At 45.9% G+C, this 115,343-nt stretch carries 98 protein-coding genes and 2 pseudogenes (1 of these 100 only partly in view); 10 read left to right on the forward strand and 90 right to left on the reverse strand.

Going from position 1 to position 115,343, the window contains the following annotated elements:
- The 32 genes from ABXS75_15225 to ABXS75_15380 all read right to left on the reverse strand — a co-directional run.
- Window positions 1-1,364: the 5' portion of a peptide ABC transporter substrate-binding protein gene (locus ABXS75_15225; GenBank protein ID XCP84398.1), read on the reverse strand. Its footprint begins 262 nt before the window's first position; 1,364 of the gene's 1,626 nt are visible here — the first part of the coding sequence; the start codon lies at window positions 1,362-1,364; its stop codon lies beyond the left edge, outside the window.
- A gap of 34 nt (window positions 1,365-1,398) precedes the next feature.
- Entirely contained in the window at window positions 1,399-3,321 is a 1,923-nt protein-coding gene (locus ABXS75_15230; protein ID XCP84399.1) for an ABC transporter ATP-binding protein, read from the reverse strand.
- Window positions 3,322-3,324: 3 nt separating this feature from the next.
- Window positions 3,325-4,152 carry an ABC transporter permease gene (locus tag ABXS75_15235; GenBank protein ID XCP84400.1) on the reverse strand — a complete coding sequence of 276 codons (828 nt, stop codon included), beginning with the start codon at window positions 4,150-4,152 and terminating at the stop codon, window positions 3,325-3,327.
- A gap of 6 nt (window positions 4,153-4,158) precedes the next feature.
- Window positions 4,159-5,085 carry an ABC transporter permease gene (locus ABXS75_15240; protein ID XCP84401.1) on the reverse strand — a complete coding sequence of 309 codons (927 nt, stop codon included), beginning with the start codon at window positions 5,083-5,085 and terminating at the stop codon, window positions 4,159-4,161.
- 120 nt (window positions 5,086-5,205) lie between these two features.
- Entirely contained in the window at window positions 5,206-6,882 is a 1,677-nt protein-coding gene (cobA, locus tag ABXS75_15245) for a uroporphyrinogen-III C-methyltransferase (protein XCP84402.1), read from the reverse strand.
- A gap of 20 nt (window positions 6,883-6,902) precedes the next feature.
- A complete protein-coding gene (locus tag ABXS75_15250; GenBank protein ID XCP87171.1) occupies window positions 6,903-7,448 on the reverse strand; it encodes a hypothetical protein in 546 nt (181 codons plus the stop codon).
- On the reverse strand, window positions 7,420-7,869 hold the full coding sequence (gene hemC, locus ABXS75_15255; protein XCP84403.1) for a hydroxymethylbilane synthase: 450 nt from the start codon (window positions 7,867-7,869) through the stop codon (window positions 7,420-7,422). Before hemC ends, ABXS75_15250 begins: the two co-directional genes overlap by 29 nt.
- Window positions 7,857-9,509 carry a cobyric acid synthase gene (locus ABXS75_15260; protein ID XCP84404.1) on the reverse strand — a complete coding sequence of 551 codons (1,653 nt, stop codon included), beginning with the start codon at window positions 9,507-9,509 and terminating at the stop codon, window positions 7,857-7,859. The genes hemC and ABXS75_15260 overlap by 13 nt, the downstream gene beginning before the upstream one ends.
- A gap of 275 nt (window positions 9,510-9,784) precedes the next feature.
- A complete protein-coding gene (locus tag ABXS75_15265) occupies window positions 9,785-10,444 on the reverse strand; it encodes a hypothetical protein (protein ID XCP84405.1) in 660 nt (219 codons plus the stop codon).
- The gene (locus ABXS75_15270; protein XCP84406.1) at window positions 10,428-10,580 is read right to left on the reverse strand and encodes a hypothetical protein; all 153 of its coding nucleotides are present in this window, start codon (window positions 10,578-10,580) and stop codon (window positions 10,428-10,430) included. The genes ABXS75_15265 and ABXS75_15270 overlap by 17 nt, the downstream gene beginning before the upstream one ends.
- Window positions 10,581-10,943: 363 nt before the next feature.
- Window positions 10,944-11,252 (reverse strand): PLP-dependent transferase, encoded by a 309-nt coding sequence (locus tag ABXS75_15275; protein ID XCP87172.1) that lies wholly within the window; start codon window positions 11,250-11,252, stop codon window positions 10,944-10,946.
- Between the two features lie 160 nt (window positions 11,253-11,412).
- A complete protein-coding gene (locus ABXS75_15280) occupies window positions 11,413-11,691 on the reverse strand; it encodes a helix-turn-helix transcriptional regulator (GenBank protein ID XCP84407.1) in 279 nt (92 codons plus the stop codon).
- Window positions 11,691-13,073 carry a histidinol-phosphate transaminase gene (locus ABXS75_15285; protein ID XCP84408.1) on the reverse strand — a complete coding sequence of 461 codons (1,383 nt, stop codon included), beginning with the start codon at window positions 13,071-13,073 and terminating at the stop codon, window positions 11,691-11,693. The genes ABXS75_15280 and ABXS75_15285 overlap by 1 nt, the downstream gene beginning before the upstream one ends.
- 168 nt (window positions 13,074-13,241) lie before the next feature.
- A complete protein-coding gene (gene cbiB, locus ABXS75_15290) occupies window positions 13,242-14,279 on the reverse strand; it encodes an adenosylcobinamide-phosphate synthase CbiB (protein ID XCP84409.1) in 1,038 nt (345 codons plus the stop codon).
- Window positions 14,280-14,282: 3 nt separating this feature from the next.
- Window positions 14,283-14,876 (reverse strand): histidine phosphatase family protein, encoded by a 594-nt coding sequence (locus tag ABXS75_15295; protein XCP84410.1) that lies wholly within the window; start codon window positions 14,874-14,876, stop codon window positions 14,283-14,285.
- Window positions 14,876-15,394 (reverse strand): DNA topology modulation protein, encoded by a 519-nt coding sequence (locus ABXS75_15300; GenBank protein ID XCP84411.1) that lies wholly within the window; start codon window positions 15,392-15,394, stop codon window positions 14,876-14,878. Before ABXS75_15300 ends, ABXS75_15295 begins: the two co-directional genes overlap by 1 nt.
- A gap of 117 nt (window positions 15,395-15,511) precedes the next feature.
- Window positions 15,512-16,273: an adenosylcobinamide-GDP ribazoletransferase gene (locus tag ABXS75_15305; GenBank protein XCP84412.1), complete on the reverse strand. Its 762-nt coding sequence runs from the start codon at window positions 16,271-16,273 to the stop codon at window positions 15,512-15,514.
- 15 nt (window positions 16,274-16,288) lie between these two features.
- Window positions 16,289-21,286 (reverse strand): DUF5724 domain-containing protein, encoded by a 4,998-nt coding sequence (locus ABXS75_15310; GenBank protein XCP84413.1) that lies wholly within the window; start codon window positions 21,284-21,286, stop codon window positions 16,289-16,291.
- 91 nt (window positions 21,287-21,377) lie between these two features.
- A complete protein-coding gene (locus tag ABXS75_15315) occupies window positions 21,378-21,779 on the reverse strand; it encodes a hypothetical protein (protein XCP84414.1) in 402 nt (133 codons plus the stop codon).
- Between the two features lie 53 nt (window positions 21,780-21,832).
- Entirely contained in the window at window positions 21,833-22,891 is a 1,059-nt protein-coding gene (gene cobT, locus ABXS75_15320; GenBank protein XCP84415.1) for a nicotinate-nucleotide--dimethylbenzimidazole phosphoribosyltransferase, read from the reverse strand.
- A gap of 210 nt (window positions 22,892-23,101) precedes the next feature.
- Window positions 23,102-24,613 (reverse strand): cobyrinate a,c-diamide synthase, encoded by a 1,512-nt coding sequence (locus ABXS75_15325; GenBank protein XCP84416.1) that lies wholly within the window; start codon window positions 24,611-24,613, stop codon window positions 23,102-23,104.
- A gap of 9 nt (window positions 24,614-24,622) precedes the next feature.
- On the reverse strand, window positions 24,623-25,048 hold the full coding sequence (locus tag ABXS75_15330) for a GNAT family N-acetyltransferase (protein XCP84417.1): 426 nt from the start codon (window positions 25,046-25,048) through the stop codon (window positions 24,623-24,625).
- Between the two features lie 110 nt (window positions 25,049-25,158).
- A complete protein-coding gene (gene cbiT, locus ABXS75_15335) occupies window positions 25,159-26,466 on the reverse strand; it encodes a precorrin-6Y C5,15-methyltransferase (decarboxylating) subunit CbiT (protein XCP84418.1) in 1,308 nt (435 codons plus the stop codon).
- An 8-nt stretch (window positions 26,467-26,474) separates the two neighbouring features.
- On the reverse strand, window positions 26,475-27,236 hold the full coding sequence (gene cobJ / locus ABXS75_15340; GenBank protein ID XCP84419.1) for a precorrin-3B C(17)-methyltransferase: 762 nt from the start codon (window positions 27,234-27,236) through the stop codon (window positions 26,475-26,477).
- The gene (cobM, locus tag ABXS75_15345) at window positions 27,229-28,044 is read right to left on the reverse strand and encodes a precorrin-4 C(11)-methyltransferase (GenBank protein XCP84420.1); all 816 of its coding nucleotides are present in this window, start codon (window positions 28,042-28,044) and stop codon (window positions 27,229-27,231) included. Before cobM ends, cobJ begins: the two co-directional genes overlap by 8 nt.
- Window positions 28,045-28,791, reverse strand: coding sequence for a precorrin-2 C(20)-methyltransferase (locus ABXS75_15350; protein XCP84421.1), 747 nt, complete (start codon window positions 28,789-28,791; stop codon window positions 28,045-28,047).
- Between the two features lie 89 nt (window positions 28,792-28,880).
- Window positions 28,881-30,287, reverse strand: a complete 1,407-nt coding sequence (locus ABXS75_15355) for an RNA-binding domain-containing protein (protein XCP84422.1) — start codon at window positions 30,285-30,287, stop codon at window positions 28,881-28,883.
- Window positions 30,288-30,485: 198 nt separating this feature from the next.
- On the reverse strand, window positions 30,486-31,625 hold the full coding sequence (gene cbiD / locus ABXS75_15360) for a cobalt-precorrin-5B (C(1))-methyltransferase CbiD (GenBank protein XCP84423.1): 1,140 nt from the start codon (window positions 31,623-31,625) through the stop codon (window positions 30,486-30,488).
- Between the two features lie 190 nt (window positions 31,626-31,815).
- Entirely contained in the window at window positions 31,816-34,320 is a 2,505-nt protein-coding gene (locus ABXS75_15365) for a glycoside hydrolase family 3 N-terminal domain-containing protein (GenBank protein ID XCP84424.1), read from the reverse strand.
- 3 nt (window positions 34,321-34,323) lie between these two features.
- Entirely contained in the window at window positions 34,324-35,169 is an 846-nt protein-coding gene (locus tag ABXS75_15370; protein ID XCP84425.1) for a carbohydrate ABC transporter permease, read from the reverse strand.
- A 3-nt stretch (window positions 35,170-35,172) separates the two neighbouring features.
- On the reverse strand, window positions 35,173-36,132 hold the full coding sequence (locus tag ABXS75_15375) for a sugar ABC transporter permease (protein ID XCP84426.1): 960 nt from the start codon (window positions 36,130-36,132) through the stop codon (window positions 35,173-35,175).
- A 62-nt stretch (window positions 36,133-36,194) separates the two neighbouring features.
- On the reverse strand, window positions 36,195-37,574 hold the full coding sequence (locus tag ABXS75_15380; GenBank protein XCP84427.1) for an ABC transporter substrate-binding protein: 1,380 nt from the start codon (window positions 37,572-37,574) through the stop codon (window positions 36,195-36,197).
- Between the two features lie 174 nt (window positions 37,575-37,748).
- On the opposite strand from ABXS75_15380, the gene ABXS75_15385 reads away from it, so the two are divergent.
- From ABXS75_15385 to ABXS75_15395, 3 genes are all read left to right on the forward strand, one after another.
- The gene (locus ABXS75_15385; protein ID XCP84428.1) at window positions 37,749-39,200 is read left to right on the forward strand and encodes a DDE-type integrase/transposase/recombinase; all 1,452 of its coding nucleotides are present in this window, start codon (window positions 37,749-37,751) and stop codon (window positions 39,198-39,200) included.
- Window positions 39,201-39,770: 570 nt separating this feature from the next.
- The gene (locus ABXS75_15390; GenBank protein XCP84429.1) at window positions 39,771-42,470 is read left to right on the forward strand and encodes a cellobiose phosphorylase; all 2,700 of its coding nucleotides are present in this window, start codon (window positions 39,771-39,773) and stop codon (window positions 42,468-42,470) included.
- A gap of 24 nt (window positions 42,471-42,494) precedes the next feature.
- On the forward strand, window positions 42,495-44,906 hold the full coding sequence (locus ABXS75_15395) for a N,N'-diacetylchitobiose phosphorylase (GenBank protein ID XCP84430.1): 2,412 nt from the start codon (window positions 42,495-42,497) through the stop codon (window positions 44,904-44,906).
- 47 nt (window positions 44,907-44,953) lie between these two features.
- Here ABXS75_15395 and ABXS75_15400 read toward each other — a convergent pair whose 3' ends face one another.
- The 20 genes from ABXS75_15400 to ABXS75_15495 all read right to left on the reverse strand — a co-directional run bounded on the left by ABXS75_15400 (window position 44,954) and on the right by ABXS75_15495 (window position 67,319).
- Complete coding sequence (locus ABXS75_15400) at window positions 44,954-45,727, reverse strand: helix-turn-helix transcriptional regulator (GenBank protein ID XCP84431.1); 774 nt, start codon at window positions 45,725-45,727, stop codon at window positions 44,954-44,956.
- Window positions 45,728-45,990: 263 nt separating this feature from the next.
- Window positions 45,991-49,392, reverse strand: a complete 3,402-nt coding sequence (locus ABXS75_15405; GenBank protein ID XCP84432.1) for a carbohydrate binding domain-containing protein — start codon at window positions 49,390-49,392, stop codon at window positions 45,991-45,993.
- A gap of 401 nt (window positions 49,393-49,793) precedes the next feature.
- Window positions 49,794-50,372, reverse strand: coding sequence for a metalloprotease family protein (locus ABXS75_15410; protein XCP84433.1), 579 nt, complete (start codon window positions 50,370-50,372; stop codon window positions 49,794-49,796).
- A gap of 173 nt (window positions 50,373-50,545) precedes the next feature.
- Window positions 50,546-50,773, reverse strand: coding sequence for a hypothetical protein (locus tag ABXS75_15415; GenBank protein ID XCP84434.1), 228 nt, complete (start codon window positions 50,771-50,773; stop codon window positions 50,546-50,548).
- A gap of 41 nt (window positions 50,774-50,814) precedes the next feature.
- Entirely contained in the window at window positions 50,815-51,078 is a 264-nt protein-coding gene (locus ABXS75_15420; protein ID XCP84435.1) for a type II toxin-antitoxin system RelE/ParE family toxin, read from the reverse strand.
- On the reverse strand, window positions 51,062-51,328 hold the full coding sequence (locus ABXS75_15425) for a type II toxin-antitoxin system Phd/YefM family antitoxin (protein ID XCP84436.1): 267 nt from the start codon (window positions 51,326-51,328) through the stop codon (window positions 51,062-51,064). Before ABXS75_15425 ends, ABXS75_15420 begins: the two co-directional genes overlap by 17 nt.
- Window positions 51,329-51,408: 80 nt before the next feature.
- Window positions 51,409-52,221, reverse strand: coding sequence for an MBL fold metallo-hydrolase (locus ABXS75_15430; protein ID XCP84437.1), 813 nt, complete (start codon window positions 52,219-52,221; stop codon window positions 51,409-51,411).
- A gap of 79 nt (window positions 52,222-52,300) precedes the next feature.
- Window positions 52,301-54,910 (reverse strand): ABC transporter permease, encoded by a 2,610-nt coding sequence (locus tag ABXS75_15435; protein XCP84438.1) that lies wholly within the window; start codon window positions 54,908-54,910, stop codon window positions 52,301-52,303.
- Window positions 54,907-55,590 carry an ABC transporter ATP-binding protein gene (locus tag ABXS75_15440; protein XCP84439.1) on the reverse strand — a complete coding sequence of 228 codons (684 nt, stop codon included), beginning with the start codon at window positions 55,588-55,590 and terminating at the stop codon, window positions 54,907-54,909. Before ABXS75_15440 ends, ABXS75_15435 begins: the two co-directional genes overlap by 4 nt.
- A gap of 273 nt (window positions 55,591-55,863) precedes the next feature.
- Window positions 55,864-56,889 carry a HAMP domain-containing sensor histidine kinase gene (locus ABXS75_15445; GenBank protein ID XCP84440.1) on the reverse strand — a complete coding sequence of 342 codons (1,026 nt, stop codon included), beginning with the start codon at window positions 56,887-56,889 and terminating at the stop codon, window positions 55,864-55,866.
- A gap of 68 nt (window positions 56,890-56,957) precedes the next feature.
- Window positions 56,958-57,632, reverse strand: a complete 675-nt coding sequence (locus ABXS75_15450) for a response regulator transcription factor (protein XCP84441.1) — start codon at window positions 57,630-57,632, stop codon at window positions 56,958-56,960.
- A gap of 108 nt (window positions 57,633-57,740) precedes the next feature.
- Complete coding sequence (locus ABXS75_15455) at window positions 57,741-58,511, reverse strand: sirohydrochlorin cobaltochelatase (protein XCP84442.1); 771 nt, start codon at window positions 58,509-58,511, stop codon at window positions 57,741-57,743.
- 22 nt (window positions 58,512-58,533) lie between these two features.
- Complete coding sequence (locus ABXS75_15460) at window positions 58,534-59,064, reverse strand: cob(I)yrinic acid a,c-diamide adenosyltransferase (GenBank protein ID XCP84443.1); 531 nt, start codon at window positions 59,062-59,064, stop codon at window positions 58,534-58,536.
- A gap of 195 nt (window positions 59,065-59,259) precedes the next feature.
- A complete protein-coding gene (gene cobK / locus ABXS75_15465) occupies window positions 59,260-60,177 on the reverse strand; it encodes a precorrin-6A reductase (GenBank protein XCP84444.1) in 918 nt (305 codons plus the stop codon).
- Between the two features lie 50 nt (window positions 60,178-60,227).
- Window positions 60,228-61,301 (reverse strand): cobalamin biosynthesis protein, encoded by a 1,074-nt coding sequence (locus ABXS75_15470; GenBank protein ID XCP84445.1) that lies wholly within the window; start codon window positions 61,299-61,301, stop codon window positions 60,228-60,230.
- Window positions 61,302-61,306: 5 nt separating this feature from the next.
- Window positions 61,307-61,645 (reverse strand): cyclic-di-AMP receptor, encoded by a 339-nt coding sequence (locus ABXS75_15475; GenBank protein ID XCP84446.1) that lies wholly within the window; start codon window positions 61,643-61,645, stop codon window positions 61,307-61,309.
- Window positions 61,646-61,723: 78 nt separating this feature from the next.
- A complete protein-coding gene (locus tag ABXS75_15480; protein XCP84447.1) occupies window positions 61,724-63,418 on the reverse strand; it encodes an AAA family ATPase in 1,695 nt (564 codons plus the stop codon).
- 392 nt (window positions 63,419-63,810) lie between these two features.
- Window positions 63,811-64,344: a flavodoxin family protein gene (locus ABXS75_15485; GenBank protein XCP84448.1), complete on the reverse strand. Its 534-nt coding sequence runs from the start codon at window positions 64,342-64,344 to the stop codon at window positions 63,811-63,813.
- A 619-nt stretch (window positions 64,345-64,963) separates the two neighbouring features.
- Window positions 64,964-66,889 carry a heavy metal translocating P-type ATPase gene (locus tag ABXS75_15490; protein XCP87173.1) on the reverse strand — a complete coding sequence of 642 codons (1,926 nt, stop codon included), beginning with the start codon at window positions 66,887-66,889 and terminating at the stop codon, window positions 64,964-64,966.
- Between the two features lie 211 nt (window positions 66,890-67,100).
- Window positions 67,101-67,319, reverse strand: a complete 219-nt coding sequence (locus ABXS75_15495; protein ID XCP84449.1) for a cation transporter — start codon at window positions 67,317-67,319, stop codon at window positions 67,101-67,103.
- 171 nt (window positions 67,320-67,490) lie between these two features.
- Between ABXS75_15495 and ABXS75_15500 the strand changes: the two genes are divergently transcribed.
- Both ABXS75_15500 and ABXS75_15505 read left to right on the forward strand, forming a co-directional pair.
- Complete coding sequence (locus tag ABXS75_15500; protein ID XCP84450.1) at window positions 67,491-67,844, forward strand: metalloregulator ArsR/SmtB family transcription factor; 354 nt, start codon at window positions 67,491-67,493, stop codon at window positions 67,842-67,844.
- Window positions 67,845-67,868: 24 nt separating this feature from the next.
- A complete protein-coding gene (locus tag ABXS75_15505) occupies window positions 67,869-68,771 on the forward strand; it encodes a helix-turn-helix transcriptional regulator (protein XCP84451.1) in 903 nt (300 codons plus the stop codon).
- Between the two features lie 105 nt (window positions 68,772-68,876).
- Here ABXS75_15505 and ABXS75_15510 read toward each other — a convergent pair.
- From ABXS75_15510 to ABXS75_15595, 18 genes and pseudogenes are all read right to left on the reverse strand, one after another.
- Window positions 68,877-69,267 (reverse strand): annotated as a pseudogene (locus ABXS75_15510) (recombinase family protein).
- A 165-nt stretch (window positions 69,268-69,432) separates the two neighbouring features.
- Window positions 69,433-70,806: an accessory Sec system glycosylation chaperone GtfB gene (gene gtfB / locus ABXS75_15515; protein XCP84452.1), complete on the reverse strand. Its 1,374-nt coding sequence runs from the start codon at window positions 70,804-70,806 to the stop codon at window positions 69,433-69,435.
- Complete coding sequence (locus ABXS75_15520) at window positions 70,785-72,257, reverse strand: glycosyltransferase (protein XCP84453.1); 1,473 nt, start codon at window positions 72,255-72,257, stop codon at window positions 70,785-70,787. The genes gtfB (ABXS75_15515) and ABXS75_15520 overlap by 22 nt, the downstream gene beginning before the upstream one ends.
- A gap of 51 nt (window positions 72,258-72,308) precedes the next feature.
- Window positions 72,309-73,001 carry a glycosyltransferase gene (locus tag ABXS75_15525; protein ID XCP84454.1) on the reverse strand — a complete coding sequence of 231 codons (693 nt, stop codon included), beginning with the start codon at window positions 72,999-73,001 and terminating at the stop codon, window positions 72,309-72,311.
- Window positions 73,002-73,260: 259 nt separating this feature from the next.
- Window positions 73,261-73,575, reverse strand: coding sequence for a DUF6618 family protein (locus tag ABXS75_15530; GenBank protein XCP84455.1), 315 nt, complete (start codon window positions 73,573-73,575; stop codon window positions 73,261-73,263).
- A 19-nt stretch (window positions 73,576-73,594) separates the two neighbouring features.
- Window positions 73,595-74,401 carry an AAA family ATPase gene (locus ABXS75_15535; GenBank protein XCP84456.1) on the reverse strand — a complete coding sequence of 269 codons (807 nt, stop codon included), beginning with the start codon at window positions 74,399-74,401 and terminating at the stop codon, window positions 73,595-73,597.
- Window positions 74,401-75,669 (reverse strand): DDE-type integrase/transposase/recombinase, encoded by a 1,269-nt coding sequence (locus ABXS75_15540; protein XCP84457.1) that lies wholly within the window; start codon window positions 75,667-75,669, stop codon window positions 74,401-74,403. The genes ABXS75_15535 and ABXS75_15540 overlap by 1 nt, the downstream gene beginning before the upstream one ends.
- An 89-nt stretch (window positions 75,670-75,758) precedes the next feature.
- A complete protein-coding gene (locus ABXS75_15545; protein ID XCP84458.1) occupies window positions 75,759-76,544 on the reverse strand; it encodes a DUF6431 domain-containing protein in 786 nt (261 codons plus the stop codon).
- Window positions 76,545-76,568: 24 nt separating this feature from the next.
- On the reverse strand, window positions 76,569-77,405 hold the full coding sequence (locus tag ABXS75_15550) for a hypothetical protein (protein ID XCP84459.1): 837 nt from the start codon (window positions 77,403-77,405) through the stop codon (window positions 76,569-76,571).
- Between the two features lies 1 nt (window position 77,406).
- On the reverse strand, window positions 77,407-78,663 hold the full coding sequence (locus tag ABXS75_15555) for an accessory Sec system glycosyltransferase GtfB (protein ID XCP84460.1): 1,257 nt from the start codon (window positions 78,661-78,663) through the stop codon (window positions 77,407-77,409).
- A 144-nt stretch (window positions 78,664-78,807) separates the two neighbouring features.
- A complete protein-coding gene (locus ABXS75_15560) occupies window positions 78,808-80,970 on the reverse strand; it encodes a glycosyltransferase (GenBank protein XCP84461.1) in 2,163 nt (720 codons plus the stop codon).
- 61 nt (window positions 80,971-81,031) lie between these two features.
- Window positions 81,032-83,368 carry an accessory Sec system translocase SecA2 gene (gene secA2 / locus ABXS75_15565; protein ID XCP84462.1) on the reverse strand — a complete coding sequence of 779 codons (2,337 nt, stop codon included), beginning with the start codon at window positions 83,366-83,368 and terminating at the stop codon, window positions 81,032-81,034.
- Window positions 83,334-83,801, reverse strand: a complete 468-nt coding sequence (gene asp3 / locus ABXS75_15570) for an accessory Sec system protein Asp3 (GenBank protein XCP84463.1) — start codon at window positions 83,799-83,801, stop codon at window positions 83,334-83,336. Before asp3 ends, secA2 begins: the two co-directional genes overlap by 35 nt.
- Entirely contained in the window at window positions 83,798-85,306 is a 1,509-nt protein-coding gene (gene asp2 / locus ABXS75_15575) for an accessory Sec system protein Asp2 (protein ID XCP84464.1), read from the reverse strand. The genes asp3 and asp2 overlap by 4 nt, the downstream gene beginning before the upstream one ends.
- Window positions 85,299-86,894: an accessory Sec system protein Asp1 gene (gene asp1, locus ABXS75_15580; GenBank protein ID XCP84465.1), complete on the reverse strand. Its 1,596-nt coding sequence runs from the start codon at window positions 86,892-86,894 to the stop codon at window positions 85,299-85,301. Before asp1 ends, asp2 begins: the two co-directional genes overlap by 8 nt.
- 15 nt (window positions 86,895-86,909) lie before the next feature.
- The gene (locus tag ABXS75_15585; GenBank protein ID XCP84466.1) at window positions 86,910-88,106 is read right to left on the reverse strand and encodes a preprotein translocase subunit SecY; all 1,197 of its coding nucleotides are present in this window, start codon (window positions 88,104-88,106) and stop codon (window positions 86,910-86,912) included.
- Between the two features lie 93 nt (window positions 88,107-88,199).
- On the reverse strand, window positions 88,200-88,352 hold the full coding sequence (locus tag ABXS75_15590) for a hypothetical protein (GenBank protein ID XCP84467.1): 153 nt from the start codon (window positions 88,350-88,352) through the stop codon (window positions 88,200-88,202).
- Window position 88,353: 1 nt separating this feature from the next.
- The gene (locus ABXS75_15595) at window positions 88,354-88,701 is read right to left on the reverse strand and encodes a hypothetical protein (GenBank protein XCP84468.1); all 348 of its coding nucleotides are present in this window, start codon (window positions 88,699-88,701) and stop codon (window positions 88,354-88,356) included.
- 73 nt (window positions 88,702-88,774) lie between these two features.
- Here ABXS75_15595 and ABXS75_15600 point away from each other — a divergent pair, with 73 nt between their 5' ends.
- A complete protein-coding gene (locus tag ABXS75_15600) occupies window positions 88,775-92,104 on the forward strand; it encodes a hypothetical protein (GenBank protein XCP84469.1) in 3,330 nt (1,109 codons plus the stop codon).
- A gap of 379 nt (window positions 92,105-92,483) precedes the next feature.
- Here the strand turns inward: ABXS75_15600 and ABXS75_15605 are convergent, their stop codons facing one another.
- The 5 genes from ABXS75_15605 to ABXS75_15625 all read right to left on the reverse strand — a co-directional run bounded on the left by ABXS75_15605 (window position 92,484) and on the right by ABXS75_15625 (window position 97,947).
- Window positions 92,484-92,630: a hypothetical protein gene (locus ABXS75_15605; protein ID XCP84470.1), complete on the reverse strand. Its 147-nt coding sequence runs from the start codon at window positions 92,628-92,630 to the stop codon at window positions 92,484-92,486.
- A gap of 913 nt (window positions 92,631-93,543) precedes the next feature.
- Window positions 93,544-94,788 (reverse strand): bacterial transcriptional activator domain-containing protein, encoded by a 1,245-nt coding sequence (locus tag ABXS75_15610; GenBank protein ID XCP84471.1) that lies wholly within the window; start codon window positions 94,786-94,788, stop codon window positions 93,544-93,546.
- A complete protein-coding gene (gene gtfB, locus ABXS75_15615; GenBank protein ID XCP84472.1) occupies window positions 94,782-96,131 on the reverse strand; it encodes an accessory Sec system glycosylation chaperone GtfB in 1,350 nt (449 codons plus the stop codon). Before gtfB (ABXS75_15615) ends, ABXS75_15610 begins: the two co-directional genes overlap by 7 nt.
- A complete protein-coding gene (gene gtfA / locus ABXS75_15620) occupies window positions 96,101-97,600 on the reverse strand; it encodes an accessory Sec system glycosyltransferase GtfA (protein XCP84473.1) in 1,500 nt (499 codons plus the stop codon). The genes gtfB (ABXS75_15615) and gtfA overlap by 31 nt, the downstream gene beginning before the upstream one ends.
- 26 nt (window positions 97,601-97,626) lie before the next feature.
- Window positions 97,627-97,947: a PilZ domain-containing protein gene (locus ABXS75_15625; protein XCP84474.1), complete on the reverse strand. Its 321-nt coding sequence runs from the start codon at window positions 97,945-97,947 to the stop codon at window positions 97,627-97,629.
- Between the two features lie 355 nt (window positions 97,948-98,302).
- Here ABXS75_15625 and ABXS75_15630 point away from each other — a divergent pair, with 355 nt between their 5' ends.
- Both ABXS75_15630 and ABXS75_15635 read left to right on the forward strand, forming a co-directional pair.
- Complete coding sequence (locus tag ABXS75_15630) at window positions 98,303-98,842, forward strand: helix-turn-helix transcriptional regulator (GenBank protein ID XCP84475.1); 540 nt, start codon at window positions 98,303-98,305, stop codon at window positions 98,840-98,842.
- On the forward strand, window positions 98,839-99,663 hold the full coding sequence (locus tag ABXS75_15635) for an alpha/beta hydrolase (protein XCP84476.1): 825 nt from the start codon (window positions 98,839-98,841) through the stop codon (window positions 99,661-99,663). The genes ABXS75_15630 and ABXS75_15635 overlap by 4 nt, the downstream gene beginning before the upstream one ends.
- 65 nt (window positions 99,664-99,728) lie before the next feature.
- Here the strand turns inward: ABXS75_15635 and ABXS75_15640 are convergent, their stop codons facing one another.
- The 5 genes from ABXS75_15640 to ABXS75_15660 form a co-directional block, all read right to left on the reverse strand.
- Entirely contained in the window at window positions 99,729-100,838 is a 1,110-nt protein-coding gene (locus tag ABXS75_15640; protein ID XCP87174.1) for a glycoside hydrolase family 172 protein, read from the reverse strand.
- 6 nt (window positions 100,839-100,844) lie between these two features.
- A complete protein-coding gene (locus ABXS75_15645) occupies window positions 100,845-101,672 on the reverse strand; it encodes a carbohydrate ABC transporter permease (GenBank protein ID XCP84477.1) in 828 nt (275 codons plus the stop codon).
- Window positions 101,669-102,592: a sugar ABC transporter permease gene (locus ABXS75_15650; protein ID XCP84478.1), complete on the reverse strand. Its 924-nt coding sequence runs from the start codon at window positions 102,590-102,592 to the stop codon at window positions 101,669-101,671. Before ABXS75_15650 ends, ABXS75_15645 begins: the two co-directional genes overlap by 4 nt.
- 178 nt (window positions 102,593-102,770) lie before the next feature.
- Window positions 102,771-103,751: an extracellular solute-binding protein gene (locus ABXS75_15655; GenBank protein ID XCP84479.1), complete on the reverse strand. Its 981-nt coding sequence runs from the start codon at window positions 103,749-103,751 to the stop codon at window positions 102,771-102,773.
- The gene (locus ABXS75_15660) at window positions 103,748-105,214 is read right to left on the reverse strand and encodes a glycoside hydrolase family 32 protein (protein XCP84480.1); all 1,467 of its coding nucleotides are present in this window, start codon (window positions 105,212-105,214) and stop codon (window positions 103,748-103,750) included. Before ABXS75_15660 ends, ABXS75_15655 begins: the two co-directional genes overlap by 4 nt.
- Window positions 105,215-105,482: 268 nt before the next feature.
- Between ABXS75_15660 and ABXS75_15665 the strand changes: the two genes are divergently transcribed.
- A complete protein-coding gene (locus tag ABXS75_15665) occupies window positions 105,483-106,391 on the forward strand; it encodes a LacI family DNA-binding transcriptional regulator (protein XCP84481.1) in 909 nt (302 codons plus the stop codon).
- Window positions 106,283-106,528 carry a substrate-binding domain-containing protein gene (locus ABXS75_15670; protein ID XCP87175.1) on the forward strand — a complete coding sequence of 82 codons (246 nt, stop codon included), beginning with the start codon at window positions 106,283-106,285 and terminating at the stop codon, window positions 106,526-106,528. The genes ABXS75_15665 and ABXS75_15670 overlap by 109 nt, the downstream gene beginning before the upstream one ends.
- A 135-nt stretch (window positions 106,529-106,663) precedes the next feature.
- Here the strand turns inward: ABXS75_15670 and ABXS75_15675 are convergent, their stop codons facing one another.
- From ABXS75_15675 to ABXS75_15720, 10 genes and pseudogenes are all read right to left on the reverse strand, one after another.
- Entirely contained in the window at window positions 106,664-107,890 is a 1,227-nt protein-coding gene (locus ABXS75_15675) for an ATP-binding protein (protein ID XCP84482.1), read from the reverse strand.
- Window positions 107,891-108,106: 216 nt separating this feature from the next.
- Window positions 108,107-108,243, reverse strand: a pseudogene (locus ABXS75_15680) (transcriptional regulator).
- 39 nt (window positions 108,244-108,282) lie between these two features.
- Window positions 108,283-108,504, reverse strand: coding sequence for a hypothetical protein (locus ABXS75_15685; GenBank protein XCP84483.1), 222 nt, complete (start codon window positions 108,502-108,504; stop codon window positions 108,283-108,285).
- 82 nt (window positions 108,505-108,586) lie between these two features.
- Window positions 108,587-109,810: a hypothetical protein gene (locus tag ABXS75_15690; GenBank protein ID XCP84484.1), complete on the reverse strand. Its 1,224-nt coding sequence runs from the start codon at window positions 109,808-109,810 to the stop codon at window positions 108,587-108,589.
- Complete coding sequence (locus ABXS75_15695; GenBank protein ID XCP84485.1) at window positions 109,797-110,507, reverse strand: ABC transporter ATP-binding protein; 711 nt, start codon at window positions 110,505-110,507, stop codon at window positions 109,797-109,799. Before ABXS75_15695 ends, ABXS75_15690 begins: the two co-directional genes overlap by 14 nt.
- 492 nt (window positions 110,508-110,999) lie before the next feature.
- Window positions 111,000-112,298: a GHKL domain-containing protein gene (locus ABXS75_15700; protein ID XCP84486.1), complete on the reverse strand. Its 1,299-nt coding sequence runs from the start codon at window positions 112,296-112,298 to the stop codon at window positions 111,000-111,002.
- On the reverse strand, window positions 112,295-113,014 hold the full coding sequence (locus ABXS75_15705; GenBank protein XCP84487.1) for a LytTR family DNA-binding domain-containing protein: 720 nt from the start codon (window positions 113,012-113,014) through the stop codon (window positions 112,295-112,297). The genes ABXS75_15700 and ABXS75_15705 overlap by 4 nt, the downstream gene beginning before the upstream one ends.
- 21 nt (window positions 113,015-113,035) lie before the next feature.
- Complete coding sequence (locus tag ABXS75_15710) at window positions 113,036-113,872, reverse strand: nucleotidyl transferase AbiEii/AbiGii toxin family protein (GenBank protein ID XCP84488.1); 837 nt, start codon at window positions 113,870-113,872, stop codon at window positions 113,036-113,038.
- Window positions 113,869-114,462 carry a type IV toxin-antitoxin system AbiEi family antitoxin domain-containing protein gene (locus ABXS75_15715; GenBank protein XCP84489.1) on the reverse strand — a complete coding sequence of 198 codons (594 nt, stop codon included), beginning with the start codon at window positions 114,460-114,462 and terminating at the stop codon, window positions 113,869-113,871. Before ABXS75_15715 ends, ABXS75_15710 begins: the two co-directional genes overlap by 4 nt.
- A 150-nt stretch (window positions 114,463-114,612) precedes the next feature.
- Complete coding sequence (locus ABXS75_15720; GenBank protein ID XCP84490.1) at window positions 114,613-115,263, reverse strand: helix-turn-helix transcriptional regulator; 651 nt, start codon at window positions 115,261-115,263, stop codon at window positions 114,613-114,615.
- Window positions 115,264-115,343: the final 80 nt, after the last annotated feature.

The following is a 115,343-nucleotide window of genomic DNA, read 5'->3' on the forward strand; positions in this document are numbered from 1 at the left end:
AGCAGCATGGACAGATACGTATTCGGATCTGCAAAATCCGCCGTCCAGTTCATGCGGCACAGGTCAAAATTTCCCGCATGTCTATCCGAATAATTCACCTGCAATTCCTGCGCCATAAGCTCTATATCAATATTCAGATTCTTTTTCCACTGTTCCTTTAATACCTGCGCGGTATCCGAGTCCATTTCCAGGGACGGATACTGATAGGTCAGCGCCGGAAAACCCTCCCCGTCAGGATAGCCCGCCTCCTTAAGAAGCCGTCTGGCCTCCTGAACATTTTCCTCAAAAAGCGGCTCTGCTCCGTCCACAAAAGGCTCCCCCGTCTGCTTATCCTTCATATATTTTGCGACCAGATTTACCGTAGGCTCGGTATCCTTACCGACGATTTTGCACAATTCTTCTCTGTTCACCGCAAGCGTCAGCGCCTTTCTGACCCTCACGTCATCGAGCGGTTTCACATTCAGGTTCGGGTAAATGTAGCGGGTGGCAATCAGATCTGTCACCACCAAATCCTCCTTCCCCTCGTACAAATCCATCACGAAAGCGGGAAGTGATGTTGCCACATCTACCTCGCCTGCCTCATACGCATTTGCCATGGATTGCTGATCATCAAAGAACCGATAGGTGATTTCATCTAATTTCACATGTTCGGCATTCCAGTAGGTCTCACTCTTCTTTAGTACAAAATACTGCTCCGGCACATACTCTGCCAGGTAAAACGGCCCGTTGGACACGCTGGTCTCCGGGTTTTTATCCCAGCCGCTCCCCACCGCATCGGCGTATGTCCGGCAGGAGGGCGTATAGACCGGGAGGCGCAGAAGATCCAGAAAATACACACAAGGCTCCTGCAAATGAAACACAAGCGTGTAGTCGTCAGGCGTCTCTACCCCCAGAGTTTCCACATTTGCCTTCCCGTTATAAATGTCCTCTGCATTTTGGATCGGAAACAGATAGTTCGCATATCCATTCTGGCTGACCGGGTCCAGCGCGCGCCGCATAGTATTCAGAAAATCCTCCGAAACCACGGGGGTTTTGTCAGACCACACCGCATCTTTTCTCAGATGGAACGTCCAGACGGTCGCATCTTCATTGACTTCATAGGATTCTGCTGCCCGATATACGATATTGCCGTCTGCATCATAAGTCAACAGCTCGTCGAGCGCAGTTACAGAATAGGAAAGGTACGTGAGTGCGATCATTCCTGCCGGGTCCAGAGAACCCGTTTCGCTGTTAATCGCCACCGTTATTTTCTTTTTCCCTGCGTCTTTCCCTGTGTCTTTCTCTGCGCAATCGGCGCCGCACCCTGCAAGAATTGCGGTGCATACCAAAATGACCAATAGACTCATGCTCAAAAATTTCTTCATACTTCCTCCTGTTTGGGCTGCCGTCAAATTGCAACTATATCTGTGTGCGCATCACATAGTCCGCACTTCGTTTGCCCTTTGCTTCCTCAGAATACAGGAAACATGCCGCCATTCGCTCTCCATACCGGTATGTCCCCGGCCTTGCTCGGCGGCAACGCTCTGTGGCATAGCTGCACTGCCCGACAAAAGGACAACCCTCTTTCGCGTCATTTTTTCTTTCCGGCAGCCACATAGCCGGCTTTTTCTTCCGTGCCCGGAATGGATCCGGCACCAGCGCTGCCTCAAGCAGAGCTTTTGTGTAAGGGTGCCACGGCTCCTTTATCACCTCTAAAGTCGGCCCTATCTCCACCAGACGGCCCTGATACATCACCCCTACACGCTGACTTCTGTCCTTGATCACATATAAGTCATGAGAAATCAGCAGGCAGGAAAACGGGCGCCCTCCCTGAATGCTGACGAGCAGATTCAAAATCTGCTCCCGTATAGAAAAGTCCAGCGCCGACACCGGTTCGTCGCACACGATCAGCTTCGGTCTCAAAAGCAATGCTCTCGCGATCACCAGCCTTTGCTTCTGTCCCCCGGAAAACTCACGGGGATATTTTTTCGCATCTTCCGCCGTCAGCCCTACCAGCTTTAGCATATCCCAAATCAATGCGCGGCACTTATCTTTTTTTGCCATGCCCGAGGACAAAAGTGCGTCTTCCAACTGTCCCCCCACGGTGAGCATCGGACTTAACGCGAAGGCCGGGTTCTGAAATACCATTTGAATATCTCCCGGCATACGTTTCTTTTTCCATTTACCAGAAACTGTGATCTTATTTCCTTCATATAGGATTTCTCCCTCGTCAGGCTTTAGAAGTCCCGCCACCATCTTTGCCAGCGTGGTCTTCCCACAGCCGCTCTCTCCGACCAGTCCGAAAATCTCGCCTTCCCGTATAGCAAACGACACATCCTGCACCGCCTCCAAATCCCCAAAATCCCTGGACACATGCCTGATTTCCAGAATCGTTTCTCCCTGCTCCTTAGCAGGAGCCATACCCAGGGGCACCCCGTATGGCCATGCGGCCGTTTCACAGGGTATACTTCTTGGGGAAATTCCCTGATTTGCAGCTTCCATAAGACTTTTAGTATAGGGCTGCTCCGGTAAATAGAATACGTCTTCTACCGTCCCCGACTCCACGATCCTGCCGTCATTCATCACCAGCACTCTGGTGCATACGGCCGCAATCACGCCCAGATCATGGCTCACCAGCAAAATCGCCGCCTTCGTCCGTTTTACGATCCGCCTCATCAGTTCCAGAATCTGCCCCTGGACCAATACATCAAGCGCCGTAGTCGGCTCGTCCGCAATGATCAGCTCCGGCTCGCTGGCGAGGGAAATGGCAATGGCTGCCCGCTGGCACATTCCCCCGGAAAGCTCGAACGAATACTTCTTCATCTGTTCCTTCGGCGAGGGCATTCCCACCAGATCCAATAGTTCCTCCGCTCTTTTGGCTGCTTCTTTTTTACTACAGCTTCGGTGCGCCCGAACTGTATCCATTAGCTGTCTCCCAATCGTAACAGAATCATCAAGATAGAGCGAAGGCTCCTGAAAAATCATCGCCAGATGTTTCCCCCGCATCTCCTCCATTTTTTTCTGATATCTTTTTCTTTCCAGGCGCTTCCGCTTTCCCTCACCGCTATCCTTGCCGGCCTTATCCTTCGGCCGATAAACTCCCACAGCAGGCGGTGTCATCTCCTCCCCGCCCAAGAGGATTAGGTCGCAGGCCACCGATGCGTCATCGGGAAGAAGGCCCGCAAGCGCCCGCATCAGCGTCGTTTTCCCACACCCGGATTCCCCTACGATTCCCGTGATCTGCCCCGGCTCTATTTCAAATGAAACGCCACTTACTGCCTCTTCCCTGTATCCCCGGCTCTCAAACGCCACACTTAAATTTTCTACCTGTAAAAGTGCCATCTGTTATCCTTCCCGTATCTTTGCAATTTCCTGCTCAATCCCGATTCCGATCAGATTTAACGCCAGAATCAGCACGCATAGTACCAACATCGGATATAGCATCTGCCCCGGATAGACCTGCATCTGACTGCGTGCCTCCCGGATCAGCGTGCCAAGACTTGCCGCGGGCGCAGAGAGTCCCACTCCCACGAAGCTCAAAAAGGCCTCCGTAAAAATAGCCTCCGGCACCAGGAAGGTGAGATTCACGATAATCGGTCCGGCCGCAGCGGGAATCAAATGCTTTCTTAAAATGTGCAGTCCGCCCGCACCGGAAAGCTTTGCCGACAGGACAAAATCCATTTTGCCAAGCCTTTTTATCTCTGCGCGTACCACCCGAGCCATCTTCGTCCACCCGGCAATACAGATTCCAAATATCATACTTCCCACACTGGCTCCCAGCACCAGCATGATCAAAATCACATATAAAAGCGAAGGAACCGCCTCCACAATATCTGCCACACGCATCAGGAGCAGATCCGTCTTTCCCCCGGCATAGCCGGAGATACCGCCATAAAAAACGCCGATCACGCCGCAAAGAAACGCTCCCGCAAATCCGACCAAAAGGCTGATTCCCATACCAAAACACACCCGCACAAATACATCTCTTCCAAATTTATCGGTCCCGAAGGGGTGCATAAGACTGCTGCCCAAATTCTGGGCATCTGCATTCTGCTCCGTCGGCCCGAAGGGAGAAAGAAGCGGTCCTAAGATGGCAAGCACAAGTAAGAACACCAAAACACCCATGCCCAGCCTGCAATATTTATTTTTCCAAAAATGCTTCTCTCTACGCATCTGGCCTTACGCCTCCTCATATGATTTCCTGATCCTGGGATTCATAAGGCCGCAGATGAGATCGACCACAAGCTGAATCAAAATCACCACGGCTCCCATAAAAATGGTTAGTCCCATGATCATCGTATAATCCCGGTTGGAAATAGAAGATACGAATTCTCTTCCGAGCCCCGGAATGGTAAAAATCGTCTCCACCACAAAGCTCCCTGTCAGCAAAAACGCCGCTGTCGGCCCCATGTAATTCAGCACCGGAAGATAAGCGTGTCTCATCACGTGTGTCCAAACAATCTTTCTCCATCTAAGCCCTCTTGCCTTTGCCATGATCACATACTCTTTTCGGCATTCCTCCTGGAATTTCTGGCTCATAAGCCTCGCCGTCACCGCCGCAGGATACACCGAAAGTGACAGCACCGGCAGCACATAGTGCGCCCAGGTCATAAGTCCCGATACCGGAAACCATTTTAATTTCACGCCAAAAAGGAACAAAAGCAAAAGCGCCACCGCAAAATTCGGCACCGCGCTTCCCAGAACATTTCCCACGAACAGGCCTCTTTTGATCCACCTGTTTTTGGTCTGGGCCTGCCAGATTCCAAGCAGGGTCCCCAGAACCATGGCTGTGCATACTGCCGCCACTCCAAGAGACGCCGTTACAGGCCATGCACGCCCGATCACTTCGGACACCCTGACTCCCTGCTTCTTATAAGAAATCCCCAGATCCCCGCCAAGCAGATTGCGAAGATAGCCTGCAAACTGCTTTAGCACCGGTTCGTCAAGTCCATACTCCTCTTCTATGGCTTTCTGAATATCCGGGGATACATTGCCGCTTTGAAACGGGCTTCCCGGCATCAGCCGGGTAAGAAAAAAGGTGACCGTCACAAGTACAAACAGCGACAGAATTCCAAGCCCTATTCTTTTTACTATATATCTGCCCATGTCTGCTCCTTCCTGACCATTTGGCCCGCCGGTTCCTCTTGCAATATGACTATGCTCTCGCACATTCTTCACGCCCAAACACTTCACAGCAATTTTCTATGAAATAAAACTGCTTTCCTTCTATGATTCTCCCAGTTCCATCAGTGTCCGGACCATCGCCTCAATCGTCGCCTCCGGCGCCGTTACTGTGCGCATTCCATACGCCTTTGCCTCTGCCTCCGTCTGCTCTCCGATACAAATCGCCTGAAAATCCTGGAGATGATCTGCCATGTCGTCCACGCGAAGCAATTCCACGAATCCCCGGACCGTAGAACCACTGGTAAAAGTCACTGCATCAATCTCGCTCCTCTCAATAAGGCTCTGCACCCGAGCGCTAAGATCACTCTTTGCCGCATAAACTGTATCATATAACGCAACATCTGTCACCTCAAGGTCTGCTTCTATGAGCGGCGGAAGTAGCTCTTTCGACCCTTCTCTTGCCCGGAGGATCGTCACATGCCCTGCCATTTTCCTACTTTTTACGTCCATCGGCACGACTTCCTGCTCTTCCACTTTGGCATTTTTCCATTTCGTGGGAGAAATCCCGTACCTCTCCCATTTCCTAGTCTGAGCCGCAATAAATTCTCCCAGCGCTTTGGCACAATATTTTTCAGGTACTGCCACGTCAAAAATCCCATACCTTCCCAGAGCGTCCGCAGTGGCCCTGCCGATTGCTGCAATACATACCTTTCCGGGGCCTCCCAGAATCTGCCTGATATCCATTCTCCATTTTCCAAGCTGTTCAAAAAATATTCTGACCCCTGTCGGGCTTGTAAAAACCAGCCACTCTATCCCATCTTCCCTGTTTTTCTCATTTTCTTCGGGCAAATACTTAAGGCGTGCCCGCAGCGTATTCAGTTCTTCCCGCAGCCTCTGGTTCTCCTCGATGGGCCTGATTCGGATTGTTGGCATCTCAATCACCTGCGCCCCGGCCTCCTTCAGCCTTTCCGCCAGATCTCCCCGATTTTCCTCCGGCCTGGTCACAACGATCTGCCTCCCGTCAAGAGGACGCTCTTTCGTCCATTCAAACTCCTCTGACAGGCGGCACACATCACCGACCACGATTAAGGCCGGCATGGAGATTCCGGCATTTTGCACCTTCCCGGGAAGTCCTGCCAAGTCGGAAACCACCTTTCTTTGGCGGGCTGTCGTGCCTCTTGAAACAACGGCCGCCGGAGTATCCGGCTTCATTCCCGCTTCCACAAGCCTCCAGCAGATCTCCTCTAAAGAGCTAAGACCCATCAGAAAAATCAAGGTTCCTCCGATTTTTGCCAGAGTTTCATAATCGATTCTACTTGTGCCATCTTTTCCCCGGTGTCCCGTCATCACATGAAAAGAAGAAACATAATCCCGGTGAGTCACCGGAATTCCTGCATACGCCAAAGCCGCCACCGCGGAAGTGATTCCGGGAACGACCTCGAACAAAATTCCATGTTCCCGAAGTGCCTCTGCCTCTTCTCCTCCGCGCCCAAAGACGAAAGGATCCCCGCCTTTTAGCCGAAGCACCTTTTTTCCCTTTTTCGCTTCTTCTACCAGAATCTGATTGATCCTCCACTGGGGGACGGCATGATTTCCCAGGCGCTTTCCCACAAAGATCAATTCCTTATCCTCTGGGATTCTTCCAAGTATTTCTGCGCTGACCAGTGCGTCGTAGATTATTACATCAGCATCTTTTAGAAGTTTCTCCGTTTTTAATGTCAACAATTCCGCATCTCCCGGACCGGCACCTGCAATCCAGACTTTTCCTGTATGACTCATCTTCGTTTCCTTCCTGCTGCTTACCATATCTTAGGAATATTTATATTGGTCCTTTTTTCGACCCTTTCTGTTTTCCCTGCTCCTCGTGGCACATCTCGTCTAGCTTCCATACCTTGCGCGCATCTGCCTGGCCAGCTGCTCCCCGTTTTCTGCGCATCCCCAAGTGCTCCTTTTAGCTGCCCGCGGAAATACGCCCCGTCGGATTCCCGGTAATAAAGCCCGGTAAGCTCTATCTCATTTTCCTGCACTCTTGCATATGCCGAGGCAGGGGACGTGCAGCCTCCTTCCAACTCTGTGACAAATTGGCGTTCTGCCAGCGCCGCCGCCCGGGTCATCACATGATCCACCTCATTAATCCAGAGATATTTCTCTCCTTTTCGCCCCTGCACTGCCAGAATTCCCTGCCCCGCCGCCGGAAGCATCTCTTCTATCGAAAAGTAATACCCTGCGATTTCCTCCATACCAAGCCGCCTAAGACCTGCTGCTGCCAGAATGGTAGCGTGAAACCCCTCCTCAGAAAGTTTCCTGAGCCGGGTCTCAACATTTCCCCGAAGCGTCCGGCAAATGCAGCGCGGATAAAGTGCATTTAGCTCGCAGCGCTCTCCTGCGGCTGGACGTCCCGACTACGCCGTCCTCGGGAAGGCATCTTTCACCCGGTCTGAATACCAGAACGTCTCTCGGATCTTCCCTTTTTGCATATGCCAGAATAGGCAGATCTTCATGAAGCTCCATCGGCACATCTTTCAGACTATGCACTGCCAGGTCGATCTCTCCGGCCAAAAGCGCCTTGTCAAGCTCCTTGACGAACAGCCCCTTTCCCCCGATCTTCTCCAGGCTTTTATCTAAAATCCTGTCTCCCGTGGTTTTCATGGTGACAATTTCCACTTCCGCCGCAGGCATCGCTCTTTGTATCTGTTGTTTGATAATTTCTGCCTGAATGACAGCGAGCCGGCTTTCACGGCTTCCGATTCGGATTACAGACTGCATGGCATCTCCATTCCTTTCTCAATAATCTCATAAATGGTCTTCATATCCAGATTTTCCCGAATTACGTCCGCCAGAAGATCATATTGCTGCTCTTTATATTCCCGGTAATCCATGGTGCGTGCCTGTGACACATCAAGCCCCTTTTCCCGAAATAGTGCCGCCACAAATGCATCGGCGACTTCCGCGCGGTCAAAGATGCCGTGAATATAGCAGCCGTATACATTTCCCCGCTGGACGCCGTCCGCTTTTTTATACGGTTCTTCAACTGCCGGAGCATTCTGCCCTTCAAAACTTAAGTTCCCCGGCTCCACTTTTTCTTCCCGTTCCCGGCCGTTCCGGGCAAAATTTCCCTGGCTTCTGCTGTTTTTTGCCACCTCGTCACAGACGCGCACAAGCCTTGACGCCCCAACGCGCTCCGCTTCCGGCAGGATCCAGCTTTTTCCCATATGAATCTCATATCCTTCCAGCTCAAGAGCGCTTAACTCTTTTAGTATGCCCTTCACCGCAAGAAACGCTCCGCTCACTCTGGTTCTCGTTTTTTTTCGTTCAAATACCGTTCTCATCGGAAGAAGTCCCATGCCGCGGACACTGCCTCCCCGCTCTATCTTCTGAGGGTCAGAGATTTCCTCCCCCAGCATCTGATACCCTCCGCAGATACCAAATACCAGTCCTCCATTTCCGGCAAAGCGGAGGATTTTTCCTTCTAACCCACACTGGCGGAGCCACAGAAGATCGTCCATCGTATTCTTGCTTCCCGGAAGAAGCACCGCGTCCGGCTCACCCCATTCTCCCGCATTTGAAACGTAACGAAGCGAGACCTCTTCTCTATGCTCAAGCGGTGCAAAATCGGTGAAATTCGAGATTCTTGGGAACCTTATCACCACAATATCAATCGGTTTCGTGCTCTCTTTGCGCGAGAAGCGCTCCGTCAGGCTGTCTTCCTCGTCAATATCGAGATTCACATACGGAACGACTCCGCATACCGGAATATGGGTCCGCTCCTCCAGCATCGTAAGTCCCGGTCTTAGAATCTCTTTATCTCCCCGGAATTTATTAATGATCGTTCCCTTGATCCGCCTTCTCTCCTCCCCCGTCAAAAGCTCGATCGTCCCGACGATCTGGGCAAATACGCCGCCTCTGTCAATATCTCCCGCTAAAAGCACAGGAGCATTTACCATGTGCGCAAGCCCCATATTTACAATATCGTTCTCCTTTAAGTTGATCTCCGCCGGGCTTCCCGCCCCCTCAATCACAATGACATCATAGCTCTCTTCCAGTCTGTGATAGGCTTCCATGATTGCCGGAATATACTCCCTCTTCCTGCGGAAATACTCCATTGCGGACATGAGCTGCGTCACTTCCCCATTTACAATGACCTGGGACCCGGTATCCGTCGTCGGTTTCAAAAGAATCGGATTCATGCAGACGCTGGGACTAATTCCCGCCGCTTCCGCCTGCATGACCTGTGCACGCCCCATCTCAAGCCCTTCCATCGTAATGTAGGAATTCAGGGCCATATTCTGAGATTTGAACGGCGCGACCCGTATCCCGTCCTGCTTTAGAACCCGGCAAAGTCCGCCTGCTAAAATACTCTTTCCCACATTTGACATTGTACCCTGAATCATGATCGACTTTGCCATTCGTTTCCTCCTTATATCCTGTAAATAGAAAATACTCTACACTAGAAAAGCTGTCGCAAAAGCAGCACATTTCTGCCTTGCACAGCTTTCTTCCATTTACCAATTTATCTGTTCATAGACTTTCTCAAACTCATACTCGGCGCAAATCTCTTTGCTGTTTCACGGACGTTTTCTCCATTATAAATAATTTTATTCATTCCCGCAACCGCTAGTAGCAATAACTTTTCTAATCCAAAAAATTGAAAAGGTATACCAGGCTTTTTGTCTGATATACCTCATTCATCATAATTCATATGTACTTCTTTTAAAGCTAAGTACATTGCTCTGTACTCAGAGTCTACACACTGTAATGGTTGCATGTTATTTTTCATAGAATTAAATCCATTTTTTTCATAAAACTTTTCTGCGTTCGGAAGTGCATGCAAAAACAACGCTTTAAATCCAACAACGGTACTCATAAGTGAATATGCTTTATTTATAATATTACGAATAATCCATGCCGCAATTGGTAAATCTTCACCTTCAAATTCAAAAAACACGTCTTGATATTTTTCATCTACCGCAAACATTTTGATTTCCAGTGCAGGTATTCCCCATATTTCATCACTAAATTCTTTTCCTTTTTCTTTTGCTTCGTCCTCATCTAAACGTATGCGATCTATATATGGTATAGCTGTAGAAGATAAAGTATAATATGAGACCAACTCTCTGGATAACTCTCTTCCATTTTCATCAAGGAAAACATTAAATACCAGATATGTTACGCCATCTCCCTCCTCAGCATATTCTATAGCTTCTTCTGCCACAAATACGTTAAAATTATCGTATTCCTCCCCCGCACTAAAAGAAAAATCCTGATGCCAGTCAGACAAGACAACCACATCAGGATTAAAACACTCTATATGTGTATGTATCCTTTTACTTTTTTCTTTCAAAAAGTTTCCCTGCCTTTTTACAAGAATCTAAAAAATCTTTTGATACCCTATTATCATTAAATTCACGAACGAAATTACGGGACTCTTCTTTTCTAATCATAGACACTCTATTAATTGGTTTCGCTAATACTGCCATATCTGCTCCCTCCTTTTCATTTTCATGATATCTAACTTCTTTGTTGTTCATACAATAACACCCCAGTCATTTTTTGTCAATAACCAGGTACAAATAAAACAATCTTGCTTGTTGCTTACATTGTACCATGTACCCAGCCTGAAATCAACGGTTTCTAAGTATTATTATGCTCTTTGGCCATTAATGTATACACTGTGAATCACCATAATAAAAGAATCTTTCCAGTTTAAAGAAGACAACTACCGAGATGAACGTTCACTCAGGTATGCTTGGCAACAAAAAGCAGATCACTCCCCCCGCATTTGCCATGCAAAATGATCTGCTTCATCAATATTCCATTCCTTGAAAAAACTGCGTTCCTCTCTACTTTTCACTCACTGCCTTAAACGCCTCATCCAAATCTTCAATAATATCGGCAATATTTTCCGTTCCAATGGACAGACGAATCGTATTCGGCCTTATTCCCTGATCTGCAAGTTCATCTTCATTTAACTGCGAATGCGTTGTGGACGCCGGGTGGATCACCAAAGACTTCACATCTGCCACATTTGTCAGAAGAGAGAACAATTCCAGATCATCGATTAATGCCTTTGCTTTTTCGGGTATTCTCAGGACAAAATGGAAGTTCTTTTCCACTGACTTTACAATTTCCGATTTTTGAATAAACGAGATTCATCTGTCTTCGCATAGAGCAGCTTATATTTTTGTATATTTCTCAAGCTGTGTATCTATATCCCGTCCACCATACATCACACGAATATTTCAAATGCAATATATTCATAAATATTTCGCAGGTCATTATCTGCCTGATTTGAAACCTCAACTGTAAAAATCATAGATTATAATCCTTGTGGATGTCAGCAAATGCTTTCTTAGCAGATTTTGTCCTGCCTGCTTTCATGTCCGCATATCCTTTCTCCAGTTCTACATCCAGTTCTGCTTCAGATAAAGCACTCATATCGACTAGCCTTGCAGACGGGATTTTCTCTCCACGCTCGACCATTCCGATATAATTCACACTTAATCCCGTTTTCCCTACTAAATCCTCCTGCCGGAGTTTCTTTGCCCGCCGAAACATTCTGATATTCCTGCCAATTGTATCAAGTTTCATCAAATCATCTCTGCCTGCTTTTTCTCAGGCATCGCCTCCTGTTCTTTCGGCACTTCTGTTCTCTCTTCCGGCGTCTCTTCATTCTTATCCTGTGCCATTTCTTCCGACACTTCTATTCCTACTTCTTCCAACGCCTCTTCTGCCTTGTCTTGCCCCACTTCTTTAGATGTCGCTGCCGCCTCCTCTTCCGAAACCTTTAATGCCTTTTCTGCCGCTTCTATCTCCTCTTCCGCCGCCCTTGCCGCCTTTTCCGCCGCTTCCTGTGCCTCTCGCTGCAACCGTTTCTCCTCTTCCATCTCCCGCAGAATCTGCTCCGCCTGCGCCGCCTCATAGATTTCCTGCAAGGCGTCGATCAGTTTCTGATTGTCCCCTCTTTGCCGCACGGCGATCCGATAAAATCCTTTTCTAAGCCCACGGAAATTGCTGCAATCACGAATCAAAATCCGATATTCTTTCAATAATTCATAGAGATCCAGTTCACTTTTCAGCAAAATGTAATTCGCCTTCGAAGGGAAATAGGGAATTCGAAGTTTATCCAATTCTTTCTCCAGCCATCGTCTTTCCCTCAGCAGAAATCCCCGGATATTTCGCACCCGCTTCTGATCCTTGATCGCCGCGATTCCCGCCTCCTGTGCCGGAATCGACACGCTCCAGGGCTGGCGGCACTCTTCCATCCTCTCAAGCAAACGCTCGTCCTGGCATATACCGTACCCCAGACGGAGTCCCGGCATCGCGTACATCTTGGTAAACGCGCGAAGCAAGAACAGACTGGGATATTTTTTCGTAGACTCGTGCAGATCGTTCTTAAATGTCAGGAACAGATCGTCCTCATCTTCCGCCATAAATTCAAAAAAGCACTGATCCAGCACCAGCCGGATTCTCAAAAATTCACACCGTATCATGATCTTGCGCATGAGAATCTTCGGAATCACGGTCCCCGCCGGATTTCCCGGAGAACAAAGGAACACCATATCCACATCTTCGGTCAGCAGGTCCATAAAATCCTCCTGCATCACAAAACCATTCTCTTCCCTGCAGGTATAATACTGAATCCAGCAGTCCACGCTATTTAACGCCCTTTCATACTCCGCAAAGGAAGGCACGGCAATCACCGCTTTCTTAGGCTTTTCCGTCCGCACCAGATCATAGATCAGTTCCGCAGCCCCGTTTCCAAACACAAGATGATTTTGCTCCACACCAAGCTCTGCAGCCAAATATTCCCGAAGTCCCTGACACCTCGGATCCGGATATTCTCCGATTCTCGCCATCGCGAGTTTCGCCGCACGCATCACCGCCTTACTTGGACCATATGGATTTACATTTACCGAAAAATCCGTCATTCCCTGATTCGTATAAATATCTCCTCCATGTAAATATTCCACCTTAATAACCCCTTTCGTATCTCCATTTATTCTCATAAGCTTTCTTATTCAGATAAATACCTGCTGTAAACGTGTTTGCTGCCCAAACCATCGTACATATGGCACTAGCTTAGGCACGCCGGGCAACCCGGACAAATCTCCCTCCGATACTCGCCCAAACATAACTTCCTACAACTGGCAAAACAATAACCGTATTCCGCCAAACACAAGCAGCGTAAGTATCGCCGCCCCGTCCATCAATCTACCCGCGCGCCGGATATCCTCCGGCTCAATTCTACGGGTATCGTCCCCCAATGTCTCCTTATGGCAGAGTTTTCCAAAATACCAGGCGTCTCCGGCAAGCTGAATTCTAAGCGCTCCGGCGCAGACCGCTTCTGTCTGGGCGGAATTCGGACTTGCATGGCGCATTCTGTCGCGGCGGAAGATTCTCCATGCCTGCCTCCCGTCATATCCGGCGAACCCACGCGGCGCACCGCCGCCTCTTCCTGTCTCTCCATCGGCACCCCCTATGATCCGGCACCAAAGTCCAAGCAAATATGCGGAAGCGATCATAAACACCGCTGAGATCCTGGACGGTATATAATTCAACACGTCGTCCATTCGCGCCGCATATCTTCCAAAATACAAATATCTATCATTTTTATATCCTACCATAGAATCCATCGTATTAACAGCCTTATAAAAAAATCCTAGCGGCGCACCGCCGAGAAGAAGAAACAAAAGCGGTGCGATCACGCCATCTGACGTATTTTCCGCCACCGTCTCTACGGCCGCCTTGGTGACCCCTTCCGCCGTTAAATTCTGCGTATCCCTTCCCACGATCATCGAAACAGCTTTTCTGGCCTCCGGAAGGTCGTCCGCCATCAGCGCGTCATAGACCTTGCCGCTCTCCACCTTGAGCGACCTTGCTGCCAGAATCTGATAGCACCAAAATGTTTCCAGGCAAAACGCCAATGCAGGCGCTACTCTTTCGACCGCCCGAAGCAGAATTTCAGGAATCCCGACTGAAACTAAAACGACTCCAAACCACAAAATCACTCCCGCTATCAAAAGCTGCCTCTTCTCTTCGCGAAATAAAGATCGCAGGGACTTTTCCAATACGGTGATCCATTTTCCTATGATCCTCACCGGGTGATAAAGCCACACCGGATCACCAAATATGGCATCTAAAATAAAACCTGCCACGCAGGCATACAAGATTCTCACGCTCTAAATCCTCCACAAATTTTTTCCTTCTTCAAAATACCCTTCTCCCCGAAGCCATTTTTCCTCACTGACCGCCAGATAAAATCCCTCTCCATTTCCGACCTGCCAGTGGTAAAACCCTTGTCCGTCCTTATCAAATGCGGAAAGCACGGCCATAATTGTCCCCCCGTGCACGACAAAGGCCACTCGCCCAATTTCCTGCCTTGCCATTTCACAAAGCATTCTTTCAAATCCGCGGACGCACCGCTCCCGAAAAGAAGCCTGGCCCTCTCCCCCCGGAAACGGAAGCGTTCCCCCTGAATCGATCCATTTCTGATACATAGGATTTCCACTTAGCTCTTCGCAATTCTTACCCTCAAACTCTCCAAAATCACATTCCCTTAATTCGTCACAGACGACATACGGAAGTCCCGGATAAATTCGCTCGGCCGTCTGTATGCACCGCTTCATAGGACTTACCACCACGGCCTCCGCCTCCGGATATCTCTTAGTCTTCTCCGGCAGAACAGACAGATCAAGCGGTTCATCAGTCACTCCGATATACCGCCCCTTTAAGTTGCCTTCTGTTTTAAAATGTCTGATCAGTATAAGCTCCATCAGGCCTTCCCCGTCTTCCTTTTCATAAACTCGTTAAGCTGCCTCTGATTTTTAAGTACTACTACCTTGTCCGAATATTGATGCATGATATGCAAATCCCTGTCTTTTTGTTTCTTCGTCCTTCCCTCATGCAAAATCCACCAGGCAAATTCCAGGTCAAATTTCTCATTGCAGCCCTCTCCCATATCGCTTCTCGTCCGCCCTCTATATCGTACCGACCTCCGCCATGCCCGGTCAAGGCAGGTAAATCGGTTAAACTTCATCAAAATAATCTGATCCGCCTCTTCAAGCCGCCTCTCAAAATGCAGCTTTGAATAATTTCCATCAATGATCCAGGAAGAATGCCCGTCCATAAAATCGCCCACGATTTTAAGCTCTTCCTGCACCTCCCGCTCCTTCCAGAGCGGCAGCCAATGCACCTTGTCCAGATGCAGGACCGGTACCTGGTATCGTTTACCCAGATATCTTGCAAGCGTAGATTTTCCACTACCACTGTAACCCGTAATTGCAATTTTCAAAACTCTTTTTCCCCCATTTTCTTCTTAACTTTTACTGTTTTACTATGATCGCGATGAACGCCCACAGGCTTCACTCGGGCATACATAATTTTTTTCTCACATCATCTACCCACAATGTCAGATAAAATATCCGACCGCAAGCACCCCAGTTACCATCGCAAGCTCACACATCTGCAAAAAATAACCCGCCAGATCTCCGGTCACTCCGCCGAACTGCACTTTGCAGATATGCCAGTAATGTCCGAATACGATTCCCGCCATGGCAAGTACTCCCACCGCCTTTGCCAGATCAAACCACAGCATGCCTGCTCCTGCCGCGCACAGATAGAACACCATCGTAACCCGTACCGTCTTTTCTGCCGCCTGCTCCTTAAATGTTTTGGCAAGCCCGTTCTCTCTCGCCGATGGAAATGTCACTACCGAATAGCCGCTAAGCGTTCTGGACAGAACATAACCGCAGGAAATGACTCCCAGCATATCCGCCCTCACCTCGCTCCAGACTCCAAGGCTCCACACGAGATAGCAGCCCAGCCCGAGAATAGCAAATGCTCCGCTGTGAGAGTCCTTAAGGATCGCCAGCTTCTTCTCCTTATCCCCATACGATCCCAGGGCGTCCATCGTATCCATAAAGCCGTCCATATGAATCCCACCGCTTACAAATAGCGGCAAAAGTGTCATGACAGCCGCAAAAAACAATGTTCCACAGTTAGACTCGAGCAGCACCTGCCCAATCAAATACTGCAAAACTCCGATCACCACTCCAATCGCCGGAAAAAAACACATAGCATATTTCATGTTCTCCTCATTCCACGTGGTCTTCGGCATCGGAATTCTGGAATACATGGAAAATGCAATAATGAATGCCTGCATTAATTTCATAGGTCTACTTCTCCCTTATTTTCTCGTCTGAATCTGCCGCAGTATCTCCGGATCCTTGATCTTCCCGTCCTCCGCCAAAAGCACAATCTTGGAAATAATCTCCGCCGTTTTCGGATCTTCATCTAAAAACGGAAGATACACCTTCCCCCGCTTCTGACTGTGCACCGCGAGCACATGAATCGCCGCGCCGCCTGCCTGGTGGATTATACCGCTGCCAAGGTGGACACTGTAATCATTAAGCATTCCCTTGATATCCGCAAAATGCTCCCTGACGGAGACATTTTCCAATTTCATCAGCCGGCAGGTATACGCTGCGATCGTCTTTCGAAGCTCCATGGTAGAGAAGGAAGTAACCGGATCTACTCCTCCCACATAGGCCGTGCTCACCGCCAGATCAATATCCCGCATGACCTCCGAGAACACCACCGGATCGATGTCGCGAATCCGTACCTGACCTCCTCCTTTTCGTGAATAAAAGGCAACGTACTCGATACTGGGCGCTTCGATATCGCCGGGCGAGAACCAATCAGCCTCTGCAAACAGATTTACCACCAGATTTTCTTTGTAATAAACCCGCTCCAGACCATTTTCATAGCTCACATTCCATTTTCTGCCTTTGAGCACGGAAGCGGCTTTCTTCGTCTGGATCTGATACCCCGAGTACCGTCTGGACTCGCTTCTATCCTTCTCCTCCTCCATGGCAAGATACAACTCACGGAACACCTGCTTAAAAGGCTGGATCATTCCCTGCCCGAACACATAACTCTGGAACATATGCCAGCAGCCCATCTCGTATAAATCATACGGGTGCGCGATTCGGATCGTATCTGCAAGCTCTGCCATATCTTGTGGAAATACCGCCAGTTTCCCGTCTGTATAAAATCCTGCCTGACCGCCGCTAAGCAGCACCAGCTTTTCGACCATCGGGGCTACGACCGGGTTCTTCATGATTGCCAAAATCTCTTCTCTGGAAAACTCCGTCCTTTCCTCCATGGCCTGCTCAAGCATGCTCCGCGATCTGCGGTATTGCTCCTTAAAGCCGGACTGAATCGCCTTAATCTCCAGATACTTTTCGTTCTTTTTCACCGCCGCGGGAACCGTCTTCTGCTTCTTCCCGTTCTTCCTTACCGCAATTTCACCTGCCCCTTGCTCGTCTATCTCGATCCAGATCTCAATTCCTTCCTGAACCTCAACCGGGCGAAGCGCCCATGCACTTTGCGCAATCATTTCGCTCTCCATCAGCCAGCTCAGCCTTGTCACTGTCTCAAACCGGGAGTTTCTGGCAAGATTCAGAAGCGCCATCTCAGATGCGCGTTTCTCGCTCGCCTGCCTCTGCGAACCGAACTTCTTCGACTCTTTTGCAAAATTCTGTACAAACAGGTACCGCTCAAGCAGATCCTTATCGTCCTCGATCGGGCAGATACAATACGCATTCAGCGCATCTTTATTCCGCTTTTCGACCACCTGCTTTTTCCACTCCTCCTTCGGAATCTTTCCCAAACAGGCGTCTGCATATTTCCTCGACCGTGTATGGAATGCATTTTCACACAGGAATTTGGAAGCCTTATAGACCACCTGAAAACGCTTTTCTCCCAGCGTTTCATAGACCGTCTGACACCACTTAATATCGAATGCACCGTCGTTTAATTCCTCCGGCTCAAGCTGCGTATACCTGGCGATCTCCGCCTTCTTCTGTTCATAATCATACTGCTTCATGTGGGCGATAAAATAGTAACATGCCTCCTTGAAGCCCTCCCAGCCCAGAACCTCGTTGATCTTGTCAATCCATTGCGGGGCAAGCATGGCAGTCTCCACCAGACGATCCTCGGAAAAACCGGCAGAAAGAAGTACAGCCGGATCGTCCAGACCGCCGGGATACACATGACGGATCACATTGGAAAATACCGCATTTCTGTCATCACCGTAGGTGGAACGGCAGAGCGTCTCTCCCTCCAGCACCGAAAGTGCCTGCGCAAGATGCGAAATTCCTCGAATGACCACCATTTGCCCCACATAATCGGTCACTATGGTCTTTTCGTTGAGTCTCTGGGTCTCCATCGCAAGGAGAGCCTCGGCAATATCGTCCAAAGCCTCCCTCAAAACCTCATAAACCTCCCGGTCAAACTTGTAACCGGAGTGCTGGTACTCCTTCATCGAAAGATGCGGTTTTCCCCAGACTCCCCTTCCCTCAAAATAAGCGTCCCGATACGCTTCAAAGAGCTGTCCGTCCTGCCTGTAATAGCTGCGCGGCCCGGGGCTTTCCATATGTTTATCCAGAATCACCTCGTACAGCATTTCCTTGGGAGCCATGTGAAGCTGCACTGCCCTTGCAAATACGATCGGCATGATGGTGGGTTTCTCTTTGATATCTCTGGGAAGGCCTACATTAAAACTCTGGTATAAGTGCAGCTCTAGCGGAAAATATTTTCGGAAGGTCTCATCATCGGCCACCTCAAGCCCCAGCATTCTGCGCATATTATAAACGCTCCGGCAGGACGCCACCGCAAATACTTCCACATCTCCGCGATAGTTCTTCCTTTTCTGCGTTTTGCCCTTACAATACACAAGAATCATCTGCAAAAATGCCGCCGCTTTTTCCGCAAAATTCCCCTGCTCCTTCCATTCCAGCATATAATAATCCATAATATTTTCAAAATGAGACAGGTATTGGTACTGTTTTACATCGCCTGGCTCCAGCGTAAACAGTTCCGATTCGATTCGCAGATTCTTCTCCCAGAAAATACTGTCATGAATCGTGGACAACAAAAAGTAAAGTTCAAACACCACTCCCGCCGAGAGATGATCCTCCTCAAAATACGCTCTCCAGACCTCGGAAAGCGGCATGGCGTCCAGCGATTTTTTGCTGCGGTCCGAGGGCCAGAAGCCCTTCTCCTTTACCTGACGATAAGCATAACCGTTATAGTATTCGTCATTTTCATGGGACATAATCCGCTCGTTCCAAAGACGCAGATAATCCAGAATCTGCTGCTTTCTCCAGGGCAGCAAAAATCCGACATCAAGCACCTCCGTTTTGCGGAAAAGGCCTTTTTTTACAACTTTTAGCCTGTTTTCATATTCTATAGAGTGAATCTGGCCTGGGGTATAAAGGCCAAAGCCCTCCTCCCGGCCACGTATTGGCGTTTGCCGCCCTATCCCCATATTTTCCAGGAAAATGCGACCGTTCTCCATATAGATATCGCTGTGAAATGCATTTTCCCTGTTTGAGGAAGGCGGCTCCGCTTTTTCCGCGCGGTTACCTGTGGGCCCTGTCCCGCCAGCGCACACGCCCTGCACATTTTCTACATTTTCCTCATAATCCTTGAAATATTCCGGCTTCAGGTTTCGCAGCTCCATGGCGGACTCCCGGATCGTTTTCACCGATGAGCCTTTCAGCCTCCCGTAGCTTTCACGAACATTTTCCTCACTCTGGGCGGCCAGCACACGCACGATCGCCGCCCTGGCCTTCGCCTTCTTTGATTTCAGGCGGCCTTCCAGTGCGATTAGATCTTCCTCCGTCATTTTCTCATTCAAATATTCTTTTTCAACCCATTTCACAAGCCCTTCATTGGAGGAAAGAATCTCTTTGAGCAGAAATTTCTTTCTCGCCTCCTCACCGGCCCTGCCAAAACGCTTCTCCATGAAGCGATCCAGCTTCTGATAATAGAGCGTCGGCACATAGGGAAGGAACCGCTCGATCAGTTCCTTCTCCGGATTGTGGTCCACGATTTCAACCATCGCGTAGCACATCGCATCTTTCGAAAGAGTCACCGTAAACCAGGCAAACCCTTTGGAGCTCCACGTTTTTTTCGCGCCGACCACTTTGAGAAACGCCTCCATCGCGTCATAAAGTTTCCGCGCCTCTTCCCGGGATATCCCGGATAGTCTCTGTATATTTCTCGCACATTCCGAATAAAAAAGCGCAAGAATCCACTCATCGCCGGCAAATTTTTCCGGGAAATACAGGTATTTTTCCACATCGAAACTGTTCGTCATTTTCAAATAGACTAACGCGCCCGCCACCACATGGCGCCTGGGACTTTCCAGGAGACGGAACGCCTCGGCGATTGCTTCCTCCACGTCCTTCGTTCCCAGACAGTAAAGCGCCAAATACAGTTCCAGTGGATTCTCCTCTTCTCCTGTCATTTTTGTTGCCTGCATACAGCTTCTTTCTATGAGCTCTCTCCTTGCATTTTCATCTGTCAAATACAGCCGCAGCCTTCCAAAAAGATACCGCACGTCTTTTTCCGTCACCTCGGCATAACCAAGGCCGATCCAGGTCATCACCGCCCTCTGAACGGAGGAAAAACGGAGCAGATTCTCCTTTTCGACCACCTCCGTCATGCTAAGGAAATAGTCCCGGTCATTCTCGTCCACCGTTTCCAGAATGCTTTGTCTTAGTCCCTCCTGTAATTTTGCAGCGAGAAGCAGCTGCGCCAGAAGATTCTGAAGCTCCGCATTTTTGCTCTGCTCAATCGCTTCGATCACGTCCCTCGTCAGAACAGCCGTATTATTCTCACTTAAAAGAACGTCCCGGCAATACTGAATGACCTCCTCGTTCCCCTGCAAAAGCTCCGTGGCGATCACCGAAGAAAAATCCATTCCTCCCTGAAATTCCCGGCACTGCCCATAAATCACATCTTTGATGGAAAGCCCCAGACCCTGGAACAGGTAAAATGCGCCGATTGCACGGAGCACCTTTGCCGAATATCTGGAAAAATCCCGGCTTCTTGCGTCCATGCGAATCAGACCGCTGTTGCATGTATAATTTTGGATATGGCGCAGGTAGAAGCAGAGCCCGTCCCCGTTCCCTTTTAACAGGCCGTGAAAATAATTCTGCTGTTTTAAAAATTCCTCTGCGGTCTTCGGAAGTGCGATATCCTTGATCGGAAATCCAAAGAAATAATCCCTCTCCTCCACATTTTTCACATACTGCTTTTCCAAGCTGGTAAGTGAAAATGTTGATACTGTTTTGTTGTATTTCCTCATAAGAGGAATGATTTCATTACGCTCCATGGCCCGACCTCCTCATCTTAGACTATTCATATTAGATATTCTGTAGTGCGCAGCTCCGGGAGCATTACGCGCTTTTTCGTTCGCGGGCTTTCTACCACATTCTTCCCGCAAGCATGACCAGACGGATAAATACCACTTCATCTCCGTCTTCCATGTGTAGTGTATCGTCCAGTTTCAGATATTCTTCTCCATTTATAAATACACGGAATAATCCGTCTGTAAAATCCTGGAGCATCACCTCCAACGCCTTTTGGCTATCCGGACGATTTTCATTATAGTTTACCCCAAACGACACCCGGCCAAGTCTTGACTGTGCAGTGATGTCCTGCTCTTTTAGTACCGGATTTTCCGTTTCCTTCTGCGACCTTAGTAGCTCATAAGAGACCATTTCCGCCAAAAACTCCTTGAGAGTAGAAACCTTCGGAATCTCGACGGTCTCTCTCTCGAGCTCCCTGAGGGACGACGCTTTCTTTTTGATAACCTGTATTTTCATGTTCTGCCTCCTGCAAACTTTGAAATACTTCAATAATTCCTACAATTATAAAATTATTTCAACACTTGATACTGCTCAATATCCATTTCCCCAAAGGTCCCCATTTGGCGGTATACCTGTAATCCCATTTCCAGCAGGGGCATCACTGCCACCGCACCGCTGCCCTCTCCCAGACACATATCGCAGGTAAGAAATGGGGACATTCCCAGCGCATCAAGCACCATCTGTCCGGCCGGTTCCCTGGAAACATGGGACGGCAATATGTAATCTGCTGCCGCCGGAATCAGCCGTACGGCACAAAGCGCCGCCACCGCCGAGATAAATCCGTCAATCACTACGGGTACTCTCTGCATGGCTCCGCCCAGGAATACTCCCACAAGAGCGGCGATATCAAGACCTCCTACCTTTGACAGCACATCGATCACATCATCACGGTCCGGCCGGTGCATTTCAATCGCCTGCCTGATGACCCGAATCTTCCTTGCCAGTCCCTGACTGGTAAGTCCTGCGCCTTTTCCTGTCACTTCCTCCACTTTTCGATTCAAAAGAACTGCCGCCACCGCACTGCTGGTCGTCGTATTGCCGATTCCCATCTCTCCGGTGGCCAAAATATCATACCCCTCTTCTTTCTTCTCCTTCACAAGCCGGATTCCTGTCCAAATGGCACGTAAAACTTCATCACGCGTCATGGCAGGTTCCTTTGCCAGATTCCTGGTACCGCACGCCACCTTGTATTCCTTCTTCGTCACCGAAGGGACCTGCGTACACATTCCAATGTCGATTGGAAATACGTCGACCCCCGCCACCTGGGCCATGATACAGGTACTCGCCTCTCCCTTTGTGAAATTATCCGCCACCTGCGCCGTCACTTCGCTGCCGGTCTGCGTCACGCCTTCCGCCACAACGCCGTTATCGGCGCACATGATAATAAGCCCCTTCTTCTTTAATTCATAATCAGCGGTCCGCTTAATTCCCGCCATGCGAATGACCACATCTTCCAACTTGCCAAGGCTGAATAACGGTTTTGCTACGGACAGCCACCGCTGCCTTGCCTGTTCCATACTCTTTTCATCTAAGGGACTGATCTGTTCCTCTATCTCTCGTATCGTCATTTTCTGTCACCATTTCCTGCTTTGCTTTCCTGTATATAATCCTCTATGATTGGAATAGTCCTCCGCCTATGATTGCCCACATATCAGAATCCTGTCTATGCTCCATCAAAAGTTTTCCATCATATATAATCATGGCGGCTATTCCTATATGATTGGGTTTATTAGGCTTTGGTGCATTTAGTTTTTTGTAAAAAACTTTGCCCCACTCATTTACAGTTCTCTCTTCCTTTTATATTCCAGACATACTTCAACAAACCGCTCTGCAAACTCCGGGCAGGATTCCCAGTACAAATGCGGAAACCCTGCAAATATCTTCCCCTCCACCTGCACTGCCTGCCACGACCGCGCTTTGTCCGGTTTGACCGCAAGGCAGGAACTCCCGTTTTCACTGCTGTCCCAATAATGGAATTCGTGCCCTCGTATTTTCTCACCCTTTTTCAAATATACGCCGTCCTCCTGCGCCGAAAGATCAATGTAGCCGAATCTCACCAGCCGCTGTTTCCGCACGGCCGTTCCGATTAAGGCCCCTGCCATCGGGTACATCGTCCCGTCCGTCCCTTCCAGCTCTTTTTGCAAATACAGGAAGCCTCCGCATTCCGCGATACAGGGGAGCCCTCCCCTCACCCGCCTGCAAAGATCCTCCCGCATATTTCTATTTGCGGCAAGCCGGGCCGCATACACTTCCGGATATCCGCCTCCCAGCAAAATGCCGTCCGCCTCCTCAGGAATTTTTGCATCTCTTAGCGGGCTAAAATACAATATCCGACAGCCAAATTTCTTCAAAAGTTCTATATTGTCTTTGTAGTAAAATCCAAACGCTTCATCTCTGGCAATTCCAATCACCGGTCCTTCCCCAGCTGACCATACTGTCCTTTGAACTGCACTCTCTAAGTCACCAGCTATACGCACATTTTCTCTTCCTGTCTCTGCATAAAACGTCTTATCCAAATCACTCTTCTCCGGCTTCCCGGCATCATCCACTCTATCCAGAACACTCGTTTCCGCCTCAAATTCAGCCGCCTCCTTGGCGATTTCAAGTATCTCATCCAAATCCACAGATTCTTCCAGTACTCTCGCCGCCTGCTCCATTCTCGACTTCAATTCCGGTATCTCTTCCGGCAGGACAAGCCCCAGATGGCGGCTGTCAACCTGAAATACCTCATGTTCCGGCACATACCCGACTACCCGAATCTGATGCCCCATCTCCGCCATTTGCGCCTCGATCAGATTCTTCATTCTGGGATACAGCATCGGGGAAATCCGGTTCAATATAATTCCTCTGATATGACTGTCCTTCCGAAATTCTACGGCTCCTTTTAGAAGCGCAGCCACGGTAAGCCCCATTCCCCGGCACGGCAGGACCAAAATCACCGGAATTCCAAGCGTCCTCGCCACATCATAGGAGCTCGCCCAGTCACAGCTAAGCGCCATGCCATCATAGTATCCCATCACACCTTCCACTACCGTAATCTCAGAACCTTGCGCATGCCTTATATAATTCTTCCGAAGCAAGTCCTCACTACAAAAGAACAAATCCAGATTCTCCGAATCAATCCCCAGCACTTCCCGGTGAAACATCGGGTCAATATAATCCGGCCCGCATTTGCACGCCGCCACCCTTTTTCCTCTTTTCTTCAAAGCTGCCATCAGGCTGCACGCGACCGAAGTTTTCCCACTCCCGCTTGCCATTGCAGCTATCATCACTGACGGAATTTTCATCATCTGCCTTACCTACTCCCTTAACGCCTTCACCATAAACATCTCCATCGGCTGCGCATACCCGAGAATGTCAAGCAACAGGCAGCCGCAGTCCCTGTAGCCTGATTTCCTGTAAAAATGCTGCGCCTCCTCATCTACCTGTGTGGAGGTCAAAGCGATGCCATACCCTTGCCTTTTCATATCATTTTCCCAGTTTTCTATGAGTTTCTTCCCCAGCCCTTCACGCCGATGTCCTTCCTCAATAAAGAGCATACTGCAAAAAGGTATATTATCCCAAAACAAATGATACCTCAGAATTCCTGCCTGAACGCCGTCCTTTAGCAGGATATAGCCTCTTTTACTGCGCACCTTGTCCATAAATTCCTCTTCCGGCAAATGCTTGTCAAGGCTGTACCAGAATGCCTTATCCTCTGCCTCTACATATCTAATCTCTGTCATTACAGCCTCCTTAATCTATATACTGGGGAAATACCAGAAATTCATCAATGTATTCCCCTTCACCTACCTTATGAAACGGCCGAATGGCCATACGGGATGCCCTTGGGTATCTAATCCGCAACAATATAAATCGGATTCTGTCCCGTCATCATATGATAATTCCCCAGTTTTCGCGATTTCGCCACAGTCATCTGCACGATCTCGGGGTCCTGCAGAATTCCTTCCTGAAAGGCCTCCATGACTTCCTGCATCGTCTCCAGCGAAATCGCATTAATCACGATCCTCGCCTGCGGATTCTTCTCTCTTACAACCTTCAAAATCTCTTTCAAATTTCCTGAACTGCCGCCTATGAACACATGCGTCGGGCTTTCCAGCCCTTCCAACACTTCCGGCGCAAGACCTTCTATTATTTGAACTAAGTCCGTTTTAAATTTTCTCGCGTTTTCCCGGATCAGGCGGACGCCCTCCGGATTCTTCTCAATCGCATACACCTTAATCCCCGGCGCCGCAAGCGCCGCCTCAATCGAAACCGAGCCCGTCCCTGCCCCCACGTCGTAGACCACCGCGTCCTCCGTGAGCTTCATCTTGGAAATGCTGACCGTCCGCACTTCTTCCTTGGTCATCGGAACTTTGCCCCGGATAAATTCTTCGTCAGGAATGTGGAGCATCACCGACCTGACTGGCTCCGGATTTTCCACCATCACCGTAACAAGTCCTGCAAATTGTTCCGGCCTTATCTCTGAGCCAAATACAGAAAGAATCTCCTCCTCTTCATAGGACAAATTTCTCCCGATATGAAATCTGACATGCCCCATTCCATAGTATGCTATCTTTTCACACAGCATTTTTCCCTCGTCTGCGCCCAAAATCAAAAACGCCTTTTTATTTCTTGAAATCGCATGAATAAAATTCTGCCGCCTGCCGTGAAGACTTACAAGTGCGGCGTCCTCCCAGCTCGTATGAAGACGTGCCGCCAAATATACAACAGAAGAGATTCCCGGAAGAAACTCTACCTTGATTCCACATTCTTCAAGTACACAGGCCAGTTTCTTCGCACCACTGTAAAAACCGGTATCACCGGAGAGCAGTACCGCACATTTCGTAAATTCCGTATGCGCCAGCAAATATTCCCTGATCTGCGCGGGGCGATATTCTTCCAGGTATACTGAGGGGTATCCCGTATGACCATTCGGCCGTTTCACAAGGTACTCTTCGGAACAACAGTTTACGTCTGAGCAAACCTCCGACGGACACTTGTCCCGCCCCTGTACAAATGGCTCCAGCATTCGTTTTGCCCCAATCAGAATATCACTTGCCTCTATACACTCCTTTGCCTGGGCGGTCAGGAATTTCTCATTCCCCATACCGATTCCTATGCAATATACCTGCCTTACCTGCCCGTTTTCCCGCATTTCCATCTCTGCACCTATCTTTCCGTTCCTGCCTCTATACTCTGCCGTTCAATCTGATATCCCCGGGGCGTTACCATCTTATCCCCGATTCTCCTCGTCTGTTCATTTCCAATAAAAACAGTCGTGAACATATCCACTTCCGTATCCCTTAGCTCCCCAAGGCTTAGAATCCGGCAGGACTGCCCTTCTCTTCCGATATTGCGCACGATTCCGCACACGGTAGCTTCGCTTTTATATTCCAGCATGCAAATGCATGCCTTTTTCAGATACCCTGCCCGCCTCCTGCTGGACGGATTGTAAATGCAGATTACGAAATCGGCCATTGCCGCGGCCTTAAGCCTTCTTTCGATCTTCTCCCACTCAGTCATCAGATCGCTTAGGCTGATCACTGCAAAATCATGCATGAGCGGTGCTCCGAGTACGGCCGCCCCTCCGGTCGCTGCCGTGATTCCCGGTATGATCTCTATTTCCACCTCCGGGGAGTTTTCCGCCACCTCATACATCAGCCCCGCCATTCCATAGACCCCCGCGTCACCGCTGCACACGAAGGCTACGTCCTGACCTTTCCCCGCCTCCTCTACCGCCATGCGGCACCTTGCCTCCTCCCGGCGCATCGGCGTTGAAAGGTATATTTTATCCGGATAATCTTTTTTCAACAAATCAACATAAACGGTATATCCTACGACCACCGGACACTGCTTAATGACATTTGCCGCGCGCACCGTCATCTGATCTCCCGCACCCGGGCCGATACCTATTACATATATTTTACTCATACTCCTGCTCCTTACCTGCCTTGCGAAATTCCGTAGAAAACGCCGGATTATAAAGATCTGACCGCTTATAGCCCATGGTCAGACCACCGTCTCCGCTTTGCCGTCCCGCCTCCTTCTGTGCGCCAAGAACATTTCCCACAACAATCAGGGCCGTTTTCGTGATCCCGTATGTCCTGGCCGTCTCTTCCAGGCTCCCCACCGTACAGCGATGCACTTCTTCGTCCGGCCAGGTCGCTTTATATACGATGGCGGCAGGAGTCTCTTCGGTATATCCTCCTGCGATCAATTCTTCCGACAGTTTCCCGAGCAGCCCTGTACTTAAAAACAGCACCATCGTCGCCTGATGCCCGGCAAAACTGCGGACAGACTCCCGCTCCGGAACCGGAGTCCTTCCGGCCATTCTGGTGATCACGACCGACTGCGATATATCCGGCAGGGTATATTCTGCCTTTAATGCCGCCGCGGCTCCGCAAAATGAGCTGACACCCGGGCAGACTTCGTAAGAAATCCCGGCCTCCTTAAGCGCGTCCATCTGCTCCCGGATCGCACCATACAGGCAGGGATCGCCGGTATGCAGGCGGACCACATGTTTCTGCGCCCTCTCTCCGGCAATCAGCACGCCCAGGACCTCCTCCAGCGTCATATACGCACTATTATAGATTTCACATTCCGGCTTACAAAGCCGAAGTAACCCGGGATTGACAAGAGAACCGGCGTAAACTACGACATCCGCCTCCATCAAAAGTCTCTGGCCGCGAACGGTGATCAAATCTTCCGCGCCCGGGCCTGCACCCACAAACTGAATCATTTACCCTTCCTCCCTCACGATCATGAGCGAATAGTAGCTGGCTTCGTCCGGAATTTCCTCCGCCGACCTGTAGACCCGTTCGCCCTTCATGCCACAATTTTCCACCATCTGTATCTGTAAATTCCGTTTTTGCACTTCTTCCTTCACCAGCGGCATCTTTTTTCCGGCTTTCATAAGTATCTTCGTCCCCGGAAGCCTAAGTCCTTCCTCCACGCCATAGCTCGCCGGTATGATATGGATCTCCTCTTTATTTCCCGCAAGCGGTACGTCAAGTCTCGCCGCAGCCGCACAAAAAGAAGGAATCCCCGGTATGATGCGCGTATCATACCCTTTTCGTTTCAGCCGGGTATGCACATACATTCCCGTGGAATAGACCGACGGGTCTCCAATCGTGATAAAGGCCACATTCTTCCCGGCGTCCAGCCATTTTGCCGTCTCCCTTGCCGCTTCATCGTGAATATGCCGGAGGGTATCCTTCTCTTTCATCATCGGCATAGGAAGATACAATTTTTCTTTAAACAGAATCTCTGGCAGCTCATGCAGCACAATCTGCCATGCCGCGCAGCGCGCAAGCGACTCCGGAAAAAGCGGCTTCATATTCTCATTTTCATAGATTACTTCCAAAAAATCGCTCCCGGAAACCGGGACTGCGATGATATCACATTCTTCTATCACTCTTATGGCTTTCAGTGTCAGAAGCTCCGGGTCTCCCGGGCCTACACCTACCACATAAAATGTACCTGGCATTGGCAAACGCTCCTTTCTTGCAAAAACAGTCTTTTATGTGCCTCTACAAGCCACTTATTTCTGCGAAATTCTAACTTTTATAAACAAATTTATTTCAATACTTTCCAGTAACCAGATTTATTAGAACCTATTCTTTCTATATATCCATATTTCTTTAAAACTGCCATTCCTTTATCTATCGATGTTTTCCCAAGTTTCAGTATTTCGGCAAGGCGTGATTTCGTAATATTGGGGTCGTTCCGTATTTCCGCCAAAATGCTTGTCTGCGTATGATTTAGCGATGATTCCAAACTTTTATCACCCACTTTATCGTTTCCTTTATTACCCACCTTGTCACCCATAACATTAATCCAATTAAACGGAATCGTAACTACAATTGAGTTTTCTCTAAATTCAAAAGCTTCCTTCCCATATCTCTGCGTAATCTTAGGTACGCCTCTTCCGGTTTTTTCACTGATATGAAGCTGCAATAATATTTCTGACAATTTCTTATTTACCGGTACGGATTCTCCTGCGAAAAAACCTTCCATTGTCTGCTCCATTGCAAGAGATCCACGGGACAATATCTCAATTCTATTAGAAAACACTGTAATCATCGGTTCATTTCCACTCACCCATTTGTTGTGAACAAAAGCATTAATCACCGCCTCACGAAAGGCATCATTCTCAAATAGAGGGATTTCTTTTCTCTCAACAACACGATTCCTTTCATCTGCCTGAATGATATTCAGTACATCACCATAACGCAATACTTCATCTAAAGAATACAACAAACACTGGTTGCCGAATTCACGTACAGAATACATATTATCGGCTTTTGTCGTACCTGAGAAAATGGCTACTCGGATTGGCATATGAGAATTATCAGATAGTAACTGTGCCAAAATATTATATTTTCCCTCCTCTGTATAAAAAGACAGATTCTTTTTAAAGGTATCGGGATTCAATTTCAAACCTTTCGCTCCATAATAGATTAGTAGTTTTTCAAATGTAAGGTCCTGATAATCTGACGGAGTATTCTCTATCGTCGGGAAACCATGCCTAAGCACTTCAAATAAGAAAGCTTCTTTTTCAGGATATTTTCTTAAATTTTCTTTGCTTGATCCTATCCGAATATATCGTTCTCTTGCATATGACGTAGGAACAGACTTTGCTGCGGGAATGATTAAAAGAATAACCCTTTTATCTTCTATTAACAGTTCCTCAAATGTAAAATTAATATCTGGACTAAACTGCCTTGCAAGATAGTGTTTTAACGGCTCATGATTTATATCTTGATGACAATTAAACCTGGTACCAACAATCTCATGCGTCTGATCGTTGATTCCCCAAACAAAGTATGCAAATTTCTTTCCTGCAATAGCAGCACTGTTAGACAATGCCGATATATATTCCCCTAAATCGTCTGCTTTAAACCAATTTTCCTTAAATTCAAACCACTCTCTTTCAGAATCATACGCACGAAGTTCCTCTATTATTTCAATCAATTTATCCATATTGATTCTCCATCTCTAAAAGTTTATCACCCACTTTATTACCCACCTATTATAACACAGGTGGGTAATAAAGTGGGTGATAAATTTATACTCTCTCATTCTATTCTTTTTATACATTTTTCTCGATAGCTTCCTTCCCAACTCACCATCACCATATATTCTCAGCCTCAATATGTTAAATCAAAGTTAATATCAATATTATTCCTCCCCTAAAATACACTCCCCAATCTCCCCCGCAAGAGAGGTCTCGCCCAATATCCCCATCTCTTCCGAAAACATAACCGCGCCGATTTTCAAATGTTCCCCCGCTCTGCGCCTTAGATAATATTCGATTCTCTCAGTCACCGTCCGCATGGTCTCTTCCAGCACCCCGGCCTGTTTCAAAAGTTCCAGCGCCTCCGTGGTCGTAATACAGTTCATGATCTGCACTGCGGTCTCCCTGTCGGCGCCGGCCATCGCCCCATGAGACGCCAGCACTTCCATTCTGCAGTCTGCCTGCCGGGAATGCGTATTCATCACCCCCGCTGCCAGCTTCACAAGTTTACCGATATGACCGACCAGGAGGACTCCCTGCATTCCAAGACGGATCGCATCGTCGATCGCCTCACCGATATAATTACTGCATTTTACAGCCAGACGGCCGTCATAGTTCATATGTTCCCTCAAAAAATCATTCCCATAATTTCCCGGCACCAGGTAACACCAGTCGTTTCCGCCCTCTTTAAGGACCTTCATTTCCAAAAAAATCGTCTCTGTCAGGGCCCGTTCGCTCATAGGCTCCACAATTCCGCTGGTCCCAAGCACCGAGATTCCGCCTTCTATCCCAAGCCTCGGGTTAAATGTCTTCGCAGCCAGCCGTACCCCTGCCGGTATGGAGATTACGATATCCATGCCGCCCGTGTAACCCGCCAGATTCATCTGCTCACGGACTGCACTAAGGATCATGCTTCTTGGCACCTTATTGATCGCCGCATCACCGATATTAGATTCCAGCCCCTTTCGCGTCACACGGCCTACGCCGACTCCTCCGTCCAGGCAAACCTCCCCGGACATATTTCGGCTTACCTTTGCGTAAACATAGACCCCGTTTGTCACATCAGGGTCGTCTCCACTGTCTTTTTTCACTCCGCAGCTCACATAATCCGCCCCCATCTCGATCTCCTCGATTTCCAGATACAAACAGATTCCAGCCGGGGTCATCAGGGAAACGTGTCGGATTTCCTCCCCGCTAAGCAGCATCTTCGCCGCTGCCTTTGCCGCCGCTGCCGCACAACTGCCCGTCGTGTAGCCTGTTCTTAACTTTTTCTGGTTTTTCCAAATGATCCGACTGTTTTCCATGGCCTTACTCCTAACCCTGTACTGCATTTACCACATTACCTTTTTCCATTATAAATAGTTTTCATTTTTTCCGCAACCTATCCTGAAATACTTCTTACTTCTCTCATCCATAAGTTAATCCCCTTCAAACAATTCTGACATAAATCAAAGAGCCGATAGCAATCACTACCGGCCCCACTTAAGACTTTGTCTATTTATTTAATTTTCGCATAAGTGCCATAATATGTCCCGCACAGTTTCTGATTTCTTCTTCCGAGAGCCTTCCCTGTTCATATGCTTCACAAATAGCTTCCCGGTCTTTGAAATTTCCCGGCATAATAATATCATTTCCGGCCACGGCACACTTCCATGGTATACTTCCATCTTCCGGAATCGTCGTATTCCAATCGGACATAACTACACCGTCAAATCCCCACTCATCGCGCAGCACAACCGTACATAAATCCCTGCTGTTCGCCGCATGGACCCCATTAATCCTATTATATGCTGACATAACCGCCATCGGAGCACTTTCCTTAACCGCAATCTCAAATCCGCGAAGATAAATCTCCCTGAGCGCTTTTTCAGAAATCCGAACGTCCACACCCATACGGTTATCCTCCTGGTTGTTGCAGGCAAAATGCTTGATCGTTACTCCGCACCCCTTCCTGCTCTGCACACCAGCCGTTACCGCTGCCGCCATAGCTCCGGACAGCAGCGGATCTTCGGAATAGTATTCAAAATTACGACCGCACAATGGATTCCGCTGAATATTCATTCCCGGAGCCAGCCATAGGTCTATGTGTAATTCTTCCATCTCTGCCGCGATTGCCGCGCCAAACTCTTTCATTAATTCTCTGTCCCATGTCTGTGCCAGTGCAGTTCCTACCGGAAATGCCGTACAGTATTGATAATAGGTATCTGCATCTTCATGGTGCCCTGTCGGCTCCAGGAATCCATTTTCCAGACTTCCCAAAACACCGACTCCATAGACCGAATCACTCTTTTTATCCACCTCATAGCTTTGCCTGAGTCTCAGACCGGCAGGTCCGTCCGCCATAATCAGAGACGGAATCCCGTATTCCTCTTCCAACGCCTCTGTTGTCTCACCGGCAGACCCCGGCACGCGCACTCCGGCAGACCCAAGCGTACTCGTTCCCTGGGTGATATTTCCATAAAGGAGCGGTATCAATTTTCTGATAGGAAGTTCCGAAACAGAAGAGATCGTGGCTTCTGTTTTTCTCTTTTTCTCTGCATCAAATGCATATACGAAGGTTTCATTCCATTCCTTTGGCTCAAACAGATATCGGGGTACTTCCTGCTTTTCGCTCAGACCAGACCACTTTGCCCTGTCTGCCTGCGATATACTAAGCTCTGCATATTCCGTCTGCACCGGACATACCGCATGTGTTCGTTCTATGATCACCTGCTTTGGCACATAAAGTACAGCCGCTATCTTAAGAGCTGCCGAATGGCTCCCAATCCATAGTTCATGTAGTCCAGCCTCCATATACCACGCCTGCTTCTGCTCGGAGAAACCGGCAAACTGCTTCTGTTCTATGGTAACTGTGACAATCTGCGCCTCCCGAGGCTCTAAAAGCTTCGTCTTCGCAAATCCGACCAGTCTGTGATATTCTCTTTCTTCCCCATTTTGCGGCAATGCAGCATAAACCTGGACCACTTCTTTCGCGGCATATTTCTCTCCGGTATTCCTTACCAGAATGTCCATCTCCACATTATTTTCCCTGACCTTAAGGTTCTCAAACGTCATTTCAAACGAGGTATAGGAAAGTCCATACCCAAACGGATATAACGGCTGAACACGGAAGCTGTCGAAATACCGGTAGCCCACATAGATTCCCTCTTGGTATTCTTCCCTCTCCAGATTACCGTTCAGATGGCTATATGATTTTGCATAAGGATAGTCCTCATAACGCTTCGCCCAGGTCGCGGTCAGTTTCCCCGCAGGTGCAGTCTTGCCAAGCAGCACATCTGCAACCGCGCGTCCCCCTTCCTGGCCGGGCTGTGAAATGCTAAGAACCGCTTTAATATTTCCGGCTTCTTTTAATATATCCGTCAGCTCGATCGGACCGCCCGCATTCAGAATCAATACGATAGGAATCTTCTTCTGGTCAATCGTCAGAATATCATCCCTTTCTCGTGCACTTAAGTAATAGTCGCCCGCAGTCAGGCGCCGGTCCTTCCCTTCCCCGGAGACGCGGCTGATCACATAAATAGCAGCCTTTGCTCCTTCTATGTCCTCCTCAGTAACCACGCGTCCCTCCGGAAGTACGAATGGGTTGGCCGCATATGCATCGAAGGGGTTCTCGACACTTTTTGCATCTTCCAGTATTTTTTCTTTCCATTCTTCTCTGGCGATGGCATATCGCTCATCGTAATCCTTCAGCCAGCCTTCACTCACAAGGGAAATTCCTGCTTCTCTAAGTCCCTGATAAATAGAAATATTCTCTCGATTATTCACATCACCGGAACCGATTCCTCCCTTGACTGTTTTCGACGCTCCATTTCCAAGCAGTGCGACCGGCATAGATATGTGAAGAGGCAGAAGCTCTTCATTTTTCAAAAGAACAATTCCTTCTGCCGCCAGCCTTCTTGCCAAAGCACTATGTGCCAGCTCTCTTACCGAGGCGCCATCGCACAGTGTTCCGTTGTGACTGAAACTTCTTTTTTGGAGATTTCTGCTTTGCTGCATCATCAATTATTCCTTTACACCGCCAAGGGTGACTCCTGCAATAATATATTTTGAGAGAAGCAGATAAATAAGAATAATCGGTACAATTGCTACCATGATCATCATGTAAATTTTTGCACTATCAAAGTTCATATAGTCTGCACCACGAAGCGTCGCGATCAGAATCGGCACCGTCATCTTTTCTTTTGACTGAATGACTAACGCAGGAACAAAGTAGTTATTCCATGAACCAACGAAAGTAAAGATAGCCTGTACCGCGATCGCCGGCTTCATAATCGGCAGTACGATCTGGTTAAAGATACGGAACTCTCCGCATCCGTCAATTCTTGCCGCCTCGACCAGCGACAGCGGAAGAGAAGACTGCAGATAGCTGTACATAAAATAGAATACAGCCGGAGATGCAATTGACGGTATAATAAGCGGAAGCAGGGAATCATACATTCCCATATTGGTTACTAACCGCAAAAAACCCATTGCAGTAACCTGTGTCGGCATTACCAGGATCGCCATGATAAATGTAAACGCTACCTTCTTCAGCTTAAAATCATAAGCGTAGAGTCCGTAAGCTGTAAGTGATGAAAAATAAGTACATATCGCAGCAGAACTTCCTGATACGACCAGGCTGTTTAAGATACCCCTGAACATTGGGAATGTACCGTCATTGGCAACCTTCATTAAGTTCGTCAGAAAATATTTTCCAGGCAACGCTGAAAACCCTTTCTGCAGATCTGCATGTGAACGGGTTGCATTGATAATCAAAATATAGAAGAAGAACAGGCACATAAATGATAAAATAATCAGTACGATATGCGCAATAACACTCCTTAAAGCATTTGGTTTCTTTGACTTCATACCCTATTTCCTCCTTCTTCTTTCTTCTTTTGCCCGTTTCTTAGCAGCTCTCTTAGATCCATCCGGGTCATCATCGTTCGTCATCTTATATACAAAGAAACACAAAATACCGCTGACGATGAATAAGTAAACGGATAATGCTCCGGCCATACCATAGTTTTTGCTCTTCAAATGGCTGTTCAGGAACATGATCAAAGTCATAGACGTCCGGTCTGGACTTCCCTGTCCATTCGTCAAAATCTGCGGAACGTCAAACATCTGTAATCCGCCGATGATTGCAGTAATCAATGTATATGCAAGAATTGGACGTATCAGCGGAAGTATGATATAGAAGAATCTCTTGAACCCGGAGCAGCCGTCTATTTCAGCCGCCTCAAATACATCAATACTGATTCCCATGATCGCCGCCATCAGCATAATGGTCGTATTACCAAACCACATCAGAAAATTCATGAAACCGATCAGCGATCTCGTTCCAAACACAGAGCCCATAAAGTCGATCCGCTCCGTAATAATCCCAGCGGACATCAAAATCGAGTTCACAGGACCATTCGTTGAAAAAATAGTAAAGAACAACATCGCAAATGCCGATGCCATGATCAGGTTCGGCAGATAGATCACTACCTTAAAAAACTGCTGCCCACGAATCTTCAGACGGACATCCGTAAACCAAACCGCCAGAAGAAGCGCGATGAGGATCTGGGGAATAAAACCTATTACCCAAAGAATCAAAGTATTTGCTCCGTATTTCAGCATATCCGACTGAAGAAGACTCGTATAATTTTGCATTCCAATAAAGGTGGGTCCGATCTCTTTAATACCCGAACGATAATATTCAAAAAAACTATAGCGTATCGTATCCACCAAAGGAATCAAAGAGAAAATGAAATAACATAAGAAGAAGGGCACAATAAAAATATATCCCCACTTTGCATAACTGATACTTTTACGTTTTTTCCTCATAATGTATCATTCCTTTCCAATGACTCTGTGGAGCATTTAACCGCTCCACAGATTGATGATGATTATTCCGGCCACTGAACCTCAGAGATATCCGGATAACGTTCTTTAATTGCTGTCTCAAAGTTCGTCTTTGCCTTTTCGTAATCTACCTTTCCCTGCAGATAGTCGCTGAAGGCATTCTGGATCAGTTCGACACAACCCTGATCGTAAGCAGAAAGCGGTGCGATTTTAATATTCTCCGCAACCGGCGCAAAATATTCAAACGCATTCTGTCCGTTCAGGAATGCAGACGCATAAGAATTATCCTTTGCAGCTTCCTGCATACCGCTTGTTGTATTTGTAAAATCCGAGTATTCCTTTGAAATCTTTAACAGATTGTCCTTGTTTGCCGTAACTGCAAGGATAATATCCTTTACATGCTCCGGATTATCCGTACCGGTACATGCATGTACATAAGAACCGCCCCAGTTATATTCCTGCGGAGGATTTGTAACTGCCCATGCGCCTTCTGCTCCGTCCCAGTTCGGCTTCAGTGTAAAGTCAATTCCCCATGCCGGGAACAAAAAGGCAAATACTTTAGACGCAGAGCCCATCGACTTGTTCCAGTCATCATTCCACTGGCCCTTCACCGTCTTATCCAGGTACCCCGCATCCAGCCATTCCTTGGAATTCTTTACCCAGTCGATGATCTTCTGGTCAACCTTGAGTGTTGTCTCTCCTTGTTTTACCCATGAATCTTCAATACTGTTTCCATACAGACGGAAGGTATCGGCATAAGAAGCAAATGTATAATATCCTTTTGCCTTCAGTTCCTCCGCCGTCGTCTTCATAACGTCCCAATCTTTTACTTTCTCGCCGATTACTGCCGGATCGTCCGTACCAAATACATCCATTGCAATATCACGACGATATACCAGAAGTCCCGGACAGCACTGCCAGGTCGAACCCCTCTGAACGCCATTCATATCAGAAGCGGTTGTCCTCGTAAAGTCGTACTGGTCTGCCATGTCCTTATCCGGATCAATACCAATGTCTTTAAGCGGCATTGCCACATCAGCTTCCGCATCTGTATATTTATTTACATAATCTGTTTCTGACAGGAAAATATCTACCTTATCATCTGCAGATGCATCTGCCTGCTTCAGCAATGCTTCATCCAACTTCTGCTGATACACTCCGTCCTGATTGGGGTTGATGATCCAATGGATTTCCGTTCCATCCTTCAGTGTAGTTACTGTTCCATCAGCGGACGTCTTCTCAACCTCCTGGTAAACTGCTTCCAGACGCTCGCGGAATTCATCGTTCCATGAATAAATATTAATGACCTTCCCTTCTTCTGCGCCGTCTGTTCCTCCCTCCGACTTAGGCGCACCTCCGCAGCCAGCCAGAGCGCCAATACACATACTTGCAATAAGCAAAACGGAAACTACTTTCTTCTTCATTCTTTTTACCTCCTGTGTTCTTTTGGTAGTGTCAAAAACTACCTGTTTTTTTGTTCCAAAATCTTATAAAAACCTTGATTTTTAGGGAAATCTGCAATAAAAAGAGCATTGACCTCCCTTTTTCGTGTATAATGTCATCGACCAAAACAACACTCACGAAAGGAGCCAATGCTCATGGACATTATACAATACCTACTCTCTGTAATTCAATATCTTTACCAACAAAACTGCTGGTTAATTAACTTTATCTGCAAATATATTCCTCTCAAACAATGGGCTTTTGATGATTCCCACTCTCCTAAATACCAGAAGTTCAAAACAGACGAACTCCCCCGCATCGGCTACCGACAGGATGAATGGGACTGGCAGCTCCTGATCCCTTACTTTGAACACAGATATCACAAAATGATCAGGCCTGTTGCACGCCGTAAGGTATGCGATATCTCCGAAGAATGCAAGTGTCCGGCCTGTAATGCCCCACAGCCTTTTCTCTACCGTAATAACGGTAAGAAAGGGCAAATCAAATGCAAGGTCTGCGATACTAAGTTTTCTCCCGATGAGAACCGCTTTTCAAAGCAGTATACTCTGCGTTGTCCTCACTGCAGCAATGCTCTGGTTCACAAGAAAGACCGAAAACACTTTATCATTCACAAATGTGTGAACCCGAAGTGCCCCTACTATCTCCATAACCTGAAGAAAGTTGATAAAGCTCATCTCGAAAAAGATTATGGCAAGAACGAATATAAGCTCCATTATATCTACCGTGAGTTTACGATAGATTTCTTTAAGATGGACTTAAATTCCCTTCCGAAAAACGCCTCTTCCCTGAAATTCAGCAAGTTTGATTCTCATGTCATGTCCTTGTGCCTGACACTTCACGTGAACCTCAGCCTTTCCCTCAGAAAGACCTCCCAGGCTCTCAAAGACCTGTATAACATCCAGATCTCCCACCAACAGATCGCCAACTACTGCAAGACAGCCGCCATCTGTATCAAACCTTTTGTAGACAACTACGATTATGATACCGGTGATACCTTTACCGCTGATGAGACCTACATCAAAATCCGCGGGATCAAGACCTATATCTGGTTCATCATGGACGCCGCCAAACGTTCCATTATCGGCTACCGGGTGTCTGATAACCGTGGTGTCGGCCCCTGCATCATGGCGATGCGCATGGCCTTCCGACACTTAAAAGAACTTCCCAAAAACTTCCGTTTTATTGCTGATGGTTACAGTGCCTATCCCTTAGCAGCACAGCAGTTCTTCCATGAATTCGGTGATGCTTTTAAATTCAACATCACTCAGGTGATTGGACTTACCAACGACGATGCTGTTTCCAAAGAGTTCCGGCCATTCAAACAGATGATCGAGCGGCTCAACCGCACATACAAAGCATCCTACCGGAAAACAAACGGATTTGACAACATCGACGGCGCCAACTATGACCTGGCTTTATGGGTTGCTTATTATAACTTTCTCCGTCCTCACAAGCACAACAACTATCATGTACTTAACGAAGTGGATATGCTGAAAGGCGCGGACAATATGCCGGGAAAATGGCAACTCCTTATCTTCCTCGGTCAGCAGACAATCCTGAATCTCCAAAAATCGGGAACTGCATAAACGGAGCGGAACTGTTGTCAGGTGAACCGTGGAATAATGGGGCAGGGGCCCCGTTATGCCGCGAAAGTCGCTTGACATAAGGTTCTCGGATTATCCTGTACAGCAGAAAAGGGGGCAAGCGCGCCCTTTTCCTGCCTTCCGGCGAGGACGGGTTCGGGCAGAGCCCGAAATGAGTCAAGGAACTGGCCCCTTGCGGGTTCTTAGGGCAGAGCCTCGAGCCTTCGGAGGGCTTACCGTGAGATATATTTGCAATTTTCAAGGTTCATTCAAGCCTGTTTTTTTCGACTCGTTTTTTCATAGATTACTTGACACTACCGTTCTTTTATGCGTATTTCCCTCACGCTTGTTTTGTATTATACCGAAATTCCCCTCCCCGATATATTATAAATTTCCAAAAAATATCAGATTCATGACACAAGTTCTGTCACATTTTCCAGCATATAGCGGCAGGTGATACAGATATTTCACATTCTAGGTCATGATTCTGATATTTTTCACACATTTATGATTTCTAGCAAATACGGCCTCCTTGTATAATGCACATAGATAAATATGGAAGGAGACGATATATTGAAATATTTACAGTTTGTTGACAAACATGGCAGTTTTACAATGGAAAATCCAGATAATATCAGTTATCTCTATTTTCCTCTTGCTTCAGAGGCTGGATTAAAAAGTGCTGTCACTCCAAATCTTGGAGGCGACGCTAAGCTAAATCAGGACTGCTTCCTATTAGAGCCTGTAAGCTCTGAAAACCTGCATAGCAACCGTGCCGTCCGTAACTTCTGGTGTACGGTCGACGGAATCGGCGCCTATTCTGCTGCAGGGACTTCCCCGGAACAAGAATCACTAAAGTTTTCCGAGATTCAGGATAAAAGCCAGGTAACCGCTGGATTTATGTGGCATACATTAGAACGAACTTCCAGGGTTTTTCAGCTTCGCTCCGCCGTGACCTCCTTCATTCCCAGGGATGACAATGTAGAGATCATGCACATTGTGATTCAGAATCTTTCCGATGCTCCCATGAAACTGACCCCTTACGCCGCCGTTCCTATTTACGGCAGGAGTGCAGATAATCTGCGGGATCACCGGCATGTAACTTCTCTCCTGCACCGGATTCAAACCACTAAGAACGGAGTCCTGGTATGTCCTACCATGTCTTTTGATGAACGAGGGCATCAGCAAAACGACCACATATATTATGTGTTGGGATATACGGCCAAAGGGATAGCTCCTGAGAGTTTTTTCCCAACCGTAGAATCTTTTATCGGAGAAGGCGGAACTTACACACGCCCTCGGGCTGTATATGAACAGTTAGATGGCTGCCCGCCGTTTAGCACCACTGCCGGCAAAGAAGCGATGGGGGCTTTCCGCTTCGGAAAAATCGAACTTTCCCCCGGTGAGAGGGCCGAATACATGATCCTTCTCGGTACAGAAACCAGTGAAGCAAAGATTCAGAATACTTTCGCCAAATATGACTCCGTAAATAAGGTACTTATCAAATTAGACCAGACGAAATCGTATTGGAGAGATACCGTAAATGTAGGTTTTCACACACAGGACCCAAACTTTGACTGCCTGATGAAATGGGTCGGCTTCCAGCCGTTTCTCCGGCGGCTATTCGGCTGTTCTTTCCTGCCGCACCATGATTACGGGCGCGGCGGACGTGGCTGGCGGGACCTCTGGCAGGACTGTCTCTCGCTTCTTTTGATGAATCCGCAAAATGTCGGTGAAATGATTGCCCAAAATTATGGCGGTGTACGCATCGACGGCACCAACGCCACAATTATCGGAGAGGGCGACGGAAATTTTATCGCAGATCGAAACGGGATTGCCCGTGTATGGATGGATCACGCACTTTGGCCTCTGATAACGACCAAGCTCTATATCGACCAGACCGGGGACGTAGATATCTTAAACCGGCACATTACTTATTTTAAAGATAATCAGACCATGCGCGGGACGCAGAGAGATACACTCTGGACTGAAGAATACGGAAATCGGCAGCGGACGAGTGATAATTCTCTCTATACCGGAAGTATTCTGGAACATCTCTTAATCCAGCATCTTACCGCTTTTTACGAGGTCGGCGAGCATAATATTTACCGCCTGCGCGGTGCAGACTGGAACGATGCTCTGGATATGGCTGCTGAGAGGGGAGAAAGCGTAGCGTTCACCTGCGCATATGCCGGTAATATGATGGAACTGGCAAACCTGATTCTGCTTTTGGAAAACCACTGTCCAAATCAAACGGTTGAACTGATGGAAGAGATCGAGATCCTGCTTCAAACTGACCCGGAATGTTTTGATAACATTTCCCAAAAGCAGAAAATACTCAGTGATTACACAAAACGATGTAACCATAATATCAGCGGAAGACGCAAGCATTTTTCTCTTTTTGCTCTGGCCACAAATCTGATTCAGAAGGCCACCTGGTTGACTGAATATATAAGAACTCAGGAATGGATTGAGGGAGATTTAGGCGAAGGGTGGTTCAACAGCTACTACGACAACCACGGGCGTGCTGTGGAAGGAATGTTTCCTGACCATGTCCGCATGATGTTGACCGGACAGGTGTTTGCTATTATGGGGTACGTCGCTACCGATACGCAGATTCGTAAAATAACCAAAAGTGCGGACCACTATCTTTATCATCCGCAAATCGGCGGCTACTGTCTGAACACAGATTTTCATGAATTAAAATTTGATATGGGACGTATGTTTGGATTTGCTTACGGCGAAAAAGAAAATGGCGCCGTTTTCTCTCATATGGCCGTAATGTATGCCAACGCGCTTTACCGCCGCGGTTTTGCAAAAGAGGGATGGAAGGCTTTAAAGGCACTTGCAGGCACTGCTCTTGATTTCGACACCAGTCGTATATATCCCGGTATTCCGGAATATTTCCGTTCTGACGGACGTGGAATGTATCACTATCTGACGGGTGCTGCCAGCTGGTATCTTTTGACCATGATCACGGAAGTATTTGGCGTGCGCGGTGCATCCGGAGACCTTATTTTCCATCCAAAACTGCTTGCCGAACAATTTACCCCCGATGGAACAGCCTCAATCTCAGCCACATTCGCCGGAAAGCAACTGGATATCACATATATAAATAAAAGTAGAAAAGATTACGGAGAGTACACCGTTATGTCTGCATCCTGCGAAGACACTGAACTTACCATCGCAGAAAATTCTTACGCTGTACTGCCGCGAGAGACTCTCTGCCGTCTTCCGGGCAGGACCCATCGGGTAATGATAACGCTGATTTAAGTTAGAAAGGACAACTGGAATAATATGAAATATGGATATTTTGATGACAAAAACAGAGAATATGTAATCGAGCGGCCGGATACGCCTTCTCCCTGGGTAAATTACCTGGGCTCCCCCGAATACGGCGCCATCATTTCCAATAATGCAGGAGGATATAGTTTTGCAAAATCCGGTGCAAACGGCCGAATCTTGCGCTATGTTTTCAATAACTTTGACCAGCCCGGACGTTATATTTATATCAGAGATAACGAATCTGAAGATTACTGGTCTGCCTCCTGGCAGCCGGTTGGGAAAGGACTGGACAGCTATAAAAATGAGTGCCGCCACGGTATCGGCTATACAAAAATGTCTTCAGATTACAGTAAAATTCACTCTGAGGCATACTACTATATTCCTCTTGGAAAATCCTGCGAAGTATGGGCTCTTTCTGTCACGAACCGCTCTGAAAGGGCAAGAGAGCTTACTTTGACCGGCTATGCAGAGTTCACAAACCACAGTAACTACGAACAGGATCAGGTGAATTTGCAGTATTCGCTCTTCATATCCCGGACGCTGTTCGAGAAAAACCGCATGATACAAAAAATCCACGGCAATCTTGATGCTCTCGCAAAAGAACAGCAGGTCGATAACAAGAATGTGACCGAACGTTTCTTTGGACTTGCAGGAGCGGACGTTTCCTCATACTGTGGAGATAAAGAGCATTTTCTCGGAAGCTATCACGGATATGGGAACCCCCGGGGTGTCGCCTCTGGAAATCTCGGTAATATAAACAGCTATAACGAGAACTCCTGCGGCGCTCTCTCCTGCCGTATGACACTGCTGCCGGGCGAGACAAAGACCATTGCCTTCCTTCTAGGCGCCGCCTCCTCTGCCGAAGCAGATCTGCTGATCCGCGCTTACACTGACCCATGTCAGGCAGTACATCAGGAAATAGCCGCACTAAAAACGGACTGGGATCAAAAGTTCAATAAACTGCAGGTCAAAACCCCCAGCCCGGAATTCAACACCATGCTCAATATATGGAATGCATACAACTGCTTTATAACCTTTATCTGGTCGCGGGCCGCCTCCTTTATCTACTGCGGACTGCGAAACGGTTACGGATACCGCGACACTGTACAGGATATCCAGGGAATCATTCATCTTGCACCGGAAATGGCCGAGGAGAAGATCCGTTTTATGCTCTCTGCCCAGGTAGATAACGGCGGCGGACTTCCACTTGTAAAATTCACACACGATCCGGGACATGAAGACACTCCGGACGATGCTTCCTACGTTCAGGAGACAGGGCATCCGGCCTACCGTGCAGACGATGCGCTGTGGCTCTTTCCCACCGTTTACAAATACATTGCCGAAACGGGAAATACAGCGTTTCTTGACGAAATCATTCCTTTTGCGAACAAGGACGAGGGCAGCGTTTATGAACACCTGAAACGTGCCATTTCATTCTCTCTGAATCACCTGGGTCCTCATGGCATGCCGGCGGGTCTTTATGCCGACTGGAATGACTGTCTCCGCCTTGGAGCCGCGGGGGAATCCTCTTTTGTAGCAATGCAGTTTTATTATGCAATGCTTATTCTCAGGAAATTCGCCGAACATAAACAGGATACGGATTATGTCGAATATCTGAATGAGAAGCTGCCCGAGACCCGCGAGCTTATACAAAAACTATGTTGGGACAACGATCGGTTTATTCGCGGCTATACGGAAAACGGTGAACGAATCGGTGCCGCCGAAGATGCTGAGGCGAACATGTGGCTAAATCCGCAGAGCTGGGCTATTATCAGTAAGCTCGCCACAAAAGAACAGGCAGATACCATACTCCATCTTGTTTACGAACGCCTGAATACCGCATACGGCGCAATTCTGATGGACCCGCCATATCACGCGCACGCTTTTGATGGCGCTTTGACCGTGATCTATAATCAGGGAACAAAAGAAAATGCCGGCGTATTTTCCCAGTCTCAGGGATGGCTTATTCTGGCGGAAGCTCTATGTGGACATGGGGATCGGGCCTTTACCTACTTTATGGAAAATGCACCTGCCGCCCAGAATGACCGGGCTGAGATCCGCCGCCTGGAGCCTTACTCTTATGGGCAGTTCACAGAAGGCAAGGCCAGTGAACACTTTGGCCGTTCCCATGTACATTGGCTGACCGGAACTGCTTCTACTGTTATGGTAGGATGTGTGGAAGGAATCCTGGGTATCCGTCCTGATCTGGGTGGCCTCCGGCTTGCTCCCGCTATTCCGAGAAACTGGAAACGGCTTGAAATCGATAAGAGCTTCCGCGGAAAACAACTCCATATTCTGATCGAAAACCCGGACGGAAAGGAATCAGGTTTCACAAGGCTTACCCTTAACAAGAACGAGCTTCCTGACAATTATATCCCCGCGGAGCTTTTAGAAGAAGAAAACGAAATTACCCTTGTTCTCTAACAAAACTACAAAAAGGAGACAGATAAAAAACTCTGTCTCCTTCTTGTTTACTCATGATTGGATTCAGTGGGTATTTCTGTATCCCACTGGATCATATAATTCTTTTCCCGGTATTTTTTCGGCGTCATGCCGACCGACTCCCGAAACTGCTGAATAAAATGGCTTTGAGAGGAAAACGACAATCGGTTCGCAATCTCAATCATAGAATAGTCGCTGAACCGAAGCAAATTCTTCGCGACTTCTATTTTCTGTTCTCGTATATATGCACTCACGGAAGTTCCCGTCTCTTTTTTAAACAAACGTGAAAGATAGCTTGCCGATACTCCATACTCATCTGCCAGATCTTCAATTGTAATCCGTTCCTTTATGTGAGAATAAATATACTCCTTGCAGGCGTTAATATGCTTAGAGTTCGTATCCTTTCGAAGGTATCTGCGCATCTTCTCCGTATAATCTATCACCATCGCATCATGTAGTCCCTGCACTTCCTGCACTGTATGAATATCATCCAGCTTCTGAATGTAGAAATCACTGAGACGAAATGCCTGTTCCAGCTCCATACCATTTTGCCGGCAAATACGCGTGATCATAGCTGTTGTGATCACAAAGTGGTATTTCAGGTTCGTCACAGGATTCCGTGACAAAACACCCACTCCGTCGCTTTCCACGAATCTTCCCATCTCGCAGTTCCGCCTTACCGCATCAACATCTCCGTTTGCTACTGCACGGTAAAACAAGAATTCCTCCGTAGGCTGTCTGTGTTCCATCTCATCAATATCGTCCCCTGCTTCAAAACGCAGCCATTCATCCTGATAATTCATATACTTTCTCCTTAGTCAGCTAAAACATATATTACGCACCTGCTACCCGTCGCATTTTATGCTCAATCGTCAGATAAAACATATATTATATATCATATCGTCTCGATTCCCACTTCCTGCAACACCTTCCTGATTGATAAAAGGTACATATTATATCCCAGCATTCTTCCAACTCTTCGCTTCTACCCTTTTAAGTATACTACAACATACAAAGCCCACCTGTCCAGAGAAACTTATTCTCCACACCTTTCATTGCAAGGCGGTTATGAAAGCTTTACCAGCGAAAAATCCGACAAACTAATGGTTGACAGCGGTGTCTCAACCCCATCAATGATACCCATAGAGATTACCATAGTTATATCGTTATCCGTAGTTTTATCTACGACAAACTCACATGTCACCTCTTGTTCTTCGCCGGCTTTCAGCTCAATATCCGCTCCACCATACCAGTCATAGGCGGCAGTCAGCATCGCCAGTTTGATTGTCCTTGACTCTGTCGAATGTGCTTTAAATGCTACTTTATAACGGCTTCCCTGCTCCAGAGTGATACTGCTCTGCTTAAGCTGTACATTCCAGTCTGCAGTTCCCACGTTCGTAATATTATAAACTGCTTTATTATTTTCAAACGTTGCTGCCGCTTCTCCAGGAGCTGTAACGGCGCTTTCCCAACCTTCAATTCCGCTGGAAAAATCCGGATTCATTAACATATTTTCACCAATTGGTTTCTCTTCAATCTCAGGAGCCTCAATTTTTTCCAAACTGATATTGTCAATACAGATTCTATGTCGAGTCGTAATCTGTGTGCCGCCTACTGCCCCCATAGAAATACTCAATATAGATTTCAGATCTGTTTCATTTTTCATCTGGAATTCAATATCATATGTCTGGTAATCATTCGTCAAATCTACAATCTTCTCGCCCGAGTAAGGTGTCCAGTCATCGTCCGAACTTCCGTCTCTTTGAATCGCAAACATCAGTTTTCTGGCAATACTTGATTTTGCGTCCAGAGTCAGTCTGTACCATTGATCTTTTTCCAGTTCAACATTGTTCTGCTTCAACTGAATCTTCCATGCCTGGTCTCCCGTATTGCTGATCGTAAAGTCCACCGCATTGTCTTCTGTCAGGCTATCTACGACACATGATGCATCCGCAGAACCATCTATATATGCCTCATAACCTGCAAGCCCGGCATTAAAGCTACCGTTTTTAATCAAAGTATCTTCAACAATACGCACTTTATCTAAATAATAGGTTCCCGGCTCACTGATTGTAAAAACAATATCATTTTCTCCATTTTTCTGTTCAAATTTATAGTTATATGCAGTATTCTCACCGGAAAGCCCCGCTGTAAAGGTATTTCCTGCCGCAGCTGCCTGCACCTTTGTACCGGCGTCTCCCTGTGCTGTAAAGCTCAGTGCATAACCGGTATCTGCCGATAGAGCCAGTCCACTCTGCGAGATAATGATTGGATTTTCAGCCGTTGTCCCTTCCGCTGCTACTACCTTTAATCTTCTTCCATCCTTAAGGTCAGTCACACCAATCACTGCATGCTCTGACTTAATGTCCCAGTATCCCAAATGACCGGTACCCTCTTGGAAGCTGCCATTATATACATGATTTCCATCTGCTAATACTGTCTTTTCCTCTTCTGAAATGTCAACCTGTGAAATCTTCTTAAGTGTTACATTTGTGATACTGACATCTGCTATAGACCCGGCATTTCCCAGATTGAATTCGAGACGGCCATTAGCATCGTCTTCCTGTGTCATAGTAAATTCATAGGTATATGTCTGCCTCTTGGTCGTCAGGTCCACTGATGTGTCTGCCATATAGCGCACATAGCCATTATCCGGTGCCGTAAGTCCTACCTTCATGGTTCTTGCTTCATCTGCCCATGCGTCAAAGGAAAGTTCATAAGTCCCTCCCTTTTTCATCGGAAGATTCGGCTGTACGAGCTGTACACTATAATCTACCGTCCCGCTATTGGTCGTGCAGATAGTAATCTTTTGATCTGCAATCTTAGCCTCTGCATCTCCTTCAAGCGCTGTAAGGAACTTCCAGTCCTCATCATCTGTCAAATCTTCTGCTTCTGCAAAATCACCATTGATAACATAGTTTCCATTTTCATCCGGATCTCTGAGGATTACTTCTTTATCCGGCTTGGTCACATTTTCGTCATAACTGTCCTTCTGATATACTCTTACATAATCAACCTCGTACGCTGCATTCTCGAAATCCGTTGTTTCATCCGGATATCCGACCCAGCTTCCGCCGACTGCCAGATTTAAAATCACATAAAACTCCTGATCAAATGGAGCCGGATATGTGATCTCACCTTGTCCCTCTGTTCTGGAATACCAGTCACTTTCTGTATGAATCGGAGTCCCGTCCACATACCAGGTGATTTTTCCGGGCAGCCATTCCACGGCAAATGTATGATACTCTTCTGAAAAGCTGCCTTCACTTAGAGTCATGGTTCCCTGACTCTCTTTATGAGGATTGCCGTAATGGATCGTACCATAGGATTTCGTCGTATTACTGCCATGCACCTCCATAATATCGATTTCACCGCATCTCGGCCATTGGCCATACTGATTCTCATCCGCAGCCATCAGCCAAAATGCCGGGAGATACCCTTTGCCTTCCGGCACTTTGACCCTTGCCTCAAAAATGCCATATTTAAAATTCTGCTTATTCTGAGTGTTGATACGCCCTGATGTGTAGGTTGCATTTCCATTTTGATCCACATTCCTGATCGGTCTCAATACCAACTTTCCATCTTTCAGATAGATATTTTCCTCAGAATCCACGTATTCCTGCCACTCTGCGTTTACCCAGCCTGGGTCGTGTAATTCTACATTCCAGTCTTCTCTGTTAAGAGCAGTTCCGTTAAACTCGTCCTGCCATTTTAATTCATAACCTTCATAGGACAATTTGTCCTCCCCCTTCCCGGGATTTTCTGCCGGCTCTGTTTTGTAAGTCACCTTGACGGTCAAGGCTGTTTTTTTGTTTTCCACCGTGATATCTTTTGACACTGTGACGCTCTTTTCATTTCCGTGCTCTGCCGCCTTGACATAAAGTCCGCCGTTCTGCACGATCGCACCCGCTGTGATGACTGACAAAAGAATGGCAAATATTTTTCTTCCTTTTTTCTTTTTAATCAGCATGATAATAACCGCTGTACTTACTACGATGAGACAAATCCAGATTGCCATGTTACTGGAATCTCCGGTGCCCGGCGTTCCTTTGTTTCCGGCAGAAGTATTGTGCATATCTTTCTTATCCTTGTCCGTACTCTGCCCGCCGTTCTGACCTGCATTTTTCCCGTAAAATACGACCTTTGTCTCTGACGTAGCTCCGGCTGCTATATTCGGCACAGCAGATACCCACTCTTCCGGGGCTTCTTTTCCGTTCTCCGTGATATAATTTTCCGGAATCTGTACTCTGATTTCCACGCCTTTGAGAGAGCATTCTTCCGGAGAGGTTATTGTGACAGTTTCTGTAATATTTTCATTCTTCGAATATACAGACTTATCTGTCGATACCGAGATTTCCGGTTCCCAGGTCGGATTCTCCTTAGTCAAATCCTCCTTGGCCGATACCGGCATTGCGATCAGCATTGTACATAACAATATTATCGTCACGACCCTGCTCGTTTTTCGCATATGTTTCTCCTCCTTTACATAAATATTCTGATACCGGTATTTTGACTTAGTATCATATTTCATAATTTTACTTTTTTCACTGTTCTTAATATACAAAATCACCTACAAAAGTATCAGATTTATGCCGTTTATTTAGAAATCTGGAGGATTGATAAGGGCAGGATTTCTTCTTTATTTAAAGAAACCCTGCCCAAATTTTTTTAATATATTAAAACTTTCAAGAGCCATTCCGGTCAACTGATCCGACTGTTTTCCATGGTCTTACTCCCTACTATCCACATATATCTCAGAATTAACTGATTCCTTAAATCCCCAGTTATTTGGATTTAAATAGATACCCATATTTTCTTCCTCCAATCCACAAACCAAACCGCATTACCATTTTCCATCACAAATCATTTTTATTTTCCCCCTGCTTCCGGTATATACCAGTAAGAATTGAACTGATACAAATAGGTCCTCGCCCCTTTCGGCATCTGCGTCAGGGCATTAAAGACATTATAGTAATCCCCAGCTCCCATACCGATCGCCAATGCCCCTAAGGTTCCCAAAAATGTGTATTGTGGGAACGCCAGAAAAATCACAAAAGGAATCGCCCCAAACACCAGATTTGGAAGCAGCGACATGAAAACAAATCTTCCCTTACTCATATCCTCCGGTCCTACTACGAACAGTATTCCCTGGCTCCAATATGTATACAAATATACTTCTTCTTTGAAACAGATCGCGTGCAAAAACTCATGCGGAAACAAGGCGACATACGCAGCCAGACACCCCCACAAACTGAATGCCCGAAGACCAGCCCGCAAAAAAAGCACTATGAACAGCAGAATTATAATAACGACAGCAATCCCATTTGCCAGCATTGCCAAAGTTTTCGCGTTCTCGCATTCCTTAAACTTCACCGCTCCCGGTTTATGTTCTCCATGCGGAAGCGCCTCCGGGTCGCCATTAAATTTGCCCTTATATACTAACTTCATTTCCTATGCCTCCAGCCCCTGCTGTGTTCATTGCCTCTTGGCAAGACGAATCCAAAATATCCGGTTACAAATTTCTTCCCCATGATAGTGAGCGATTTCTTCCTTTTCCAACATTCCGCCGCACTTCATGATTACTTTTTCGGAACCTGTATTTTGTGCATCACAGTCAAGCATCAACGCTGGAATTTCCAATCGAGAGTCGTTTGTACCCCAAGAAGTTCATTGTCCGGCCTCTCGCACTCTTTCACCCGCTGCAGCCATTCCTGATAGCTTTCAAAATGATGCAGACCACGGCTACCGTTAATCGTTTTTTCTCCCACACCTAGGAATGCGGCTCTGAAATCCATAATTTCTTGTTCCAACGATTCTTTTGGTCTCACCAGTTCTATCGCTTCTGCCATCTTATCTCCTCTGATTCCTGCCCATCAATTTATATTACCATTTAGGTATGCTTAGCAACTACAATATTTTTCAATCTTACAAATCTCTGCCATATCACCATACGATAACCTTGTTTATTCAACCACTTATCCGGTGTCAGAGAGCCCGAATCAGGAAACTCTTCCAAGCGCTCAATACTATTCAAAATACACTCTGTAACTTTCATAGCAGATTCCACACCAAATCGAAGCAAATAATAGTCTTCAATCTTCTTCAAATCTTCCCATGCAGTAGGAAGAATCTCTACTTTATAGTGTTCCTGCACGTTCTCTCAATTCCCTTCTTGCTTCGGATATACTTCTTGTCTTTGCCCCGCTTAAGCGTTCCTCTTCTGCCTGTATGATTTTTGCACGAAGTTCCAACGCCTGTTCTCTTTTTTCAAAAGCTTCAATGCTCATAAATACGCCGTCACCCTCCCCATTTTTTGTTATATAGATGGGTTCACTGGTTTTTCTCGCAAGCTTAGAAATGGAAGCATAGTCGTTCCGTAATGTTGCTGAAGCCTTGATAATCATTTTCTTCACCCTTTCATATCATTTTCTTGATATAATTATACTCATTTTTTTATATATCGTCCATACTTTCATCAAATTCTTTACGCCTCTATCACCAGCCCCACCTTAAGCCGATGCACCATATCCCCCAACTCATCTTTCATCACATGATACCCGCGTCCGCCCGTGCAATGTCCGGTATAGATCTCACAAATTCCGGTATCCCGGATATTCCTCGCCAATCCGCGAATCTCCTCCTCCGATTTATCATAAATGTGAAATCCCCCCACCAACGCATAAATTTTCTGTCCCGGATAGGTCTTTTGCACCTCCTGAATAATATGGTCCGCCCCACCGTGAGAGCAACTGTTGAAAATCACCAGCCCCTTTTGAGTCTCAAGGACCAGACTCTGCTCGTGCGAGAAATCGTCTGCCCTCCAGCCATTTTTCGTCTTGACATACATATGATTTTTTCTTCCTACTTTCTCTAAGCCCGCTGTTTTATGCGGAACGAGTGTCACTCCCGGGCAAAGCGTCCGGTCACCGCGCACAAAAACGATCCTCTCTTTATTTTCTTCCAGTATTCCTTTCGGCAGACCTATATATTTGTGGAAGATCCACCTCTTCATATAGCAATTCTCCGCACACCCCTCCCGCAGATAAAAACTGGCTTTTTGATTACAGGAAAAAAAGTCCTGCATTCCATCTGCATGGTCATAATGCGCGTGGGATAGCACTGCAAAGTCCACATTTTCCATATCTTTTCCAAGCATTTTGGCGTTTTTCAGAAACAGCGTCGACGCGCCCGTATCCAGCAGAATATTCTTCCCCTGATACTCGATATAAACGCTAAGGCCCCACTCCCCGCAAAGCTCTCCACTTGAAATATTATCTACCAAAATTGTCGCTCTCATATTCCACTAATCTCCTCTTCTAAAAAATCGCCTATACCCCATTACCTAAGAGTATAGACGATTTCCCGTCATTCCACAACTAATTCATTTTCAGTTCTTCCACAATATTATTCTTCTTGATCACCCGCATGGTATAGAGCATGGTGAGAAATACCACCACGAACACGCCGACCACCGCCACGGCCAGGTATCCCCACGGAATCAGAAACTCCACGTCGGCTCCAGCCCCGATCGACTGGCGTATGCCGAGGCTGATCAGTATGGTAAACACCACTCCGTAAATGATCGCCCGCACGCCATAGATCAGGCATTCATAATTCATCATACGGCGAAATCCCTTCGGGGACATTCCCATCGACCGCATCATGGCGAATTCCTTCCTCCTGAGCATCAGGTTCGTGGAAATCGTGTTAAACACATTTGCCACTGCGATGAGGGAGATCAGAACAATAAATCCATAAGTCAGCACCTTGACCGCTGCCATCGTATTTTTATCCGTCTCATACTGCTCCGTGAGATTCTCCAGATAGCCTGCTTCTTCCAGTCCGCTCTCATTAAGTTTTTTCTCCAGCTTGCTGAAGGTCTCGGCGGCATTTTCACACTGAATACTATATTTTGCGTTCACATTGATTTCCTCAAATACGTCTTCAAATTTATCAAAAAGACTCTTTTTGGTGAGAATCAGCACGCGCCCCTCATAGCCGGCCATCGTTTCCGGAAGGCTCGTCACCGCATCACGCAGCTCCACCGGCTGCCCTTTCACGAATTCAGAATGATCTCCTTCCTCTCCAAAATCTATCACGCCGGAATCCAACGCCCCCTCCGGCTTAACCGGGAAAATGCTGGTCTTTTCATAGCGTTCCGTCTCCGTATTGAACACTTTTCCCTGATCCAGATACAAAAATGGTAAATGCTCCGCCGAATCATATGCCCGCACATTCACGCCCTGCTCTTTTGCAAACTTCTCAAAATCGGAATCTTCCAGAATTATCGCGGTCGTCATTACCGGGACCATTCCCTCTTCCACCGAATCGACGCTCTGTGTATATACAGACAATGTCTCCGACTCCGTCCATTCCTCGGGTATCAATATTTCAAACGATGCAATATAGTATTTATAAACGGACGTCACGTCGTCCACCTGACGGATCACTTCGTCCGCCTTGCCTTCGTTTCCTTTTACATCATCATAAATGACATATTCCAGATCGATCTCGGGCGCCGTGAGCACAAATGCCCCCGTTGCGACCAGATACGTATTAAAGAGAGCCGCCGTCGTGAACAGTACTATGCTCATCGTCAGAGAAACCACGGTCGCCCGGTATTTCCTCCTGTCCCGTTTATAGTTCTTCTGGGCCATCATGCCCTCCATGCCAAACAGCCTCTGTACCCAGGCTCCGGTCTTTATTTCTTTGGTCCTGATCCGGATATCCTGATTCGCGCGGATCGCGTCCATCGGAGAAATTTTCCGTATCCTGCGCGAGGGAATCCAGACCGAGATCATTACCGTCACGAATGCAATAAACGCCGCCGCAAGCACGCTCCACCAGGGCACATAGAGCGGAATCCCCTTTTTGGTGCCCTGAACCCAGTTCGTCAGCGCACTTCCTATATAATGAAGCGTTACGCCGATTCCTCCTACGCCTGACAGAATTCCAAGCGGAATTCCGACCGCACTTACGAAAAAGGCTTCATATCTCATAGAACTGCGGAGCTGCTTCTTCGTCGCTCCGATCGACGCCAAAAGTCCGAACTGCACCGTTCTCTCCCGGAGGGAAATGGAAAACGCATTGTAGATCAGTGTGATCGACCCTGCCATGATGACGCCCACAAGAATCGCCAGAAGGCCCCCCAGCACCGTCGACAGATTGTCGTTATCCGCCACGCCGAGCCATCGTAGCAGGCTGCTATTATACATATAGACATCGCCCGGATTGTTAAGATTCTCTTCTACAAAATCATACACCTTCCGGGGAGTTTTCAGTTTCAGGAAGAGGTCCACATACCCGGTCTCCTCTTCTGTCGGTCCGGCAAGCACGTCATAACCCGCTCCCCAGTAGGAAACGTCCGTCCAGCTGTTATAAATGCCGACTACCTGAAACGTTTTCGTCGTATTTGGGGTAAATGTCTCGGTTCCTTCCTCTGACCCCTCCCCCACATACTCCATGTCCTGACCCAGCCGTTCCCCATTAAGGCTTCGCTCTCCAAGCTCCAGTGTTAAGGCATCTCCTATCTGAAGCCTCTCTTCCTGCTTCAGATTTGCCTGCAAAAAGGAAGGAATTACGATCTCCTCGCCATTTTCCGGCATTCTTCCTGCTTCCAGATCCACCGGGAGCATCGCAAGCCCCTGCTCAGACAAAGAGCGCACATACAAATACGGCATCTCAGGGGAGGCTTCTCTTGCCGGTTCAAACAGGGCAAATCCCAGAATTTTCACTTCGGCGGCGCTTTGCACCTCTTCTCTGCTTTCCAATTCGTCCGCTCTTTTTCCGGCAATCTGTTTTGTCGCCACATACCAGTCGCCGTCACGGGAAATACTAAAGTCCACCAGAAATTTCTGAAAGCTGGTGCCAAAGGTCGCGACTGCCGTGATCATCGCAGTGGAGAGAATCACGCCAATGATCGTCACAATCGTGCGGGTCCTGCTTAGCTTCATTGTTCTTGCAGTAATCTTTGAGAAAATGTTCATCTGCGGATCACCTCATCTTTCACAATCTTGCCGTCCTCAAGGGCAATGACACGATCCGCCTGCAGCGCAATATTTTCATCGTGGGTAATGACGATCACCGTCTGATGGTAAATAGCGTTGGAGTACCTGAGAAGCTCCATGATCTCCTTGCTGTTCTCCGAATCCAGATTTCCAGTAGGCTCGTCAGCGAGAAGGAGCGCCGGGGCGTTGAGAAGAGCCCGCCCGATGGAGACTCTCTGCTGCTGGCCTCCTGAGAGCTGGTTTGGCAGATGCTTCTCCCGCTTTTTCAGCTTCAGAAGTGTGAGCAGTTCTTCCATTCGTTTTTCATTCACTTTTCTTCCGTCCATCAGTACCGGAAGGGACATATTTTCCCGCACATTCAGCACCGGAATCAGGTTGTAGAACTGGTAGATAAGTCCCACCTGCCTTCTTCGGAAAATAGCCAGCTCCTCCTCGTTCTGTGCATATACGTCCACTCCTCCTACCCGCACCTTTCCGGAAGTCGGATAGTCCACCCCTCCGATCAAATGCAAAAGCGTAGATTTTCCGGAGCCGGAGGAGCCTACGATCGCCACAAATTCTCCGCGCTCCACCTCAAATGACACATGATCCAGCGCATGAACCGCATTTTCTCCTTCTCCATAGGTCTTGCAAAGGTCTTCCACCCGTAATATTTCCATATCGAACCTCCTTATTCTTCTCTTTGTTACGGTAAGTATAATCCTTCACCGTGACCCTGCCGTGACTTATTTATAACAATTCTGTCACATTTCTGTTATTTTATAAATAACATGCTTACATAGGTATGGCTGGCAATACAAGGCAGCACACAATATATCGCTGCATAAACAGCTGCCCCATGTTACAAAATGGCAGCCCGCAGGCTGCCACCCATCTTTCTCTATACCTTGTGAAACGGCCGAATGGCCATACGGGGTGCCCTCTGGGTATGATTACAACACCATTTTATAGAACCGGATTCGGAACTGTCCGCCTCCCTCCGGGGCATTCTGCGCCTGAATCACCGCATTCTCCCTGGAAAGGATCATCTGCGCCAGTGCAAGCCCGATTCCAAAGCTGCCCTGCCCCGCATTTTTTCCTCTATAGAACCGCTCAAACAGATGCGGCATATCCTCCGATGGAATTCCTTTCCCGGAATCCGTGATCCGGATTTCCGTATACAGCGGGTTCTCCGCACAGCTCACCACGAGTTTTCCCCCGTCCGGGGTATATTCCAGACCATTTTTCACCACATTCTGCACCGCCTCCAGCGTCCATGCATAATCTCCGCAGAAGGATTTGCCCTCTGCACCTGTGACAAGCCAGCTCTTCTCATGAACGTCCATGGTGATTTCAAATGGTTTCCGGACCTCCTCCAAAAATTCCGGCAGCAAGATCTGTTCCTTGTTAAGCACAATCGCTCCGGCGTCCAATTTGGACATCTTAAGCAGCGCCGTCACCAGCCACTCGATCTTATCAAGCATCTGCCTTGCCTCCCGGATCAGTCTCTTCCTTCCGGCCGCATCTTCCGCCATTTCCATACTCGCAAGCCGCGCCAGCAGGAGGCTTAAAGCTGTCAAGGGCGTGCGAATCTGGTGGGAAATGTCTGCCAGCGCGTCGGCAAGAGCAGTCTTGTCCCTTCGAAGCTGCTCGGTCTGTTCTTTCAATTTCACCGTCATCTTATGTACTTCGTCCCGCAGAATCTCCAGGTCACCCTCCTTAAAATGCTCCAGCTCCAGAATCTCCTCGCCGTGAAGAATCTCATCAATCTGCTCCGCCATCTGCCGCATTCCCCGGTAGCGCACATACTCCTTCCGCAGATAAATCACACACCAGAACAGGCTGCAAAAGAGGGCAAAACCTGCCGCCCAGGCAGCATTTTCCCTCGCGCACAGCGCCCCTGCCACTACGCAAAATGCAGTTCCCAGAGCAAGAATTCCAATCTGGCGTTTTATCTCTCTATTTCTGAATATCCACATCGCGCTACGCCTCCATTCGGTATCTCCGTGATAACACACTGTATTTCCTGTCAGACAGTTCCACCTTGCTACGCCTCCATTCGATATCCCAGTCCGCGCACCGTGCGGATAATCTCAGGATTCTGCGCATCATGCTCAATCTTCTCCCGCAGCCGCTTGATGTAAACAGTCAGCGTATTATCGTTGACGAACTCTCCCGCAATATCCCAGATCTCCTCCAATAACTGCGTCCGGGAGAGGATTCTCCCCCGGTTATTCAGGAACACCAGGAACAGGCGGTATTCCAGGGCCGATAGGAAAATCTCCTGCTCGCCTCTTGTGATCACTCCTTTTTCCACATCTACGCTTAAGTCCCGGATCTGCACGATATGCGTCGCTTTTCCCGTCCTTCTGAGGACTGAGCGCATACGGGACACCAGTTCCCGGGGCCTGAAAGGCTTGCTGACATAATCGTCTGCGCCCATATCCAGTCCCGTCACTACGGAGAATTCATCTCCCAGCGCCGTTAGGAAAATGACCGGAATATCATATTTCAGCTTGATAGCCGTGCAGGTACTGTACCCATTCCCCTCTGCCAGGGTCACGTCCAAAAGTACGAGCTGCACCGGTTCCTCCATAAGCTTCCTAAGCGCCTTCTGCTGCCCGTCCACGGCGGTAACCAAAAAGCCTTCTCCCTTGAGGAATTCCGTCAGGTTCTCCACAATCGCCGCATCGTCTTCTATTAATAATACCTTTGTATCCATTTCCTCCTCCTGATTTTCCTCACTGTATACCTTACGCTGCCCATGTCAGCAAAAATGTCGCTGCAACATTTCGTGCTTTTTATATGTTTCTCTCATTTACCTTTCACATCACATCGCTTCGCGCACATGCTGTACGAACATGCTCCGAATGGCAGGATTTTCACCCAGTCCGCGAATCAATGTCCGGACCTCATACCCGGCATCCTTCATCGTCTGCTTCCAGGAGTTGTCCTCCCCCGCCATATCATTATTGGCGTGGTCGCCTGCCACTACCATGAAGGGGAGCAGCGTTACCTTCTTAAGTCCGGCGATTTCCATTCTCGCAAGCACATCTTGCAGCTCCGGAAAGCCTTCCACCGTTCCCACAAGCACCTGATGGTATCCCAGAAGATGGAAGGTATATTCCAATGTCGGATAGGCGGAATTGGCATGGTGCTCCGTTCCGTGGCCCATCAGGATCAGCGCCTCGTCCGGCTCAAGCTCCACGCTCTCCATCACGGCGTGTACCGCCTGTTTATAATCTCTGACACTGCTCAGAAGCGGTTTCCCTACCCGGATACTCTCGAAATCCTGTTCATATCCGCTGATATCCTGCATCATACCGTCATACTCGATTCCGTTGATCACATGAGTCGGCTGAATGATCACACTCTGAATCCCGTCGGAGCGCATCTGCTCCATAGCCTCCCTCACATTCAGGAAACAAAGCCCGTTTTGTTTTTTCAGTTTATTTAAGATCATCTGGCTGGTAAATGCCCGATAGACCTGATACGTGGGAAATTCCTCTGCAATCTCATGCTCAATCGCCGTAATCGTCTTCTTTAGCGTATCCAGATAACTGGTTCCAAAACTCACCACCAATATCGCCTTTTTCCCCATCTTACACTTCTCCTTTCTGCAATTAAAACTCAATCCCTCTTCTTGCCCGGATCCCCTGATCAAAGGGGTGTTTTCTTTTTTGCACCTCAGAGACATAATCGGCAATCTCTATAAGCTCCGGGGCCGGATTTCTCCCGGTCAGTACGACCTCCAGATTTTCTGGGCGCTGCTTAAAAAAAGTAAGCGCCTCCGCCTGCCCGATCATGCCATAGGAATAGGCCGCGGCAAATTCGTCCAGCACCAGCATATCATAGCCGCCGCTCTGAATCTTCTGAACTACATTTTCCCAAAGCTTTCGATAGACCCGGATACATTCCTCCTGCTCCGCCACGTTTAACGTGCGGAAAAAACCGAAACTCTTTTCCAGATGAATCACTTCAATCTCCGGAATCCGGTCAAGAATACTTAGCTCGCCCGAATTCTCATTTTTCAGGAAACGGGCAAAGAGCACCGTAAGTCCACTCCCCGCCGCCCGGATCGCAAGCCCGGTAGCTGCCGTGGTCTTTCCCTTGCCATCCCCACAGTAAATGTGCAGCAGACCTTTTTCCTTCATACCGCCCTCCTGTAAATAATAAAATATAACTCAATGGTCAAAATAGCTCTCGATCTACTTGAATTTCTGTCATGATTATGTTATGTTGAATGCAAAGGAAGGCATCTGCTGTAACAGATGTCTCTCGAACGGACAGTGTCCACCTCCAAAAGTGAATGCTCCCAAGCGTTGGTATAATGCCCTAAAAGACACCGCCTAGCCTGTTTGCCGACAGGTTAGGCATTTTTTGTTTTCGCTTGTTCTTTCCCAATTCCCCATAATCCATTTTCTCACATACTCATATACTTCATCAAGGCTCATTCCCTCTTCTTTTGGTCTCCCAATCACGACCAGTGTCACCCCCAAAGCCCTCGCCGCCTCCAATTTCTCCTCGAATCCGCCTGCCTTTCCGGATTCCTTCGTGACAAAAAATCCTGCATTTGTATGACGCAGAATAGCCTCATTCATTTCCCGCGAGAAGGGGCCCTGCATGGCGATCAGATGCTTTCCTTCAAATCCAAGCCTCTCGCTTTCCGCTACCGCCTCCATGGTCGAAAGGACCCGGGCAAAACAGCGTTCTTTATAATCGGGAATTTCCGTATATTTCCACAACTCCTTGCTTCCGGTCGTGATCAGAATATTTCCCCCCACCGTTTTCAGATACTTTGCAGCCTGTTCCACCGAATCCACCCGGACAATTCCCGCATTCTCCGCTGTCAGACAATCCATCTTTTCCCTCAGACATCTGAGATACGGGACATCCGCCCTTTGACAGGCAGTTTTGATATTTTTCGTTACTTCCGTTGCAAATGGATGCGTGGCGTCCACCACCAGATCGATTATTTTCTCTTTCAGCAGCGTTTCCATCTCCTGAACATTCAGCCTCCCGGTCAGAATCTGAACGCCCTCCAGGTCGCCAAGGCATACCTTTCCATATTCGGTAGCGGTGCTGACGATTACCTTATTTTCACCAACAGGCATTTCCGGTTTCTTTTCCCTTGGGCCTTCCTGCGGGGGTCTATCGGACGGTTCTTTCACCCCAGAAGGCTTCCCTCCAAAACTTTTACTGAACCATTCCGCTAATTTTCTTCCTTCTGTCGTACCTGCAAAAATTAAAATCTGTTTCCCGTTCATCTCTCTACCACTTCTATCTGTGCCTTTTATACCTTTAATATATTTGACATCTAAAATACCAGACTAATTTTCTTCCTTCCCACCGCGATCGTCATTCCTTTCAGGCAGGTCTTATCAAGCAGCAGCTCTCCTTCCTCGCCGCAAACATACCTGACAGCTCTCTCACACACATTATCCACCCCTGTGATCTTCTCCACAAAGTCGGAACCCTGGCTGACTTCTCCCGTACTTCTAAGGGCTTCCGCCGTAAAGGTCAGAAACGGAACCTGATATTCTTCCGCCGTCTTCCGGATTCCCTGCTCCTCTTTTTTCAGGTCAATACTTGCAAATGCCGCAATCTGCTCTCTGCGAATTCCAAGCCCCGCAAGTGTCATGCCGACTCCCTCCAGAATCCCGGACGCCTCAAGTCCCTTTCTACATCCGATTCCGACCACGATTCCCCCAGGGAGCAGATTTAACCTCCGTCTCATGGAAATGCTCTTTGCCCCGTCTCTTCCCTTTTCAGAGTCAGGAATCACGATTCCATATTCATAGTCGTCCAGCTCTTCCATTTTGCCGCAAATTCTCACGCCCTCCGGCACGTCTCCCGCAATCTTCCACTTGCTGAACAGCCCGACCTCTTTTCCTTCCAGCAGAGCCGCCGATATCTCTTTGGCACACCTGCGGTCCGTGAGAATCAACTGGTTCTTCTTCGCAAACACGTCCACAGCAAAACGCCCCTGTACGTCCGTCGCCGTCGTAAGCACCGCCGTCCCACCCGTACACCCGGCCACAGCTTTTGCGATCTCCACGGCGCCCCCCACATGGCCGGACAAGATTGGGACCACGAACCGACCCATTTCATCTGTCACAACAACCGCAGAATCCGTAAATTTATCCCGGACATACGGCGCGATCATCCGCACTGCGATTCCCGCTGCTCCAATGAAAAGAATCGCAGCTTTTCCCCAGATAGTTCCAATATATTCCCTGATGTTTTCCGGCTGGGGCTGCAGGCCGTATTTTTTGGCGCACCGCTCTATGGTATAGCCTTCACAGGTATATAAAGGCTCCGGAAGATGTTGTTTGAGGAGTGCGCTAAGCGCACTCCCCTTCTCCGTAAAACTAAATATAATTAAATGCATTGCCCTTAATATTTCTCCATCTGCTCTACGTTCATAACAAATACCGTGCTGCCGCCTACCTGAATGTTGATCGGTACAGACGGGGCCGCGTTCATACTTCCGTGGCCTGAGATCAAAGCCGGATTGGCATAGGTGATCGTCTTTCTTTCGCCGGAATTCTTCTTGATGATTTCCATCGCCTGCGGAACCTTTTCCGTATCCGCTACGATCATGATAGTGGTGTTCTTTCCTTTCAGAAACCCTCCTGTTGTGGATAATTTCGTCACAAAGAAACCTGCCTCATTCAATTCCTCGATTGTCTGTATCTCGTCGTCCTTGTGTAAAATTGCCATAATCATCTTCATAACTATGCCCCTCCCTTCTTTTTTCTCTATTCTACCAAATCTTTTCTGTAAATACCAGAAAAAATTTCTTACGCAATCCTATTTGCCAATCAATACCTTTTTACCCCGGAAAGCGAAGCCGTATTTTCTGATTCTTTCGGCCGATATCCCCTTTGCTTCCAGAGCGGCAGCATATTCTCTCCTCTCAATCTGCAGCAGCGCCGCTTTCACAGAATCTTCCAGTTCCTTTTCATCCTCCGTATCCTGCACCTTGAATTCCATAATAATTCCAGGGTCCTGCATATTTCTCGGCTCCAACATCACATCATATCTTCCAAATCCGCTTTCCCGATTCGATGTAATGACATAGCGGTCCTCCAGCGCCACCACAAGCCCCAGTACAAACCCATGATAAAAACGCTCCGGCTCACTTTCCCGAGATGGTTTATCGCCACTGTCAAAATAACTGAATGTTGTTTTTGTCACGCGGTTCATATAAATATTCATCGCCTTCAAGTCATCCTGCAAAAGCGCTTTTATAAAATCGTTATAATTTGAAGCCGATGAGGCGAACCATCCCCGCACCATACTGCGGAACATGACCAGGGTTTCATAATTTGTGATTTCTAATTCATATATCTGTCTCCATTCCCGATATGGCCTCTGTTCCACTTTATGGTCTCTTACTTTAAGATATCCGCTGGCAAGAAGAAGACTCCATATTGCAGCCTCATCCAGATCCAACTGATTATACACGATCTGCTCGTCAATCTCTGACAAAATACTTCCGCCATCCAGCAACTGTCCAAAAGACTCTTTCATCTGCCTTGTGCCTTCCCGAATCACTTTTCCCACAAGATTGTTGCTGCTCGTATTCGCCCAATAAGGCGCGAACTGCTTCTTATCCAGGTAGTTGATAATCGACCATGGATTATAGATGTCTCCCTTGTGTCCAAAGACAAAACCATCATACCAGCCTTTCACTTCTTCTCTCTTATCTGCCAGATGATATTCTTCCAGTGCAGAAAATACTTCTTCTTCCGTAAATCCAAAACTCTCTTCATATTTATCCGAGGTTGTCGTCACCACTTCCAGGTTATTTAAATCCGAAAAAACAGATTCCTTGCTTACACGTGTTATCCCCGTCATGATTGCCCGCTCCAGATGAGGATTCCCTTTCAAAGCCGCACCTAACAGACTACGGGTAAAAGCTGTCAGCTTCTCCCAATAGCCGTTTACATAAGCTTCCTGCATCGGGGTATCATATTCATCCAAAAGAATAATGACCTTTTTTCCGTAATACCGGCACAGATAATCTGACATTCTTCGCAGAGATATGGAAATATCTGCATCATCACTGTCTGAGGATATCCCTGCATAATATTTTTTATCCTTTTCCCCCAGTATGTCCTCTTTTGCTAAAAAATCGTATTTATTATATAAATCCACGATCGTCTCGCATATTTTCTTTCTCGCCTGCTCATAAGACACTTCTTTTATATCTGCAAAGCTTAAGGAAATCACGGGATAAGTGCCTTGCAATTTCTGATATTCCTCTTCTCTCCATATATCTAAATTCTTGAAAAGTTCACTGTCCGCATATTCCACTGAGAAAAAATGTTCAACCATGCTCATTGTCAGTGTTTTTCCGAATCGCCGCGGCCGGGTAATCAGTGTAACGTCGTCCATAGATTCCCACCATTCTTTAATAAATCCCGTTTTATCTACATAAAATATATTCCGGCTGATTATTTTTTGAAAATCCTGAACGCCGATTCCTACTGTTCTTGCCATATTGCTACCTCTCTCTCCGACACAGCCGCTGCTTCATTGATCCTTTTATTCTAATATTATAGCCTTTCCCTTTCTAAATCACAACTGCAACTTCTTCATTTGTGATTTCCTCAACAGCAGAAAGACTCAATCGCCCCTCCCAGCCATCTCAATTACTTTCATATCAGTCAAAGCCATATCACACTCCATAATAAAAACCTGCCCAAAGTCAACGCATAAAAAACAAGGCCAAGTGTTACGACCGGACAGACATCTGCCGTCCTTTTTTTCATCACTTCCTTTTTTCATAATGGACAAAACAAAAGGCACCAACTTTATTACGGTTGACGCCCTTTGGGTTACTCATTATTTATAACTATAGTATGTATCTCCTTTGCATATTCTTTTAATCATCATACATTCTTTCCCATATGATATGCCTGATCCATGATTGGCTGATCTGAAACTAGTCCAGCATCCATAACATCGGTCGCGTAAATCTGGCCTTTTATCTCATATTGCTCTAAATGTTCCACAAATCCATTCAAATCCCCAAGAGAACGTTCTACAATATCTTTTCCAAGACCGGCTGAAATAATATAATAGACTTCTTTCTTCCCCAAATGCTGCCAGATTGGATACGTTCTGTCGATAAACGTCTTCATCTGGGCACTGATTCCATAAAAATATACCGGTGTTGCAAGAACAAGAACATCCGCCTCCTGATATAGCTTCAATATTTCTGCCATATCGTCATGCTGTACACATTCTCCTCCATTACGCATACACGCATCACATGCATAGCAAAAACCAATATTCTTTTCAGACAACCGGATTAAATCTACACTGTGTCCACTTTCCCTCGCGCCTCTGGCAAATTCCTGACAAAGCAATTGTGAATTGCCCTTCTTTCTGGGACTACTTGAAATAATCAAAATCTTTTTCATAAAAATCAGCTCCTCAATAACACTATTTTATGTTTTTAAAAGAATCTCTTAAATTTCTCTGTTTCTTTCTTCAACATACCGATAGCGTTACTATATCACAAATATACAAACTTTTCAATCGTAAGCCGTAAGTAAGCCAGGGTTGTTTCATGATCAAAATTTATTCTCCTTGCCAAATTGCGAATTTGATCAATTCGTATTTTCCGTTTTAATAAATTGAAAGTTATCATTTATCTCGATTAGAACGATATTTCTTAAGATTCACAATAAATGCCCCAATCCACACCACAGCACAAAGCACGTTTAGCACGAACCCAAAAACGGAATAGTTATATGTTTGATAGAAAACTTCAAGTATGGCTCTAACTGTCCAAATTACTGCACATAATCCACAAAGAATCACAGTTAAGTGACTTGCCCTTTTCATATACAGCACCTCCAAATTGCGCTTCTAATTACTAACGTTTAACTTCTACCACTTCGCTTATATTGCAAGTATACCATGATTCTTCCTTTGTGGCTACACGATAAATGAATCCCTCAAAAATGGCAGATACTGTTTCTGCAAAAACTAGAGAATAGAACTCCGAAACTTTCCATCTGCATGGCCCCTCCTCCCTTACAATTTTTTCACAAACAGACAGCGGATTGCATTCAAGACTGCCAGAATCATGACGCCCACATCTGCAAAAATAGCCAGATACATATTGGCAATACCCACAGCACCCAATATCAGGCAGGCAAACTTAACGCCCAAAGCCAGTACGATATTCTGATAAACGATCCGTAGGCATTTTCTGGAAATCCGAATCGCTTTCGATATTTTCATCGGGTCATCATCCATCAGCACAATGTCTGCCGCTTCAATAGCCGCATCAGAACCCATAGCTCCCATAGCAATACCAATGTCTGCACGGGACAGTACAGGGGCATCATTAATCCCATCACCTACAAAGGCCAATTTCGCTTTACCTGTCTTCATCCGCAGAAGTTCTTCCACTTTGGCTACTTTGTCTGCCGGAAGCAGCTCGCTGTATACCTCATCAATACCAAGGGAAGATGCCACCTGGTCAGCCACCTTTTTCGCATCTCCTGTCAACATCACTGTTTTTTCCACACCTGATGTCTTCAATGCAGAAATAGCATCTTTGGAATGAGGCTTTACAATATCAGAGATCACAATATGTCCCGCATACTTTCCATCTATTGCCATATGGATAATCGTTCCGGTCTGATGACAGTCAATGTACCGAATCTTCAAATGTTTCATCAGTTTAGCGTTACCGGCGGCAACCTCCATACCATCCACTTTCGCAATGATACCATTTCCGCTGATCTCCTGAATATCGCTGACACGGGTACGGTCCGGTTCCTTTCCATAAGCCCGCTGCAGACTCTTACTGATTGGATGAGAAGACGCGCTTTCTGCCAGCGCGGCATATTCCACCAGCTTTTTGGCATCCATCTCATTGTGATGGATTCCGTTGACCTCAAAAACGCCCTGTGTCAGAGTTCCGGTCTTATCAAACACAACATACCGGGTCTGTGATAAAATCTCCAGATAATTGGAGCCCTTTACCAGAACACCCTCCTGGCTCGCCCCGCCGATTCCTGCAAAGAAGCTTAAAGGAATACTGATCACAAGCGCACACGGACAGCTGATAACAAGGAAGGTCAATGCCCTGTAAATCCAAACGCTCCAATCCGCAGGAATACCCATAAAGAACATTCGAATCACAGGCGGCAGGATAGCCAGCGCTAAAGCACTGTAACATACTGCCGGCGTATAAATCCTGGCAAATTTCGAGATGAAATCTTCTGATTTGGACTTTCTGGAGCTTGCATTCTCCACCAGATCCAAGATCTTAGATACCGTAGATTCCCCAAATTCTTTTGTAGTCTGAATCTTCAAAACGCCTGTCATATTGATACAGCCGCTGATAATCTCATCACCAGCTTTTACTTCCCGCGGCAGGCTCTCCCCCGTCAGTGCACTGGTATTCAGGCTGGAAGAACCATTTACAACGATGCCGTCAATCGGCACCTTTTCTCCCGGCTGAACCACGATGACACTTCCTATGCCAACTTCGTCAGGGTCAACCTGCTCAAGCCTTCCCTCACGCTCTACATTGGCGTAATCAGGGCGTATGTCCATCAAAGCACTGATATTCCGACGGCTTTTTCCCACCGCATACCCCTGAAACCACTCTCCCACCTGATAAAACAGCATAACGGCAATGGCTTCCAGATATTCGCCATTTTCATAAATGGCAAGTGCCATAGCGCCAATGGTCGCAACTGCCATCAGGAAATTCTCGTCGAACACCTGCTTGTTCAAAATACCCTTTATGGCTTTTCTTAAGATGTCATACCCAATGATAAAGTAATCGACCAGGTAACATACGAGACGTAACAGACGTCCTGCAGAGGGAAACAGATATCCGTCAATTTGATTAAAAGTTTCCGCAGAGATGGATTGAAGCACCAGAAGCAGTGCCGCAGAAACCAGGATGCGAACCAGCATTTTCTTCTGCTTCCTGGTCATCCTGCCGCTCTCGCTCCTTCCCACAATAAAAAGAAATACAGCCGCCGTTGCAATCACAACAACAAGCAACGCATTGATAATAACTTCCTGCATGATTATCTCCTTTCAATAATTAAGTAATTATTTATTTGTTTCTTGTCAGGAAAGGCACCCCCGAAACTGCCGAAATGCATTTTTAGGGATGCCCCTCTCTCATACTATCGTTTTGAAATCAAAGGAAAATTTCGCAATCCGGCTCAACCTTCTTGCAGGCTTTCAGAACATCCTCCATAACCGCTTTCGGCTCTTTTCCTTCGTCAAACTCCACAATCATCTTCTGCGTCATGAAATTCACCGTAGCGTTCTGCACGCCGTTAGTCTTGCGGGCTGCATCCTCCATCAGATTTGCACAGTTTGCACAGTCTACTTCAATTTTGTAAGTCTTTTTCATAAGAATGACTCCTCCTTGTTAAATATATTTTAGAATTTTATGATTAAGCACTTGTTTAATCATTGTGATTGCAGTATAATACAGCCAGAAACAGAAAGTCAATGCTCCCCGGGCATACCCTGCCAAATGGGCGAAAAGCATTTCTAATTGGGCGAAAACGGAGGAAATTACATGATACCGCACCATCATAAAGAAGGAGAAGAAATACCTGCTATAAGGGAACAGCTAAGCAATATTGATGATTTCCAGACAATTGCAGAAATCTTTAAACAGCTTGGAGATACTACCAGAGTCCGTATTTTCTTTCTGCTGTGCCACTGCGAAGAATGCGTGATCAATATTTCCGCTATGCTGGATATGTCCAGCCCTGCAGTATCCCACCATCTCCGGCCGCTACGCAACAGTGGTCTGATCGTCAGCCGCCGGGAGGGGAAAGAGGTCTATTACCGGGCGGCAGATACGCCGCAAAGCCGGCTTCTCCATCAGATGATCGAACAGGTTATGGAGATTGCCTGCCCTAAATAATCAGAAATGAAGGAAGGTATCACAATGATAAATGAATTGGCCGACATCAGAAATTCCTTTACCAAATCCAGGGGCTTCGAGCATATCAAAGCAGTTGAATTATTTCCCGGCATCGAATTATCCTGCTTCACACTGGCAGCAGAGAGCCTCTCTGTGCATCACGCCGCCCTGGACCATATACTTGAGATCAATTACTGCCGCTTTGGGCGCATCGGCTGGAAAATGAGCAATGGAAACAGCGTCTACCTCGGTCAGAACGATTTTTCCCTGCATACCCTGAAGGCCTGCGCTGATTCCGTCATGTCCCTTCCTAACGGATTTTACGAAGGGCTTACCATCAGCATTGATCTGAGAACACTTACAGACAACCCGCCTGAACTTCTCTTAGGAACGGGGATTTCAGGTGAACTTTTGTACGATAAATTCTGCAAAAACGGCTCCATCATCTCTCTTGCCGGTAATGAGCAGACCGAAAAAATTTTTTCCGGATTCTACGATCAACCACAGCAGCTCCGGCTTGCCTATCAGAAAATAAAGGTGCTGGAACTCCTGCTGTATCTTGACACTTTAAAGCTGGATGCTAAGAATCGTTTGACGGAATATCATTCTGAGCAGATAGAAATAATCCGTGAAATCCATGAACAGCTTACAGAGCATATGGAGCAAAGATTCACAATTGAAGCACTTTCAAAACAATATCTGATGAACCCAACCACGTTGAAAACCTTGTTTAAATCTGTCTATGGAACTTCCATTGCGGCCCACATAAAAGAGCACCGCATGGAACAGGCGGCTAAACTACTTCGGGAAACCAGCTTCAGCATTGCCGAAATTGCCAGACGTGTGGGATATGACAGCCAAAGCAGATTTACAGCAGCATTTAAAGAATATAGTGGGAAACTCCCAAAGGACTATCGCAATAAATAAGCAGATAATGGATAAAGCCTACAGTTTCCTCCCCCTTTCGCCTTTGCCATTGCGATTTTCTCCAGATTCCCTCCGCCTGCTGCCGGCCACTCTCCTATATTTTTGTCACTTCGCCATCGTAGTATAACAATTCTTTGTTTCCTCTCTTTCCAGTATTTGTTCTCTGCACCGCCTATAAAATGTCGTATGACTCATGTTCAGCGCACTCGCCGCCTTGCGCGACGAGATTTCCCCCTGCTCCCACATTTCAAAATATTTTCTGAAATTATGAGGAATTTCTTTTTTCTGACAACCAAATCTTACCCCTTTCGCCTTCGCCACTGCGATTCCCTCCGCCTGCCGCTGCTTTATGATACTGTGGACGCTTAAAATTCTTCCCCGACATCTGATCCATATAAATATTTTTTCTCGGAATGTCATACTCCTGCAATGCAATACATTGCCGTTCCGGATTCTGTTCCTTTGTTGACACACGTATATAACCATATCGTTTCATCCGTATCGCCTCCTACATATCTAAAAATAAACAATTTTAATTATATAATAGAAAAAACAGACCATACCAGATATTCTAACCTGATATGGTCTATATTTTCTGAATCCCCATATGTTTTCAAAGCATTACAGCGTTATTATCTTCCCTTAATAATCATAGCCGGGATTATGCATATGCCTTCATGAACTCGGCATACATCTCTGTCTTTTCCGCCAAAGCCTCCTTATGCTGCATATCCAAATGCCTCTCCATAAATGTTACATTTTCCATAGCCGCTTCTACATCAGCAATCATCCTGTTAAACTCTTCTGCCGGATAGATATGTGCATCCGCCACATACTCCCGATTATGAGCTGTTTCCTCAAAAGCAAAAATCAAATGATTATATAAAAACGCCGTCCGGACAGCCGCGACAATTTCCTCCCTGTAATTAATATCAAAATAATAATCACATTTATCAAAAAGCTCATCAAAAATTTCCGGTAAAGCTCCCGGGTATAAGCTTACATTATCATATGTCCCTAAATCCATGAGCACCGACGACATCTCCGTAATCGCCGCAATGTGGAAATGCATCCCGGGAAGTGCCCGGATGATATCCCGGCAATGCTCAATCCTGTCAGAATGGGTACAGATGAGTGCTTCCGGTTTGTGGTTGTTTTCTTTCCTAAACGGATGGATGTAACCCAGTCTATGTATTCTTGCACTGTCCGCGCCAAACTCCTGCAATTTGTCATAAGAAGCTCTTTTCTGCACCATAATATGGTCGGTACGACCGGCTTCGCCTCTTAAGATAATCTGCATATTTCCCGGAATCCCCTCCCCTATCGGCTCCTGCCAGAACAGTATATCCTTCCTTCCCGCGTCTGAAACCGGCAAATGATTGGAAATCAAAAACGGAGTTGATAATGAATTGTAAAAAATCCTTCGCCCTGCAAAATCAATTTTCTCAAAGAAATAATACAGCAAATCCATCTTCCGGCGGAAAAACTTTACAATATCGCCATCATTAAATATAATATCCCCCGTAATATAGTTCTCTACGATACGTTCCTTTCCTTCTGCCGAAAACCAGGATTTATTAATCTGCTGCCCTTCGGCATTATATACCGTCCTGGCACAGATGACGCCATACCGGTTATAGTGGTCGGTAACCCGGACAACGCCTTTCCGGTCGTACCAGTCCACTGCGTCTACAATATATTTTTTCTTTATAGCTGCATAACGGATTCTTCCTTTTTCCTCGTGCTGGTAGCATATTGTCCCTGATTTCAGATCTCCTTTGTTGATGCTCCAATAATCGGGCACCTCTATCTCATTAAAATATCTCGGCTTTATAGGATGCACTTCATATGAACCATAACCAAGAAGCAGGTCATAGACAGACATAACATCCTCCGGCAGAAAATAATTCTCCTCCAGCGCCATCACAAAGCAGTCATAACCCGCCTGCTTAAAAGATTCGTACAGATATTCGCCGTCCGGCGTTAATCTGTCAAGCAGCAGTACGGTTTCACCTATCCAAGTAAAGCTTCCCATTTCTTCTTTACCTCCTCTGTCAGATACCCATTTGCCTTTTCATAAGAATGCCGGCGAAATGCTTCTATATCCGCTTCTGTGAACAGACGGACAATTCCCCGTGCCAGTGCTTTTACATCCCCATACGGAACTTTGTATCCATTCTCTCCTTCATCAACAAAAACCTGTGCTCCATAACGGATATCATAGCTTACAATAGGGAGGCCTGAACCTACCGCTTCCAACAGAGTGACTCCAAATGTTTCCACAAAAGATGCGGATGCATATGCATCATATGTCTGATATATCTCATCCAACTTCTGAAAACCACAGAGGTGCACATATTCACTGCACTGCCGCCTTTCAATCAGCCCTTGCAATTTCGTCATTTCAGCACCCTCACCATAAATATCCAGTGACAGATCAGGAACGCTCTCCTTAGCCATCACAACCGCCTCTATCAGCTGATCCATATTTTTCTCCGGCGCAAGGCGTCCGACGGAAATAAGAGAATGTTTCCGCCTGCCGCCGGCTTTCGGAACCTTTAACCCGTCCAGCCCTACCACCGGAATTGTAAGTATCTCCGGCCTGACCCCTTTATACTGCTGGAACTGCTGCCTGAGAAGATTGCTCTGTGCTTCTGTAGAAGTAACATAAAAGCTGATTTTTTCAGGATGCGAAAACGCATATTCATAAAAGCCATACCACAAGACATGATCCGCATCACTGTCCAGGTAATGATCCGCGTGGATAACAAAACCAACCCGCGCCGGAAATGCATTCTGTATAAAGGCGGCACGGTCAATCATTCCCGGCTCACCGTCAATAAGGACAACATCGTCTTCTGTCAGCTTCAGGCAGGACATCATATAGCCCACCAGTTCTTCCCGGGAATAGAGAACTCTGTCTGAAAATTTATATAACACAGAATCATCATCCAATATTTCTTCATACGCCACGGTTCCATCTTCATTGTAGAATCTTCTCTGGTATAAGTGCGCCCGATGTTCAAGGGGCGCATAATATTCCGAATAAATGCGGCAGTAAGTATAATAATCCTTTCTGACCAGACACCCATTCGAAACGATTTCTACCCTGTGGACAAGGTCCTCTGAGCCATCCGCCAGATGCACCACATAATAGATGCCCATTGCCGGAAAAGTGTAATTTACCACGTTACCTTCTCTGGAAACAGAATAATCACACCCGTCAAAAGTATCCTCCAATTGTTCCAGAGTATATGTGACAGGAGATAATTTGCAGTCTGTAAAAAAACCATACAGCCATATGACCTCAGAATCCAGAAAACCTAAAAACTCTGTTTCATGCTGGATATTATTTTCCGGGAAGGTAGTTGCAAAAACAAATCTGGCTTCCAGGCCAAGTTCCCGCAAAAGCTTTGCTCTGTAAGCCTGTCCGGATTCTACGCCGCCTTTTAACCAATAATAAAAGTGATGGAAATTGTAAATCACTTCGGTTCCTCCTCTTAATGCCGTTCTGCGCTCTATACTGACGAGCAAAAATTAATTCAGTAGTTTTTCCCATTTTTCTCTTATAATTTCAGTTGAAAAATTTTTTGCGATTTCATAAGAGACACGATGAAATTCCTCTAATCTTTCTTCATCCTCAAAGATTTCAACAATCCTTTCTGCCATACCATCTATTAATTTGTTCTCATCAACATCAATACCAACATGATTATAGTCTACCAAATACCCATTTTGACCAGGTCGTACGAACAAACGATTGCCATATTTTACATCCAGACCAATTACCGCAGCACCAGACCCTATCGCTTCCATTACAGATAAACCCAATGTCTCCATTGTTGATGCCGCAATAAATACTTCGTAGTCTCTGTAGATTTCCGTAACATCCATATGGCCCTTAAAACAGATATAATCCTGCGCATGATTCTCACATACAATATTCTGTAAAAAATAAATATAGTCGTTTTTACCACTTCCATATATGTCGAGTAAAATAGACGGATTAATCTCATGTGCCTTTACTACGCTTCTTATAATCCAATCCACTTTCTTTTGAGGATTAAGACGTGAAACCGACACTAAAGAATATGGCTTTCTTTTCCCTGCCGGATACCGTAGATGCCCAATTCCCCCTGCCGGTATCACTTCGACATTTGGAACATGACATTCATATTCTTGCAGTTTTTCTATCAATTCATCCTTTTGTTCCTGTGTTGATACTACCATCGTATCAATTATTTTTGAATATTTAAACCAATAATAATATTGCCAATTTAAATACAATGTGTTGGACGGCAAATTGAAGGAGACATAAACGGCGAATTATTTTTCTGATTTTTATCCCGTTGACTGCGCAGTGCAACCTGCAAATGCATTCTTCTATCAAAAACGCGGCACGCTGTTGGCAACAGGGAGACTGCTCTGAAATACAAAGAGCTGTGGAATCCATTGTGGGATCCACAGCCCATGTAAAATTCGTAATCTTTCAAATATTATCAGCCAGGGCAGGCAGATACACCAGGGCGGTGGCCACGGTTACTGCGTCTACCTTCCGCATCAGACTGCGGAGCCTTTCTTCGTTCCAGAAGATATCGGAGAAATCAGATAATTCGCACCCGATATCATGGTTGGGGATGCACAGGTAATTCCCATATTTATGCCGCCCGGCAAGGATGTGGAAGTAAGTCCCTCTCCCGCTGATTTCTGCTTCGTACTGGCCGGGAAGTTTCCGCAGCAGCGTAAGTTTTCCAGTCCAGCATTCTTTCCGTGAACCGTGCCTGAGAATACAGGTGTATTCCATAAACAGTACCCCTCCTTCCTTAGCCGAGGTTCTGGCTGCTGACGGAAGCCAGGATGACCTCTGTATCAATGACCTTCTTTTCCATCTGTGCCCCAAGTGTCAGCGCGTTGGTCATCAGGTTATCAACAAGCCTGGGACTGCCCTGGGAGTGGCTGTGGACAGCACACAGGGCTGCATGGTCAATAATGGAGGAAGCTCCGCCAGCACAGGCGATCTTGTGGAGGACATACTGCCCGACTTCCGAATCGGAGAGCCCGGAGAAGTTATAGTGGACGGTAACACGCTGCCGCAGTGCCTCATGGACGGGCTTTTTGAGCGTATTGTTCAGATGGGGCTCCCCACAGAGTATGAGAGTAAAGCAGTTGAGGGAATCATAGCCGTAATTCATGAGCATCTTGATATCCTCCAGAATGCCGGTAGAGAGATACTGTGCCTCATCGATGGCAAGGAGGAGGGGCTGCTTCTTTTCACGGTAGAGATAGAGGACCTGCTCCTGGATCGCCCGGAACATGCCGGGTTTGCCGCCTTTGGGTTCTATACCAAGCGTAGAACAGAACTGGCGGTAGAACTCCATGACACTGACGGTAGAGAGGCAGAGATACTCCATGTGGTAAAGATTCGGGTTCAGGCTTTTGGCAAAACAGCGCAGTGCGAAGGACTTGCCCATGCCGGGGCGTGCGGTGAACAGCCCGATGCCCCTGGTATCCTTGAGGTAGTCCAGCCGTGAGAGCATCTCCGAGATGTCTTTCGAGAGGAAACGGTCCTTCTCAGAGGCCATCTGTTTGTCAAAAGGGTTGAAGGCCAGCCCATAGTAAGTGCGGAACATCAGCAGGCACCTCCTATCTTTGAATAATCAATAGAAGGGGTGTTGTTACGTTTTGTCCTGCAGTTTTCATTTTTATCTGTCGGCCGGATGGGATAATGCTCCCCCTCATAAAGGATGTAGGCAGAGGACATATCGTCGGGAAGGAAGCGGATCTCAACTTTGGATGAGATGAACTGCATGGGGACGTCATAGGAGACCTTGTCGATGGAGACAGTGGAATCCTTATTCACCTTCCTGTTGATGCGGTTTAAGAAACATTCCTCCAGCCATTCCCTGGACTTTGGCATCTGTATGGCACAGCGCGTCTTCTGGTAACGTTCCATGGGGGTACAGCCGATGCCGGAATGCATGGAAGTATTGTAGGTGCGGATATAGTCCCGCAGGAGGGAATTGAACTGTGCCAGGGACGTGATGGAATCCATGTCCAGCGTATAAAGCCAGGTCTCCTTGAATGTCCTGAACTGGCGTTCGATCTTGGCCTTGCTGGCGCCGTCCCGCACTTTTGTATGAAGGAGGACCGTGCCGATGGAGCCGCAGATCAGGGAGAGCTGTTCATTTGAGTAGCTGCAGCCATTGTCGACATAGAGTTTCGCCGGAATGCCGTGGGAGGCAACTGCGTTTTTTAAAACTTTCTGGAAGTTATAGGCGTTATCGTTATAAAAAAGGCCGCCGCCCACCAGGAAACGCGAGTGGTCATCAATGATCATAATGCAGTAAACCCTCCTGCGCTGCCCGCCTTCCGTGATATAAGGGAGGTAACAGGTATCCGCCTGCCACATTTTCCCAAAGGCATCTTCCTCAAAAGCTTTCCTGTCCCTCATAGATGGATTGCGCGCCGACTTCAGGTCATGCTTTTTCACGAAGCGCTGGACGGCGCAGACGCTGACAGAGGCGGGGATAAAAGCTTCCTCCACAAGATGGCGGTGGATCTGGGTTGCGTTTAAGCGTGGGAAAGCCTCTTTCAGCCGGTAGATCTCTTCAATGGCCGTGTCCGGCAAGGCGCGTGTGGAGCCTTTGTCGGAACGTTCCCGGGGCATGAGCGCGTCAATGCCGCCATTCTGGTAAAGAGAGGCCCACTTGCTGAGGGTCTTGGGGCTGTACTGGAATACAGAGCCGTCAGGCAGGGTGAGGGGTTTTTCCGTTACCCGCTGGTAATAGGCGTTTCTGGACGCATCCGGATAAAGGCCATGGATGACCGGTGCAATGAGTGCGAGCCGGAACTGTGCCATAGCAGATGCGTCTGAAAAGTTTTTGGTGTTGTAATGCATAAAAAAATCCTCCTTTACTGTTTTCTATCAGCATATAGGAAGAACAGCCTGGAGACCATCCCTGTGTTATGTGGTGTCTGGGAAACGGTTCAGGGGCCGAACTGCTGTTGGCAGTAAGCCGCCGGATTTCTGTGGGACTGGAGGAAGGAGACAGAGAAGCGGCGGACAAAACCGGATGCAAAGCCGGAATAAGCGGGCATCCGAAAAAGGCCTTTCAGGAAAGAGAGGCCGGAGGACTCCCTGGAAGAGAGAAGGCCCAGCCACTCTTCCTTCTGCTTTTTGAACAGGGAAAGCCAATGGTAGAGCTGGTTTTGGTTAATACAGAAGCGTGCGCAGATTTTTTCTACGGAAGCAAGCCGAAGGAAATATTCCGCCAGGACACGGAGGATAAAGAAAAGGCCGTAGGAGGAATAAGGGATGATGAAATCCGGAAGGATGGCATGGGTATGGCCGCAGGAACAGACAAGGCGCAGGATACAGAGGCTGTGCCAGACAGGCTTTCCACCAACGAAATCAGCCAGGGAACGTTCATAATAGGCATGGACGGAACAAGCTCCCTTTGCCCCACAACAGGGGCAGGTCTGTAGTTCAGGCCGGAAACCGTCCATGAAGGAGTCAAAAAGCTTTTTTGATGAAGATTTTATACGAATTAACTTGCAAAACAGGGAATTATTTCTTATCATAATAAATGTCAGTGATGCCAAAGCCTCATGAGTGGGACATGATCCCGTATATGGCAGGTATGCTGGTGTATGAGAGAAAGAACGAACTGTAGGAGGGGCTGTTCTTTCTCTTTTTTGTTCCATAAAAACTATACTGGAATAGAGCAGGATGGTCAAGATAAAAGTGTGCTGTTTTTTACTGCACGCTGACATAGATAATAATTAAATGTTGAGATTTTAATTTGCTGTATTTGTGCAGGAGACAGGAACTTTAATTTGCTGGCTGACATACAATGCAGAAGGGTCTTCTCCTGTTTCAAAATAATGCCCTGCATGAATCACCGCAATAAACCGCGCTTTATTTCCAAACTGAAACAACGGTTGCATAAAACCAAACAATACGGAACGATCTAATAAAACAATATCCTGTTTTGACAAATTTAATTTTTTAATAAATTCTACTATAAATTGTTGTTTTGTATATACTCTGCCATCAGGGAATACATACCACTCTTTCTCGTCCTCAAATATCTCGTCATACGCACTAGAGCCATCCCTGTTGTAAAATGTACGTCTCACTAATTTTGCATAAGCTCCCTGCTCTGATGTTGCAGTCACATAATAGTCCACATAAGAAATTCCTTCCGTATAGTTTTCCATTCGAATCAAATTCCCATGATTAAAGTAACGAATAGCATAAAAATAATCTTCATCTTCTTCATCTAATAAAATGGAGGCAATAACAAAACCCTCTTTAATCAACCACACTTCTTTCCCGTGATACTCTGCTGTTGTATAGTATAATATCTTTTTCAATTCTTCCAGTTTATCTTTTGTTTTAACTGCCAGATTCAATGTACGATTATCTGTAAAATACTGGTGTATACTGACCATCTGGACTACGGGAATTCCAATTCCTTTATAAATACAAACTTCTCTTCTTCCGGGCAAGTCCATAAAAATATAATAAATAGGCTGAGAAAACCCTCTTAACATTCTCGCTCGATATCCTTGCGCATAATCCATGCCCCCCAATTTATATCCAACTGCCAGACTAAACGTATATATCGCCATTTCACCCCTCCTTGTTTTCTGTTAACCCTACTAGTTTATTCCAAATGTCACGCTTCTTTTTTTGCTGCTTCAACAATAAGTTCTGTATTAATGCACTGTTATTTACCAATTGTTTCATTTTCCGAATCAATGCTCCACAATCTGATTTAAAGAATATACACTCTTCTGTCACTAATTCCCTATCATGCACGGTATCTTCAAATCCCATGATTAATAAATTCTTCTGATGTGCAACATTAACCGCATCATAAATTTCCCGATAGTAATTGATGTCAAAGTAAAAATCACATTCGTCCCATAAAGCATTTAAATTCTGAGAACTTATCTGAGGATATATTTCTACATTTACTTGTTCCGCCAGTTTATAAAGTTTATCAGAAACCTGAGTATTAGCGCCAATGTAGAACATAATCTCCGGCAATTCATGAACGAAATATTCTATCCCCTCTATTTGGTCAGATGCGGTTAGAATCAACACCTTTCCTGCAGCCCTGTTTATTGGATAAATTTCTGGCACCGCATAAAATCTATAACCATCTTTCCCATCCATACTTATATATTTATCCAACAGCTCTTTATTTTGAAACAAAACATATTTCCACATGTTTTTTCCTTTTATCTTTGTATTTAAAAGCCTAAACTCCTCATCGTTTTGTATAAATAAGGCATATTCCCCCTTCAAATTTGCTTTATCGACAAAAAGCTCCATAAATTTATCATAAGACGTACAAAAAGCTTGCATTCTACCATCTTTAGATAAAGTAATTGTTCCATTTTGAGGCTGTTCTACGATCACCTCTTGGTTTATATCTGTAAAAAAAACCTTTGATTCTACCTTCCCCTTCTTATCTAAAAATTCACTGGCATATCTCATTCCATATTTATTATAAAAATCAATTTTACATATCCATCCATTTTCCATGCACCATTCTACACGCTGTACAATTCTCTTTTCAATTGGTTCCTTAAAATAAATCGCTGCCTTTTTACATCCCATGTCGTAAATTACGCCATTTGTACCATCTGCACAAATTTCCCAAAATTCAGGTACTTCTAAAAAATTGTAATGCAGTTCTTTTTTTTCATGGGTTTTCTGATTTGACTGCACTATAAAATACTCATAAGGTGACAATATTTCATCTGGTAAAAAGCCATCATCCTCTAATACCACTATTGTTGTTGATGTGCACTTGACATTATTTATAGTATTCTGCAATTCTCTAGTATTCTCCGTATATTTATTACAAAAAAGAAACACTTTGCACCTCCATAGTATAATAGAGCGGTCTCGGAAACCCCATATTCCCTGAGTTACCGCCGTTTTTTATTACTTCATTTTTCTTTATTACCCCATGTTTTTTCATATTTTTTGCATAAATTTTCAAAATAGGCTTGACAAATATTATGTGAAATTGAATTGTTCTATTTCTTTCTTTAGCTCTTGATATAGCGGAAACGAATACATTCGTATAAAAGCATTTGTTGCTACTAATGCCAGGCTTTTCAACAAATCTCTTCTTTTCGAATTACCATGTTCGAGATAAAACATAATAAACTTTCTGTGATTATTAAATATTTCTTCCATAGGTTTTGCAAATAAATTCATTGACAAAGTAGTTTCATGTCTTCTGTCATATCCGTATAAACCCTTATCTATATAACAAATGTTCTCCGCATATGATAAAATATACGCTGTCCATGCATCGTCCTCATATGCTATCGTTGGAAACAGATGCTCTTTCACAAGTTCTGTTCGATATATTTTATTCCAAACTACAGGATAAGCGTTTCTAATATACAATTTCAGAAATTCATCTGCAGAGACTATGCTATCTTCCTCTAAAGGATACACAAGTATTTTTTCATATCTTTCATTTGTTATCATATATGCCGAGGTTATGGCAATATCACAATTATTTTTTACTATAGTCTCATATAATTTCCCTATCATTTCTGGATGCATCATGTCATCACTGTCCATAAACCCTATATAATCTCCACATGCACGCTCTATTCCTACATTTCGTGCCGAGGCTACCCCGCCATTTGCTTTATATACAGACTTTACTTGTGGATATTTTTCTTTATACCAATCAATAATTTCCTGTGTGCCATCCGTACTTCCATCATTGACAATAATAACTTCCATATTCAGAAATGATTGCGCTAATGCTGTATCAATGCTCCTTGCAATATATTCTGCTGAATTATACGCCGGCATAATCAAACTTATCGAAACTTGCCTGAAATCTTTCTCCTGCCTTGATAATGCAGCCACATCTGATGTTGCAACAACTGCTTTGCCTTTTATTGATTTTATATAGGCTTTCACAATAAAACCTGTTTCTTTCCTGCATTTTCCCAGAAGATAATAATGTTCTAGCCTATTGGTCAAATCGCAGATTACATTGCCAGAATCCGCTTCGCAAATCAGAAATCCATCTGCTTTTCCTGTGAAAGCCCAAGATAAAGCCATTTTATCGCGATACGACTCTCTAAGACAAACATATTCAAACGTACACTCCGACACATCATAAACCATATTCATTGGAGAATAACAAACCATATCGTCCCTCAAAAGCATATGGACAGCTTCTACTAGAAATTTCTTCGTAAAATATCCGCCTCTGATTAAGTCCGCCATTTGTCTCACATGCCACACATACTCCTGATACTCCATTTCCGATATATTCTTTACCATTTCAGCCGCTTCATCCAAACTACTCACAACCAATCCAAGATGATTTTTTTCAATCAAATCCTGATTTGATATTCCCCGTGGAACAATCACTGGAATACCTGTTGCCAAATAATTACTGAGTTTAAATGAGTTATTATACCGCATATACTGATGCCAATCCTCATCGCCATACCACACCAACCCAAAGCCCCCATCAGCCAACTCCCATAATAGTCTCTCTGGATTCATCCTCTCTATCTTTTCCACTTTTTGGCCTATACACGTCTCTGCCGAATAGCATTTCAATGGTATATCATAATCCCACTGATCTAGGAATAAAAATTTAGACGGATTCCCTACAAAATGGATTTCTCTTTTAAGTTTTGGCATTTCCGAAAAAGCAAGATTTGTAGTGTAATCCCAAATTTCTTGTATTACAAACTTCATATTCTCTTTTATACCATTAGACAATAAAAATTCTTTCATCGAAGAGGAAGGTACGACAAGAACCTCTGCCAAATTAAATAATTTTATTACCCTCCCTAACATAAACCGACTCGATTCAACCATAAGAGCTTCCACATCATGAATAACTATTATAATTCTTCCTCCATATGCTTTAATCCGATTGATAAGTCCTTCTTCAAACTTTAAATTGTGCCATGTAGGATGTTGAAAAAACACAATATCTCCCTGCGCGATCCCTGCTATGATGCCATCGTATCTGGCACTCAGGCTATCCCTACTTTCATTTGATGAATCATAGCAGAAAATCCCCATATCTTTAACTCCAAGCCCGTGTGCAATATCAGCGACCATTTTCTGGGCATATTGGGCAGTAGCAGTCAATGCCATTCCATTTATACGTGTTATAAACATATTCATAATGATATTCTCCTTTATTTTCCGCTTAGAATTTCAAATTACGCACTCCAAACTCCTTTTCCTACGGAAGCAGTATATGAATCCTCCCCGCCTCATCCACAAACACACTGCTAAGCAGCACATTCCGAATCGCATTTATTTTCACTGTCTTCTCCATTTTCCCAAAAGACTCAAAAGCCTCATTCTGGTACTCTAATAACGGATTCCTCTGTGCGGTAGCCCTTCCGGACACCACCGCCTGAAGCTGTTGAATATAATCCATCTGTTCCACCCATGCATTATCAACGGCACTCAAGATAACAATACGCATAAACTCATTCATGCGCTGCCTGTTCCCCAGCTTCTCCTCCTGCGCTCTTAACCCTTGCTCAACCTTCCTTATAAGACACTCTTCGATGACGTCATGATCATCCAGCGGAATATCCGCAATATCATCATCCAGGCGGTAGGAAATATTATCCAGAATATACCGGTTAAGCGAGTAAATATCGACCGGCATCTCCGCATCCAGAAAGTCCCTTATATTCTCCCTCGCCGTCTCCAATACCTTTTCTATCGGCACGTCATCCCCGGCAAGGAGATGATCCCTGGTCGTATAAATCAGCGCCCTCTGCTTTTGCACGACCTTATCATAATCCGTAGAACGTTTCCGCCCTATAGTCGCAAATTCCGTTTCCAGTGACTGGGCTTTGTTAATCACTTTTTTCAGCTTACACCTGCCAATGCGCTTCTTACCCTCCAGATATTTATCGAGGTTTGACGGTCCGTTGCCTTCCACGACCCCATCCTCCAAAGACACGAGGAAACGGCTTGTGCCCACATCCCCCTGTCTTCCGGCGCGGCCTCTCACCTGTCTTTCCATCCTGGTATTGGCCATCCGGCCTATTCCGAGCACCGCAAGCCCGCCAAGCTCCTCGACGCCTTCTCCAAGCTTAATATCAGTGCCTCGCCCCGCCATCGACGTCGCGACAGTCACCGCACCCTTCTGCCCGGCTTCTTTGATAATCTGGGCTTCCCACGCCGCATTATTCGCATTCAATACATTATGCGGAATCTCCACCTTCAACAGGCTTTCCGATATCAGCTCCGTGTCCACTATGGAAGATGCCACAACCAGAATCGGCCGGCCCGTTTCATGGAGCTCCGATATCATACGTACCGCCGCTTCAAGCTGCCTGTCCGAATCTCTGAAATACAAATCCCGCAGATCCTTTCTCCTCATCGGACGGTTGGGCGGTATGACCAGAACCTTCACGCCATACACATCCCTCAGCTCTTCGGCCGCATCTGACAGCGTACCGCTCATCCCTGCCATCTTCGGAAACATCAAAAATAAATTCTGGAACGTAATCGCGGCAACAGAACGACTTTCCTGAGAAGGCTTAAAGCCCTCTTTCACTTCGATCGCCTGATGCTGCCCTCCGCGAAGCTTCACGCCCCGCATCATACGTCCGGATTCCCCATCCAGAAGCACAGCCTCTCCGTCAGGAGACACAACATAATCCTTGCCTTCCTCAAGCAATACATGAGCTCTGAGCGCCAGGATCACATGTCGGTTGATCTCAAAATATTCTCTGCTGTAAAAATTATCAATTTGGAAAAATGTCTCAGCATACTGCACTCCCTTGTCTGTAAGCCATACCTTTCCCTCTTCCTGTTCATAGTCCACATCCTCCTGAAGCGTGGTGACAAAAAAATCTGCCATCTCATACAGATTGGACTGCACTCTGGGAGAGGCAGAAATGACAAGAGGCATCTGTGCGCTGTCCAAAAGGACAGAATCCGCCTCATCAATAATCACATAGTAAAATTCCCGCAGAAACCGGTCGCTTGCTTTTGTGACCAGATTGTCCAACAAATAATCAAAACCCAGCGTTCCATGGGTCGTATATACAATATCCGCGGAATAAATCTCCTTTTTTTCCGCATTTGAAAAGCCCTCGCCCCCACTTTCACAGACGCCTGCCGCCACAGACAGCCCCATGAAACGGTATACCTGCCCCATCTCCTGCGCATCTCTGGCTGCAAGGTAATCGTTCACTGTTACCAATATGGTGCTTTTCCCCGTCAGAGCATTCAGGTACAGGGGCATGGTCGCTGCCAGCGTTTTCCCTTCGCCGGTATTCATCTCCGCAAGGTATCCCTTGTGAAGAGCAATACCGCCCAGAACCTGTACATCAAATGGCGCCATTCCCAGAATCCTGTAATCGGCCTCACATACCGCCGCAAATGCTTCCGGCAGGATATCATCCAGCGTCTCCCCGCGAGCCAATCTCTCCTTAAACTCCACGGTCAGATGCGCCAGCTCTTCATCCGAAAGCTCAGCCATATATTCTCCGCATCTTCTTACCTGACGCAGAAGCTTATTCAGTTGCCTCAGTTTTCTTCTCTGTTTCATCTATAATTTCCCATATCTCAATCGAATGAAAGTAAAACTCTGTCATCCCGCCATTAACCAGCTGCATCTTATAGCTATATGTTTTTAAAGGGCACCTGAAATTCATAATCCTGTCTCTGACAGCAACAGAACCGACTTCCTCCCCGTATTTGTCAAAAAACACCAGCCTTACAAGCCATGCTTCCCCTTTCGGACAGTCAATATCCACACGGATCCGATACCTGCCCTCCCCGTCAATCATAGGCAGTACAGGCTCAATCCTCTGTGCTTGGTAATTCGTTTTAGAATACCACTGCTTGATCACTGTCCCCGGCGGCATCAGCTTGTTTCTGAACACAACTTCATCCTTTCTATTGTAGGATATTTCCGACCCATAAAGATAAGTGTCCGAAGAATATTCACTCCAGAAAATCGTCCATCTTTCACCCGTCATTTTTTCTTTATCCCTCTCCCGAAATCCTCGCGCAAGACCTTCCCATATTGGTCAACGAACCAATTTACAATTGCGCTCGTATTATCATTATGCCTGCCATGACTTCCCTTTCCATATACCTGCACGCCGCTTGAGCTAAGGTGGGAAAGCAGTTTGTTATATGCATCCGAATCATAATCATCCTCTATCATATAAGATACGATGAATTTCGTCCTTCCCCAGTCAGAAGCATCAAATTTATCCCAAAACCTGCTATTTAACCTTTCTACTGCATCCGTATCCAGAGAGCCGCACACATACCGCAATACATCCAAAGATGTGGCAAAGCCTCCCGGACGGAGATGCTTCTCATTTGCGGCCACATTTCCTATGCTGGCCAGAGGTTTGCCCAGAATCAATGCATGCGGCCTGATATCACACCCATAATATAAAGCACCGTAGGTTCCCATGGAAAGACCAGATAGTATAACCTGATCCGAAGTAAACCCCAACTCTTCCATATATTTTTCAATAATAGAAATAATCCGTCTCTCATATCTTCGCGACCCCATATAAAAACTCCCGCCCTCAAGCCGCGGCTCGGATAATAGCAGAAAAGGACAGTCCATGTTTTTCATCAGGTGGTAACCTTCAAAACTCTCCTGTGTCTTATATCCGGCAAAATATACATTGAGAGGTGGTTCCATATTGCATGGATCAAAATAATAGAAAAGCTCCTCTCGCCCAGACGATACATAACGCTTCCCTCCTGGTAGGAAATGCCCGCAACCTCCTCTGGAGAATCTCTTATGCAACGCAATAATCTGAAGTTTCCCTTTTCCTCTGGCGCGCAGTGAAAACGACAGACTACTGTCCCCATTCTTTGCCTCAATCCGCATCATCCGGCTTAACTGTGTTTCATCAAACTCACACTGTCCCAGCATCTGATCAACGCTACTATCAACAAACTGATTCACTATAAGGGACAGCTCGACTTCCGGTTCCTTATGATATTCCAGCCACAGATCAACAACCTGCCCCTGAGACACGGGACTGTTATACCTCCAAAGGGCAATCTGGCAGAAATCGTCGCCAAACTCTCCCTGCAGTTCCACACTATAGTTGCCATGCCACTTCACAGTGCCAGAAAAGTCACGGGAAATAGCTACATCTCTTAAGCTGAATTTTTCTCCATAAGGCTTTGAGAAAAAATATCTCGTTTCCTCTAATAAAAACCGCTGCATATCTGAATCCGCAATACGCTTCGCTCTTTTTGATCTGCAAAGCCAGGCTGCCGGTCCACGCATCCTTACGCTTTCCGTAAGAAACAATGTATACGCCTTCACTGCCTGGTATAACAGCTCTATCTCTTCCTCGCTGGGAGCCTTGTCCAAAATACACATATCATAAGGCTTTTCCGGAAGCTCTGTAAAAACCCTTGTATGCTCTAAATTGACCTCTTCCGGGAGTTCGTAAACTTCATTCCAGTCTCTGTCCCCTATTTGCAAAATATGAATCTTATCCAACGAAATCCAGCACCTCTTTCCATGTTTTCAACAGCTTATCTGTGGTGTAATTTCTTCCAAGCTCATAGGAATAGACCCTCGCCTCATTCCAATGTGTCAACCCAACCAGATAATAGTCTAAGGCATCCGGCAGCTGTTCTATCTCTTCTAATATAATTCCATTTCTGCCGCTTTCTACAAACTCCGTCTTTGTACAGACAATCTGCGGTATTCCGAGACTGAGCGCTATGATTTGAGGGAACATCTCCGGATTTTTCCTCACATCGACAATCAGCCTTTGCTGCCGCATACAGGTACTTACATCCAGCTCGCTCACACATTGCTCGGCGAAAAACTTTTGAGTAATCTTTTCTTCCTCATGCAGATTATTCTCTGAGATATTTTCTGCATCCGTCTCCACAGCAAGGCCTTCCTCCAGTCCGGCTTCTCTTAATTCCTCCCGAACCCACTCCAGAAGCTTCTTCCCTCTTCCATACTCTGCCTCCCTGGTGAAGAGATGAACCCTCGCATTCATATTCCGTGAAAGATAGCCCGCCAACACCAGTATCAGCTCATGAAAAACGTCCTCCTTCATACCATCCACCGGCACCAATATTTTCTGAACCTTGATCCTGCCGCTTGTCCCGGAATCCGCGCTCACATTATAAGGGGAGATAACCGTGGTTTTCTTTGATTCCATACCGGGACAATTTTTGATTCTCTTTTCATTTTCCGCGGAATCCGTAATGATGAAATCTGCCCTTTTCATCATTTTCCATTGCTCCGGATTTTCCTGTGGCAGATACCGATTTTCATAAAAAGAAAGTATCGTCCTTCTGTCCGCCAGTGCCTCCTGTAAAAGTCCTGCGTGACGTTCATGCATGGCCGCGCAGAAGATATCCGTATCCGCCGTAAGCTGCAGATAGGACGTCAGAACTTCATAAATGACCTGCTGCATATTTCCATATGAAAGCCTGGAAAATCGTTTCGTCCGCTCCTTGTCCCCGCACAGCAGCAAATACTCCTGCCTACGCGGATTGATTTCCACATGGTCGTCCTCATAAAAGCGCCGGAGCTTCCAATTCCCGTCCCTCATTAAAAACTCCTGATAAATTGGCTTTTCATTCTTATAGAGAACCGTACAGGAAAGAAATCCCCTGTCGTCATATATGTTGCGGCGGCACAGCATGTTATCCTCATACATATCTACCTGAATCGGATTTCCATCTTCCCCGAATTCTATTTTTGCATACCTTTTCCCTTTCAGGAAAGCAAGCACCACGAATTGCGAATAGACGAACTCAATCCCTTTGGGCCAATCTATATTGTGAAAAGACAATACATGAGCCTTCTTCCGCCTGATTTGCTGTATTGCATCGAAGCATGACCAATACGACGCATGGTATACCCCCTGCCGGTGAAGAAAATGCCTGAAGTTCGGTGCAAAGCTAAGAAGCATGATCTGATATGGATAAACCCCGCTGCGATGAAAGAGCTGAATCTGCTTTACAGTCTCATCAAATTCCGAGTGCATCCGCCTTGTATGCCAGCTCTGTTCATTTTCACACCATTCATTCTGCCGGTACCATGCCGGAATAAAATATAACATTCTCCTTAATTCCTCCTAAAATATGGGATGGTATAAATCATATTTCCGAACAGAAACATACTCCCGAATAAAATTGCACCACAAACCGGTCAGCATCATAACTGTTGTCGGAAGCATTACGAGCGTACTGTCAAGACTTCCTCGAAGCTGCAGAACTAACGGCACCGCAACGCATCCGCCCATGACCGTAGCGCTGAAAATGCTTATGCTCCATATTACTTTCCGCAAATACCGCCTGGTGTCGCGCCCTGCATGAATACCTACGATACTGTCCCCGCTCTTTAAGAACTGTTCCGTAATATCCTTCGGGTTGACCGTCATGATAGCCAAAAAAATGGTAAGCAGATACATACATATGATATATACGCCTATCCCAAGCGGCCGCGCCAAAGATAAATTAGCCTGCCACCAGATAATATCCGGCTGTCCTGGAAACAGCTTCTCCAGCAGGGAAACCACCAGCTGCGGAAGCATAAATACTACCGTGGAGAACATCATCGGCATTACCCCGGCAGGGTTCAGTTTGACAGCCATATAGTTTTTGTCCGCATAGACATTGTGTATCGAAATGCGCTGTACCGGAATCCGGAATTCCGCATTTTCCATGATCATCATGATAAGCATACCTGCGGCGGATATTGCCAGAGGAACGATAAGTTCCTGCACCGAATGACCTATTATCGTGGAGCCGATCCGGCTCACAATATTCACCAACCCTATCATCATTCTTCCTCCGATGCCATATCTGCCGATTCGGTCAGACATCCACCAGATCAACATTGCACCTGTGACCATCTCCATCACAGCTACTTCTCTTACGAAAACGCCCTCAGTTCTAAACTGCAGTCCCCGCACTAACGAAAAAGCCTGCAGCATAGCTACCACAAAAGTCACCAGAGCGGTAATGCGTCCAAGCTTTCCGGGGGAAACCTTATCCTTTGAAAATGCGTTAAGGATTGCCATTGCAATCTGTACAAGGAGAGACGATATCATATATGGAAAGATGCCAAGTGCAAAAACAGAAGAACGGTACGCATCTCCGCTGATAGTCTGTATTAATATTTCCTCTGCAGATATGGTATGGATGGAACGCGCCAGAGTCTCTACCTCATATAAGGGGATGCCTTTTCCCAGTTCATATACAAAAAGAATGATGCAGGTATATAAAATTTTGTACTTTATTATGTTTGATTTACTATTGGCCTGTGACAAAATAATCTCCTGTCTTTCTTATACATTTGCTGAATGTACAAGAAATTAGTGCCCACCTTATAAGATCAAGATGGCCACTAATTTCCGTTTTAATTATTCACTCACTCTGTCTTCTAATTCTTTCCGTTCTTTTTTTAATTTGCGCAGCCTTACGGTAAAGCCGGCAATCACTGCAATGATCACAAGCAACGCCGGAATGTCCCATACGCAAAATCCCAGGCATACATGCTCAAATATCTGTGCCATCTTATACATCTCTCCTCTCGTTATCGGAATCGATCTTTTCTTTCAATTCCCGAATCTTCTGTTTCTGCTTAGACGTATCACCGATGTAGAAGATAGCCAGGCCTCCGGCAATGAGCAATTCTATAATATGGAGAATACAATGTTTTACACTCTCCTTGAGATCCATATTTGCCAATGGCGTTTCTTCATCTTCAATCGGAGCCAGTTCCTGTACATCCTCTTCATTTTCTGTATCCACAACCGCAAGCGGTACTTCCTCATCTTCTATTACCTCTACCGGTGTCGCAGGCGTCGGCGTCGGAGCCGGTGTTGCCGCTGCTGCTACAGGTGCCGCCACAGGCGCTGGCACAGGCGTTACCGTAGGTGTCGTAGTACCCGCATCATCGTCCGGTGTTACGACCGCCTGGCTTTCGCTGGTCGATGTGCTTGCTGATGCACTTTCGCTCTCGCTATCGCTGGTTGAAGCACTGTCGCTTGCAGATGCACTGCCGCTTGCGGATGCACTGTCACTTGCTGATGCGCTCTCACTTGTGGATGCACTTTCACTTGTCGACGCGCTCTCACTTGCTGAGGTACTCTCGCTCACGCTTGTCGAGGTGCTTTCACTCGTTGGGGTACTCTCGCTTGCTGACGTGCTTTCGCTTGCACTCGTGCTTTCGCTTGCTGATGTACTCTCACTTGTCGAGGTGCTTTCACTTGCGCTGGTGCTTTCACTTGCTGATGTACTCTCACTTGCACTGGTACTCTCGCTTGCTGACGTACTCTCACTTGCCGACGTGCTCTCGCTTGCACTGGTACTCTCACTTGCACTGGTGTTTTCGCTTGCTGATGTGCTCTCGCTTGCACTCGTGCTTTCACTTGCGGACGTACTCTCGCTTGCTGATGTACTCTCACTTGCACTGGTACTCTCACTTGCGGACGTGCTTTCACTTGCTGATATACTCTCGCTTGCACTGGTGCTCTCACTTGCACTCGTGCTTTCACTTGCGGACATGCTTTCGCTTGCACTGGTGCTCTCGCTCGCCGACGTACTCTCGCTTGCACTGGTACTCTCACTTGCACTCGTACTCTCACTTGCTGATGTACTCTCGCTTACACTGGTACTTTCACTTGCTGATGTACTCTCACTTACACTGGTACTTTCGCTTGCTGATGTGCTTTCGCTTGCACTGGTACTCTCGCTTGCCGATGTACTCTCACTTGCACTCGTACTTTCGCTTACTGATGTGCTTTCGCTTGCACTGGTACTCTCACTTGCTGATGTGCTCTCGCTTGCTGACGTACTCTCGCTTGCGCTGGTGCTTTCACTTGCTGATGTGCTCTCGCTTGCTGACGTACTCTCGCTTACGCTGGTGCTTTCGCTTGCTGACGTACTCTCACTTGCACTGGTGCTTTCACTTGCTGACGTGCTCTCGCTTGCACTGGTACTCTCACTTGTACTCGTGCTTTCACTTGCTGATGTGCTCTCGCTTGCTGACGTACTCTCGCTTACGCTGGTGCTTTCGCTTGCTGATGTGCTCTCGCTTGCACTGGTGCTCTCACTTGCTGACGTACTTTCGCTTGCACTGGTACTTTCACTTGCTGATGTGCTCTCGCTTGCACTGGTACTCTCACTTGCCGATGTACTCTCACTTGCACTGGTGCTTTCACTTGCTGATGTGCTCTCGCTTGCACTCGTGCTTTCGCTTGCTGACGTACTCTCACTTGCTGATGTGCTCTCGCTTGCACTGGTACTCTCACTTGCCGATGTACTCTCACTTGCTGATGTGCTCTCGCTTGCACTGGTACTTTCACTTGCTGATGTGCTCTCGCTCGCCGACGTACTCTCGCTTGCCGATGTACTCTCACTTGCACTGGTGCTTTCACTTGCTGACGTACTTTCGCTCGCACTGGTACTTTCGCTTGCTGACGTACTTTCGCTTGCACTCGTGCTTTCACTTGCCGACGTACTCTCACTTGCACTCGTGCTTTCACTTGCTGACGTGCTTTCGCTTGCTGATGTACTCTCGCTTGCCGACGTACTCTCGCTTGCACTCGTGCTTTCACTTGCGCTGGTACTCTCGCTTGCTGATGTGCTCTCGCTTGCACTGGTACTTTCACTTGCTGATGTGCTCTCGCTTGCACTGGTGCTTTCACTTGCTGATGTGCTCTCGCTTGCTGACGTACTCTCGCTTACGCTGGTGCTTTCGCTTGCTGACGTACTTTCGCTCGCACTGGTACTTTCGCTTGCTGACGTACTTTCGCTTGCTGACGTACTTTCGCTTGCACTCGTGCTTTCACTTGCCGACGTACTCTCACTTGCACTCGTGCTTTCACTTGCTGACGTGCTTTCGCTTGCTGATGTACTCTCGCTTGCCGACGTACTCTCGCTTGCACTCGTGCTTTCACTTGCGCTGGTACTCTCGCTTGCTGATGTGCTCTCGCTTGCACTGGTACTTTCACTTGCTGATGTGCTCTCGCTTGCACTGGTACTTTCACTTGCTGATGTGCTCTCGCTTGCACTGGTGCTTTCACTTGCTGATGTGCTCTCGCTTGCTGACGTACTCTCGCTTACGCTGGTGCTTTCGCTTGCTGACGTACTTTCACTTGCTGATGTACTCTCGCTTGCTGACGTACTCTCACTTGCTGATGTGCTCTCGCTTGCACTGGTACTCTCACTTGCTGATGTGCTCTCGCTTGCTGACGTACTCTCACTTGCCGACGTACTCTCGCTTGCACTGGTACTTTCACTTGCTGATGTGCTCTCGCTTGCACTCGTGCTCTCGCTTGCACTCGTGCTCTCGCTCGCCGACGTACTCTCGCTTGCCGATGTACTCTCACTTGCACTGGTGCTTTCACTTGCTGACGTACTTTCGCTCGCACTGGTACTTTCGCTTGCTGACGTACTTTCGCTTGCTGACGTACTTTCGCTTGCACTGGTGCTTTCACTTGCCGACGTACTCTCACTTGCACTCGTGCTTTCACTTGCTGACGTGCTTTCACTTGCTGACGTGCTTTCGCTTGCCGACGTACTCTCGCTTGCCGACGTACTCTCGCTTGCACTCGTGCTTTCACTTGCGCTGGTACTCTCGCTTGCTGATGTGCTCTCGCTTGCACTGGTACTTTCACTTGCTGATGTGCTCTCGCTTGCACTCGTGCTTTCGCTTGCTGACGTACTCTCGCTTACGCTGGTGCTTTCGCTTGCTGACGTACTTTCACTTGCGCTGGTGCTTTCACTTGCTGATGTACTTTCGCTTGCTGACGTACTCTCGCTTGCACTTGTTGAAGCGCTTTCGCTTGCCGATGTACTCTCACTTGCTGATGTGCTCTCGCTTGCACTCGTGCTTTCGCTTGCTGACGTACTCTCACTTGTTGATGTGCTCTCGCTTGCACTGGTACTCTCACTTGCCGACGTACTCTCGCTTGCACTGGTACTTTCACTTGCTGATGTGCTCTCGCTTGCACTCGTGCTCTCGCTTGCCGATGTACTCTCACTTGCACTGGCGCTTTCACTTGCTGACGTACTTTCGCTTGCACTGGTACTTTCGCTTGCTGACGTACTTTCGCTTGCACTCGTGCTTTCACTTGCCGACGTACTCTCACTTGCACTGGTGCTTTCACTTGCTGATGTACTCTCGCTTGCCGACGTACTCTCACTTGCACTTGTTGAAGCGCTTTCGCTCGCTGAAGCACTCTTTGCATCCTTAACAATATCACTAAAATCAAAGGTCGGATTTCCAGGCACCCACGTATATTTCCATATACCATCCTGACTGATGAGGTTCCATTCCCAATGCCCATATTCTAGTTTATCGTCCTTTCTTTGCCATGCATCAGTCGTTTGTTTCATTTCAACTGGTACACGACCAAGAAAAGGAATCCAAACCCATCTTGTAGCCTCCCACTCTGAATCACCTTCTACAGGTTGCGTAGTTTCATCCAGTTCTTTCCCATATTCATGTACAATATAATTATAAAGCTCTTGAACTTCCTCAGGTGAAGGTTCAACCGTTTCTCCATTCTCGTTCGTTGTAGTCAATTCATTTTTGATTGCCTCTCTTAACGCCTCATCTTCTGGTGACCCTTCGTCACCTATCGCTGTCATATTAACATTTCCGCCAAGGCTTGAAAGAATAGAATCAAGAATGCTCTCTATATCAGCATTACTGCCAGATTCGCTTCCCTCTTCGCTCTCGTAACTTGTGCCATCATCAAGTACATGATATATTTTCCCATCCGCATCTTTATAAGTACGGTCGTTAATATCCAATTCATGCACTGCACCATTTTTATCAACATACCATACTTTACCTTCTTCATCCTGATATGTACGATCCGCTTCTAATGCACGTGTCACACCGCTTTCATCAACATAGCTCAAACTGCCGTCTTCATTTTCGACAACTCTACTAGTCTTATCAGTTTCAGTTAAATTGTTTTCTTCATCCGTTGACGTATCAACAGAATTATTTATCTCCTCTTCAGCCACCTCAGAGTCCAAAACATCCTCTTCCAAAGAATTTGTCTCACTGTCACTGGCACTCGCGGAATCTCCACTTGCGCTGACATCCTCGTTACTATTATCAGATTCCGTAAACTCCGACACCTGCCCACTTTCAGATGTCATCTCGCTCGCCTCGCCACTCTCAGATGACACCCCGCTCATCTCGTCACTCTCTGACGCCGCTGCGCTCACCTCATCACTCTCGGATGCCACTCTGCTTGCCTCTTCGCTCTCAGATGCCACCTTGCTTGCCTGTTCGCTTTCCGACGCTGCTGCGCTCGTCTTCACGCTTTCTGATGCTGCCATGCTCGCCTGTTCACTTTCTGCTGCCGCTACGCTTGCCTGTTCACTCGCCGCAGCATTGTTCACCTGCTCGCTCTCTGAGGTCGTCTCAATAACAATCGAATCACCTGCATTCGAATCCTGCTCTGATTCCATCGCATATACAATCTCGCCTTCCTGGAAAAGACCTGCGCCGCCCAATGCCGCCGCTGCCGTAACCAGACTCCTAGTAAGTTTCTTCTTACCCAATGCTATCACAACCTTTCCAGTCTTGATATTCGACCAAAACAAAAGCTCAGCTTTTGTCAAAACCTATTCTTATCCTTCAACTATATATTTTAATTAAATACTTAGCCCCTATAGTGCCCCTTTTTTTGTTCTCACCTTACTTTTTTCAATTTTCCAAAAATTTATGACAAAACATTTCTAGGGCACCGCATGCTTCAGTTCCTGTGTCATATCCGCATAATACCAAAGTGTTCCCTTGCCCTGGCTTTTTACATATGCCCGCTCAATCCGCTCAAATATAGAACTGCAGAAATCCTTGTTAGAATGTGCCAGCATTAAAATATAATGCCTGTTCCCATATCTTGTATATGCATCCCCTATCCTCAGTGAATCACCAATTACTTTTTTAAGCAATTGCATCTGTTCCTGAAGATCCATCTGTTTCTGGCTGCCCGCCTCTCCCTTCTGGCTCAGTGTCAGGAACATCAACATCGACTCAAATTGACTCCTGTCTTTTGCCCTTGCTACCAGTCGGCAGTAATCTACAAAGCTCGGATAAATGCAGTAATACGCTCCCTTTACTTCCGTCTCTTCAAACATCGCTTTTTTTATTTCGCTCCTCCTCCCCATAAAAGATTTATCCATATCCTTCCATTTATTGATGCCCCCAGGGCTCCTGATATGGTTCCCATCCTTTAACTCGAACTTTTCAAAACACTGCTGCATCTCCTCCGCAGGCGAACTGTCCAGCTCACGCATATACAGTTCCACAGCACTGTTATAAATATTCCGCGCTTCCTCATAGCGATACAGCTCAAGATTACATCGGATCAAACTTGTCTGCCAGTTATCAAAAGGATAGATTGACACTGCCCTGGAATACAGAAGCATCCGGTTTTTATAATCATTCTTTCTGATATACTCTTTTTCAAGTTCCCGGATTGTCTTGACATACAATTTTTTAAAATAGTTGCTTTTTTGCAAAAACCATGCTTCAGACTGATTCTCGGGAAGTATGTCGCCCCGGTACATCTCATTTGCCCTGCTTAGAAGCTCTATCCGCTTTTCTCCCTCCGCGTCTTCCGCCATCCCTATCATTTCTTCAAACTTCTGCGTATCCAGTTCTATGGGAATCCTGCTTTTAAAACGGCATATTCCTTCCTTTATCTCTATGTATCTTCCCGCAGGAAGCCCGCAATCAACAAGCTGTTTCTCTAGGCGATAGATTAGTTTATTCAGGTTTTTATTGCGGTTTACCCTGTCAATTTTTTCATTCCAGCCATAGAAGCAATCTATCAGTTCATTTTTCGGAATCCCACTCTGCAGGGATAAAAGAAGCATCTGCAAGAGGCGGACTGATTTTGAATTCTCGATTTTTTTCAGCATAACCGCTTTATCACCATAATACATAGAAAAGCCGCCAAGCATTTTTACACTCAACATAATATTTCCTCATATGCTTTCACACACTCTGACATGGCAGCTTCCTGCTGCCTTTTCACGTATTCATCCATCAAGTCCGTATCCGACAACACCTTTTTCATATCCTCTATCATATGCCCGGCGTTTTCCGGAGCATAAATGGATTCGCCAGCCACATAATCTGCATTATGGACGGTCTTGTCAAAGGCGTAAATGAGCTGATTATTCAAAAATGCCCTACGTACTGCCGAAACGATTTCCGTTCCATAGTTAATATCCAGATACCAGTCGCATTTTTCAAACAATCTATCCAGAATTTTCATCTTCACGCCCGGGTACAGCGTGACATTATCATAATTTCCCATTGCCAGCAGCTTTGAAGACATTTCCGTAAGTGCCGCAATAGAAAAATGCATCTGCGGAAGAGCCTCCACAATTTCCCTGCATTTTTCAATCTGATCCGAATTCGTGCAGATCAGCGCCTCCGCCCTGTGTCTGTTCTTTCTTTTAAAGGGATACAAGAAGCCTTGTTTGCCTACAATACCCGGATCCGCTCCCAGCTCTATCAGTCTCTCGTAGGAACGCCTTTTCTGCACCAGGATTTTTCCCGCGCGGGGAGCTTCTCCCTTCAGGATTATCCGCATATTACCCGGTATTTCATCTCTGATCGGCTCCTGCCAGAACAACACATCGCTCTTTTTCGAAGCCATAAGTGCATTTGACACAAAAAACGGGGTCGACAGAGAATTAAAGAAAATTCGTCTCTGATCCAGACCCTTTTTCTTCAAAAAGTAAGCTGCAAAATCCGTCTTTGTGCGGAAGAATTTTACCTCATCGCCCTCATTTAAAATGATATCGCCGGTAACAAAATTTTCCACGATCACTTCCTGCCCGGCGGCTGAAAAATAGGATTTATTCACCTTATGTCCCTTTGCATTGAAGGTGGTTCTGGCCCAGACCGCCCCATAACGATTATAGTGATCACTGGAGCGGACGACTCCCCTCTCGTCATACCAATCTACGACCTTCACAAGCCGTTTGTGCAAAGGTTCCGCATAAAATATTCTTCCCCTTAACCGGTTCAGGTCACGTATCTCTCCGCTGTTGTTCGTACCGCGGATCTGCCAGTAGTCCGGAATCTTGACCTGGTTGAAATATTTCGGCCTTGCCCCATCCCCCTTAAAATCACCCAGGAAAGAGCCGTACACTGACATAACGCCATCCGGCAGAAAACCATCGTCCTCAATGACCACTGCCGGACACTCATAACCAGCTATCTGAAAAGAGTCCAAAAGCGCCTGGCTGTCTGTTGAAAAGTTGTCAAAAAGCAATACTACGTTGTTTTGTTTAGCAAGTCTTTCCATCTCTTCTCCACCTTTCCCGTCAGATATGCCTGCGCCTTTTTGTAGGAATGCCGGCTGAATTCTTCTATATCATCCTCCGTAAACAAACGGACGATACACTCTGTTAATTTTTCTATGCGATCTTTATCCTCCATCTTATCATTTACCGGAATCTTATAGCCGTTCTTCCCGTTATCAATAAATGTCTGATTTCCGTAACGCACGTTAAATCCGATGACCGGAAGCCCGGAACCAATCGCCTCCAGAACACTTAAGCCAAAGCCCTCGCTGAGCGAGGCCGACACATACGCCTCATACCTCATATAGACCTCGTCTAACTTCTGCTGCCCGCACATACGCACATAATCGCTGCACTGCAGCCTGCAGATCAGCTCCATCAGCTTCGCATTCTCCCCACCTTTTCCATATATATCCAACGAAAGATCCGGCACACGCCTCTTCGCCTCTACCACCGCCTCGATCAACCAGTCAACATGCTTTTCCGTAGCAAGGCGTGACGCCGTAATCAGGGAATGTTTCCTTCTGGGCTTTGCCGGAATCTTTAGCTCTTCCAGGCTTCCCACCGGAATCGCCACTACATTCGGCGTAACCCCCATGTACTGCTGAAACTGCTTCTTCAAAAGCCTGCTCTGCGCGCTGGTAGCAGTAATGTAAAAACTGACATGCTCATGCTGTGCAAAAGAGTATTCATAAAAATTATTCCAGAGAATATTTTGCTTGTCTGTACCGCTCTCGCTAAAATGATCTGCATGAATGACAATGCCTATTCGTGCCGGAGAGGCATTCTGCATGATTGCCTGCCCAATATCGGTAGTTCTGTCTATAATGACCACGTCGTCTTCATTTAGCTGCAATTGGGATATCATATATCCTACCAACTCTTCTTTCGCGCAGAATAGCCGATCCGAGAACTGGTACATAACTACGCCATTATCTATAATCTCTTCATAGGCCACGGATCCGTCCTCATTAAAAAAGCGGCGCTGATATAAATGCGCTTTCTTATCCAGGGGAGCGTAATATTCAGAGAAAATCCGGCAATACGTGTAATAATCCTTCCGGATGAGACAGTTATGGGAAACCATCTCCACCCTGTGGACACGGTCACTCTTCTCATCTACCATATACACTCTGTAGAAATTACCTTCTCCCGGGAACGTGTATTTCGCTATCTTTCCTTCCCTGGTAAACGTATAGTTCCTGCTCTTAAAGGTCGCTTTTAACTGCCTTAAATTGTAAGTGACCGGTGAGATTCTACAATCCGTAAAAAATGTATACAGCCACATTACCTCCGAATCCAGAAAACCTATATTCTCAGTCATATGCTGGATATTGTCTCTTGGAAACATATCGGTAAAAATGAATTTTGCGTCCTGCCCGATACTCCTGAAAATCTTTGCCCTATATACCTGCGCATACTCCACACCGCTGCTTGCCCAGCCGATACCTAAATTAAAATTATAAATCATACCTGTTTTTCCTTTATCATCTTCCCCTATAAAGAAATTCTTTTAAAAAGAACCTTTAACAGATCTTCCGTAAATTTCTTCATGGACACGCCCACCTTGATACTTCCGTCCTGCTGCTCTATCACATGCACCACGTCAGCATACATAATCGCTGTCTCTGTTATGACAACAATGTCCTTATCCCGGATATCAGGACTGCCTGCCTCCATCCGAAAACCAATCCCCAAAGGGCTCATGTCCTCGATCTGTACATAAAGCATTTCCTCCGTCTCCCGCACAACGATAATTCCATTGGTCCTAAATTGCACTCTTTCTATACTTCTGCGCTCTCTTCCCTTTGTTTCCATATTTTCCCTTTCTGAAAAATCCAACTAAACCGGTAACTAGAGTATTCTTTCTACGTCTTAGCACCTTTCATTTGTCAGCATTTCACAAAGTAGACGCCAAGAAACACTTCAAAAAAACTCTTTATTATCCATCATATAAACTTTTTTATATATATAAACATTATATATTAACTGTTTCGAAAAGTCTACTATTTGTTACAATTCTCAGTGCCAAAGAATTTCTCAATCCTGATTTGCATTTGTGCATATAAAACAACAACAGCATAATTCAGACGTTTTTCTCTCTGCCTCTTGACTTTCACCCAGATTATATTATAATGGTAATATTACTAATAGTAACATTTGGAGGACGACAATGGACAACATCATTCTTGGGCTTTTGCTCTTATGTAACAGAACGATATACCAATTAAGAGAGAGAATTGAAAAGGGATTGAATCTCATGTACAGCAGTAGTATGGGAAGTATACAGGCCGCTGTCAAAAAGCTGTTGCATTGCGGATATATCGATTATGAAGAAACTGTTGAGAACGGGAAATATAAGAAGGTCTACCGTATAACAGACAGTGGAAAACACTATTTTCTTGAGTGGGTAAATGCGCCGCTCGACCAGCAGGGCGTCAGATTCCCGGGATTGGTAAAGGTCTATTTTATGGGTTTCTCAGATAAGGTGAAGCGAGAAGCAAGCCTACAGCATTATTTGTCGTTTTTAAGAGAACAGTATTGTGCTCTGGAAATACTATGTGAGGAAGCAAAAAATACTGATATCCCTGAAAACGCTAAAGAAATCTTTCATTATCAGCTTGCATCCGCTTTTTATGGAAGGGACCTTTATAAATTCAATATCGATTGGTTTGAAAATCTGTTAAATAAAATGAGGAACGGTGAAATATGAAACAGAATAAATTAAAAAACTCTCCTATCGTCTATTATGTCAGCAAAACAGAGCAAAAAGAATGGGTTCTGTTCCTCCACGCTGCCTTTGTCAATCATAAGATGTTCAGAACGCAGATCGAGTATTTCCAGGATAAATACAATGTACTGACTCTCGATGTGATCGGCCACGGGAATTCAATCGACACACAAAAAGACGACACCATAGATAAGATGTCGACATGGATCAGCGAAATCCTGAAAAAAGAAAATATTGATAAAATACATATCGTCGGAGTTTCACTGGGCGCCGTATTAGCACAGGACTTTGCCAATCAGTTTCCCCAAACGGTACAATCCCTCGCCTGTTTTGGCGGATATGATATCAACAATTTTGATGCGGGCATGCAGAAGGAAAATAGCGTGGCCCAGATGCTTATGATGCTGAAAGCGATATTCTCTATCAAATGGTTCGCGAAATCAAACAAAAAAATATCTGCATATACGCAGCAAGCGCAAAAAGACTTTTATGAGATGAATATTGAGTTTCCAAAAAAATCTTTTCAGTATTTAGCATCTCTAAACTCTATGGTAAATGTTCGGCAGACAGCACCAAGAGACTATCCTCTGCTGATTGGCTGTGGAGAGCATGATATTCCATCGGAGTTATCTGCCATAGAGATGTGGAAGAAAAGCGAGCCGGAATGCAGCATGGTTATCTTCCGGGGTGTAGGACATTGTGTGAACATGGATGTTCCTCAACAGTTTAATAAAACACTGGAAGAATTCTGGATTTCCACATTAGTAGACCCCTCCCGGCTTTCTGCGGAAAGGGTCTGCTGAGCCCGAAGATCCAAAATTCATATTCTATACTATGTGAAATATGTAAGTTGACCGATCTCGATATATTACCGTGGCCACCGCAATTCCTTATCCATCAGTTTTTCATACCGGTTATGCGGCTCCTTTTGATACCAGTAAGCCACACTGGACAAATCGTCCTGGCGTTCAAACAATCCGTTGAAACCCACCCCGATTTGCTGTACCGTAACCTTCAGTTCCGTTTCAAAGAAAATCGGATCTGGAATATGCCATCTGTAAAACCCTCTCATTGGAGGGCAGTCGTCATTGTGATATGGATTATGCACCGCCTCGTCATGGTTCGAGTAGTATGGATATCCCAAATACAAGGTACTGTAATTTTGCTCCACAGTCTTTCCGTTTACCTGTGTGGCAAAGCTCCAGGAACCGCCAAAATAATCCTCCATACCAGTTCCACATATAGTGGGATACTCTTCGTCGCCATCAATATAAAACTTGACTTCTCCTTCTCCCCACCAGTATCTCTGTAAGGTCGACAGTGCAAGATATGTTCCGACATACTGCCCTTGTCCCTTAATTCCATCAATTATCACATAATCCTTCCCGATTTCCGTAATTGGTTGACGCCGCCAGCTGGCGTGAAAATACGCTGTTTCGTCAGGCAGATCTTCATACAGGCAGTAATCCACCTGGTAGAAAAATGCCGGAATCTTGTTCACATGCTGATTCTCTATCTCAATCCTCGCCTTTTTTCGAAACGGCATCTGAAAGTACGAATTCAGTCCTCTCGACGGCACTACCGTTATTACACTTGAGTTAACCAGACATTCTCTCCCAAATCCACAACAGAAAAAATCTCCTAACGGCGTTTCCACCGATGGTTCTTTCTCGTCATCCCAATATATGCGAAGCACCAGATCCCTCAGCACGAAGCAGTCTCCTTCTGAAGTCCTGTCATCTACGGTTATCCATATATGGGTGATAATTCCGGGGCCTTCCATCTCTGCCAATACGACCGTATCTCCCGGTTCTATATCCTTAAGACAAGGACTCCCTTTTCTGGACGGTCCCAAAGGGCTTGCTGCCATTCCGCCGCGTCCCTTTTCACCATTTCTGTTTTCTGCATTAATCGCCCTGCTCCGGCCTCTCGTCAGAAAAGGCATGGCCGCAACTCCGGCCGGTAACTGTATTCTCATCATTCACTATCCTTTCGTTGCTCCTGCAGTCATTCCTGCTGTTACCCACTTATTAAGTGAAAAATAAATAAGCAATGGCGGAAGAATGGAAATTACGATTGCAGCAAAGGTCGAACCCCAATCTACATTCCCAAATGCTCCTACATAATCCTTAAGTCCCATGGCAACTGTTTTGGCGGAACTCTCACTAATAAATGTATTGGCAAAAATAAAGTCATTCCATATTAAAATACTGTACATGGACGCAATTGTAATAATTGTATTTCTCGAAAGCGGAAAAACAATCTGAAAGAAGATTCTGTAAGGCGAACACCCGTCCATAACCGCGGCCTCTATCAGCTCATTCGGTACAAAGCTATAGAAATTTACGAACATCATTACGGACAATGGCAGGGCAAACCCCACTTGCGGCAATATCATAGAAAAACTGGTATTCAGGATTCCCATTTTCCCGTAGAATATAAACAGCGGAATCAACGTAATCTGTACCGGAATCATAATTCCAAACGTAAAGAACGTATACAGGTTCTTCGTTCCCCGAACCTTAAATTTGGACAAAGCATATCCTGCCGTTGAACTGAGCGCTATGATCAGGATCAGGGAAATACTGGTCACCTTCAGGCTGTTCCACATGTATGTACCGATTTTTCCATCTGATAATACTTTGATAAAATTATCAAATGTGATGCTTTTTGGCAGAGCGAACGGAGCCGAAGCAAGTTCCACCGTAGGCTTAACACTGGCTAAGAACAGCCATATTACCGGATAAATCTGAATCAGGAGAAAACCCAGTATTACAAGACCAAAAATTATTTTCAAACTCTTCTTTTTCAATTTTTCCGCCCCTTTCTCTGCAATCTTTCTATTTTTCTGGCCTCAGCTTCATCCTTCGACGTAAATAATTTGCGCAATACAAAGACTACCAAAATACTTTCTACAATGATGAATACTGCCAAAGCGCTTCCATATCCGTACTGATTACTTGAAAATGCTTTTTTATACATATATGTGGACATGAGTTCACTTGCATTTCCCGGCCCACCGCTGGTCAAAAGGAATGGAATATCAAATCCTCTGAGCGCTCCTGTCAGACACATTGTCAACGTAAGAAGAAGAATATCTTTAATCAAAGGTATTTTAATCTTAAATAATATCTGCAGTTCTGTTGCTCCATCCACCTTTGCCGCCTCATATACGCTCGGGTCCAGTGAAACCAGCGCCGCATAAAAGATAACCATATACATACCGGTAAATCTCCAGCCCTCCGGCACCGAGACCGCCGCAAGCACCGTATGAATATCAGCAAGCCATGGTTTTACAAACTGATCCATTCCCACAATTTGCAGGATCTGATTCAGAAGTCCCATCGGCTCTGTAGAATACATACTGCGGAACATCTGAGTAACTGCCACGGTCGTAATGATACAAGGTACATAATACAAGGTTTTGACCAGCGTTACTCTTTTCGTCATGTACGTTAAAAGGATTGCGAACAAAAGTCCTATAGACAATTGCATTATAACTACGATCAACAAATAAATCAAGTTGTTAAAGAACGCAGTATAAAATACCTTGTCCTTGAACATGGCTATATAATTTGCAAAGCCCACGAATTCCTTTTCCCCAATTCCGCCCCATTTCATGAAACTGAGCCGAATGGATTCTTCAATTGGATAAAATACCGCAAGAATGTAAAAAAGCAAACCCGGCAGCAGAAACACAAAAAATGCTTTTTTGTTACGTATTACTCCCATAAGTTCCTCCTATTTTATAAAGCTGCGGGTCCGGGAACCGTCTCCCGGACCCACTTTTACCGACTATTGTGTATTCGCTTCAATCGAGTCATCTACCAGTTTACAGAATTCTTCTGCCGAAAGATCTCCGGAAGCAAGCAGTAATAGGTTATCCTGCATGATCGTATTGGTATCTGCATCAAGATATTCCAATACCGGAATTTACACAGAATTCATTTGCCTTAGTCTTGGCTCCTTCCATTGTCGGAAGATAGAAATAATCAATCTTTCCTGCATCATACGCCTCCTGCATAGCGGCAATCTCCCAGTCGCCGATATAATACATGGCAGACTTTCCATCCAGGAACATAGACTGTGCTGTGGCATAGTCTGTAGCGGCAAATCCTTCGTTGAAGTACTGGCCAATCTCCTGTGCGAATTTCACGCCTTCCATTCCTATTTCACTGCTCATCTTTTCCTTGCCGTCACGCAGGCTGATAATATAATCATTGCCCGCCTTTCTGAACGGAACCATAGCCAGATACCTCTGGACCGGCCATCTGTCAACGCCGTCCACGGAAATCGGAGTAACTCCATTATCACTTAATGTCTTACAGATATCCAGCCACTCTTCCATCGTCTCCGGAGGCGTCAGATTGTACTGCTCAAAAATCTCCTTATTATACCATGTCATCTCCACATGATATTCGAGCGGCAATGTATACATACTGCCATCAGTAAATTCCTGATATTTAAGAGCTGTTGGATAAAACGAATCATATTTTCCGTTATCCTGTAAGAATTTTTTCACATCCACCAGCATTCCTGCATCCACCAGCTCTTTACAGTACGGATCAGCGTCAATATCAATGATATCCGGCATATTTCCCCCTGCGATCAGAGTTTTCAGTTTTTGCAGATAGGAAGGACGATCTGCCGTAGTCTCAAACTCGATTTTCCACTTTCCACCCTTTTCTTTACTATACTGATCAGCTATGTCTCTCATTACCTGATCGATTGCCCCGTCTACCGGTCTGGAAGTAAACCATTTGACGGTCGTCACATCACCACTGTCCCCTCCGGCCTTATCGCCTTCAGTTCCCTTTTTGGATCCACATCCTGCTAACAGCCCCGCTACCATGCTGACTGCCAACAATACACTAAGTACTCGTTTTTTCATAGTGTCTTTCCTCCTTCATTGCTCTTGATTGAAAAGTTACTCATTTCTATGCTTCCTTGAACCACGTATACACCTCCATATCCTCCCTTATGGTCATACATACGCGTAGAAAGTGCAATCTCATCATTGATATATACAACACATATATCTTCTTCTCTTAAAATCAATATATGATACTCCTCAGCTGCCGGTAATCGCCTTGATGTCTCTATCTGATACGGCACATCACCGGCAATTTGCCATTGGTATATTCCCCGTTTCGACCTTGGCCACATATCCCACGCAGCCAGCCTGCGGTCCGGATCCATTTTAAGGAAATATCCTTTTTCCATATCAGCATTCGTATGTAATGCAACCCCAAATTCACAAGCCCCTTTTACACGGATATCCATCTCCAGCATAAAGCAGTCTTTGGGAAGCTCATACAAGCCGGCCCCCAAGGTCTCACTGTGTATCCCGACGTTCCCTGCTTTCTCTGATGTGTCTGCATTATAGGATACCAGCCCCGGCAATTCCTGGGTTTGTTTGTAAAACTCTTTCACGGCAGGAATAATTCTTACACTTAATTTTCCTGTCTCCCTATCCTGAATCACTTCATGGAACACCATCGTTCCGCCCCATTCCCAAGGTCCAAAATCGCAATTCCCGTATTTGCTTGCTATCCATCCAAAGGCATATCGTTTTCTGCCGTCTGAGGCAGTTTTAACTGCATAATTAGCTCTGGTATCGAACACATCGTCTTCGGGTATGATCCAGGTGCCATTCAGTTCCTTAGAATATCGATAATGTGTTGTAAACTTATCCGAAAATGTCGAATAAACAAGATACCAGTAATCACCCATTCGGAACACTTCTGGGCACTCCATTGTCACATACATCTTTGGATCATAAAACGGTTCCTCATAAGTCCAGTGATACAAATCCTCTGACCTGCATAATGCGATACAGCCGCCCCGCAGCTCCCCAGCGTCCTTGTTCCTCGCCGCCAGAAGCATATAGTAGCACTGCTCTTCTTCAACCCAAAAAACATATGGATCGCGCCAGTCAAACTCCTCATAACGTTTTCCATCCGCTGCAAAAAGGAAGGTTTCATCCGTAACAAGATGTTCCAAATCATCTCCTACTGCCTGCATGACAGATTGTATGGTCTTACCATTAATCTTAATATCCGCATTAAATGCTGTGTAAAATGCATGATATTTCCCATCTGCATCCTTCACTACAGATCCTGTGTATGCATTTTTGTTTGGTCTGTCATCATTGCCACGCGATATAGCCTCACCCTTATATTCAAGATTAACAAAGTCCTCCGTTGTCACAAGATGCCAGGTCGTTTTCTCAGCATACTCCCCGTCTCTGATCCGCGGATCATGCAGATAAAACCCATAATATCTTCCTCCCTCCCAATACGGAATCAGATCTCCTACCCATGCATTCTCCGGTCTAAAAAATAGCTTTTTCATATTTCACCCGCTTTCAATGCACTATTTGCACTATTGCATTTTGTGCTTTTGTTTGTATAAATAGTAGCATTTATGCACCAAATTTTCAAGTCATTTCACTATTATTACTATATTTCCCTTATTTACACAGTATTTCTAATACTTTATTATACATATTTCACATCTTATATAGTGCATTTCGTGCATTTTACACTTTTTCAAAGTTTCACACAGTTTTTTCTTCCTTTATACAAACTATAATGCTAAAATAGCTTTAGGAGGTAGCCATATGAAATGCACAATCAAACAACTTGCAGAAGAATTACATTTATCAAGGAATACCGTGTCTAAGGCACTCAAAAACAGTAATGATGTATCCCCCCATACAAAGCAGCGTGTGCTAAAAAAGGCAAAAGAACTAAACTATACCGATATCGACCTCATCGATTCTCCACTCCCTGTGCATGGTCATTCGAACACTTTTTATAATGGATCTATTTTATTTTTGACCAAAACCTATGCACAGGATTCTGAATTTTGGACCACTGTTTTAAAGGGAATCGATAAAATTCTCTCCAACGCACACTATCATTTACTTATAGGTATTATGTCAGAAAGCGATCTGAAAAAATTGGAGTTTCCCGCTTCCATAAAGGATCCTTCTGTAAAGGGGATTATCATAGTCGAAATATGTAACGAGGATGTATGCAAGGCCCTGTTGGATTATCATCTTCCCATTGTCTCCATTGATATGCCAAGAGAATATGATAGTTTTATGGGTAAGCTAGATGTAATTACTATGGAAAATAAAATGAATATTCATCAGATTACTGACCGCCTTATCCGCAAAGGCGCTAAGCGTTTCAGTTTTGTAGGAGATCTTTCTTCCCGAAATGTAAGCCGTGGTTTTCAGGAGCGGTATGATGCTCTTTGTGAGGCGCTGGAATATCACCATCTCTCACTGGATCAGGAGTGTTCTCTTTTTCATGAAACAGATGAAGACTTTCATGACTTCCAGTTGATTATAAAAAGCTGCAGGCCATGTCCTCTCTTCCCGATGCTTTTATATGCGGAAATGATTGGACCGCCATACAGCTTATTTATGCTTTACAGTTTTTACAATATCAGATTCCAAGAGATGTCAGTGTTGTTGGATTTGATGATATTTCATCGTCTGAACGCATCAGTCCGGCCTTGACGACAATCCACACTCCTAAACTGCATCTGGGAATCGCTGCTGCGAGACAAATACTGGAGCGGATTCAATATCCGGATACGCCATACGTATATTCTCAGTATGCCACAAGACTAATTTTAAGAGATTCAACTGTATGAAAACGACACTTTTAAAAAAACAGCGTATGCCTTTTCGCTCTTTTCCAGCAAAAAGGATACGCTGTTTCTTATTCCTCTTCAAATAATTTTCAAAATAATGTCCACTGGACGTTTTTATCGTATGCTTGGCAACATTTAGATTAAATTGCACGGAATAAAACAATTTTTCGTATCAATCGGAATAACTTCCTCACACATACAGACAATTCCGCCATCGCCCCGCTCCAGTTTTGCTTTATCAAGCAGTTCATACTTTCGTACCTCACGCCGGTCCGGATTTGCAGATTTTTTGATTTCCAGAGGATGAATTACTCCGTTTTTTTCTACAAATACATCAATCTCTTTTGCATTGGAATCCCGATAATAGGTCAGATTTGCCCTGGAAGGAGCATAAGCAAAATTTTTGAGCAATTCAATTACTACATAATTTTCAAAGTAATGCCCACTGGCTGCCCCATTCATCAATGTATCTCTGGTAAGCCACATGGACAGATAGGCGCACAGACCTGTATCACAAAAATACAGCTTTGGCGTTTTCGTCAGGCGCTTTAATTCATTGTTGGCATAAGGAGGTAACAGGTAAATAATACCGAGACCTTGCAGCAGCCTTACCCATTCTTTTGCCGTTGGCTGAGAAATTTCAGCCGCCTCTGCCAAATGCTTATAATTGACCTGTTCCGCAACCAGAGCGGCACAGGCATTCAAGAATTTTCGAAAACGTACCGTATCGGTAATACCACCTTCCTCAGATACATCCCGCATAAGATAGGTTTCAATATAAGAATTATAGTATTCCTGCCTTTGCTCAACATCTGCCTGTAGCGCATCCGGCATACCCCCGCGCCAGATATATTCAAACACATCCACGATGTCATTCTTCTTTGCAAGATGCTGTCTTTCCAGCAAGCAGGATAAAGAAAAATCCAATTCATTCGGGAAATTCAGCTCTTCTACTTCATTTTTAGACAGACTGTAAAGTTCCAGAATTCCTATTCTCCCCGCCAGTGTTTCGCGGATATTCTGCATCGTCTTATATTGCTGCGAACCGGTAAGCCAGAATAGACCTCGTTCCTCACTTTCATCACACATAATTTTTATCTGCTCAAATAATTCCGGCGCTTTTTGAATCTCATCAATAATAATCGGCGGTTTATACGTCTGGAAAAACAGAACTGGATCCGACTTTGCAAGAGTACGGGCCATCGTGTTATCCATAGAAACATAGGTACGGCTTTGCTCTGCTGCCAGGTGCTTTAGCATAGTCGTTTTTCCGACCTGCCTTGCACCTGTTACAAGTACTGCCTTGAAAAAGGAACTCATGCGTAAAAATTTGCGTTCCAACGTGCGTTTGATATATATCATTGTATAGCCTCCTTGGATTTATGAAAATATAAAGTATACTTTATTTTATCGTAAATTCTTTTTCATGTCAACGCCCCGAAAATCTTTACAGTTGATTGCAAATTAACATTTTCTACTCTTGCTTCTTTTTCATATATTTCCCAGATTTCGCTGCCTCTATAGCCAGACATAGTAAAATAGCAAAAACCGCAATCTGCATAATTTCTTTCCTCCTTCTTAAAAGTAGAATAATTCTTCAAATTTTTTTCCAGAGCTATACAAAGTATCAATGCCAATTTAGCCGTTGGATTGAACTGCCCTATCTCAATCGAATTGATTGATTATTGCCAAGTGTACACACCAATAATTTTTGCAAAGTTTTCTTGGCATTTTGACTTGACAGGCAGAATCTACTATCCAAACACCTTTTTTATTTTTTCAAGCTCTTTCTTCGTTTCCACCCAATTCTCTACATGACCACAGTCACAGCAAACATACCGTATCACAGGAATCTTCCCGATTAAAGTGGCTGTTGTCGTGTAAATATTATTACCGCTGGCATGACGGTACGGGTTGTCCGGGACCCGCACAATATTTTCGGAATGACATTTTGGACATTTTCCAGTATATTTCATTTGCACCTCCTACAAATAACTAACAAATCTGCAATTTTCAGGATTCTATTGTAACCTGTTTTTTGTTCCTGTTTTTCATAAGCTAATTTAAATTACCTAACAGGGCAAGAACTACACCTTCTACAATCAGCAGTCCCATCAACAAATAAATCGCCCATGTCACACTTCCCGTGGCGCCGCTCACAAGCATCATCAAAATCGGAACAACATATTTCCGGGGATGGTGCCACAGGTCGCTTTCGATTTTCCAGTTTCGGATAGGGTGCCGCCATTCTAACAGTACCGATAATATTGCACTCTGAAGGGCAAATAGCATCGCTGTTACCATATCCAGACTGTCGATGCCGCCATTTTGAATCTGCCAGCTGATCAAATAAATGCTGTTTGTCGACATGTTGACGCTAAAAATAAAGAAGCAATAGCGGCTGCAAAAGCGGATGGCTTGCCCAGGCAGCGCCCGGATTGCCTGCTCCAGGGCGGGATCACACGAAAGCAGAATGCAGATCGGCGTATTCAGGCACAGAATGGCAAAACCAAGAGGCATTGCATTTAAGCCCTCAAGCTGCCCCAGCATAAGCGGGAGAAAGCAGGCGATCGCCCAAAGTCCGACAGTATTCACCAGATAGCTTTTATTGGTGAACAGATACCGAAGCAGGTATAGCAAAACATTTCCGCTTCCTCTTGAGCGGCTTATCAGTTTCTTTGCCGGCGCAGGGCGGTAAAATGTATATACGTCCGTTGCCAGCAGATAACAAGTGGCCGCTACTATGCTGGTCAGAATAATTCCGCCAAGGAGCATGAGCGGCTTTACAAAGAAAACAGATAATAACACGCCACAGTTCCAGAAAACACATAAAAAAATGGGAACCATATGTTTCTTTTCCGACATGGCGTACCATGCCGCTGCCAGGGTGCAGCCGTTACAGGCACACAGCACAGCCATCCCAATCTGTGCAATACTCGACGTTCCAATCACCCAGAAAATGGTCAGAACAGGCAATATTTTGGTAATAAAAGCGTAACCTCCAAACGCCAGCAGATAGGAAATAACAAATCTCTTGTTATGAAAGGGAAGTGCAAACAATCCCATCATCCTGTCCGCATTCCCCGCAGAACTGATTCCCTGCCACATCACCTCAAACGAGAGTGCTGTTGCCGTAAGAAAAAGGATAAACGGGGCAATCGTCACCTTGATCTCCGCCGCATAGAGCGCAAGGAAAATAATGAGGCAGACCAACAGGCTTTTTGTAATACGCTCATATCGTGCACCGAACAGTTGCTTAGAAAATGCTTTAAGAGGCTTCATAATCGGTAAGCACCTCCCGTATGTTATCGGTTTTAATCTCCTGCCCGGTAAAGCTGCGCCTGATCCGGCCCTGTTCCAGGACAAGCACCCGATCAGAAGTCAGACAGATACTTTCCAGAATATGAGAAGAAAACAGAACCGTCCCATAATGCCGGTAGTCATTGATCTGCCGATACAGAAATTCGGTACTCTGGAAGTCAAGCCCATTCACAGGTTCATCCAGAAGAAGCAGCCCGGGCCGAAGTGCAAAGGCCGTAATCAAATAGGCTTTTTTCAGATTGCCTGTAGAAAGCTCCTTTAGCAGCACATTTGTATATTCTTCAAAATGGAACCCCTGCACCAGTTCCGTAACATCCGGCAATTTTGCATGGTACGAGGAAGCAACATAGGACAGGTATTCATAAAAGGTGAAATACTGAAAAGAATGATCTTCCGCAAACACGGTATAACGGTTCTGCTTAAAAGTCCTATCCCGAAAAGAGCTCGGCTGCCCGCAAAAGCTAATCTGCTCCGCCCGAAAGCTGCCGATCAGACCGGAAAGTGTTTTCATGAATGTGGTTTTGCCGGCTCCATTAAGTCCGATCAGACCGACGACCTCATTTTCTCCTAAATCAATTGAGAAATCGGAAAGTACCGGCTTTTCCGGCGTGTACCATACCCGCAGGTTTTTGATCGTAAGAAGTTTTCCACCACACATTTCCATTTACCCCCAATTATCTCTGTTTTTCTTCCAAATTGTATACCTTGTAAAACGGCCGAATGGCCATACGGGATGCCCTTGGGTATAGGCAGAATACAGAAACACACCGCCTAAAACAACATACATAAGTGCAAATGGGATGTTAGCCGTAATGAAACTGTAAATAGCACAAATAACAAAGATCACCCCTAAGATAAGACGAAAATAAAAATGACGCATAACCAATTCCTCCTTAAAATTTTAGATTGCTTTTGTTTACAGGTACAACATACCAAAAAAAGTGCATTTCTGCGATTTTGTCCGTAAACTGCAGGATTTTGACCACGAAAATATCACAATCCATCGACTTCTTCCTACCAATTAAATAATCTGCCAGACTTTGCTTAAATAAATATACCAAACCGAGATGCTTGGCAACTAAAAAACTGCAGAGCATTTTTCACTCCACAGTCCTTCTTCCATGTTTTTGTTCTGTTATAATTCTATTTATCATTTTTCACACATCGGATGATAAGATAAAGTGGCGACCGCCCTGAAAATAGCTCCGGCATATGTCGTCTGTACCATACCATCATATTTCTCCGCCGCTGTCCGGGCGCTTTTTAATCCCCATCCATGCAATCCCTCTTCCTTTTTTGTTGTTCTTAAGTTCCCGCCTTCGGCTTTTATCACATCTGCAAACCCATTCTCTACTTTGATCACAAGCATCCGGTTAATGCGGCGGATTGTCAGGGAAACAAATCTCTGCCCCGAATCCGGTACCTTGCGTGCTGCCTCGAGCGCATTGTCCAGAAGATTGCCCACGATCGCACACATGTCTGCGCTCCGTACATTGGTATGGCGCGGGAACTCTGCCTGCACATCCATCCGTATCTGTTCTGCCAGTGCAGACGCCATCTTACTGTTGATCAAAAAGTCCACTGTCTCATCGCCCGTCCACGCCGTATCCGCCATCTCCCTGACCGGCTCCTGCAGTTCATCCAGATACGCCATAGCGCCGCCATAATTTTCATGCAACAGCATCTGCCTTAACGCCCCAATATGATTATGGAAATCATGAAAAAGCTTTGCATTGACTTCATAGGCCTGATTCAGTGCAGTATAATCATGCTCCAGCAGTTCCGCCTGTTCTGATTTCAGCTTTGCCACTTCTTTTTCCACCTCGTACTGACGGCTCAACTGAAACACCAGTATCGACATCATTAGCACCATCGACAGAATGATCCACATAGTAAGGACATCATCCGAAATCGCTAGATATGACTGCTCTGATAAAGTCACAGCGGCAAAAAATCCGGCAATCACGATCACGGTCGTCAGATGGCGCCCCTCCTTCTCGCCCATATCCGGCTTTTTTAAAAGATAAACCATCAAAGCCACTACCAGAAAATGAAGTATCCAGACGGGAATCTGCCCCGGCAGACTGTTACCATCCAGATAAATTTCTGACTGGAATACCATTCCCATACCTGCTGAAAAAAGAAATTGCCAAATGGAAATCGCAATCTCATAAGAGATGCCAACGAACAGGCTCTTCCTCATATCTGATTTTCGCAGCCTGCCGGCGCAAAATGCGATCCAGACTGCTTCCACGCTCATCCGTAAAAAATTGTTTAAAGGAACGTAAGAAACAGCAAGCGTTACTGCAAATGAACCTGCCACGCCTACGAGAACCCCTTTCCTGTCCGGCCTATCTGCTGCCAAAAGTTTGTATATCAAAAACAGTCCGATCAGAAAGCGCAGGCCACCAGCCATCAGCTTGGAAATAAGAAGAAATGTCTCTGTCATATATGCATCCCCCAATAAGTGTTAATCTGCTCCTTTACCTTCTGAAGATGAGACCTGCTGACGGGCAGCGATGCCCCATTCTTCAGCACTGCCAGATTGTCCTTCACCTGCATGATATGAATAATATTGACAATACAGCCCCTGTCTATATAGATAAATTCATCAGACGCAAGTTCCTCATATACCTGTTGCAGACTCCTCCTTACCTTTGATACCCCGCCGGCAGAAATGATACTCGCATTTTTACCATCACGCTCAATATAATAGATCTCCTTATATGGTATCTTTTCCAGTCTGCTGTTCGTGCGGATCGTATAGACCTTTCCTTCCTCCAATTTGATCAGCTTCACAGCGTCCCCGATTGCCGTTTTGAGACGTTTATCTATATCATTTTTTGGCACATAACGAAATATGGATAATTCAAAAGCGTCAATAGCATATTCAATATGCGAAGTGATAAAGATGATTTTCACGTTCGGCAAAAACGGCTTTATCTTTTCTGCAATCTCCATACCGCTGCTCCCCGGCATCTCAATGTCCAGCAAAATCAGATCAAAAAAGAAACCGTCCTCCGTAATGTCGCAAAGCAGGTTATCGCTCCGGGTATAGGTCGTTATTTTCCCTGCACTTTGGCAGTTTTTCAAACATTCCTCTGTGATGCCGGTATTCTTTTGCACCATCTTTTCCTCGTCATCGCATATTGCAATCTGCAACATTTTCATCACTCCAAAATATATCTATTCTAATGCATCCATAATTTGCACCACTGTATTACAGGTATCTTGAAGTGCGACATCAGATGCATATTCAAAATTATGCTGATACACACCCCACTGTTCCTGCATCACCCGGCTTTCACTGACTGATTTCATAACATTTCTATAATCTGCGATAATGCCATCCGAACCTCTTTTATGTGCTGTAGCTAATAATGCTTGTTTCAAAGCCTTAGGATTAATATTTGAATACTGCAGTTTTGCCAGTATGTACACATCATAATAATCTCTCAGTCTTGTATTTTGGTCACCTCTTGATATAATGGTTTCAAGTTTCTCAGCTATGACCGTTTCCAGATTATATGCAAGTACCGAAATATTCCTATCTTCTAGCAACAATTTAAAGCTATATTCGATTTCCTTCGGTGTAATTTTATCGCCGATTGTAATATGCAGTTTCAAAGGAACTGCCATCGGCGGATAATTTGCCGTCAAATGTACTCTGTACCCTGTATATTCATCACCTTCACGAATTTCACCAATGCTGCGAAAAGAAAAAATAACATCATCATTTAATTCAATCTGACATATCTCTTCAAACATCTGCCTCACGGTTGTATCGTTTACAGGCAATCCCTTTATAGTCGCATCCATATCCATCGTTGCTCTTGTATCCAATCCTACCATAGCGGCAATCAGAAATCCGCCCTTTAAGATGAAATTAGGCCTATAATTTGATACAGATATTCTTTCCAATAATCTTTCAAGCATAAAATTCTGCATAACAAGTTGGGCAGAAATGTGCTTCTCTTTTGCTAATTTTTTTATAATCGCTTTCAATTGCATTGCATTTTTCATAGTAACATCTCCAAATAGGCTCTCAGTCTCGTTTCCACCTTGAATATTTTCGCATACTCTGATAGAAGTGGTATGTTCTTATTTTTCGAGGCTATATACCTTTTGAAGCTTTCGGATATAATCTGAATATCGGCAGAACTATTCGGGCGCAAAATATCACAGAGTGTCCTTTCTTTATTATATGCCCATACAAAATTCCCACCAGGAGTTTTAACTTCTTCCATGCCCAATCCATACCACTCTGCTTTACACTGGGCACATTTAACTTTCTCCTCTTTCGGCTTTGTCAGATTATAATTTGTCGGAAAAGTCATTGAATAAATATTAGGTGTTCTATCCGTTAATTCCCATAGGAACAATGCAGTTTCACGTGAAAAAACTCCTCGTTTAAAACGGTTTTGCAAATTAAAGATTTCATCCTCCCAAGCTTCCGGCAATATATAAATACCACGTGCGGACTTTTCAAGCATTCCTTTATCCACAAGATACTTCAAATTTCCACGGGAAAATCCAGCAGCAACAACCATTGCTGTTGTAACTGTACTATTATTCTGTTTTGCCATCTTTATTATTTCATCAGTTGCGCCCACTTGGATTACCTCCTGCTTACTTTTATGCTTATTATTTTATATAAAACAAGCGCAAAAGTCAATATCTCACAAAAGTTTGCACCCAGGCCTATATGTCTGAGTGCAGCATATCCGGTAAAGTAAAGTACAATCCGTTACAAACGCTTTATACTACTTTCTGTTCCCGACATAACCTTTTAAGCATTTCATCCCAATCCCGATTCCCAAACCAGCAATGGAAATCATCATTCCAGCCGGAATCATACCAAACTCGGGCAAATTAATTTTGCCAAATGAAACCATATTGGCAGCACTGAATGTTGCATACTCGGCAAGCATATACATAATGCCAAAAGCCAGCGAAGAAATCCATTTCCACTTTCCCCAGTAATTGTTTTTGCCAATTAACACAGAATACACAAATGTTGTCACGGGAAGCACGATCCACAGAAACATGATACTATACCCCATTGCGTCAGAGCCGCTTGTAAAAAACCAAAATACAATCAGTGAGATGGACCAGATTACAAAATAAGAAACAATTAAAATAAGTTTGGAAAGTTTATTCTTGCTTTTTACCACATTCGTACTTTCATCCAAATAATCCAGATAATCAGACATAGACTTTTCCTCCTTTAATAAGTGGTCAAGGCTAATATGATACAAGTCGCTCATCTTAACAACGCTCACAATATCGGGATATGTTTTCTCATTCTCCCAGTTGGATATGGTCTGCCTGCTCACGCCGAGCGCTTCTGCGACCTGCTCTTGTGTGAGATTTTCTTTTATGCGGGCGCTTTTTATTTTGCTGCCTATTTCCATTAGCCTTCTCCCTTCGATTTGTATTTGTATTATAGGCAATAGAAAAGAGTATGTCTATCAAATGCCTTTTACCTTAGCAT

Origin of the sequence: Roseburia hominis, from assembly GCA_040702975.1 — a bacterium.
Lineage (GTDB): Bacteria > Bacillota > Clostridia > Lachnospirales > Lachnospiraceae > Allocoprococcus > Allocoprococcus hominis_A.

Bases quoted from the DNA above. Each gene is read 5' to 3' on its own strand.
- ABXS75_15230 (XCP84399.1), bottom strand. From the start codon at position 3,321: ATGGCACTTTTACAGGTAGAAAATTTAAGTGTGGCGTTTGAGAGCCGG.
- ABXS75_15235 (XCP84400.1), bottom strand. From the start codon at position 4,152: ATGCGTAGAGAGAAGCATTTTTGGAAAAATAAATATTGCAGGCTGGGC.
- ABXS75_15240 (XCP84401.1), bottom strand. From the start codon at position 5,085: ATGGGCAGATATATAGTAAAAAGAATAGGGCTTGGAATTCTGTCGCTG.
- cobA (XCP84402.1), bottom strand. From the start codon at position 6,882: ATGAGTCATACAGGAAAAGTCTGGATTGCAGGTGCCGGTCCGGGAGAT.
- hemC (XCP84403.1), bottom strand. From the start codon at position 7,869: ATGCAGTCTGTAATCCGAATCGGAAGCCGTGAAAGCCGGCTCGCTGTC.
- ABXS75_15260 (XCP84404.1), bottom strand. From the start codon at position 9,509: ATGGCAAAGTCGATCATGATTCAGGGTACAATGTCAAATGTGGGAAAG.
- ABXS75_15270 (XCP84406.1), bottom strand. From the start codon at position 10,580: ATGGCAGTATTAGCGAAACCAATTAATAGAGTGTCTATGATTAGAAAA.
- ABXS75_15280 (XCP84407.1), bottom strand. From the start codon at position 11,691: ATGAAACTTGATACAATTGGCAGGAATATCAGAATGTTTCGGCGGGCA.
- ABXS75_15295 (XCP84410.1), bottom strand. From the start codon at position 14,876: ATGGAGCTTATACTGATCAGACATTTTAAAACAGAAGGCAACTTAAAG.
- ABXS75_15305 (XCP84412.1), bottom strand. From the start codon at position 16,273: ATGAAATTAATGCAGGCATTCATTATTGCATTTTCCATGTATTCCAGA.
- ABXS75_15310 (XCP84413.1), bottom strand. From the start codon at position 21,286: ATGGAGCGTAATGAAATCATTCCTCTTATGAGGAAATACAACAAAACA.
- ABXS75_15315 (XCP84414.1), bottom strand. From the start codon at position 21,779: ATGAAAATACAGGTTATCAAAAAGAAAGCGTCGTCCCTCAGGGAGCTC.
- cobT (XCP84415.1), bottom strand. From the start codon at position 22,891: ATGACGATACGAGAGATAGAGGAACAGATCAGTCCCTTAGATGAAAAG.
- ABXS75_15325 (XCP84416.1), bottom strand. From the start codon at position 24,613: ATGATGAAAATTCCGTCAGTGATGATAGCTGCAATGGCAAGCGGGAGT.
- ABXS75_15330 (XCP84417.1), bottom strand. From the start codon at position 25,048: ATGACAGAGATTAGATATGTAGAGGCAGAGGATAAGGCATTCTGGTAC.
- cbiT (XCP84418.1), bottom strand. From the start codon at position 26,466: ATGGAAATGCGGGAAAACGGGCAGGTAAGGCAGGTATATTGCATAGGA.
- cobJ (XCP84419.1), bottom strand. From the start codon at position 27,236: ATGAGTAAAATATATGTAATAGGTATCGGCCCGGGTGCGGGAGATCAG.
- cobM (XCP84420.1), bottom strand. From the start codon at position 28,044: ATGATTCAGTTTGTGGGTGCAGGCCCGGGCGCGGAAGATTTGATCACC.
- ABXS75_15350 (XCP84421.1), bottom strand. From the start codon at position 28,791: ATGCCAGGTACATTTTATGTGGTAGGTGTAGGCCCGGGAGACCCGGAG.
- ABXS75_15355 (XCP84422.1), bottom strand. From the start codon at position 30,287: ATGGATAAATTGATTGAAATAATAGAGGAACTTCGTGCGTATGATTCT.
- cbiD (XCP84423.1), bottom strand. From the start codon at position 31,625: ATGGAAAACAGTCGGATCATTTGGAAAAACCAGAAAAAGTTAAGAACA.
- ABXS75_15365 (XCP84424.1), bottom strand. From the start codon at position 34,320: ATGATGCAGCAAAGCAGAAATCTCCAAAAAAGAAGTTTCAGTCACAAC.
- ABXS75_15370 (XCP84425.1), bottom strand. From the start codon at position 35,169: ATGAAGTCAAAGAAACCAAATGCTTTAAGGAGTGTTATTGCGCATATC.
- ABXS75_15375 (XCP84426.1), bottom strand. From the start codon at position 36,132: ATGAGGAAAAAACGTAAAAGTATCAGTTATGCAAAGTGGGGATATATT.
- ABXS75_15380 (XCP84427.1), bottom strand. From the start codon at position 37,574: ATGAAGAAGAAAGTAGTTTCCGTTTTGCTTATTGCAAGTATGTGTATT.
- ABXS75_15385 (XCP84428.1), top strand. From the start codon at position 37,749: ATGGACATTATACAATACCTACTCTCTGTAATTCAATATCTTTACCAA.
- ABXS75_15395 (XCP84430.1), top strand. From the start codon at position 42,495: ATGAAATATGGATATTTTGATGACAAAAACAGAGAATATGTAATCGAG.
- ABXS75_15400 (XCP84431.1), bottom strand. From the start codon at position 45,727: ATGAATTATCAGGATGAATGGCTGCGTTTTGAAGCAGGGGACGATATT.
- ABXS75_15405 (XCP84432.1), bottom strand. From the start codon at position 49,392: ATGCGAAAAACGAGCAGGGTCGTGACGATAATATTGTTATGTACAATG.
- ABXS75_15410 (XCP84433.1), bottom strand. From the start codon at position 50,372: ATGAAGTTAGTATATAAGGGCAAATTTAATGGCGACCCGGAGGCGCTT.
- ABXS75_15415 (XCP84434.1), bottom strand. From the start codon at position 50,773: ATGGCAGAAGCGATAGAACTGGTGAGACCAAAAGAATCGTTGGAACAA.
- ABXS75_15425 (XCP84436.1), bottom strand. From the start codon at position 51,328: ATGATTATCAAGGCTTCAGCAACATTACGGAACGACTATGCTTCCATT.
- ABXS75_15430 (XCP84437.1), bottom strand. From the start codon at position 52,221: ATGAGAGCGACAATTTTGGTAGATAATATTTCAAGTGGAGAGCTTTGC.
- ABXS75_15435 (XCP84438.1), bottom strand. From the start codon at position 54,910: ATGAACATTTTCTCAAAGATTACTGCAAGAACAATGAAGCTAAGCAGG.
- ABXS75_15440 (XCP84439.1), bottom strand. From the start codon at position 55,590: ATGGAAATATTACGGGTGGAAGACCTTTGCAAGACCTATGGAGAAGGA.
- ABXS75_15445 (XCP84440.1), bottom strand. From the start codon at position 56,889: ATGTGGATATTCAGAAATAGAGAGATAAAACGCCAGATTGGAATTCTT.
- ABXS75_15450 (XCP84441.1), bottom strand. From the start codon at position 57,632: ATGGATACAAAGGTATTATTAATAGAAGACGATGCGGCGATTGTGGAG.
- ABXS75_15455 (XCP84442.1), bottom strand. From the start codon at position 58,511: ATGGGGAAAAAGGCGATATTGGTGGTGAGTTTTGGAACCAGTTATCTG.
- ABXS75_15460 (XCP84443.1), bottom strand. From the start codon at position 59,064: ATGAAGGAAAAAGGTCTGCTGCACATTTACTGTGGGGATGGCAAGGGA.
- cobK (XCP84444.1), bottom strand. From the start codon at position 60,177: ATGAACGGGAAACAGATTTTAATTTTTGCAGGTACGACAGAAGGAAGA.
- ABXS75_15470 (XCP84445.1), bottom strand. From the start codon at position 61,301: ATGCATTTAATTATATTTAGTTTTACGGAGAAGGGGAGTGCGCTTAGC.
- ABXS75_15475 (XCP84446.1), bottom strand. From the start codon at position 61,645: ATGAAGATGATTATGGCAATTTTACACAAGGACGACGAGATACAGACA.
- ABXS75_15480 (XCP84447.1), bottom strand. From the start codon at position 63,418: ATGGCAAGAACAGTAGGAATCGGCGTTCAGGATTTTCAAAAAATAATC.
- ABXS75_15485 (XCP84448.1), bottom strand. From the start codon at position 64,344: ATGAAAAAGATTTTGATTATTTCAAGTAGTCCCAGAAAGAAGGGCAAT.
- ABXS75_15490 (XCP87173.1), bottom strand. From the start codon at position 66,889: ATGACCAGGAAGCAGAAGAAAATGCTGGTTCGCATCCTGGTTTCTGCG.
- ABXS75_15495 (XCP84449.1), bottom strand. From the start codon at position 67,319: ATGAAAAAGACTTACAAAATTGAAGTAGACTGTGCAAACTGTGCAAAT.
- ABXS75_15500 (XCP84450.1), top strand. From the start codon at position 67,491: ATGATACCGCACCATCATAAAGAAGGAGAAGAAATACCTGCTATAAGG.
- ABXS75_15505 (XCP84451.1), top strand. From the start codon at position 67,869: ATGATAAATGAATTGGCCGACATCAGAAATTCCTTTACCAAATCCAGG.
- gtfB (XCP84452.1), bottom strand. From the start codon at position 70,806: ATGGGAAGCTTTACTTGGATAGGTGAAACCGTACTGCTGCTTGACAGA.
- ABXS75_15525 (XCP84454.1), bottom strand. From the start codon at position 73,001: ATGGTAGTATCAACACAGGAACAAAAGGATGAATTGATAGAAAAACTG.
- ABXS75_15530 (XCP84455.1), bottom strand. From the start codon at position 73,575: ATGGAATACACCTGTATTCTCAGGCACGGTTCACGGAAAGAATGCTGG.
- ABXS75_15535 (XCP84456.1), bottom strand. From the start codon at position 74,401: ATGTTCCGCACTTACTATGGGCTGGCCTTCAACCCTTTTGACAAACAG.
- ABXS75_15540 (XCP84457.1), bottom strand. From the start codon at position 75,669: ATGCATTACAACACCAAAAACTTTTCAGACGCATCTGCTATGGCACAG.
- ABXS75_15545 (XCP84458.1), bottom strand. From the start codon at position 76,544: ATGTCAGCGTGCAGTAAAAAACAGCACACTTTTATCTTGACCATCCTG.
- ABXS75_15550 (XCP84459.1), bottom strand. From the start codon at position 77,405: ATGGCGATATATACGTTTAGTCTGGCAGTTGGATATAAATTGGGGGGC.
- ABXS75_15560 (XCP84461.1), bottom strand. From the start codon at position 80,970: ATGAATATGTTTATAACACGTATAAATGGAATGGCATTGACTGCTACT.
- secA2 (XCP84462.1), bottom strand. From the start codon at position 83,368: ATGAAACAGAGAAGAAAACTGAGGCAACTGAATAAGCTTCTGCGTCAG.
- asp3 (XCP84463.1), bottom strand. From the start codon at position 83,801: ATGACGGGTGAAAGATGGACGATTTTCTGGAGTGAATATTCTTCGGAC.
- asp1 (XCP84465.1), bottom strand. From the start codon at position 86,894: ATGTTATATTTTATTCCGGCATGGTACCGGCAGAATGAATGGTGTGAA.
- ABXS75_15590 (XCP84467.1), bottom strand. From the start codon at position 88,352: ATGGCACAGATATTTGAGCATGTATGCCTGGGATTTTGCGTATGGGAC.
- ABXS75_15605 (XCP84470.1), bottom strand. From the start codon at position 92,630: ATGTTGATAAAAATGGTGCAGTGCATGAATTGGATATTAACGACCGTA.
- ABXS75_15610 (XCP84471.1), bottom strand. From the start codon at position 94,788: ATGTTGAGTGTAAAAATGCTTGGCGGCTTTTCTATGTATTATGGTGAT.
- gtfB (XCP84472.1), bottom strand. From the start codon at position 96,131: ATGGAAAGACTTGCTAAACAAAACAACGTAGTATTGCTTTTTGACAAC.
- gtfA (XCP84473.1), bottom strand. From the start codon at position 97,600: ATGATTTATAATTTTAATTTAGGTATCGGCTGGGCAAGCAGCGGTGTG.
- ABXS75_15625 (XCP84474.1), bottom strand. From the start codon at position 97,947: ATGGAAACAAAGGGAAGAGAGCGCAGAAGTATAGAAAGAGTGCAATTT.
- ABXS75_15630 (XCP84475.1), top strand. From the start codon at position 98,303: ATGGACAACATCATTCTTGGGCTTTTGCTCTTATGTAACAGAACGATA.
- ABXS75_15635 (XCP84476.1), top strand. From the start codon at position 98,839: ATGAAACAGAATAAATTAAAAAACTCTCCTATCGTCTATTATGTCAGC.
- ABXS75_15640 (XCP87174.1), bottom strand. From the start codon at position 100,838: ATGAGAATACAGTTACCGGCCGGAGTTGCGGCCATGCCTTTTCTGACG.
- ABXS75_15650 (XCP84478.1), bottom strand. From the start codon at position 102,592: ATGGGAGTAATACGTAACAAAAAAGCATTTTTTGTGTTTCTGCTGCCG.
- ABXS75_15655 (XCP84479.1), bottom strand. From the start codon at position 103,751: ATGAAAAAACGAGTACTTAGTGTATTGTTGGCAGTCAGCATGGTAGCG.
- ABXS75_15660 (XCP84480.1), bottom strand. From the start codon at position 105,214: ATGAAAAAGCTATTTTTTAGACCGGAGAATGCATGGGTAGGAGATCTG.
- ABXS75_15665 (XCP84481.1), top strand. From the start codon at position 105,483: ATGAAATGCACAATCAAACAACTTGCAGAAGAATTACATTTATCAAGG.
- ABXS75_15675 (XCP84482.1), bottom strand. From the start codon at position 107,890: ATGATATATATCAAACGCACGTTGGAACGCAAATTTTTACGCATGAGT.
- ABXS75_15685 (XCP84483.1), bottom strand. From the start codon at position 108,504: ATGAAATATACTGGAAAATGTCCAAAATGTCATTCCGAAAATATTGTG.
- ABXS75_15690 (XCP84484.1), bottom strand. From the start codon at position 109,810: ATGAAGCCTCTTAAAGCATTTTCTAAGCAACTGTTCGGTGCACGATAT.
- ABXS75_15695 (XCP84485.1), bottom strand. From the start codon at position 110,507: ATGTGTGGTGGAAAACTTCTTACGATCAAAAACCTGCGGGTATGGTAC.
- ABXS75_15700 (XCP84486.1), bottom strand. From the start codon at position 112,298: ATGACAGAGACATTTCTTCTTATTTCCAAGCTGATGGCTGGTGGCCTG.
- ABXS75_15705 (XCP84487.1), bottom strand. From the start codon at position 113,014: ATGTTGCAGATTGCAATATGCGATGACGAGGAAAAGATGGTGCAAAAG.
- ABXS75_15710 (XCP84488.1), bottom strand. From the start codon at position 113,872: ATGAAAAATGCAATGCAATTGAAAGCGATTATAAAAAAATTAGCAAAA.
- ABXS75_15720 (XCP84490.1), bottom strand. From the start codon at position 115,263: ATGGAAATAGGCAGCAAAATAAAAAGCGCCCGCATAAAAGAAAATCTC.